At 46.9% G+C, this 115,343-nt stretch carries 110 protein-coding genes (1 of these 110 cut by a window edge); 102 read left to right on the plus strand and 8 right to left on the minus strand.

What is annotated here, in order from left to right; genetic code table 11:
* The 73 genes from flhA to NYE45_RS11310 all read left to right on the plus strand — a co-directional run.
* Positions 1-164 carry the 3' portion of a flagellar biosynthesis protein FlhA gene (flhA, locus tag NYE45_RS10950; RefSeq protein ID WP_340016656.1) on the plus strand. 1,870 nt of this gene lie to the left of the window's left edge, so 164 of the gene's 2,034 nt are visible here — the last part of the coding sequence; the start codon falls outside the window, past its left edge; the stop codon is at positions 162-164.
* Positions 161-1,513, plus strand: a complete 1,353-nt coding sequence (flhF, locus tag NYE45_RS10955) for a flagellar biosynthesis protein FlhF (RefSeq protein WP_340016657.1) — start codon at positions 161-163, stop codon at positions 1,511-1,513. The genes flhA and flhF overlap by 4 nt, the downstream gene beginning before the upstream one ends.
* A complete protein-coding gene (locus tag NYE45_RS10960; protein WP_340016658.1) occupies positions 1,510-2,397 on the plus strand; it encodes a MinD/ParA family protein in 888 nt (295 codons plus the stop codon). Before flhF ends, NYE45_RS10960 begins: the two co-directional genes overlap by 4 nt.
* A gap of 32 nt (positions 2,398-2,429) precedes the next feature.
* Positions 2,430-3,872 carry a chemotaxis protein CheB gene (locus NYE45_RS10965; protein ID WP_340016659.1) on the plus strand — a complete coding sequence of 481 codons (1,443 nt, stop codon included), beginning with the start codon at positions 2,430-2,432 and terminating at the stop codon, positions 3,870-3,872.
* A 32-nt stretch (positions 3,873-3,904) separates the two neighbouring features.
* Positions 3,905-5,977 (plus strand): chemotaxis protein CheA, encoded by a 2,073-nt coding sequence (locus NYE45_RS10970; RefSeq protein ID WP_076330682.1) that lies wholly within the window; start codon positions 3,905-3,907, stop codon positions 5,975-5,977.
* 41 nt (positions 5,978-6,018) lie between these two features.
* Positions 6,019-6,480: a chemotaxis protein CheW gene (locus NYE45_RS10975; protein WP_062833811.1), complete on the plus strand. Its 462-nt coding sequence runs from the start codon at positions 6,019-6,021 to the stop codon at positions 6,478-6,480.
* Between the two features lie 10 nt (positions 6,481-6,490).
* On the plus strand, positions 6,491-7,111 hold the full coding sequence (locus tag NYE45_RS10980) for a chemotaxis protein CheC (RefSeq protein ID WP_139331862.1): 621 nt from the start codon (positions 6,491-6,493) through the stop codon (positions 7,109-7,111).
* Entirely contained in the window at positions 7,104-7,601 is a 498-nt protein-coding gene (locus NYE45_RS10985) for a chemotaxis protein CheD (protein ID WP_017689162.1), read from the plus strand. The genes NYE45_RS10980 and NYE45_RS10985 overlap by 8 nt, the downstream gene beginning before the upstream one ends.
* Positions 7,602-7,605: 4 nt before the next feature.
* A complete protein-coding gene (locus tag NYE45_RS10990; RefSeq protein ID WP_062833814.1) occupies positions 7,606-8,049 on the plus strand; it encodes a hypothetical protein in 444 nt (147 codons plus the stop codon).
* Positions 8,050-8,064: 15 nt separating this feature from the next.
* Positions 8,065-8,853 (plus strand): FliA/WhiG family RNA polymerase sigma factor, encoded by a 789-nt coding sequence (locus tag NYE45_RS10995; protein WP_017689160.1) that lies wholly within the window; start codon positions 8,065-8,067, stop codon positions 8,851-8,853.
* A gap of 61 nt (positions 8,854-8,914) precedes the next feature.
* Positions 8,915-10,324, plus strand: coding sequence for a FapA family protein (locus NYE45_RS11000; protein WP_340016660.1), 1,410 nt, complete (start codon positions 8,915-8,917; stop codon positions 10,322-10,324).
* Positions 10,325-10,376: 52 nt separating this feature from the next.
* The gene (locus NYE45_RS11005) at positions 10,377-10,691 is read left to right on the plus strand and encodes a hypothetical protein (protein WP_062833816.1); all 315 of its coding nucleotides are present in this window, start codon (positions 10,377-10,379) and stop codon (positions 10,689-10,691) included.
* Positions 10,692-10,756: 65 nt separating this feature from the next.
* Entirely contained in the window at positions 10,757-11,341 is a 585-nt protein-coding gene (locus tag NYE45_RS11010; RefSeq protein ID WP_340016661.1) for a hypothetical protein, read from the plus strand.
* Positions 11,342-11,344: 3 nt separating this feature from the next.
* Positions 11,345-11,971, plus strand: a complete 627-nt coding sequence (locus NYE45_RS11015; RefSeq protein ID WP_340016662.1) for a hypothetical protein — start codon at positions 11,345-11,347, stop codon at positions 11,969-11,971.
* A gap of 295 nt (positions 11,972-12,266) precedes the next feature.
* Complete coding sequence (gene rpsB, locus NYE45_RS11020; RefSeq protein ID WP_017689155.1) at positions 12,267-12,965, plus strand: 30S ribosomal protein S2; 699 nt, start codon at positions 12,267-12,269, stop codon at positions 12,963-12,965.
* A gap of 115 nt (positions 12,966-13,080) precedes the next feature.
* A complete protein-coding gene (tsf, locus tag NYE45_RS11025) occupies positions 13,081-13,731 on the plus strand; it encodes a translation elongation factor Ts (RefSeq protein ID WP_062833819.1) in 651 nt (216 codons plus the stop codon).
* Between the two features lie 231 nt (positions 13,732-13,962).
* Entirely contained in the window at positions 13,963-14,691 is a 729-nt protein-coding gene (gene pyrH / locus NYE45_RS11030) for a UMP kinase (RefSeq protein WP_017689153.1), read from the plus strand.
* Positions 14,691-15,245 (plus strand): ribosome recycling factor, encoded by a 555-nt coding sequence (frr, locus tag NYE45_RS11035; protein WP_017689152.1) that lies wholly within the window; start codon positions 14,691-14,693, stop codon positions 15,243-15,245. Before pyrH ends, frr begins: the two co-directional genes overlap by 1 nt.
* 89 nt (positions 15,246-15,334) lie before the next feature.
* The gene (locus NYE45_RS11040; protein ID WP_017689151.1) at positions 15,335-16,102 is read left to right on the plus strand and encodes an isoprenyl transferase; all 768 of its coding nucleotides are present in this window, start codon (positions 15,335-15,337) and stop codon (positions 16,100-16,102) included.
* Positions 16,103-16,118: 16 nt separating this feature from the next.
* Positions 16,119-16,913: a phosphatidate cytidylyltransferase gene (locus NYE45_RS11045; RefSeq protein WP_062833821.1), complete on the plus strand. Its 795-nt coding sequence runs from the start codon at positions 16,119-16,121 to the stop codon at positions 16,911-16,913.
* A gap of 70 nt (positions 16,914-16,983) precedes the next feature.
* Entirely contained in the window at positions 16,984-18,123 is a 1,140-nt protein-coding gene (locus tag NYE45_RS11050) for a 1-deoxy-D-xylulose-5-phosphate reductoisomerase (protein WP_145146935.1), read from the plus strand.
* A 113-nt stretch (positions 18,124-18,236) separates the two neighbouring features.
* Complete coding sequence (rseP, locus tag NYE45_RS11055) at positions 18,237-19,508, plus strand: RIP metalloprotease RseP (protein ID WP_340016663.1); 1,272 nt, start codon at positions 18,237-18,239, stop codon at positions 19,506-19,508.
* Between the two features lie 62 nt (positions 19,509-19,570).
* The gene (proS, locus tag NYE45_RS11060) at positions 19,571-21,025 is read left to right on the plus strand and encodes a proline--tRNA ligase (RefSeq protein ID WP_062833824.1); all 1,455 of its coding nucleotides are present in this window, start codon (positions 19,571-19,573) and stop codon (positions 21,023-21,025) included.
* A gap of 153 nt (positions 21,026-21,178) precedes the next feature.
* The gene (locus NYE45_RS11065) at positions 21,179-25,498 is read left to right on the plus strand and encodes a PolC-type DNA polymerase III (RefSeq protein WP_340016664.1); all 4,320 of its coding nucleotides are present in this window, start codon (positions 21,179-21,181) and stop codon (positions 25,496-25,498) included.
* Positions 25,499-25,755: 257 nt separating this feature from the next.
* A complete protein-coding gene (gene rimP, locus NYE45_RS11070) occupies positions 25,756-26,217 on the plus strand; it encodes a ribosome maturation factor RimP (RefSeq protein WP_062833826.1) in 462 nt (153 codons plus the stop codon).
* A 123-nt stretch (positions 26,218-26,340) separates the two neighbouring features.
* Positions 26,341-27,438: a transcription termination factor NusA gene (gene nusA / locus NYE45_RS11075; RefSeq protein ID WP_062833827.1), complete on the plus strand. Its 1,098-nt coding sequence runs from the start codon at positions 26,341-26,343 to the stop codon at positions 27,436-27,438.
* Positions 27,439-27,463: 25 nt separating this feature from the next.
* On the plus strand, positions 27,464-27,769 hold the full coding sequence (locus tag NYE45_RS11080) for a YlxR family protein (protein ID WP_017689143.1): 306 nt from the start codon (positions 27,464-27,466) through the stop codon (positions 27,767-27,769).
* Positions 27,762-28,091: a ribosomal L7Ae/L30e/S12e/Gadd45 family protein gene (locus NYE45_RS11085; protein WP_017689142.1), complete on the plus strand. Its 330-nt coding sequence runs from the start codon at positions 27,762-27,764 to the stop codon at positions 28,089-28,091. The genes NYE45_RS11080 and NYE45_RS11085 overlap by 8 nt, the downstream gene beginning before the upstream one ends.
* Complete coding sequence (gene infB / locus NYE45_RS11090) at positions 28,084-30,672, plus strand: translation initiation factor IF-2 (RefSeq protein ID WP_062833828.1); 2,589 nt, start codon at positions 28,084-28,086, stop codon at positions 30,670-30,672. Before NYE45_RS11085 ends, infB begins: the two co-directional genes overlap by 8 nt.
* A gap of 25 nt (positions 30,673-30,697) precedes the next feature.
* A complete protein-coding gene (gene rbfA, locus NYE45_RS11095; protein ID WP_062833829.1) occupies positions 30,698-31,057 on the plus strand; it encodes a 30S ribosome-binding factor RbfA in 360 nt (119 codons plus the stop codon).
* A gap of 19 nt (positions 31,058-31,076) precedes the next feature.
* Complete coding sequence (locus NYE45_RS11100) at positions 31,077-32,054, plus strand: bifunctional oligoribonuclease/PAP phosphatase NrnA (RefSeq protein WP_062833830.1); 978 nt, start codon at positions 31,077-31,079, stop codon at positions 32,052-32,054.
* Positions 32,048-32,971 (plus strand): tRNA pseudouridine(55) synthase TruB, encoded by a 924-nt coding sequence (gene truB, locus NYE45_RS11105; RefSeq protein WP_062833831.1) that lies wholly within the window; start codon positions 32,048-32,050, stop codon positions 32,969-32,971. The genes NYE45_RS11100 and truB overlap by 7 nt, the downstream gene beginning before the upstream one ends.
* 82 nt (positions 32,972-33,053) lie before the next feature.
* The gene (locus tag NYE45_RS11110) at positions 33,054-33,980 is read left to right on the plus strand and encodes a bifunctional riboflavin kinase/FAD synthetase (RefSeq protein WP_340017353.1); all 927 of its coding nucleotides are present in this window, start codon (positions 33,054-33,056) and stop codon (positions 33,978-33,980) included.
* 158 nt (positions 33,981-34,138) lie between these two features.
* A complete protein-coding gene (gene rpsO / locus NYE45_RS11115; protein WP_056700672.1) occupies positions 34,139-34,408 on the plus strand; it encodes a 30S ribosomal protein S15 in 270 nt (89 codons plus the stop codon).
* Positions 34,409-34,667: 259 nt separating this feature from the next.
* Positions 34,668-36,770 (plus strand): polyribonucleotide nucleotidyltransferase, encoded by a 2,103-nt coding sequence (pnp, locus tag NYE45_RS11120; RefSeq protein ID WP_076330691.1) that lies wholly within the window; start codon positions 34,668-34,670, stop codon positions 36,768-36,770.
* Between the two features lie 176 nt (positions 36,771-36,946).
* Positions 36,947-37,942: a polysaccharide deacetylase family protein gene (locus tag NYE45_RS11125; protein ID WP_340016665.1), complete on the plus strand. Its 996-nt coding sequence runs from the start codon at positions 36,947-36,949 to the stop codon at positions 37,940-37,942.
* A 99-nt stretch (positions 37,943-38,041) separates the two neighbouring features.
* Positions 38,042-39,325 (plus strand): pitrilysin family protein, encoded by a 1,284-nt coding sequence (locus tag NYE45_RS11130; RefSeq protein ID WP_340016666.1) that lies wholly within the window; start codon positions 38,042-38,044, stop codon positions 39,323-39,325.
* The gene (gene dut / locus NYE45_RS11135) at positions 39,285-39,731 is read left to right on the plus strand and encodes a dUTP diphosphatase (protein WP_186333577.1); all 447 of its coding nucleotides are present in this window, start codon (positions 39,285-39,287) and stop codon (positions 39,729-39,731) included. Before NYE45_RS11130 ends, dut begins: the two co-directional genes overlap by 41 nt.
* A gap of 157 nt (positions 39,732-39,888) precedes the next feature.
* A complete protein-coding gene (gene dpsA / locus NYE45_RS11140) occupies positions 39,889-40,788 on the plus strand; it encodes a dipicolinate synthase subunit DpsA (RefSeq protein WP_062833835.1) in 900 nt (299 codons plus the stop codon).
* The gene (locus tag NYE45_RS11145) at positions 40,785-41,381 is read left to right on the plus strand and encodes a dipicolinate synthase subunit B (protein ID WP_062833836.1); all 597 of its coding nucleotides are present in this window, start codon (positions 40,785-40,787) and stop codon (positions 41,379-41,381) included. The genes dpsA and NYE45_RS11145 overlap by 4 nt, the downstream gene beginning before the upstream one ends.
* A gap of 378 nt (positions 41,382-41,759) precedes the next feature.
* Positions 41,760-42,977, plus strand: a complete 1,218-nt coding sequence (dapG, locus tag NYE45_RS11150) for an aspartate kinase (RefSeq protein ID WP_062833837.1) — start codon at positions 41,760-41,762, stop codon at positions 42,975-42,977.
* A gap of 47 nt (positions 42,978-43,024) precedes the next feature.
* On the plus strand, positions 43,025-43,903 hold the full coding sequence (dapA, locus tag NYE45_RS11155; RefSeq protein ID WP_062833838.1) for a 4-hydroxy-tetrahydrodipicolinate synthase: 879 nt from the start codon (positions 43,025-43,027) through the stop codon (positions 43,901-43,903).
* 479 nt (positions 43,904-44,382) lie between these two features.
* Positions 44,383-46,062, plus strand: coding sequence for a ribonuclease J (locus tag NYE45_RS11160; RefSeq protein ID WP_062833839.1), 1,680 nt, complete (start codon positions 44,383-44,385; stop codon positions 46,060-46,062).
* Between the two features lie 213 nt (positions 46,063-46,275).
* On the plus strand, positions 46,276-47,049 hold the full coding sequence (locus NYE45_RS11165; protein WP_340016667.1) for an ATP-dependent Clp protease proteolytic subunit: 774 nt from the start codon (positions 46,276-46,278) through the stop codon (positions 47,047-47,049).
* On the plus strand, positions 47,046-47,276 hold the full coding sequence (locus tag NYE45_RS11170; protein ID WP_340016668.1) for a YlzJ-like family protein: 231 nt from the start codon (positions 47,046-47,048) through the stop codon (positions 47,274-47,276). The genes NYE45_RS11165 and NYE45_RS11170 overlap by 4 nt, the downstream gene beginning before the upstream one ends.
* A 90-nt stretch (positions 47,277-47,366) precedes the next feature.
* Positions 47,367-50,105, plus strand: a complete 2,739-nt coding sequence (locus tag NYE45_RS11175) for a DNA translocase FtsK (protein ID WP_340016669.1) — start codon at positions 47,367-47,369, stop codon at positions 50,103-50,105.
* 198 nt (positions 50,106-50,303) lie between these two features.
* Entirely contained in the window at positions 50,304-51,134 is an 831-nt protein-coding gene (gene sleB, locus NYE45_RS11180) for a spore cortex-lytic enzyme (protein ID WP_062833842.1), read from the plus strand.
* 125 nt (positions 51,135-51,259) lie between these two features.
* Positions 51,260-52,540, plus strand: a complete 1,281-nt coding sequence (locus NYE45_RS11185) for a pitrilysin family protein (RefSeq protein WP_340016670.1) — start codon at positions 51,260-51,262, stop codon at positions 52,538-52,540.
* A 3-nt stretch (positions 52,541-52,543) separates the two neighbouring features.
* On the plus strand, positions 52,544-53,824 hold the full coding sequence (locus NYE45_RS11190) for a pitrilysin family protein (protein ID WP_076330697.1): 1,281 nt from the start codon (positions 52,544-52,546) through the stop codon (positions 53,822-53,824).
* A gap of 1 nt (position 53,825) precedes the next feature.
* Entirely contained in the window at positions 53,826-54,596 is a 771-nt protein-coding gene (fabG, locus tag NYE45_RS11195) for a 3-oxoacyl-ACP reductase FabG (RefSeq protein ID WP_340016671.1), read from the plus strand.
* A 162-nt stretch (positions 54,597-54,758) separates the two neighbouring features.
* Entirely contained in the window at positions 54,759-55,022 is a 264-nt protein-coding gene (locus tag NYE45_RS11200; RefSeq protein ID WP_062833846.1) for a DUF3243 domain-containing protein, read from the plus strand.
* Positions 55,023-55,219: 197 nt separating this feature from the next.
* Positions 55,220-55,987 carry a DUF3388 domain-containing protein gene (locus NYE45_RS11205; RefSeq protein WP_062833847.1) on the plus strand — a complete coding sequence of 256 codons (768 nt, stop codon included), beginning with the start codon at positions 55,220-55,222 and terminating at the stop codon, positions 55,985-55,987.
* Positions 55,988-56,053: 66 nt separating this feature from the next.
* The gene (locus NYE45_RS11210) at positions 56,054-57,106 is read left to right on the plus strand and encodes a RodZ family helix-turn-helix domain-containing protein (protein WP_340016672.1); all 1,053 of its coding nucleotides are present in this window, start codon (positions 56,054-56,056) and stop codon (positions 57,104-57,106) included.
* Positions 57,107-57,179: 73 nt separating this feature from the next.
* Complete coding sequence (locus tag NYE45_RS11215; protein WP_167350848.1) at positions 57,180-57,344, plus strand: hypothetical protein; 165 nt, start codon at positions 57,180-57,182, stop codon at positions 57,342-57,344.
* 154 nt (positions 57,345-57,498) lie between these two features.
* On the plus strand, positions 57,499-57,990 hold the full coding sequence (locus NYE45_RS11220) for a YajQ family cyclic di-GMP-binding protein (protein ID WP_017689115.1): 492 nt from the start codon (positions 57,499-57,501) through the stop codon (positions 57,988-57,990).
* Between the two features lie 320 nt (positions 57,991-58,310).
* Complete coding sequence (gene pgsA, locus NYE45_RS11225) at positions 58,311-58,898, plus strand: CDP-diacylglycerol--glycerol-3-phosphate 3-phosphatidyltransferase (protein WP_062833849.1); 588 nt, start codon at positions 58,311-58,313, stop codon at positions 58,896-58,898.
* 108 nt (positions 58,899-59,006) lie between these two features.
* The gene (locus NYE45_RS11230) at positions 59,007-60,263 is read left to right on the plus strand and encodes a competence/damage-inducible protein A (protein WP_062833850.1); all 1,257 of its coding nucleotides are present in this window, start codon (positions 59,007-59,009) and stop codon (positions 60,261-60,263) included.
* Positions 60,264-60,505: 242 nt separating this feature from the next.
* Positions 60,506-61,570 carry a recombinase RecA gene (recA, locus tag NYE45_RS11235; RefSeq protein WP_062833851.1) on the plus strand — a complete coding sequence of 355 codons (1,065 nt, stop codon included), beginning with the start codon at positions 60,506-60,508 and terminating at the stop codon, positions 61,568-61,570.
* A 296-nt stretch (positions 61,571-61,866) separates the two neighbouring features.
* Positions 61,867-62,604, plus strand: coding sequence for a regulatory protein RecX (locus NYE45_RS11240; protein ID WP_145146944.1), 738 nt, complete (start codon positions 61,867-61,869; stop codon positions 62,602-62,604).
* A 310-nt stretch (positions 62,605-62,914) separates the two neighbouring features.
* Entirely contained in the window at positions 62,915-64,456 is a 1,542-nt protein-coding gene (gene rny / locus NYE45_RS11245) for a ribonuclease Y (RefSeq protein ID WP_036670418.1), read from the plus strand.
* A 163-nt stretch (positions 64,457-64,619) separates the two neighbouring features.
* Positions 64,620-65,414 carry a TIGR00282 family metallophosphoesterase gene (locus NYE45_RS11250; RefSeq protein ID WP_062833853.1) on the plus strand — a complete coding sequence of 265 codons (795 nt, stop codon included), beginning with the start codon at positions 64,620-64,622 and terminating at the stop codon, positions 65,412-65,414.
* Between the two features lie 117 nt (positions 65,415-65,531).
* Positions 65,532-65,792 (plus strand): stage V sporulation protein S, encoded by a 261-nt coding sequence (locus tag NYE45_RS11255; RefSeq protein ID WP_007430104.1) that lies wholly within the window; start codon positions 65,532-65,534, stop codon positions 65,790-65,792.
* A gap of 87 nt (positions 65,793-65,879) precedes the next feature.
* Positions 65,880-66,869: a membrane dipeptidase gene (locus NYE45_RS11260; protein ID WP_340016673.1), complete on the plus strand. Its 990-nt coding sequence runs from the start codon at positions 65,880-65,882 to the stop codon at positions 66,867-66,869.
* Between the two features lie 203 nt (positions 66,870-67,072).
* Positions 67,073-67,645, plus strand: a complete 573-nt coding sequence (locus NYE45_RS11265) for a phosphate propanoyltransferase (RefSeq protein ID WP_340016674.1) — start codon at positions 67,073-67,075, stop codon at positions 67,643-67,645.
* Between the two features lie 312 nt (positions 67,646-67,957).
* The gene (gene miaB, locus NYE45_RS11270) at positions 67,958-69,514 is read left to right on the plus strand and encodes a tRNA (N6-isopentenyl adenosine(37)-C2)-methylthiotransferase MiaB (RefSeq protein ID WP_339169628.1); all 1,557 of its coding nucleotides are present in this window, start codon (positions 67,958-67,960) and stop codon (positions 69,512-69,514) included.
* A gap of 272 nt (positions 69,515-69,786) precedes the next feature.
* Positions 69,787-70,236 carry a YlbF family regulator gene (locus NYE45_RS11275; RefSeq protein WP_036609251.1) on the plus strand — a complete coding sequence of 150 codons (450 nt, stop codon included), beginning with the start codon at positions 69,787-69,789 and terminating at the stop codon, positions 70,234-70,236.
* Positions 70,237-70,448: 212 nt separating this feature from the next.
* Positions 70,449-70,853: a PaaI family thioesterase gene (locus NYE45_RS11280; protein ID WP_340016675.1), complete on the plus strand. Its 405-nt coding sequence runs from the start codon at positions 70,449-70,451 to the stop codon at positions 70,851-70,853.
* A gap of 78 nt (positions 70,854-70,931) precedes the next feature.
* Positions 70,932-71,735, plus strand: a complete 804-nt coding sequence (locus NYE45_RS11285) for an NUDIX domain-containing protein (protein ID WP_062833857.1) — start codon at positions 70,932-70,934, stop codon at positions 71,733-71,735.
* A 68-nt stretch (positions 71,736-71,803) separates the two neighbouring features.
* A complete protein-coding gene (locus tag NYE45_RS11290) occupies positions 71,804-72,361 on the plus strand; it encodes an isochorismatase family cysteine hydrolase (protein ID WP_340016676.1) in 558 nt (185 codons plus the stop codon).
* Positions 72,362-72,555: 194 nt separating this feature from the next.
* Complete coding sequence (locus NYE45_RS11295) at positions 72,556-74,010, plus strand: nicotinate phosphoribosyltransferase (protein WP_062833859.1); 1,455 nt, start codon at positions 72,556-72,558, stop codon at positions 74,008-74,010.
* Positions 74,011-74,377: 367 nt separating this feature from the next.
* Complete coding sequence (locus tag NYE45_RS11300) at positions 74,378-75,028, plus strand: hypothetical protein (RefSeq protein ID WP_340016677.1); 651 nt, start codon at positions 74,378-74,380, stop codon at positions 75,026-75,028.
* Positions 75,029-75,140: 112 nt separating this feature from the next.
* Positions 75,141-76,160, plus strand: a complete 1,020-nt coding sequence (locus NYE45_RS11305) for an oxidoreductase (protein ID WP_340016678.1) — start codon at positions 75,141-75,143, stop codon at positions 76,158-76,160.
* A 74-nt stretch (positions 76,161-76,234) separates the two neighbouring features.
* Positions 76,235-76,789, plus strand: coding sequence for a hypothetical protein (locus tag NYE45_RS11310; protein WP_340016679.1), 555 nt, complete (start codon positions 76,235-76,237; stop codon positions 76,787-76,789).
* A gap of 75 nt (positions 76,790-76,864) precedes the next feature.
* On the opposite strand, the gene NYE45_RS11315 is transcribed toward NYE45_RS11310, so the two are convergent.
* Positions 76,865-77,383 (minus strand): MogA/MoaB family molybdenum cofactor biosynthesis protein, encoded by a 519-nt coding sequence (locus NYE45_RS11315; protein ID WP_036609234.1) that lies wholly within the window; start codon positions 77,381-77,383, stop codon positions 76,865-76,867.
* Positions 77,384-77,552: 169 nt separating this feature from the next.
* Between NYE45_RS11315 and NYE45_RS11320 the strand changes: the two genes are divergently transcribed.
* The 8 genes from NYE45_RS11320 (at position 77,553) to NYE45_RS11355 (ending at position 84,381) form a co-directional block, all read left to right on the plus strand.
* Positions 77,553-78,671, plus strand: a complete 1,119-nt coding sequence (locus NYE45_RS11320; RefSeq protein WP_340016680.1) for a GTP-binding protein — start codon at positions 77,553-77,555, stop codon at positions 78,669-78,671.
* 73 nt (positions 78,672-78,744) lie between these two features.
* Positions 78,745-79,080, plus strand: a complete 336-nt coding sequence (locus tag NYE45_RS11325; RefSeq protein ID WP_169478435.1) for a four-helix bundle copper-binding protein — start codon at positions 78,745-78,747, stop codon at positions 79,078-79,080.
* 119 nt (positions 79,081-79,199) lie between these two features.
* Positions 79,200-79,334 carry a hypothetical protein gene (locus tag NYE45_RS11330; RefSeq protein WP_017689094.1) on the plus strand — a complete coding sequence of 45 codons (135 nt, stop codon included), beginning with the start codon at positions 79,200-79,202 and terminating at the stop codon, positions 79,332-79,334.
* A gap of 280 nt (positions 79,335-79,614) precedes the next feature.
* Positions 79,615-81,345: an arginine--tRNA ligase gene (gene argS / locus NYE45_RS11335; protein ID WP_340016681.1), complete on the plus strand. Its 1,731-nt coding sequence runs from the start codon at positions 79,615-79,617 to the stop codon at positions 81,343-81,345.
* A gap of 5 nt (positions 81,346-81,350) precedes the next feature.
* Positions 81,351-82,406, plus strand: coding sequence for an ATP-binding cassette domain-containing protein (locus tag NYE45_RS11340; RefSeq protein WP_340016682.1), 1,056 nt, complete (start codon positions 81,351-81,353; stop codon positions 82,404-82,406).
* On the plus strand, positions 82,403-83,113 hold the full coding sequence (locus tag NYE45_RS11345) for a hypothetical protein (RefSeq protein WP_340016683.1): 711 nt from the start codon (positions 82,403-82,405) through the stop codon (positions 83,111-83,113). The genes NYE45_RS11340 and NYE45_RS11345 overlap by 4 nt, the downstream gene beginning before the upstream one ends.
* A 99-nt stretch (positions 83,114-83,212) precedes the next feature.
* Positions 83,213-83,758, plus strand: a complete 546-nt coding sequence (locus NYE45_RS11350; protein ID WP_062833868.1) for a hypothetical protein — start codon at positions 83,213-83,215, stop codon at positions 83,756-83,758.
* Entirely contained in the window at positions 83,755-84,381 is a 627-nt protein-coding gene (locus NYE45_RS11355; protein WP_340016684.1) for a YdcF family protein, read from the plus strand. The genes NYE45_RS11350 and NYE45_RS11355 overlap by 4 nt, the downstream gene beginning before the upstream one ends.
* A 184-nt stretch (positions 84,382-84,565) precedes the next feature.
* Here NYE45_RS11355 and NYE45_RS11360 read toward each other — a convergent pair whose 3' ends face one another.
* Both NYE45_RS11360 and NYE45_RS11365 read right to left on the minus strand, forming a co-directional pair.
* Positions 84,566-86,656 carry an ABC transporter ATP-binding protein gene (locus tag NYE45_RS11360; protein WP_340016685.1) on the minus strand — a complete coding sequence of 697 codons (2,091 nt, stop codon included), beginning with the start codon at positions 86,654-86,656 and terminating at the stop codon, positions 84,566-84,568.
* Positions 86,657-86,668: 12 nt separating this feature from the next.
* Positions 86,669-88,414: an ABC transporter transmembrane domain-containing protein gene (locus tag NYE45_RS11365; RefSeq protein WP_340016686.1), complete on the minus strand. Its 1,746-nt coding sequence runs from the start codon at positions 88,412-88,414 to the stop codon at positions 86,669-86,671.
* Between the two features lie 486 nt (positions 88,415-88,900).
* Between NYE45_RS11365 and NYE45_RS11370 the strand changes: the two genes are divergently transcribed.
* Together NYE45_RS11370 and NYE45_RS11375 are read left to right on the plus strand one after the other, a co-directional pair.
* Positions 88,901-89,197 carry a HesB/YadR/YfhF family protein gene (locus tag NYE45_RS11370; RefSeq protein WP_017689086.1) on the plus strand — a complete coding sequence of 99 codons (297 nt, stop codon included), beginning with the start codon at positions 88,901-88,903 and terminating at the stop codon, positions 89,195-89,197.
* Positions 89,198-89,321: 124 nt separating this feature from the next.
* A complete protein-coding gene (locus tag NYE45_RS11375; protein WP_340016687.1) occupies positions 89,322-89,771 on the plus strand; it encodes an NUDIX domain-containing protein in 450 nt (149 codons plus the stop codon).
* A gap of 95 nt (positions 89,772-89,866) precedes the next feature.
* Here NYE45_RS11375 and NYE45_RS11380 read toward each other — a convergent pair whose 3' ends face one another.
* The 3 genes from NYE45_RS11380 to NYE45_RS11390 all read right to left on the minus strand — a co-directional run bounded on the left by NYE45_RS11380 (position 89,867) and on the right by NYE45_RS11390 (position 92,242).
* A complete protein-coding gene (locus NYE45_RS11380; RefSeq protein WP_340016688.1) occupies positions 89,867-90,379 on the minus strand; it encodes an ADP-heptose synthase in 513 nt (170 codons plus the stop codon).
* 415 nt (positions 90,380-90,794) lie between these two features.
* A complete protein-coding gene (locus NYE45_RS11385) occupies positions 90,795-91,238 on the minus strand; it encodes a DUF441 domain-containing protein (protein ID WP_062835986.1) in 444 nt (147 codons plus the stop codon).
* Between the two features lie 5 nt (positions 91,239-91,243).
* The gene (locus NYE45_RS11390) at positions 91,244-92,242 is read right to left on the minus strand and encodes a YpdA family putative bacillithiol disulfide reductase (RefSeq protein WP_076330716.1); all 999 of its coding nucleotides are present in this window, start codon (positions 92,240-92,242) and stop codon (positions 91,244-91,246) included.
* Positions 92,243-92,419: 177 nt separating this feature from the next.
* Here NYE45_RS11390 and NYE45_RS11395 point away from each other — a divergent pair, with 177 nt between their 5' ends.
* From NYE45_RS11395 to NYE45_RS11425, 7 genes are all read left to right on the plus strand, one after another.
* Positions 92,420-93,013, plus strand: coding sequence for a metalloregulator ArsR/SmtB family transcription factor (locus NYE45_RS11395; protein WP_091034982.1), 594 nt, complete (start codon positions 92,420-92,422; stop codon positions 93,011-93,013).
* Positions 93,014-93,464: 451 nt separating this feature from the next.
* Positions 93,465-94,574 (plus strand): ribosome small subunit-dependent GTPase A, encoded by a 1,110-nt coding sequence (rsgA, locus tag NYE45_RS11400; RefSeq protein ID WP_340016689.1) that lies wholly within the window; start codon positions 93,465-93,467, stop codon positions 94,572-94,574.
* A gap of 56 nt (positions 94,575-94,630) precedes the next feature.
* Positions 94,631-94,969 (plus strand): L,D-transpeptidase, encoded by a 339-nt coding sequence (locus NYE45_RS11405; RefSeq protein WP_062833875.1) that lies wholly within the window; start codon positions 94,631-94,633, stop codon positions 94,967-94,969.
* A gap of 113 nt (positions 94,970-95,082) precedes the next feature.
* Positions 95,083-95,334 (plus strand): hypothetical protein, encoded by a 252-nt coding sequence (locus NYE45_RS11410; RefSeq protein WP_340016690.1) that lies wholly within the window; start codon positions 95,083-95,085, stop codon positions 95,332-95,334.
* On the plus strand, positions 95,304-95,621 hold the full coding sequence (locus tag NYE45_RS11415; RefSeq protein WP_340016691.1) for a GNAT family N-acetyltransferase: 318 nt from the start codon (positions 95,304-95,306) through the stop codon (positions 95,619-95,621). Before NYE45_RS11410 ends, NYE45_RS11415 begins: the two co-directional genes overlap by 31 nt.
* Before the next feature lie 170 nt (positions 95,622-95,791).
* Complete coding sequence (locus NYE45_RS11420; protein WP_340016692.1) at positions 95,792-97,267, plus strand: aldehyde dehydrogenase family protein; 1,476 nt, start codon at positions 95,792-95,794, stop codon at positions 97,265-97,267.
* 244 nt (positions 97,268-97,511) lie between these two features.
* The gene (locus NYE45_RS11425; protein ID WP_340016693.1) at positions 97,512-97,664 is read left to right on the plus strand and encodes a hypothetical protein; all 153 of its coding nucleotides are present in this window, start codon (positions 97,512-97,514) and stop codon (positions 97,662-97,664) included.
* 123 nt (positions 97,665-97,787) lie between these two features.
* Here NYE45_RS11425 and NYE45_RS11430 read toward each other — a convergent pair whose 3' ends face one another.
* Positions 97,788-98,027, minus strand: a complete 240-nt coding sequence (locus NYE45_RS11430; RefSeq protein ID WP_076330720.1) for a hypothetical protein — start codon at positions 98,025-98,027, stop codon at positions 97,788-97,790.
* Between the two features lie 421 nt (positions 98,028-98,448).
* Here NYE45_RS11430 and NYE45_RS11435 point away from each other — a divergent pair, with 421 nt between their 5' ends.
* From NYE45_RS11435 to NYE45_RS11485, 11 genes are all read left to right on the plus strand, one after another.
* Positions 98,449-98,769 (plus strand): hypothetical protein, encoded by a 321-nt coding sequence (locus NYE45_RS11435; protein WP_062833878.1) that lies wholly within the window; start codon positions 98,449-98,451, stop codon positions 98,767-98,769.
* 52 nt (positions 98,770-98,821) lie between these two features.
* Positions 98,822-102,826, plus strand: coding sequence for a type VII secretion protein EssC (gene essC / locus NYE45_RS11440; protein WP_340016694.1), 4,005 nt, complete (start codon positions 98,822-98,824; stop codon positions 102,824-102,826).
* Positions 102,827-102,842: 16 nt separating this feature from the next.
* Positions 102,843-103,673 (plus strand): hypothetical protein, encoded by an 831-nt coding sequence (locus NYE45_RS11445; RefSeq protein WP_076330722.1) that lies wholly within the window; start codon positions 102,843-102,845, stop codon positions 103,671-103,673.
* A 6-nt stretch (positions 103,674-103,679) separates the two neighbouring features.
* Entirely contained in the window at positions 103,680-104,228 is a 549-nt protein-coding gene (locus NYE45_RS11450) for a WXG100 family type VII secretion target (protein WP_062833881.1), read from the plus strand.
* Between the two features lie 186 nt (positions 104,229-104,414).
* Positions 104,415-104,690 carry a WXG100 family type VII secretion target gene (locus NYE45_RS11455; RefSeq protein WP_017689071.1) on the plus strand — a complete coding sequence of 92 codons (276 nt, stop codon included), beginning with the start codon at positions 104,415-104,417 and terminating at the stop codon, positions 104,688-104,690.
* Positions 104,691-104,848: 158 nt separating this feature from the next.
* Positions 104,849-106,930, plus strand: a complete 2,082-nt coding sequence (locus NYE45_RS11460) for a hypothetical protein (RefSeq protein ID WP_340016695.1) — start codon at positions 104,849-104,851, stop codon at positions 106,928-106,930.
* Between the two features lie 35 nt (positions 106,931-106,965).
* Complete coding sequence (locus tag NYE45_RS11465; protein WP_076330724.1) at positions 106,966-107,718, plus strand: vWA domain-containing protein; 753 nt, start codon at positions 106,966-106,968, stop codon at positions 107,716-107,718.
* 10 nt (positions 107,719-107,728) lie between these two features.
* A complete protein-coding gene (locus NYE45_RS11470; RefSeq protein ID WP_145146965.1) occupies positions 107,729-108,571 on the plus strand; it encodes a hypothetical protein in 843 nt (280 codons plus the stop codon).
* A 204-nt stretch (positions 108,572-108,775) separates the two neighbouring features.
* A complete protein-coding gene (locus NYE45_RS11475) occupies positions 108,776-109,582 on the plus strand; it encodes an SDR family NAD(P)-dependent oxidoreductase (protein WP_340016696.1) in 807 nt (268 codons plus the stop codon).
* 153 nt (positions 109,583-109,735) lie between these two features.
* Complete coding sequence (gene hrpB / locus NYE45_RS11480) at positions 109,736-112,255, plus strand: ATP-dependent helicase HrpB (protein WP_340016697.1); 2,520 nt, start codon at positions 109,736-109,738, stop codon at positions 112,253-112,255.
* A gap of 453 nt (positions 112,256-112,708) precedes the next feature.
* A complete protein-coding gene (locus NYE45_RS11485; protein ID WP_062833886.1) occupies positions 112,709-113,311 on the plus strand; it encodes a general stress protein in 603 nt (200 codons plus the stop codon).
* Between the two features lie 173 nt (positions 113,312-113,484).
* On the opposite strand, the gene NYE45_RS11490 is transcribed toward NYE45_RS11485, so the two are convergent.
* A complete protein-coding gene (locus NYE45_RS11490; protein WP_340016698.1) occupies positions 113,485-113,886 on the minus strand; it encodes a DUF202 domain-containing protein in 402 nt (133 codons plus the stop codon).
* A gap of 64 nt (positions 113,887-113,950) precedes the next feature.
* Here NYE45_RS11490 and NYE45_RS11495 point away from each other — a divergent pair, with 64 nt between their 5' ends.
* Complete coding sequence (locus NYE45_RS11495) at positions 113,951-115,099, plus strand: acyltransferase (RefSeq protein WP_340016699.1); 1,149 nt, start codon at positions 113,951-113,953, stop codon at positions 115,097-115,099.
* The last annotated feature ends 244 nt before the right edge of the window (positions 115,100-115,343 follow it).

Raw genomic sequence — 115,343 nt, forward strand, 5'->3', positions numbered from 1 at the left:
GTTTGATTCAATCAGGTCAACAACCTGTTGTATTAACTTCTCCAACTATTCGGATGTATCTGCGTCAGGTTATTGAACGTACTATGCAGGACATTCCTGTACTTTCCTACAGCGAGTTAGAGCCGAATGTTGAAATTCAAAGTATCGGGGTGGTGAACTTATGAGAGTAAAACAATACGTTGTTGAGACCATGCCCGAAGCTATGCTTCAAATTCGCAAAGACCTGGGAAGTGATGCCGTCATTCTGTCCACCAAAGAGATCAAGGTGGGCGGTGTGATGGGAATGTTCCGCAAAAAAAGGATCGAAGTTGTAGCTGCAGTGGATAAGGAAGAAAACAAGCAAACGACGAAGCCAGTACAAAATCATTTCACACCTGTACCTCGTGCATTTGTACCTGAGGCCTATCGGCAAACAGCTCGTTCTTTTGTTGCGGCTTCGGATGAGTCGGCTACAACGAATATAGCTGATCAAAGTGCACAGGAAACATCTGCGGCTGCGCCGTCTATGATTGAATCGAGTAAGCTCGGTTCAGACATAGACAGCGGCTCAGGTTCTTCGAGCACGGATCATAAACCGCGACCGCAAGGGGCGGATTTTTCGGGTTCAACAACTGCGACGAAGCAAACTGTCTCAGACCTGCAGCAGGACAAGTTGATGACTGAATTGCAGGATCTTAAACAGATGGTGACCAAGCTTTCAAAGCAAGGTACTTCTGTGGATGCTGTGCCAGAGGAACTGCATACGATCCGAGAACGTTTGACAGAACAAGAGGTTTGGCCTGAAGTGTGGGAATCCTGGTTTGATTCAATACAAGCAAAATGGTCTGAGGATGGATTGAAGGAACAGGATGTAGAACAAGCTGTAAAACTTGAGGTCATGCATTTCTTGGAAGAACGTATTGACGAAGGCATTCTTCCTACTACTCGAATCGTCTATGTAGCTGGACCAACCGGTGTAGGGAAAACCACGACAATTGCGAAATTGGCGGCTGAACAAATGTTCAAAAAACAACGTAAAGTTGGATTCATTACATCTGATACGTATCGGATCTCGGCGGTAGAACAGCTTAGAACGTATGCATCTATACTCAATGTTCCACTTGAGGTGGTACAATCGCCCGGTGATACACAACGTGCAATTTCTCGATTAGAGCATTGTGACCTGATCTTTATGGACACCGCAGGTAGAAACTACAGAAATGAATTACTTGTCTCGGAACTGCAAAGTTTGCTTGCTCCTGTCGAGAATAGTGAAACCTTTTTGGTCATGAGCATGACTTCCAAAAGTGCTGATATGGTTCAGATCACAGAACATTTCAGTAAATATGGCCTGGATAAGGTGATTTTCACCAAAATGGATGAGACTGGGAGCTGCGGTCCGCTATTTAACCTGTTGCATCGTTTTCCACTCAAGCTTGCATATGTGGCAAACGGCCAAAATGTTCCAGACGATTTGTTGAAGCCGGATGCAGATTCGTTGTCTAAACAGTTGCTGGGAGAATGGACACAATGAAGGATCAGGCAGCTTCACTTCGAAGTATGGTCTCGGCGCCAATGGAAATGGAAGGCATTGAGCGAGATATCCGTTCCTCTAAAATCATTACTGTAGCTAGTGGTAAGGGAGGTGTTGGGAAATCCAATTTTACACTGAACTTTGCACTGGCATTACAGGCTTTAGGGAAAAAGGTACTGGTGTTTGATGCTGATATTGGAATGGCTAATATTGATGTTCTTATGGGTACGTCTTCATCCTATAATCTTTACCACCTGTTGTACCGACAAAAATCCATAAGGGAGATCATACAACTGGGTACCAGCGGCTTGCCTTACATTGCTGGAGGATCAGGCATGAAAGAATTATTTTCATTGTCTGACCGTGATCTGGAGTTCTTCGCCAGTCAAGTGGAGGATATTGCTCAGGAAATGGACTATGTCATTTTCGATACAGGGGCAGGTCTTTCCAGAGAGAATATGACGTTTATCGGTGCTGCCGATGAATGCCTGATTATAACCACACCTGAACCGACTTCAATAACCGATGCTTATGCTTTAGTCAAAGTTATGCACGGCCAGGAAAATGCTACACCCTTTCGGATGATCGTTAACCGGGTGGAAGACGAACGGGAAGCGGAACGGGTGGCAGATAAAATAGCTGGAGTGGCAAGGCGGTTTTTGCAGACGGATATTCCGCTACTTGGGTATATTTCTGAAGACGCACAGGTAGTCAAGGCGGTTAAAAGACAAATGCCCTACAGTCTGGCGTATCCCAATGCCAAAGCCTCCAAGGATATAGAGAAACTTGCTCTTCGTTATTTGGCTGTACCTGCAACTCCGGAGTCCGGAACCTTGACAGGAATCAGGGGATTTATGAATAAGTGGCTTAAACGAACAACATGATTTCTGAATAAAGGAAACAGGGGTGACACAACATGGCGGTGTATCAAGTATTGGTTGTCGATGATTCCGCTTTTATGCGTAAGATTGTTACGGATTTAATTGAAGCGGATTCGGAATTTAAGGTAACGGCAACGGCATCAAATGGTAGGGAAGCTATTCAAAAATCGCTAGAATTGAAACCGGATATTATCACAATGGACGTTGAGATGCCCGAAATGAATGGGTTGGACGCATTAAAATCAATTATGAAGGAATCCTTCGTTCCTGTAATTATGTTATCTGGTATCAATGAACAAGGCATGAAAGAAACCATTATGGCGCTTGAAGCAGGGGCATTTGACTTCATTCGCAAACCATCCATTGTACATGACCAGGATATCGCTCAAGTTGGTAAAGCCTTGGTTGAGCGCATGCGTGCTGCGATGAATGAGATCAAACGAAAAGCTGATCGTGATTTATCCATGAAAAATAGAGACATGATGCGCGGAACGGTTGCTCCCCCAACTCAGCCAGTGCAGAAAGAAATGCCAGCCAGGGATCGAGTGGAGCCTGTGAAAAAAACGATCGAACCTGCTCATACGGATCAACGCTCTATACGAGAGCGGACTGAAGTCTTTCAGGCTAAATCAAAGAAACCCATTGCGCCACTATCACCTTCGAAACCAGGCCGCGTAGAGAATAAAACAGAGCCTTTGCCGAAGCCAGAGCGTAGTTCGGGGACAAATGCAGAAAAAGCAGTGAGGTCAGCTAATCCAGTACAGACTCCTAAGGAAATTCGACTACCTAATGCAGCTCGGGTGGCAGCTGATCAAATAGCAGCAACTTCTGCCTCTGCAAAAACCAAGGATTTAGCCAAATCTAATCCTGTTCCAAAAGGTGCAGGGGGCCCGGAAGGGTCGTTTAACAAGCTTGTGGCGATAGGTTGTTCTACGGGTGGCCCTAGGGCTCTCAAGACATTGCTCGAGCAGTTGCCTGCTGATTTGCCAGCACCGGTCATTATTGTGCAGCATATGCCGCCCAATTTCACCCGTTCTCTGGCTCAACGATTGAATACGTTCAGTCCCCTGCATGTGGTTGAAGCTGAAGAGGGTATGGTCCTGAAAAAAGGGACTGCTTATATAGCACCTGGCGGATTCCATGTGAAAGTTAACAAAACAGCGGACGGGAAGTTTATCGTGAAGCTGACTGAAGATCAACCAGTGAATGGACATAGACCTTCAGTGGATACGATGTTTGAGTCGCTTCTGCCGTTTACATCTTTACAAAGGCATCTTGTTTTGCTGACGGGAATGGGAAGTGATGGAGCACGTATGATGAAGAGATTATACGAAGCTGGAGTTACATCAACCTTTGCCGAGAATGAAGAAACATGTGTTGTATATGGTATGCCGCGTTCTGCTGTAGAGCTGCAATGCGTTCGTCATCTTCTGCCACTGCAGGAGATCGCGTCTAAACTTGTTCAAGCAGTGAAATAACGGAGTGTAACTCACGGAGGAGGTGCCTCACAATGGACATGAACCAATATTTATCCATGTTTATTGATGAGTCTAATGATCATCTGCAATCCCTTAACGAAAACATGCTTCAACTTGAAGGCAATCCGGAAGATCTGGGAATAGTTCAGGTCATTTTCCGCTCTGCTCATACCCTGAAGGGTATGGCGGCAACGATGGGCTTCGAAGATTTGGCATCACTGACACATAAAATGGAAAATGTGCTGGACCTGGTGCGTAATGAGAAGTTGAAAATGCAGGATTACATTTTTGATACCATGTTCAAGAGTCTGGATGCTTTGGAAACTATGGTTCAGGATATTACCGAAGGTGGACAAGGTAAAGCGGATGTGTCCGCTATCGTAGCTTCACTTCAGGCAATTGAAAATGGTGAAATGACAAGCGGAGATGCTCCTGCAACTGAAAAAAATAAACCGGCTAACGCTTCAATTGCTTCGGCTGTGGAGCTGGATGAATTCCAATATTCAGTGCTGGATCAATCGATTGCTGAAGGCCACCGTGTATTTTATGTAGATGTGCTTGTTAGTGAGCATAGCCAGTTAAAAGGTGTTCGGGCTTATATGGTCTTTGATATGCTCGAGCGTTCAGGTGAAGTCGTTAAGGCTTACCCATCCGTTCAGGATATTGAGCAAGAGAAGTTTGAGCGCAGTTTCTCGTTGTATTACATAACGACTAAAGAGGCGCACGAACTGGAAGAAGGCATCATGAGTATCTCTGAAATTGAGAGTGCAAAGCTGATCCAATTGGATCAGGAGACTCTTCAGCAGATGGCCAATCAGGTCGCAGCCACAGTTGAAGCGCCAACCGCACCGACTACTGTAGCTGAGGTTGCTTCACCGGATAAGAATTCTGCATCCAAAGAAGAAGCGAAGACGGCACCAGCCAAAACAGCTGCGCCGAAACAAGCTGCTGCACCTTCACGTACCATTCGTGTCGATATTGAACGCCTCGATGTATTGATGAACTTGTTCAGTGAATTATTGATTGACCGTTCACGTCTGGAGCAACTGGCCAGTGAAACAGGCAACAATGATTTATCCGATACGGTAGCACACTTAAGCAGAGTTAGCACAGATTTGCAAAACATTGTATTGAAATTACGGATGGTTCCGGTAGATACCGTATTTAATCGATTCCCGCGCATGATCCGTGATTTGGCTAAGACACTTGATAAAAAAATCGATCTGGTCATTACAGGTGCTGAGACGGAACTGGATCGTACCGTAATTGATGAGATTGGTGATCCGCTGGTGCATTTGCTGCGTAACGCGGTTGACCATGGTGTGGAATCCATTGCAGAGCGTGTAGCTGCTGGTAAACCAGAGATGGGTACAGTAAACCTGCGCGCTTTCCACAGTGGAAATCACGTATTTATCGAGATTGAAGACGATGGTAAAGGAATCTATCGTGACAAGCTCCTGAAAACCGCGATCAAACGTGGAGTTGTAACTGAAGAACAAGGTGCCAAGATGAGCGATGATGAAGTAAATCAATTGTTGTTCGCACCTGGTTTTAGTACTGCGGATATCATCTCGGATATCTCTGGCCGGGGCGTTGGTTTGGATGTAGTAAAATCGAAAATTACTTCGCTTGGAGGTAATGTAACGATTCATTCGACTCCAGGCAAAGGCACGAACTTCTCTGTTCAACTTCCGTTGACTCTTTCCATTATCGCTGCAATGCTTGTACGACTTGGTTCAGAGAAATATGCTGTTCCATTGTCCTCCATTGTAGAGACAGCCATTGTACAGCGTGAACAGGTTCGCAATATTCACGGCAATAAAATGATCACGTTCCGTGAGTCACTGATTCCATACTTGTCCTTGAGCGAAGTGTTCTCCGTACCGGATTTCAATGATGCTGATGAGCAGGAAACAGAAATTGTCGTGATTCGCAAAGGTGACCGTCTTGCAGCTGTAGCTGTTGAGGAATTTATTGGACAGAGTGAGATTGTTCTCAAATCAATGGGAACGTATCTGCCTGCTATTGAAGGAATCTCTGGAGCAACCATACTCGGAGATGGACAAGTAGCCCTGATTCTTGATCCTAATGCATTTATTAAATAAGCATATAGCTAAGTCTTACATTTAATAGGGAGGTTTTTTACATGGAAGAAGAGTTGAAAGTCATCGTCTTTAAATTGGGTACCGAAGAGTATGGTATTGAGGTAGATAAAGTTCAGACGATTGAGCGCATGATGCCAATTACCCGTGTTCCCAAGACACTTTCTTTTGTAAAAGGAGTCATTAATCTACGCGGTGTTGTAATTCCGGTCATTGATCTACGCGGTCGTTTCTCCCTTCCTGAATCGGAGTATACGGATCAGACTCGTATTGTTATCGTAGGCGTAGACGACATGCAAGTTGGCTTTATCGTAGATTCTGCCAATGATGTTATTGATATCAAGAGCAGCGCAATCGATAGCCCACCAGAAGTGGTTGGCGGCGTCAAAGCGAGATATCTGCGTGGTGTGGCCAAATTGGAGGATTCACGCTTGCTGATTATGCTTAACCTGAACGAAGTATTAAATAAAAGCGAGATTGTACAGCTGGAAAGTGTTGAGGGCTAGTACCGTGGAGATGTTCAACCGATTTGAGGTATTCCAGATGGATGTGCTCAAAGAGGTCGGTAACATTGGAGCAGGCAACGCCGCAACGGCGTTGTCTCAACTCCTCAACAGACCGATTGACATGGGTGTACCTACAGTACAAATGCTCCCGTTTGAAGAAGTTGCCGAAAAAGTGGGCGGGGATGAACGCATCGTTGTTACCGTATTTCTTCGTGTAGAAGGGGAAGCACCGGGAAATCTTTTCTTTATGATGACACCAGAGGCTGCTAAAATGTTGTTGAATAGACTTGCCGGGTTTGATTTGAAAGAAGGACTTGCTTTCACAGATATGGAGCAATCAGCGCTTTCTGAAATTGGAAATATTTTGGCTGGATCCTATCTTTCTTCTTTGGCAGACTTCACGAAGTTGTCCATGTATCCAACCGTTCCTGGACTTGCTATTGACATGGCGGGTGCCATTCTGAGCTATGGCTTGCTGCAATTCGGCGAGATGGGTGACGATGCATTGTTGATTGACACATCTTTCTTTGAAGGTGAAGATCAGGTTGAGGGTCAATTTTTCCTGATTCCAGATCCGCCATCATTTGCAAAGATATTTGAATCGCTAGGGGTGCCACTGAGCCATGATTGAGGACAAAAGCGTCGTTAAAGTCGGTATGGCGGATTTAAACATCGCTCATCTTCCTGGCGTAATCCGTACGACTGGCTTGGGCTCGTGTGTGGGATTAACAATGTATGACCCGCATTTGAAGCTGGCTGGAATGGCGCATGTCATGCTTCCTACTTCCGAGATTGCCCGTGAAGGGAAACTGAACACTGCCAAATATGCGGATACGGCGTTGCCTGAGCTTTTGGAAAAAATGATAAAATTAGGTGCTTCTCACTCACGTATCGTATCTAAAATGGCCGGAGGCTCTCAGATGTTTGCCTTTGCTGGTGCTGGGGATACGATGCGCATTGGACCACGGAATGCAGATTCTTGTCGAGAGTGGCTGCAAAAACTCAATATCCCCCTTCTTGCAGAAGATACGGGTGGTAATTATGGACGAACGATTGAAATGGATTGTGAAACTGGCCTTTTGACTATTCGAAGTGTACAAATGGGTGTAAAGGAACTATAAGACTATGATAGGAAACTACCGCATTAATCTTGGAGCAGGCATCGTTGGATTTATTCTTACTTTTTTTGTAGCATACAGCAGCAATGTGCTGACGACCAGTTTAATTCGCGGATTGATCGGATTCGTAGCCTGGTTTGTCCTTGCATATGGTTTACGTTGGGGATTGGGATTGTTGCTGAACCCTCAGGCCCAGGGAAATGGATATGGTTATGATTCACCAAATGCTCAAGATCAAAGAGGTTCACAGGTGGACATTAAACTCGAAGACGATGGACAAGAGCTGAATGACTTGCTCAAGAGTGGACAGAACGCTTCATCTGGGGACGATCTTCCGCCATCTGAGACGAAAGCTCCAACGGGATTCGCCCCTTTGGATCCGCCTAAACTTGTCCGGACCAAGGATCCGGAGGAATTGGCGCAGGCCGTTCGTCACCTGACAGACAAATAAGGAGGGTGAAAGCAATTGAACGAGCGTAAAGCTTCACATTTGAACCATTCTGATCTGTGGGAAAAGTGGAAAGAACATGGAGATCTTGAAGCCAAGAAAACTTTGATTGAAAAGTATCTTCACATTGTAAATTATGTTTCCGGTCGCCTGGCAGTCGGTTTGCCTAAAAATGTTCCCAAAGATGATTTGGAGAGTAATGGTGTTATGGGATTGATTGATGCATTGGAGAAATTCGACTATGAACGTGGTCTACAATTTGAAACCTATGCATCATGGAGGGTCCGCGGAGCTATTCTTGATGGTCTGCGTCAAGGTGATTGGGTTCCGCGTTCTGTTCGGGAGAAGGCCAAGCGCATTGAAGACGCCTATCAACAGCTGGAACAAAGCTATCTCAGGTCCGTTAGTGATGAGGAAATGAGTGAGTATCTGGACGTGTCCACCAAAGATTTTCAACATATGCTTCAGGAAGTGGCGGTCATGTCACTTTGCTCGCTGGAGGACCCGATTCGTGAAGAAGAGTCTGAGACGCGTCTGTCTTTAATGGTGGATGAGAAAGCGAAAAATCCGGATTATAAAGTGAATGAGTTTTATTTAAAGGAAGCTTTGGTGCAAGGGCTGGACAAGTTGACGGTAAAAGAGCGGACAGTTGTTTCACTCTTGTATTACGAAGATCTTTCTCTTAGTGAAATCGCAGAGGTTATGTCACTTTCTCCGTCTCGTATATCCCAGTTACATTCCAAGGCAATATTACGATTACGCGGCACGTTGGACAAACAGAAAGATTTGTTGATGCGTAAAGATTAATAGAGAGAAGTAATATATTGGAGCTTGGGGAGTGGAAAGTCTAAAAGGGGGAAGAACTGGAGTGACACAGCGGACTGCTTTGGAACAATGTTTAAACATTGTTTTATCGGACGACAAATGCACAGCCTACCTTGAATTTTCCAAAGAGGAAGAAGGCTTTGCCTGCACGATCGATGAACTTGAACAATTTGTGGCGGAAAAGGGTATTAAGCAAGGTGTACTACGAGAGGCATTATTACTTTTTGTGAGTAACCCTGAAACCTATGTAAAAGATAAATACAAGATTGCCGAAGGTGTCGCTCCTATTCAGGGAACAGATGGATTCATCAAGATCCTGGTAGGGATGGATGATACGAACGAACGACGACCGCTTGAATCAGAAGACGGAACCGTCGATTACAAAGAAGTGACCCGGTTAAACAATGTTCGCAGTGGTCAGATCATTGCTGAGCGAATCGCTCCTGGTGATGGTATACCAGGCAGGGCAGTAACAGGCGAGGAAATTCCTTATCGTTCCGGAAAAGAAGCTCGCTTTAAAGTCGGGAAAAACGTTGTGGTTAACCCGGACGGTTCTGCAATGTATGCTGCATTGGATGGGCTCGTTACCAAAACGGATGGTAACAAACTGAATGTATTCCCGGTTTATGAAGTCAATGGTGACGTTGACTACAATAACGGTAATATCGACTTTGTAGGCACAGTTGTCATACGAGGCAACGTACTTACCGGATTTAAAGTAAAAGCAGCAGGTGATATTCGTGTCGTCGGAGGTGTCGAAGGAGCGGACCTGGAAGCAGGTGGTTCAATCGAAATTACCGGTGGCATTATTGGTTATAACAAAGGACTGGTACAAGCAGGCCATAATGTTAAATGTACCTTTATTCAAGAAGGCAACGTGGATGCCGGTGAAGATGTGCTGGTTTCCCAAAGTATTATGCACTCCAATATTCGTGCTGGCCATGGTGTCATCTGTGCAGGTACCAAAGGTCTTATCGTTGGCGGCTCCATTCAGGCTGGTCAGAACGTCTCAGCGCGTGTTGTAGGCAACAGTATGTCCACGGTCACTGCCATTGAAGTTGGTGTGCTGCCGAAGCTGCGTAACGAACTGAATGATTTGCGCAAAGAAGTCAGAGAGCAGATGGATTCCTTGGACAAAACGAAGAAGGCTTTGACATTGTTGGATCAGTTAGCTGCCGCTGGACAATTAAGCCCAGATAAGATGTCGATGCGAATCAAGTTGAGCGCTACGCAGAAATCGGCTCTTCGTGTGAGTGAAGAAACGAAAATGCGCATCTTTGAAATTGAAAAGGCACTTGAAGATACAAGCATGGCTCGTGTTGATATTTTGAAGATGATTTATGGAGGCTCTAAAATAGTTATCGGCAGATACACGAAATTTATTAAAGATCCAGTCAGTCGAATTTCATTTTATTATCACGATGGCGATATTACGATGGTTCCATACGTTTAAGTACAGCATTCAGGCACATGAAGAAATCCATTCGAAACCGTGAGGTGAGCGTATGAGTTTCAAAGCAGTGGAGTTGCAGATTGCGGTACCACGAACAAGCGAGGCGGGACGTTATCAAAGTGAAGCCCAGCAGAGGCCGATTACAGATCAGAATCTCTTGGCAGAGCAAACGGCGAAAGAAGCAAACGAAGCAAGGCAACGAAGTGAAGCAATGGACGAAACTTCACAGACTTCGGTGCGTGATGGTCATACCAATGATGGGGATCAGCAGAGTGGTTCCGATGGACAGGAAACTGCTCAGGTTCAGGAAACCGTCAAACCTGCAGAGCACCCGTACAAAGGAAAACATATTGATCTGTCTTTATAATAGATAATTGTGATGGACATGCAGTCTTGCGCACCGATGGTTGAATCAGAAGGAGAGAACCCAATTTGTCACCATGGATCATTATTGTCATCTTAGGAGCCTGCGCTATTGCCTACGCATATATCATGCCCCGGAAAAACAAGGCGCAGGAGCCAGGGCATCAACTGGTGCAGGAGATGGAATCTACGCTTGAGCATTACATGACCGAGATTGAAAATGATAATGATGCTCTCATTCAACGTGTGGCTGAGATGAAGGGAGAAGCGACAGCAGCGGATCAACGTTTGCAATCGCAACTCCAGGAATTACAGCAACGATTGGATCAGTTGGAACAGAACAACATGAACGAACCTCTTGCATCACATGTTCCACACTCAGGTAATGTACCCGTACAAGCTTCCGAAGGTTTGCAAGCACAAGCGCTCGTGAAAAGTGTGCAAGCAGAGGCGGCCCAACAGGCGCTAGAAGCAGATTTACCGACCAGCAAAGTCGAATCTTTACCTGGGCGTGAATCGATTAAAGATCGATATGTAGAACTCTTTAATTTACATGCAGAGGGTAAGTCGATGGATGCCATATCCAAGCAGACAGGCATTCAGCGTGGTGAGGTACAGTTAATACTGCAACTGGCAGAACGGGAGGAAAGCTAAGTCATGGACAAGCGATCCTTATGGATTGGTCTGGGGAGCGGCATGATTATTGGTGCAGTTTTGCTTCAACTGGCCACAGTAGGACAAAATGCATTATCTGATAGTAACCTTGACCCTGAGCAGACTGCCAATATGACAAAAGAACAGCTTGAGACAGTTGCGAAAAGCCTGGATATGAAATTGGTAGGTTCTGAAGAGGAATTATACACAGAAGCAGAGTGGGTGGCGAAGAAAAAACAGGAGAGCAGTGAGTTGCAGGGGAGTACAGCAACACCGCCCGAGACAGTAACCTCTACGGAGACACCTGACGAGCCTGAGAAGCCACAAGATCCTGCTACAAGTGAAGTTGAAGGGCAGAAAGAGATAACTGAACCGAAGACAACAGAACCTGCAACGCCGAGCAATCCGAAAGGCGCAACGGTATCATTCAAAGTACGTTCTGGCAATAGTCTGGCGATCGTAGCATCTAACTTAAAAACCGCTGGAATCGTTGATGATGCGCAAGCTTTTATAAAGGCTGGCAAAGCTGAACGAATCAACACCAAAATCCAAGTGGGTACTTATGCGCTCGAAAAAGGCGAAAGCTTCAAATCCATTATCGCAAAAATTACGAAAGAACCGTCAAGCTGAGCATGCTCGGACAGGACGGTTTTTTGCGTATTTAATCGTATGATTTGAAAATCCAATAATAAGCAATGTTGAGTTCCAGTTGAAGTATAGAATGCTAGGTTAGAAGCAATAAATATAGAAGTAGATTAAGTTTCAAAGAGTGTTGCATCAGGCTGTCAATTGTGCTATATTAGATAACGGTGTTAAAACACACGCATGTGCTAATTTTGTTGAGGGTGCTTTCCTGATGGAGAGTCTTGGCGAAAAATGATGCCGGCGGAGGACACAATAAAACCATATTAGGAGGTGTGTGAAGATGGCAGTAATCTCCATGAAGCAGCTTCTCGAAGCTGGGGTACACTTCGGTCACCAGACTCGTCGTTGGAACCCAAAAATGGATCGTTATATCTTCACTGAAAGAAACGGAATTTACATCATCGATTTGCAAAAAACGGTGAAAAAAGTCGAAGAGGCTTACAACTTCGTTAAAGGAATCGCAGGAGAGAATGGTAAAATTCTTTTCGTGGGTACTAAGAAACAAGCTCAAGATTCCGTTAAAGAAGAAGCTGAACGTGCTGGTCAATTCTACATTAACCAACGCTGGCTCGGCGGTACCCTGACTAACTTCCAAACTATTCAAAAACGTATTGATCGTTTGAAACAGTTGGAAGCTTGGGAAGAAGACGGTACATTCGCTGTATTGCCTAAAAAAGAAGTAATCTTGCTTCGCAAAGAAAAAGATCGTCTGGAGAAATTCTTGGGCGGTATTAAAAATATGAAAGGCCTGCCAAGCGCCCTGTTCATCATCGATCCACGCAAAGAGCGTATCGCTGTTGCGGAAGCTCGCAAATTGGGTATCCCAATTGTTGGTATCGTTGATACTAACTGCGATCCGGACGAGATCGATTATGTTATCCCAGGTAATGACGACGCGATCCGCGCTGTTAAATTGCTGACAGGTAAAATGGCTGACGCTGTAATCGAAGCTAACCAAGGCGAAGAAACTTCCGCTTAATAGATTCGAACATATGCAATAAACTAAATGAAAAGGGTGGTTGGCAGGTGGATAACCTCTCACTGCCCTTTTTTTAGAGTGTACGTACAATACTTAATTTTGGAGGGAATTTATAATGGCAGTTAATGCGAGTGCAGTAAAAGAACTTCGCGAAAGAACGGGCGCTGGTATGCTCGATTGTAAGAAAGCACTGGAAGAAGCAAACGGTGATGTAACGAAAGCAGCTGAACTGTTGCGTGAGAAAGGTCTTTCTGCAGCAGCAAGCAAAGCAGGCCGTGCAGCAACTGAAGGTGTTGTAGAATCTTACATCCACGCTGGTGGACGTATTGGTGTCCTCGTTGAAGTTAACTGTGAAACAGACTTCGTTGGTAAAACGGATCAATTTAAGGATTTCGTTAAAGATGTAGCTATGCAAATCGCTGCAGCTAATCCTAAATTCGTTACACGCGAAGAAGTTCCTACAGAAGAGCTGGAAAAAGAAAAAGAAATCTTGAAAGCTCAAGCTCTTAACGAAGGTAAACCAGAGAAAATCATTGAAAAAATGGTTGAAGGCCGTATCGGTAAATACTACGAAGAGTACTGCCTGATGGAACAAACTTTCGTTAAAGATCCAGACAAAACGATTTCCCAATTGCTGAACGAAAAAATCAGCCAAATCGGTGAAAACATCTCCATCCGTCGTTTCGTTCGTTACGAACTGGGTGAAGGTCTTGAGAAAAAAGTAGACAACTTCGTAGAAGAAGTAATGTCCCAAGTAAACAAATAAGACGGTTTTATAAACCGGCAAGCAGGATTGATTTTCGAAGATATAAGAATGATGAAACTTCGAAGCGTAAACTCCCTTATATCCCAGGAAAACAGTGCCTCACCGGTTAAACGTTTTTCCTAAAAGAGCGGAACACAACTGTGTTCCTTTCTTTTTAAGCAGGAGGCCATGCGCGAGAAGTTTTGTTGGTTGAACACCGAGCGTGTTCAATTCAAAGTGGAGGGTGAATAATTGGAACAGCCAGTATTTAAACGTGTTGTCTTAAAGGTCAGCGGAGAGTCCCTTTCCGGTCAAAACGGCTACGGTATTGATGCAGACACGATCTCGTCGATTGCCCAACAGGTAAAAGAGGTTGTTGCACTTGGTGTTCAAGTTGCTATTGTATGTGGCGGCGGAAACATCTGGCGTGGAATTGCCGGTAGCGAAAACGGCATCGATCGTGCAACTGCAGATTATATGGGTATGCTGGCGACAGTAATGAACTCGTTAGCACTCCAGGATGCATTGGAACAGATTGAAGTACCTACGCGTGTACAGACATCTATTGCAATGCAACAGATTGCAGAGCCTTATATTCGTCGTAGAGCTATTCGTCATCTGGAGAAAGGCCGGGTCGTTATTTTTGCAGCAGGCACAGGTAACCCGTTCTTTTCCACTGATACAACAGCAGCACTGCGCGCAGCGGAGATTGAAGCAGAAGTTATCTTGATGGCCAAAAACAAAGTCGATGGTGTATACTCAGCAGATCCGTTTAAGGACAGTACAGCTGTGAAATTTGATCAGTTGACTTACATGGATATTCTTAACAAAGACCTTGGTGTAATGGATTCGACGGCATCCTCGCTTTGTAAGGACAACAACATCCCGTTGATCGTATTTGCCATTACGGAACAAGGTAACATCAAGCGTGTTGTTCTGGGTGAACGTATCGGAACAATCGTTAAAGGGAGTGTAGATTAATGCCACAAGCGGTTAAACAACATGCCGAAGAGCGTATGGAAAAAGCAATTCAAGCATTGCGTCGTGACCTGGCTACTTTGCGTGCAGGCCGTGCAACTCCAGCTCTTCTGGACCGAATTCAGGTTGAGTATTATGGGGCTATGACGCCATTGAATCAACTCGCTAATATCAGTACTCCGGATTCCCGTACACTGATGATTCAACCTTGGGACAAATCTTCCATGGGTGATATCGAGCGTGCCATCATGAAATCGGATCTGGGACTTACCCCAGCGAATGATGGTAGCATGATTCGTTTGTCTATTCCGGCATTGACGGAAGAACGCAGAGCGGAACTTGTGAAGCTGACGAAGAAGTTCGGTGAAGAAGGTAAAGTAGCGATTCGTAACATTCGCCGTGATGCGAATGATGACATTAAGAAAATGGAGAAGTCAGACATTTCCGAGGATGAATCCCGGAGACATCAGGACGATATCCAAAAATCGACCGACAAGTTTATTGCTGAAGTCGATAAGGTACTCGCTGCCAAAGAAAAAGAAATCATGGAAGTGTAAGACAAGCGCAGCCCCTCCAATACGGTGGGGTTTTGTCTCTTTTTCTAAGCTTCAGATGAAGAAACTTCAGGGATTTTGGAGGAACAGGAATGATCAAACGGGTTCGGTCGTGGTGGAATGGGGCTGACAAGCAGGAAACGCTGACTATATCCGAGGACAATATCCCGCAGCACGTCGCCATCATCATGGACGGCAATGGACGATGGGCCAAACGTTTGGGACTCCCGCGTATAGCCGGGCACCAAAATGGCATGAAGGCGGTCAAACGTGCGACCATCGCGGCGGATGAACTGGGCATCAAATATCTGACGATGTACGCTTTTTCGACAGAAAACTGGACGCGTCCAAAAGAAGAAGTGGATTTTCTGATGCGACTTCCGCAAGAATTTCTGGCTATAGAGCTGGATGAACTTATAGAAAAAAATGTGCGCATTCGCATGATGGGCCAAGAGGAACATTTACCTTCCCATACCATCAATGCCTTGCGGGAAGCCATTCGTCTTACGGAACATAATACAGGTCTCGTTTTGAACTTTGCAATGAACTATGGAAGTCGTCGCGAAATGACGGACTGTGTTAAACAGATCGCTCTGCAGGTGAAGTCGGGGGAACTATCGGCAGAGGACATAACACCTGAACTCATTGATAGACATATGCTGACGGTTGACATGCCCGATCCGGATCTGCTGATCCGGACGAGTGGAGAGTTGAGATTAAGCAACTTTATGCTTTGGCAGCTTGCATATAGTGAATTATGGTTTACGGATATATACTGGCCCGAATTTGGCAAAAAGCATTTGCTTGAAGCAGTAGCCGAATATCAGCGCAGAACAAGGCGTTACGGCGGTTTGAAATAGATGGAGGATGAAGCCGTTGAAACAGCGATTAACGACAGGAATCATAGCAGGTGTGTTGTTTTTAGGTTTTTGCATGCTGGGCGGACCCTGGTACCATGGTTTGGTATTGCTTATGGCTCTCATCGGTTATTATGAATTTGTTAAAATGACCGGGGTGATGCCTTTTTCAGGTGTGGCCCTGATTGGATATGCTGGTGTGTTTGCCATTGTATTTCCTTGGGAAATGCTTTGGGAGGCAAGGCCGCTATCCTTATTTCAGGTCATCTGGATTGTAATGCTTGTACTGATGACAGCTTCGGTTGTCACCAAGAATAAGGTTCCCGTAAATACAGTAGCCATGCTTTTCCTCGGCGTGCTGTATATAGGGATCGGTTTCTATTACATTGCAGAATCCAGACATCTGCATCATGGATTGTTCTGGACGTTCCTGTTGCTGGGCTCCATATGGGCCAGTGATGCAGGGGCTTATTTTGTAGGGAAACTCATTGGTAAAAACAAACTCTGGCCTTCCATCAGTCCTAACAAGACTATAGAGGGTGCACTGGGTGGCATCGTGATTGCAATTGTCACTTCTGTTGTTTTTGCATTAGTGTCAGATGGTTTGCTTTCCTGGCAGAGAGCAATCGTGATCGGAATTGCCTGTGCAGTCGTAGGTCAGATGGGTGACTTGATCCAGTCTGCATACAAACGTGTATATAATATCAAGGATTCAGGTAGTCTTCTCCCAGGGCATGGAGGCATTCTTGATCGGTGCGACAGCTGGATTGTTGTGTTTCCATTCGTACATATACTAATGCTACTGCCCTACTAAAGAAGAACATGAGTCTGAGATAACAGCCTTGTTCGCCGTAGGCATTGGATAATTAAAGATGAGGTGCAGCATGAAAAAAATTGCGATTCTCGGGTCGACCGGTTCCATCGGAACCCAGACACTAGATGTAGTAGACATGCATCCGGAACTCTTTCAAGTGGAGGGACTGGCTGCCGGAGGCAATACAGACTTGCTGATCGAACAAACCAAACGTTATCGACCGAAGAAAGTATCGGTGGGTTCCAAGGAATTGGCTGAGAAGGTAGCTCCACATTTGCCTGCAGGAACGCAACTATTTTACGGTAACGAAGGACTCGTAGAAGTTGCGGCAGGAACCGATGCGCATACGGTTGTTACAGCGGTGGTGGGCAGTGTTGGATTGGAGTCAACGCTTGCTGCCATAGATGCAGGCAAACAGATCGGACTGGCCAACAAGGAGACATTGGTTACAGCGGGGCATATCGTCACGACAAGAGCGGCTGCCAAAGGAGTCTCTTTACTGCCCGTTGATAGTGAGCACTCTGCTATATTCCAATGCTTAAATGGTGAAAACAGAGAACGCCTGACAGGCATCACGCTCACCGCTTCAGGCGGATCATTCCGTGATCTTACCCGTGAACAGTTGAAGAACGTGACTATAGAGGATGCGCTTAAACATCCGAATTGGTCAATGGGCTCCAAAATCACGATAGACTCGGCAACGATGGTAAACAAGGGACTTGAGGTCATTGAAGCACATTGGTTATTTGGTCTTCGATATGATCAGATTAATGTATTGCTTCACCCGGAGAGCGTTATTCATTCCTATGTGGAATTTGATGACACCAGCATCATTGCTCAACTGGGGAATCCGGATATGCGAGTTCCCATTCAATATGCACTGACTTACCCTGACCGCTTGCCATCACCAGCACAGCGTCTGTCTCTTGCTCAAGCTGGGAAATTACATTTCCGTGAGATGGATATGGAACGTTTCCCGTGTTTAAGAATGGCTTATGAGTGTGGTAAAATGGGAGGAACCGCAACAACGGCGTTTAATGCAGCCAACGAGGTTGCTGTAGCCCGTTTCTTGCGTAAAGAGATTTCATTCCTTAAAATAGAAGATATTATTGCTTCTGTGCTGGAAGCACACCACAATGTGGACGAGCCTGATCTGCAGGAGATCGCCCGATGTGATCAGGAGAGTCGCAAGCTTGCATCCAGTCTGTAATCTCTTTTTTCATAACAAAATGGAAGAAGTGATTCTCTTGTGCGGCATCAGAGAATAATGATAATCTAGAGGGACAGACTGCGGTATGTGCCGTGAAGGAGGATGGATAGGGATTGGAAACCATACAAGTGGTATTTCTAACGGTGCTCATGTTCTTTGTCATCGTGACGGTTCATGAATGGGGGCATTATTACTTTGCCAAACGCGCCGGTATTCTTGTACGGGAATTTGCGATCGGTTTTGGTCCCAAATTGTTCTCATATAAAAGAAACGAGACCCAGTTTACATTGCGTTTGTTACCTTTTGGTGGGTATGCACGGATGGCAGGGGAAGATCCGGAACTGGTAGAAATCCAGGAAGGACAGACCATTGCGGTAAGATCTGCAGATGACCAGGTGAAGATGATCTATCTGGACCAGCTGGATAACCGAAAAAATGTAATACGTGGTGAAGTCATCTCCATTGATATGGAGAGAGCCCTGAAGCTTCAACTCGATGTAGATGGAGAGATTCAGGAGTATCGTATACATCCCCAAGCGATGTTGGTGAGTCGTGGTAAACAAACACAGATTGCACCGAAAGATCGTCAATTCGGTAGTAAAACCGTTGGACAGCGTGCATTGGCTATTTTTGCGGGACCGTTGATGAACTTTATCTTGGCTTTTGTGCTGTTTGCTGTATATGCGCAGATGGCAGGAGTTCCAGTGGAGAATCCGAAGAATCTTGAGATTGGTGAAGTGCTTGAAGGTGGGGCAGCCGATCAGGCGAACCTGCAAAAGGGCGATATTATTGAGACCATCAATGGTACTGCTATTGGTACGGATTCACAAAAAATGGTGACAATGATTGCCGATTCCAAGGATAAGCCGATGGAATGGACGCTGCGCCGGGGAAATGAAACGTTTAATATAACGATTACTCCACGTGCTGTAGAAGGACAAGAGGGCGGAAAAGTGGGAATCGTACCTACGTTACCGACTCGCTCTGTTGGATTTGTAGAGACCTTTAAAGTCTCAGGCGTGGCGATGGTTGATACAACCAAGGTTATATTTGAAGGGTTCAAACATTTGATCAACCAATTCAACATGGACGATATTGGTGGTCCGGTTCGTACGTTTGAAGTGACAGGACAAATTGCTAAACAAGGAATTGAGCAGTTAACGAGATGGGCAGCCATTTTGAGTCTGTACCTTGGGATTTTCAACCTGTTACCAATACCTGCACTGGACGGAAGCCGTCTGGTATTTTTGGGAATTGAAGCGCTACGTGGCAGACCTGTTGATCCAAACCGCGAAGGCATGGTGCATTTCATTGGATTTGCGATGCTGTTTGTATTGATGCTGGCAGTAACTTACAATGATATATTACGTTTAATTAACGGATAATTACGGTTGGACTACGCTCTGGACATTCAGAGATAGTCGTTATGGGAGGACGCTGGAGTCTTATGTCAAAGGAAAATGATAAACAGTTCGTGACTGAAATCACACCACAGGGTGAGGATTTCTCACGCTGGTATATTGATGTTATCAAAAAAGCTGATCTCATGGACTATGCACCCGTACGCGGTTGTATTGTGTTCAAACCAGACGGTTTTGAGATCTGGGAACACATCAAGGATGAGTTGGATCGTCGTTTCCGGGAAACCGGTCATCGCAATGCATATTTCCCGATGTTCATTCCTGAGAGCTTCTTTCAAAAGGAAAAAGAGCACGTGGAAGGCTTTAACCCTGAATTACCGTGGGTTACAGAAGCGGGGGGAGAGAAGCTGGAAGAACGTCTGGCAATTCGTCCTACATCCGAAACGATTATTGGTCACATGTATTCCAAGTGGATTCAGTCTTATCGGGATCTTCCGGTACTGATCAACCAGTGGGCCAACGTAGTTCGTTGGGAAAAAAGAACGTTGCCTTTCCTTCGCACAAGTGAGTTCCTGTGGCAGGAAGGTCACACTGCGCATGAGACAGAAGAAGAAGCACGTGAAGAAACGATGAAAATGCTTGAGATTTATCGTGAAGTGGTTGAAGAGTATTTGGCTATTCCTGTAATTGTAGGTCAGAAAACCAAATCCGAGAAATTTGCGGGTGCGGTGGATACGTACTCGATCGAAGCCATGATGAAGGATGGACGTGCAGTACAAGCAGGTACATCACACTACATGGGAACGAACTTTGCAAAAGCATTTGAAATCCAGTATCTTAGCCGGAACAATGTGCTGGAACTGGCTTACACCACCTCCTGGGGAGTAAGCACACGATTGATCGGTGCGTTGATTATGGTTCATGGAGATGACCGTGGTCTCGTACTTCCTCCGAAGGTAGCACCTACGCAAGTGGTCATGATTCCAATTGGACCTCCGAAAACACGTGATGCTGTTGTGGGACGTGCAGATGAGTTGTTCACTGAGTTGAAAAAAGCTGGAGTTCGTGTGAAAATGGATGATCGCAGCGATGTTCGCCCAGGTTGGAAATTCAATGAATACGAGATGCGTGGTGTTCCGATTCGTCTGGAGATCGGTCCACGTGATATGGAAAATGGCGTTTGTGTGCTCGTATCACGCATCACAGGTGAGAAAAAAGTGGTAGAACAAGCGAACCTGGTAGAAGAAATCCAGTCTATGCTGACACAGATCCAGGTAGATATGCTGGAACGTGCTCGCACATTTATGTCGGATAACTTCTACTCCGTGGATACACTGGATGAGATGAAAGAACTGATGGAAAATAAACGCGGGTTTACACTGGCTGGATGGTGCGGTTCAGAAGCTTGCGAAGATAAAGTAAGAGAAGTTACAGGCGCAACAAGCCGGAACATTCCGTTCCAGCCTGCGGAAGAAAAGCATACGTGCCTGGCTTGTGGTGAACAGGCAGAACACACGGTTGTGTTTGCAAGAGCATACTAAGTCAGGATCACTTGACGAAAAGCACTTATTCACCAGTTGAGTAATGAATGGAGAGCTTCTGTCGGATAAAATGAGTCGGTGCGAGTTCGGATCGGTGACATTTTTGAATGCAGGGGCTTTTCATGCTTTAAAGGGGGTACAAGGAGGAACACGATGAGCGGATTCGAGGAGAAGAGAAAACGGTTTGAGTTGTTGATGAAGCAGGCAGAGCTACCGGCTGGTCTGTTAGAGCCCTATTTTTTGGATGGATGGATTGAACAAGTAGAGACCAACCGGAGTAATCGGGAATGGAATATTCTGATTGCGAAGGATACGTTGGTACCCGCTCCAATCTATCGCACTTTTTGCCTGCATATTCAGGAGAAGATGAATCATATCGCCAAAATTTCATTTGGCTTCAAATATACGGATAAGGTACAGAATGGCGATATCGTCAGTGAATATTGGAATCTGTTTCTGGAGTGGGTTACCCGTGAGATTCCATCTGTAAATGGTTGGATGAACCGGACAACTTTTGAATGTGAAGAGGATCTCCTACAACTGACAATGAGTGATGCAACGTCGATGGAATTGGCTCGTAAGAAACAGATTGATCAGGCTATTACGAAATTCTATGACAAGTATTTTCATTTACCGCTCCGCATCAAGATGCAGGTGGGCGAAGTGGCCAACAATAAAGAGGCGATGGAGCAGTTCCAGGCCAAAAAACGTGTTGAGGAACTTGAGGTCATCGAGAAGATGATGAGTGAAGTGGACACAGAAATCCCGGTCGATGAGGAACAGGGCGATGTGCGTTTGCAAATGGGTTATGATATCAAGGAGCCGGCAGTGCCTATGCAGGAAATCCAGGATGAAGAGAAAAAGGTTACGCTTCAAGGTTCGGTGTTTGGTCTGGATCGTAAAGAACTGCGAAACGGAAATACACTGTTTACATTCTATCTAACCGACTTCACGGACTCCATGCAAATGAAGATGTTTGCCAAAACAAAAGAGGATGTTAAAATTCTCAGTTTGCTGGCTAACGGTAAATGGGTAAAAGTGCGTGGTCGTGTAGAATATGACCGGTTTATGCAAATTCCTGAACTCGCCATGATTCCTTCGGATCTGATTGAAGTCAAAGCACCGCCATCTCGCAAAGACAATGCACCAGAGAAACGGGTGGAGTTCCATTTGCACTCTACGATGAGTACGATGGATGCTGTAACTTCGATCGACAAATATGTGAAAATGGCAGCTGAGTGGGGACACAAGGCGATTGCTGTCAGTGATCATGGTGGTGTACAGGTATATCCCGAGGCTTCCAAGGCTGCTAAGAAAAACGGGATTAAAATGATCTACGGCCTTGAGGCCAATGTAGTGAATGACTCCGTTGCGGTCGTCATGGCTCCACAGCCGTTGGATCTCCAAACAGCGACATACATCGTATTTGATATCGAGACCACGGGTTTGTCGGTAACACAGAACAAAATCATTGAGATTGCAGCAGTGAAGATGCAAGATGGTAAAGAAATCGACCGTTTTGCGACGTTTGTGAATCCGCATGAACGCATTCCCTACAACATTCAGCAATTGACTAATATTAATGATGACATGGTAAAAGACGCACCTGAGCTGGAGCCTGTTATCCGTGATTTTGTGCAGTTTGCTGGTGATGGTGTACTTGTTGCGCATAATGCACGTTTTGATATGGGCTTTATCCAAGCTTCCCTGAAACAAATTGGATTGCCAGAGTTACCTAACCCTGTCCTGGACACGTTGGAACTGGCGCGATTGTTATTTCCAAAAAATAAGAACCACCGTCTGAATACGATGGCGGATAAATATAAGGTCGGACTCGAAAGCCATCACCGGGCCATTGATGATACGGTTGCACTCGCAGGTATACTGATCGGATTATTGAATGATGCTGCCCAGATGAAAGGGTTGACGAGACTCGATCGCTTGAATGATTATGTCGGTGTCGACTTGTCGAATACAAGACCTTTTCATTGCGGAATCTATGCACTGAATGATATCGGCAAGAAAAACCTATATAAACTGGTGTCTCTCTCTCATACGGAACATTTCAAGCGGGTACCGTGCATTCCCAAATCGAAATTGATCAATTTGCGTGAAGGCCTCGTTATTATATCGGGCTGTGAAAAAGGTGAATTCTTCGAAGCGGTGCTTAACAAGTCGCTTGAAGAAGCGGAAGAGATCGCCGAGTTCTATGACATATTGGAAATTCAACCACTTACAATGTATATGCATCTGGTGGATAAAGGTTTGGTGGCTACTCCTGAAGAAATCAAGACAGCAATCCGTAAAGTCATTGATATCGGGACGAAGCTATCTAAACCTGTTATTGCCACAGGTAATGTTCATTACTTGGAACCTCGGGACAAACTATATCGGGATATTACCATTCACGGAATTACAGGATTTAGTCCACTGAAAGATCAACGTAAACCGGATGCACATCTTAGAACGACAGAGGAAATGCTGGAAGAGTTCAAGTTCCTAGGTCAAGACAAAGCTTACGAAGTCGTCGTTACCAATACAATCGAATTGTCTGACCGATTTGAGGAAATTAAGTTGTTCCCGGACAAACTGTTTACTCCGATTTTGGAGGGTGCGGACGATGAAATCCGTAATACCTGCTATGACACAGCCAAGTCCATCTATGGCGAGGAATTACCGGAAGTGATCGTGGCACGACTGGAGAAAGAACTGATACCAATTATTAAATACGGTTTCTCTGCCAACTACCTGATCTCGGAACGATTGGTTAAAAAATCGAATCAGGATGGGTATCTCGTAGGTTCGCGGGGATCGGTTGGTTCCTCTGTTGTTGCTACATTCTTGGGTATATCCGAAGTTAATCCATTGCCTGCTCATTATATTTGTGTGAATTCGGAATGCAAACACAGCGAGTGGTTCTTGGATGGTAGTGTGCGGAGTGGATTTGACCTTCCCGAGAAAGAATGTCCGGATTGTGGTAACACACTTAAAGGAGAAGGCCAGGATATCCCGTTTGAGACTTTCCTTGGATTTAAAGGAGATAAAGTTCCCGATATCGACTTGAACTTCTCGGGTGATTACCAGCCTCATGCTCATAACTATACAAAAGTATTGTTTAGTGAAAAGAGCGTTTTCCGTGCGGGGACCATTGGTACGGTGGCTGAGAAAACAGCATTTGGTTTTGCCAAGAAGTATGAGGAAGAACATCACAAGAAATGGCGCGGAGCTGAGTTGAATCGTTTGGCTTCTGGGTGCACTGGGGTGAAACGGAGTACTGGACAGCATCCCGGCGGTATTGTCGTTGTGCCTGATTATATCGAGGTCGAAGATGTTACACCAGTTCAGTTCCCGGCTGACGATGTTAATGCGGAGTGGAAAACAACACACTTTGATTATCATGCTTTTGAAGAAAACTTGCTGAAACTTGATATTCTGGGGCACGATGATCCGACTATGATGCGGATGCTACAGGATTTGACAGGGATTGACCCGACGACCATTCCGATGAATGATCCGAAAGTCATGAGCATGTTTAACTCAACTGAAGCTTTGGGCGTTACACCGGAACAGATTCGGTCACCAGTAGCAACATTTGGCGTGCCGGAGATGGGAACGAAGTTTGTACGTCAGATGCTTGTCGAATCCCAGCCGACGTCTTTTGCGGATTTGCTGCAAATTTCCGGTTTGTCCCATGGTACAGGGGTATGGCTTGGAAACGCTCAGGATCTGATTAAGAACGGAACGTGCAACATTAAGACGGTAATCGGTTGTCGGGATGACATCATGTTGTTCCTGATCTATAAAACGGGAATGGACGCAAGTCTGGCCTTTAAGATTACCGAGAGTGTTCGTAAGGGACGTGGTTTGCCACAGGAATGGATTGACGAGATGAAGAATTGCAAAGTGCCTCAATGGTACATTGATTCTTGTCTCAAAATCCAGTACATGTTCCCGAAGGCTCACGCGGCCGCTTATGTTATTTCCGCAGTACGTACGGCATTCTTCAAGCTATATCATCCGATTGAATATTACGCAACCTACTTTACGGTTCGGGCGGATGAGATCGATATCGAACTGATGTGTCAGGGATATGATGCAATCTACCGGAAAATTACGGAGATCGAGCAATTAGGTTTCCAGGCACCGCCGAAAGAGAAAAACATGCTACCTGTTCTTGAAATGGGTCTGGAAATGGCAGCACGCGGATTCTCGCTGAAACCTATTGACTTATATCGTTCGGAAGCGACGAAGTTCATCGTTGACGGAAAAACACTAATTCCTCCATTTTCAGCTTTGGCAGGGATCGGGGATAATGCAGCTCGCAATATCGCTGCGGCAAGAGATCATGGTGAATTCCTGTCGGTGGAAGATTTCCAGCAGAAATCGAAAGCGAGTAAGACAATTGTTGAACTCCTGTCGAATATGGGATGTTTCCGTGGCTTGCCAGAGAGCAATCAGCTTTCCTTGTTCTAGGATCAGATTTGAATAAGGGAACAGGCATTAATCGGGGATACGTAATTTTTTCTTCATTAGTAAGTAATCTGCCTGAATGATCGCTTACTTGTCACTATTACCAGACTATGTTATAATTTTTGAAGTGAACGAGATAGTACGAATTTCTAAAGAGTGGGGAAACCCACTCTTTAGTCTTTGGTATACAAGAATCTTGGGTATTTAATAATCTGCCAGTGCTATTTTGCTGGTGTAACCTAAGTTGGAGGTTATTGGTTTTGAGCACAACGAACATTAAATCTACCGTGGAAGAAATGATCCAACCCTACTTGAACGAACAAGGCTTCGAGCTGGTTGACATCGAATACGTCAAAGAAGGCAGCAACTGGTTTTTACGGGTGTATGTCGACAAAGAGGGTGGCATCGACATCGACGATTGCGTCTTGATCAGCGAAAAGCTGAGCGCCAAGCTGGATGAGAACGATCCGATTCCAACCATCTATTTCCTTGAAGTGTCTTCTCCCGGTGCGGAGCGTCCACTGAAAAAACCTGAGGACGTTACCAAAGCCGTAGGCAAAAATGTTTTTGTAACAACCTACGAGCCGGTGAACGGATTGAAGGAATTTGAAGGCAAGCTGTTATCCTTTGATGACGGGGAACTCGTGATCGAAGCAGGTAAGAAACAGCATGCTATTTCTTATGATAAGGTTGCCAGTGCGCGCCTAGCTATTTTGTTTTAAGTGCCTTGTTCACTTTATTAATGAAAAAGACACATCTCACGATAACGGCAAGGTGCTCATGAGTTCAGAGCCTTTCGCCGTTTTACGTATGAGATGCCATGTTTGAAAGGGGGATCAACATTCATGAGTATGGATTTTATTGAAGCAATGAATGAATTGGAACGGGAAAAAGGGATCAGCAAGGATGTGCTGTTTGAAGCGATCGAGGCTGCACTAATTTCCAGCTACAAGCGGAATTTCAACACGGCCCAGAATGTGCGTGTTGACATGAACCGTAATACGGGAGTTATTCGGGTGTATGCCCGTAAATTGATCGTGGAAGAAGTCCTGGATTCACGTACCGAAATTTCATTGCCTGCTGCACGAGAAATCAACCCACACTTCCAGCTGGAAGATATTGCGGAGATTGAAGTTACGCCGCGTGATTTCGGACGTATCGCCGCACAGACTGCCAAACAGGTAGTGACCCAGCGGATTCGTGAAGCCGAACGCGGCCTGATCTACAACGCTTTCGTAGATAAGGAAGAAGATATCGTTACGGGAGTGGTGCAGCGTCAGGATTTGCGCAATATCTACATCGATCTGGGCAAAATCGAAGCGGCTTTACCGCTGACCGAATTGATGCCGAACGAGAAGTTTGTTCATGGTGACCGTATTAAAGCGTATATCACCAAGGTCGAGAATACGACCAAAGGGCCGCAAATCATTTTGTCCCGTACCCATCCGGGCCTCTTGAAACGTCTCTTTGAACTGGAAGTGCCTGAGATCTTTGACGGTGTAGTTGAGATTCGCTCCGTCGCTCGCGAAGCAGGGTTCCGCTCCAAGATTGCCGTACATTCCCGCAACGAGGAAGTTGATCCAGTTGGATCTTGTGTAGGTCCTAAGGGAATGCGCGTGCAGACCATTGTGGGTGAGCTGCGCGGTGAAAAAATCGACATCGTTCGTTTCTCCGATCAGGTAGACGAATATGTAGCTAATGCACTGAGTCCTTCCAAAGTATTGGAAGTTCATGTATTTGAGGAAGAAAAGATGGCTCGGGTTATCGTTCCGGACTATCAACTTTCGCTCGCTATTGGTATTAAAGGCCAAAATGCCAGATTGGCAGCCAAATTGACCGGCTGGAAAATCGACATTAAGAGCGAGAGCCAGGCGGAACAGGAATTCGGCAGAGAAAAAGATTCTTCTTCTGAAATGCATCAGGATTCCGTCTCCGTCGACTAAAGTAAAGTACGGGGGGCGCTGACGTATGAAACCAAAAAAAGTGCCGCTGCGCAAATGTGTGGCATGCCAAGAAATGATGCCCAAAAAGCAGCTGATCCGCATCGTTAAAACGCCAGAGGATGAAGTGCTGATCGATTTGACTGGCAAAAAATCCGGACGTGGTGCCTATTTATGCGGCAAAGAGTCCTGTTTTAAACTCGCACTCAAAAACCGGGCTTTGGATCGGGCGTTAAAAGGCAAAGTTTCACCTGAAATTTACGAGCAATTAGCAGCTGACTTCATCGCGGTTGAGGATGAATTCAAAGCAGCACAGGAGCGTGAACATGACTAATATTAAAACGCTGTCTTATCTGGGACTCTCTATGCGTGCAGGTAAACTTGTAACAGGTGAAGAAATTGTACTTAAAGCGATCCGTTCTTCCGAAGCTAAAATGGTTATTGTTGCGGGTGACGCCTCAGCCAATACACAAAAGAAATTTCGCGATAAATGTGGAACTTATAAGGTTCCTCTGTTAATCGGATTTGACCGGGATAGTCTGGGTTCAAGTATCGGTAAAGACACGCGTGTTGTTCTTGCAGTAACGGATCGAGGGTTTGCAAAAATGATCTCCAAGCAAGTCGGTATAATGTCGGAGGTGGAGTATATTGAGTAAACAGGAAAACAAGGATAAATTGCGAGTTTATGAATATGCGAAGTCCCTTAATATGAGTAGTAAAGAAATTATAACCATTCTTAAAAAGCTGGAAATTCCCGTAAACAATCATATGAGCGTCATGGAGAATGGTTCAGTCGGTAAGGTGGAACAATTTTTTAAAGATATAAAATCCACTGCGGCTTCGAAACAAGGCAACGATGCAAAACCAGTTGCTACTTCGGCAGTACGCAGTGACAAACCAGTGGACAGCAATAAGCCGGCCGGCGGAGTGAACACGCCGATTAGCAGTAACCCATCCGGTAGTCCCGTACAAACAAAAATACAACAGGAAAAGCAGGTAGGTATGAACAATAGACCAAATTCCAACAATAACAATGGCACCCAAAGACCCAGCGGCCAAGACAGCCGCAACAGAACAAACTCTTCCCAAGGCTCAAGCCAAGGAGGACAATCAACTAACCGTCCAAGACCAGCTCAAGGTGGACAAAGCAGTACTGCGTCCCGTCCGCAAGGATCGGGTCAACGTCCGAATAACAGCGGTGGCGGTCAAGTAAGAACTTCAGGACCTAACAGCGGTGGTAATACAGGTACTGGCGGCAACCGCAGCGGTGGCCAAGGTCAGAGCCAAGGACAAGGTCAAGGCCAACGTAGAAGCGGTCCAGGTGGTACTACTGGCAACAACAATAGTGGTAACCGTTCGAACAGCGGTGGCGGTGGACGTCGTTATGATGACAACCGTGGCGGCAACTTCCGTGGTAACCGTGGTGGCAAAAACAACCGCAACAGAAATCAACAACAGTACCAACAACGTGAGAAAATTGATAACACACCGAAGAAAATCATCGTTCGTGGTGATATGACTGTTGGTGAAACAGCGAAGTTGCTCCATAAGGATGCTTCTGAAGTTATCAAAAAGCTCATCGCTATGGGCGTTATGGCAACAATCAACCAAGAGCTTGATATCGAAACGATCCTTCTGCTTTCAGGTGAATTCGGTGTTGAGGTTGAAGTGAAGATTGTGCTTGAAGATGACCGTTTCGAAACACTGGAAGAGAATGATGATGCTGCTGACTTGCAGGCTCGTCCACCAGTAGTTACGATCATGGGTCACGTTGACCATGGTAAAACGACTTTGCTTGATGCCATTCGTTCCACGAATGTAACAGGCGGCGAAGCAGGCGGAATTACGCAACATATCGGTGCATACCAAGTTGAAATCAACAACAAAAAAATTACGTTCCTGGATACTCCGGGTCATGAAGCGTTTACAGCGATGCGTGCACGTGGAGCACAGGTTACGGATATTACAATTATTGTCGTAGCTGCTGATGACGGTGTTATGCCACAAACAGTTGAGGCCATTAACCATGCCAAAGCTGCTGGGCTTCCGATTATCGTGGCTGTCAATAAAATCGACAAACCGGGTGCTGATCCGGATAAAGTAAAACAAGAATTAACTAATTATGAACTCGTTCCGGAAGAGTGGGGCGGAGATACCATCTTTGTTAACGTGTCAGCGAAGCAAAGAATGGGTCTGGAAGGTCTGCTTGAAATGATTCTGCTCGTAGCAGAAGTGAACGAATACAAAGCGAACCCGGACAAACGTGCCCGTGGTACAGTGATTGAAGCCGAGCTGGATAAAGGACGTGGCCCAGTTGCCCGTATCCTCGTACAGCACGGTACATTGAAAGTCGGAGATGCTTTCGTAGCAGGTAATTGCTTCGGTCGTGTCCGTGCGATGGTCAATGACAAAGGTCGCCGTCTGAAAGAAGCTGGACCTTCAACACCTGTAGAAATCACAGGTTTGACTGAAGTTCCAGGTGCGGGAGATCCATTCATGGTGTTTGAAGATGAGCGCAAAGCGCGTTCCATCGCTGACAAACGTGCGATTACGCAACGTGAATCCGATCTGGGTACACATACTCGTGTAACGTTGGATGATCTGTTCCAGCACATCAAAGATGGCGAGATCAAAGATCTGAACGTAATTATCAAAGGTGACGTACAAGGTTCGGTTGAAGCATTGAAAGGTTCCCTTGCGAAGATCGAAGTTGAAGGTGTGCGCGTGAAGATCATTCATAGCGGCGCTGGTGCAATCACTGAGTCCGACATCATTTTGGCTGCAGCATCCAATGCCATCGTGATTGGTTTCAACGTTCGTCCTGATAATCAGGCGAAAGCAACTGCAGATCAAGAGCAAGTAGACATTCGTCTGCATCGCGTAATCTACAGTGTTATCGAAGAAATTGAACAAGCGATGAAAGGAATGCTTGATCCGATCTACAAAGAAAAAGTTATCGGTCATGCTGAAGTTCGTAGCACGTTCTCCATCAGTAAAGTGGGTACCATCGCTGGTTGTATGGTTACCTCGGGTAAAATTACGCGTTCTGCGGAAGCACGCCTGATTCGTGATGGCATCGTGCTTTACGAAGGTAAGCTGGATTCCCTGAAACGTTACAAAGATGATGCCAAAGAAGTAGCCCAAGGCTATGAGTGCGGTATCACACTGGATAAATACAATGATCTCAAAGAGGGCGACGTTATCGAAGCCTTCATTATGGAGACAGTACAACGATAAGCAAGGAAGCATGAGGTGAACAACAATGGCTAAGATTCGTACAGGTAGAGTGGGCGAGCAGATCAAGAAAGAATTGAGTCTGCTTATCCAGTCTGAACTGAAAGATCCACGTATCGGCTTTATTACCGTAACGGGAGTCGAAGTGACAGGAGACTTGTCGCAAGCCAAAGTTTATCTGAGTGTCTTCGGTGAACAGGAACAAAAAGATAACTCGCTCAAAGCACTGGCAAAAGCAAATGGATTTTTGCGTTCCGAGCTGGGCAAACGTATCCGATTCCGTCATGTTCCCGAGTTGATATTCAAGATCGACGAATCAATCGCCTATGGCAGCCGAATTGAGAAGCTGCTTGGCGATATTGGTTCCGACAAGAACGAATCCCAGTAACAGAATAGAGGAGACGGCAATGCACACTTATGAACAGGCGCTCCAGGCCGGAAAGCAATTTCTACTGGAGCATGATGATTACCTGGTCGTGTCGCATGTACAGCCGGACGGTGACGCAGTCAGCTCGACGGTAACGGTGGGCTGGCTGCTGTCATGTCTGGGCAAGACATTCACGATGATTAATGAAGGCGAAATTCCACAACGCATGCAATTTTTGTGGGAAGCCGGCAACATTGTGAACATGACCGAACAACCACCGCAGCGAAAATATAAAGCGGTTATCTGTGTGGATTGTGCAGACTTTGCCAGAGTAGGCTTGACGCGTCATTATTTCGAAGAAGATGCTGTTATTTTGAATATTGATCATCACCCTACGAATGACGCTTATGGTACAGTCAACATTATTAAGTCAGATGCTGCTGCAACGGCTGAAATTTTGTTCGATTTTCTTAACCTGTTCCAAGTAGCATGGGATAAAGATGTTGCAACTGCAGTCTATACAGGATTGCTTACGGATACAGGCGGGTTTCGCTATGCCAATACCAGTCCAAATGTAATGACAACGGCCTCCAGATTGCTTGAACATGGCGTGGATGGACCCTATCTCGCCCAGACCTTGTTGGAGCAGGTGACTCTTCCACAAGTTCGGATTTTGAATCAAGCACTATCAAGCCTCAAGATGACAGATGATGGCAAGATAGCCTGGGTTGTAATTACACCAGATGATATGGTCGCTTGCGGAGCAGCTAATGAAGATCTTGAAGGGGTAGTGAACTATCCGCGCAACATTCAGGGCGTGGAGGTTGGTATCTTTTTCAAAGTGATCAACGAGAGTGCCGTCAAGGTTTCTCTGCGTTCGGCTGGCAAGATTGATGTTGCTGCATTAGCACAGACCTTTGGTGGAGGCGGGCATGTTCTCGCAGCCGGATGTCGTCTAGAAGGTAGACTTGAAGATATTGTCGCAAAAGTACTGAAGCAGGTGAATGCACAATGGTAAAGCCATTTGAAGGTATACTTCCGGTATATAAACCAGCGGGATTTACTTCTCATGATGTTGTAGCCAAAATGCGTCGCATTCTCAAGATGAAGCGCATTGGGCATACGGGCACACTAGACCCACAAGTTACAGGCGTTCTGCCGCTCTGTCTTGGACGGGCGACACGCGTGGTGGAATACATGCAGGAGCTTCCGAAGGAATATCTGGCTACGCTCAGATTGGGATTGTCTACTGACACAGAGGATATGACAGGGGAAGTCATTGAGCGGTCTGAGACAACTGTGGAAGTAACACAGGAACAGGTTCAGCAGGTGCTTGAGCAGTTTCTGGGCACGATCTCTCAGGTGCCACCCATGTATTCTGCGGTAAAGGTAGACGGCAAACGTCTCTATGAGCTTGCTCGTGAAGGGAAAACGGTAGAGCGTAAGAGCCGTGAGGTCACAATCTATGAGCTTGAGCTTACAGGGATTGAGACTCATGGTGAGACGACCGATATATCCTTCCGGGCCTTGTGTTCAAAAGGTACCTACATTCGGACGTTGTGTGTAGACATTGGCCGACAACTTGGATATCCATCGACCATGGTTAGACTTGAGCGTACAATATCAGCAGGTATTTCTGCAGATCATTGTCTTCGTATTGAAGAAGTGGAACAACTTATGGCCGATGGGACTTTGGCGGAGGCGCTGATTCCTGTTGACGAGGCTATTGCTTCGATTCCAGCCCACAAGGTTGGAGAAGAACAGGCCAAAGGAGCACTTCAAGGTCAGAAACTGTCTGCACGTCTTCTGGAACCGCCCGTGGAGCAACCTGGTTTGCTGAGGTTGTATGCTCAAGACGGTACGTTTCTGGGGATATTTGAACGGGATGAGCTAAAACCAACGGTGAGGGCAGTTAAAGTCTTTTTGCCGGAATAAAGAGGTCTCGGGCTTGGAGCTGTGGTGATGCTCAAGTCTGGCCTATCAAGTGAAATGCAGGTGAATGATTGTGAAAACCGTAATGCTAACCTATCCGCAGACGTTACATTCGACTGAGCTGAGCACACTGCCCCAAGTGCTCGCGATTGGTCAATTTGACGGACTGCATCTCGGACATGCAAGTGTCATTTTATCAGCTGTCCGCATTGCACGGGAAACGGGCATGCAGGCAGCGGTCATGACCTTTCATCCACATCCGAAGGAAGTTATGCGCAAAGGGGATTACGAGGGTTATTTAACTCCCTTGAGAGATAAAGAAGACATCTTGGCAGGAATGGGCGTTGATGTGCTCTATGTGGTGGAGTTCAATGAAGACTTCTCCCGGTTGACGCCGCAACAATTCGTACATGACCTGTTGATTCCTCTTCAGACAAGAACAGCGGTGGTTGGTTTTGACTTCCGTTTCGGTCACAAGGGTGCAGGAGATGAGCAGCTTCTTCGTACATTGGGAGAAGGAGACATGACGGTGGAGACCGTTCCTCCTTTCCTGTTAAATGGTGAAAAAGTGAGCAGTTCTCTCATTCGTGGTCTGTTGAAGCGCGGGGAGATGGATGAGGCCAGTCAGTGGCTTGGCCGACCTTATAGCATCAGAGGAACCGTCATTCACGGGGAGAAGCGTGGACGAACCATTGGATTTCCGACAGCCAACCTTGAACTCACGGATCATTACGTTACACCATCGAAGGGTGTCTACGCTGTTCGTGTGCAGCATGGTGAACAGGAACTGCATGGCGTAATGAATCTTGGCGTGAAACCTACGTTTCACGAAAACGGGATGAAACCTACGTTTGAAGTGCACCTGCTACATTTTGATGGACACTTGTATGACCAGGAACTAAAGGTTGAGCTCGTTCACTATATTCGTGCAGAACGCAAGTTTGACTCGATTGATGCATTAATTAGCCAGATTCGTGAAGATGCATTGACTGCCGGCCGCCTGTTATCTTAAGGTTCTGGATTAAATGCATGTTTACATTTACTTTAACTAGGCAATTATGATATACTGTACTACGTTGTCGATTGAGACAACATTAACCTTGGCTTGGTTACTTGCTCTCACCGGCGGTGACGAGGCTAATGGCGATTATATTGAAGGAGGTGAACAGGATGGCATTGACTCAAGAACGTAAACAACAACTGATCGACGAGCACAAAACTCATGAGTCCGATACAGGATCTCCAGAGGTGCAAGTTGCTATCCTTACGGAAAACATCAGAAGTTTGACAGACCACTTGCGTACGCATAAGAAAGACCACCACTCACGTCGTGGACTTTTGAAAATGGTAGGTCAACGTCGTAAGCTTTTGGCTTACGTGAAAAACAAAGATGTTAAACGTTACAGCGCACTGATCGAAAAACTCGGATTGCGTCGTTAATTATCGTACATGTTTTCAAAACCAACCTGGCTGTTATCCGTCATTCTTTTGTCTAAAAGGACAAGCGGAACCTACAGCCGGGTTGTTTTGTAGATGAACATGTTGCCATATATTTGTAGATGGGGCTCCGTGAGGAGCTTTTGTTGTGCAGGTTAGCATGTTGCAAGATCTATACATAGCTAATGAATGCAGGACAAGCAGGAAATACTGTGAATATGCAGAATCCATTGAATTAGGAACGAATAAAAGGAGGGGTTTCATGGAACAGCGTGTTGATATGCAGCTTGGTGGAAGAAAGCTTACGCTTGAGACCGGGCGTTTGGCCAAGCAGGCTAATGCTGCCGTTAAGGTAACATACGGGGATACCGTTGTATTGTGTACCGTGACAGCATCAAGTGAGCCGAAAGATCTGGACTTTTTCCCACTAACGGTAAACTATGAAGAAAGATTGTACGCCGTAGGTAAAATCCCGGGTGGATTTATTAAACGTGAAGGCAGACCTAGTGAGAAAGCTATTCTTTCAAGCCGTCTGACAGACCGTCCAATTCGTCCATTGTTCCCGGAAGGCTTCCGGAATGATGTACAAGTTCTGAATATCGTTATGAGTGTGGACCAGGATTGCGAACCACAAATCGCTGCAATGATTGGTACATCTGCTGCACTGAGCATCTCGGATGTTCCATTTAGCGGACCTATTGGTGGCGTGAAAGTTGGACGTATCGATGGCGAGTTCATCATTAATCCAACGATTGCACAGCTCGAAGTAAGTGAGCTTGAGCTGGTAGTTGCAGGAACCAAGGATGCCATCATGATGGTAGAGGCTGAAGCAAACGAATTACCGGAAGAAGTAATGCTTGAAGCAATCATGTTTGGACATGATGAGATCAAAAACATTGTTGCGGTAATCGAACAACTCGTGCAAGTGGCTGGTAAAGAAAAAATGGCTGTTAAATTGCATGCCGTTAATGCTGAAGTCAACAGCAGTGTGCGTGATTTCGCAAGTGCTCGTCTGGTTGAAGCTGTTAAAATTGCCGAGAAGCATGCTCGTCAAGATGCGATTGATGTAGTGAATGACGAAACGGTTGCTCACTTCGAAGAGAAATATATTGAAAGTCCTGAATTGCTCAAAGACGTGAAGGAAGTTCTGCACGATATCGTTAAAGAAGAAGTGCGCCGTCTGATCACGCATGATAAAGTTCGTCCGGATGGACGTGGACTTGCTGAGATTCGTCCAATTGAATGTGATACTTCCCTGCTGCCACGTACGCACGGTTCAGGTTTGTTCACACGTGGTCAAACGCAAGCACTTAGTATCTGTACTTTGGGTGCGCTGGGTGATGTTCAGATTTTGGACGGAATCAGCCTTGAAGAAACGAAACGTTTCATGCATCATTATAACTTCCCACCATTCAGCGTAGGTGAAGCTCGTCCATTGCGTGCTCCAGGCCGTCGTGAAATCGGACATGGTGCTCTGGGTGAGCGTGCTCTTTCCAAAGTCATCCCTTCCGAAACAGATTTCCCATACACGATTCGTTTGGTATCTGAAGTTCTGGAATCCAACGGTTCAACTTCCCAGGCAAGTATCTGTGCCAGCACTTTGGCGATGATGGATGCAGGTGTACCTATCAAAGCTCCAGTTGCGGGTGTAGCTATGGGTCTGATCAAAGACGGAGATCATGTATCCATTCTGAGTGATATTCAAGGTATGGAAGATCACCTGGGTGACATGGACTTCAAAGTAGCCGGAACACCTGAAGGTGTAACTGCAATTCAAATGGACATCAAAATTGATGGTATCGATCGTCAAATTTTGTCTGAAGCATTGGCTCAAGCCAAAGAAGGTCGTTTGCACATCTTGAGCAAAATGACTGAAGTGATGAATACTCCACGTGAGCAGTTATCACAATATGCGCCTAAAATTACAACTATGCATATCAATCCGGACAAGATCCGTGATGTGATCGGTGCAGGTGGTAAAATTATCAATAAAATCATCGAAGAAACCGGTGTTAAAATTGATATTGAACAGGATGGACGTGTCTTTATCGCTTCTTCCAACCAGGATATGAATGATAAAGCCAAATCGATCATCGAAGGTATTGTGCGTGAAGTACTGGTCGGCGAGATTTATGTCGGTAAAGTAAAACGCGTTGAGAAATTCGGTGCATTCGTTGAAGTTCTTCCGAACAAAGAAGGCCTGGTACACATCTCACAACTGTCAACAGAACGTGTTGCCAAAGTGGAAGATGTTGTAGCCATCGGTGATTCCATTACGGTAAAAGTAACGGAAATTGACCCACAAGGTCGAATCAACTTGTCCCGCAAAGCAGTTTTGACTGCTGAAGCTCCGGCTCAATCCTAGGATACCGAAGCGACAGGTTATAAATTGGATATATTGAATGAAGAGACAGAATGTGAATTTCTGGCTCTTTTTTTAACGTTTAAATACGTAAAGCAAGGATGGAATCATGGCTTTCTATTCATATTTTCGCCCTTGTCCTCATATGATGGGGACAAAGACGGCGGGAGGATGGAGCTGTGGGAAACCAATCCAAAAAACTGGCGGCTGTTCTGGCGGGTGTGACTGCGGTCATATTGATCGGACAAGTTGGCAGTGTACGCACATACATTACGGAGATCCGTGATGGACCAGGTACGCAGAATGCTTTTGACATGTTCAAGGAAGCAACCGGAGAAGATGCGCTGTTGTCGGCGATTCGGGATAAGGCGGCTGAAACGAAAATTGCTCCGGTGAATGCCAGGGTGGATCGGGTATGGAAAGCCATCCCTGGTTATAATGGCATGGAGATTGATGTGGAAGCGACATACCGAAAGGCACTGAGTGGAACATTAAATACCAAGATAGCGTACGTCTATCGTCAGATTCAGCCGGAGATTCAGCTAAAGGATCTGGGTGCACATCCGATCTATCGGGGGAATGCGAGCAAGCCTATGGTTTCTTTTATGATTAATGTGGCTTGGGGGAACGAATATATTATAACGATGCTGGATACGCTCGATGCCGCGAAAGTGAAGGCCACTTTTTTTCTGGATGGAAGCTGGTTAAGTAAAAACGTTGAGCTTGCCAAGGAAATTCAGAAACGTGGACATGAGTTGTCCAATCATGCGTATTCTCACCCTAACATGAGTCGATTGAGCGCAGAGCGGGCCAAGCTGGAAATTAGCAAAACCCAAGATCTGCTCCATAAAACACTTGGTGTGGAGAATCGTTGGTTTGCTCCGCCTTCCGGTGACTTTAATCAAAAGACCGTAGATATTGCTTCTTCCATGGGACTGCAAACCGTATTATGGACAGTAGATACGGTGGATTGGCGTAAACCAAGCTCAGATGCCGTTGTTGCCAAAATTGCGAAAAATACCGAGGCTGGCACGTTAATTCTAATGCACCCCACAGCTGCTGCTTCCGGAGCTCTACAGGGTATGATTCAGTCCATACGGGCTAAAGGTCTGGTGCTCGGAACTGTAAGTGAGACGTTGTCTTCGGAACGTGTAATTGCGCCTGCGGTTGAGTGAACGTTGTTTTTTTGTTAATATCAAAAAGTTGGAACCAAATGTCGATTTCAATTTGAAGATTGAGATCAAGGCAATTATAGAGATGTAGGAGGGCCAACCATGAAAAAAATTCAGCTGGGCAATGGCCTCAGAGTTGTCATGGAACAGATACCGACCTGCCGTTCTGTGTCTTTCGGAATATGGGTCAAGACAGGTTCGCGCAATGAGCAACCTGCAAGTAACGGAGTATCACATTTTATTGAACACATGCTGTTCAAAGGAACGGATCGTTATGATGCGAAGGCAATTGCGGAGCAGTTCGATGCGATCGGTGGTAACGTGAATGCGTTCACTTCCAAAGAATACACATGTTATTATGCTAAAGTGTTGGATGAACATTTGCCGATTGCGGTTGATGTGTTGTCCGATATGTTTTTCCGCTCCAAAATGGATGATGGTGAATTGATGAAGGAGAAAAACGTCATTCTGGAAGAAATCTCGATGTATGAAGATACGCCGGATGATATGGTTCATGATCTGATGGCCTTGGCGGCCTATGGTGAGCATCCGCTCGCATACCCTATCCTGGGTACAGAAGAACGTCTTAAAGCGATGGATTCCAGCCATCTGCGTGCATATATGAAGGAGCACTACACGATTGAGAACACGGTCATTAGTATCGCGGGTAATATTGATGACAGTGTAATCGATCTGATGGAGAAGCATTTTGGTGCTTTTGATGTAAATGGAGTAACGGAAGCAGTTACGATGCCGGCATTCCAAAGCGGACAGCTCTTTCACAAAAAGAAAACGGAACAGAATCATATCTGTATCTCGTTCCCGGGCTGTAAAATCGGAGATCCACTTCAATTCGCTATGGTTGTTCTGAATAACGCCATTGGTGGAGGCATGAGTTCCAGACTGTTCCAGGAAATTCGTGAGAAACGGGGTCTTGCGTACTCCGTGTATTCCTATCATAGCTCTCATGCGGACAGTGGACTTTTCACGATATACGCGGGTACAGCACCGAAACAGACAAAAGAAGTGCTTGACCTGACCAAAGAGGTTCTGCGCGACTTGGCTGTAAACGGCTTGTCCGAAGATGAACTGCGTAAAGGAAAAGAACAGCTGAAGGGCAGCCTGATTCTTAGCTTGGAAAGCACAGGCAGTCGCATGAATCGTCTCGGTAAAAACGAGCTGATGCTGGGAAGACATCATACGCTGGATGAGATGATCACCAAGATTGAGCAAGTGACGATGGACGATATTAACGCGGTACTTGATCTGATGTTTGCTGAGCCGTTTGCACTTGCCATGGTTGGCGCTTCAGATAAGACGATCGCTGGATTGAGAAGGGATGATTTTGTTGCATTACGTTCAAATACAGAAACTGCCGGGCAATGAAGATATTAAGTTGCCACAAAAAATGTCGGAGCTGGCATCCGGCTTTGATGTAGTAGCTGCACTTCAGGAGGAAGTTGTCCTGCAACCGGGTCAGCGTACGCTGATTCCAACTGGACTTGCGATGGCAATGCCAGCTGGATTGGAAGCACAGATCCGTCCTCGGAGCGGACTGGCTTTTAAACATGGAATTACCTGCCTCAACACACCGGGTACTATCGATGCGGATTATCGCGGAGAAGTTAAAGTGCTGTTGATTAATCTGGGTCAGGAACCGTTCACGATTGTACGGGGAGAGCGCATCGCACAGATCGTCTTCCAGACCGTGCCTACGGTTGAATTGACGGAAGTGAATGAACTTTCGGAAACGGTACGTGGCGAAGGTGGATTCGGTCATACCGGGAAATAATAAGCGTAAATATACCCATTTTTTAGAGTCGTCCCTAACAGGGGCGGCTCTTTTTTGCATTCGAGAAAGAGACGGTAGAATGCAATTATTGTTTTCACCCCGCTGTGGGCCCCTGCATACGATAAGGCATACATGTGGTGAAAGGAGTGACGTCCCGATGCTGACCGGAGTCCGGATTGTAGTCCTGGGCGGAGATGCGCGGCAGCTTGAAGTCATTCAAAAGTGCGCTGAGCTGGATGCAACGGTAAGTGTAGTGGGTTTCGATAAAATGGAGCGTTCCATTCCGGGTATCGAACACCAGGAACTGGAGGACGAAGTGTTTGCTTCCGCAGATGTACTGGTACTGCCTGTTGTCGGTTGCGATGACCAGGGAAAAGTAAGTACTTCGTTCAGTGACACGCCGATCTATTTGAAAAAGGAACATGTTGCAGCATTGCCGGAGCATTGCATTGTGTTCACAGGTATGGCGAAGCCGTTCCTGCGTGAACTTTGTCTAGATAACGGGCTGAGACTTGTTGAAGTACTTGATCGTGATGATATTGCACTTTACAACTCTATTCCAACAGCTGAGGGAGCCATCGCCATAGCTATTCGGGAGACGGACTTCACAATCCATGGTTCGGAATGCATCGTGCTTGGCATCGGTCGAACAGGGTTCACAATGGCCAAAACACTGCAGGGACTTGGAGCAAATGTACGGGTGGGGATCAGGCGGGAAGAGGATGTTGCCCGCGCGACTATAATGGGCTGGAAGCCTTTTATGACAACGGATTTGGCCGCTCAAACCGGGGAAGTTGACTTGCTTTTTAATACGATACCGACTATGATAATCACAGCACAAATCCTGTCCAGAATGCCGCAAAAGGCTGTCATTATCGACCTCGCATCCGCTCCTGGCGGCTGTGATTTCAGGTATGCTGACAAACGCGGTATCAAAGCGCTACTTGCGCCTGGCCTCCCCGGCATTGTTGCTCCAAAAACGGCTGGCGGCATTATTGCCGACGCGTTGATCCGTTTGCTTTTGGAAGAACAGAACGCACGGGAGGTTAAATCATGAACTGGCAGGGAAAAACGGTAGGTTATGCAATTACGGGTTCTCATTGTACGTTTGAAGAGGTTATGCCGGTAATTAGCCGCTTCGTGGCTGAAGGTGCCAACGTCATTCCGATTATTTCCAATTCGGTACTGACGACGGATACACGCTTCGGTACGGCGCAAAATTGGCAAAAACAGTTGAAAGATATAACAGGGAATGATATCATTTCTACAATTGTTGAAGCGGAGCCATTAGGGCCTTCCAAGCTGCTTGATGTGCTGGTTATTGCTCCATGCACAGGGAATACCACAAGCAAGCTGGCTAATGCGATGACCGACAGTCCAGTGCTGATGGCAGCCAAAGCACAGATGCGCAATCAGCGTCCGCTCGTGCTCGCCATTTCCACGAATGACGGTCTGGGCTTGAATGCTGCGAATATCGCCAAATTGCTCGTGGCCAAATACTTGTATTTTGTGCCATTTGGGCAGGACGATCCAGTGAAAAAACCAAACTCGTTGGTCGCCAAAATGGAATTGATTCCAGAGGCTTGCTGGAGTGCTCTTGAGGGCAAACAGCTTCAGCCGATGATTGTGGAGCGTTCTTCACAGGCTTGATGGAACAATGATTCGGTGACAACGTTTATGCGCTTGGAGAAATGAAGAAGGGTTCGAGAGACAAAGAAAATCATGGGGGACGGTATGCTGGCTTGAACAGCTGCTTGTGTCCACGTTCCTGTCTATAAGGGCATTCCTGCTTGCCGACAGTAAAGGTTAAGCAAGCGGGAGAGGTCTATTGTGAATGTATGCGTCATGATCTCGATAACTACCGCGACCTTTGATTTGCGATTGTCCCAGACAATCACAAAACCAAGGAGCGGCATGGAATGCCGTATAAATTGCTGAAATTATCGCATCAGAACGCTCCCTAGGGTGATCCATTTGTTGATTTGACCCGTGTCCAGTCTTCTTGCGTACACAAATGGAGGAATAAAGATGCGTATCATGGTACAGAAATTTGGAGGCACGTCTCTCTCCACTGTTCAGGCGAGAGAGCATGTGCTCCGTCACGTTAAACGTGAACTTGAGGCAGGATTGAGTCTGGTCATCGTGGTGTCTGCGATGGGTCGTCGCGGCGAGCCATATGCGACCGATACGTTGCTGGACTGGGCTGCACAGAACGGAAACGCACTATCCGCACGCGAAAAGGATTTACTGCTGTGCTGTGGTGAAATCATATCTGCGACGACTTTGAGCAGTTTACTCGAACATGAAGGCATTCCAACTACAGTGCTGACCGGTGCACAAGCAGGTTTTGTGACGGACGACAATTTCGGGAATGCCCGGATATTGGATGTCCGTCCTGTTCGTGTGTTGGAGCAGCTTCAGCTTGGCCGGGTGGTTATTGTAACCGGATTCCAAGGTCAGACGGAGAACGGGGACTTCACGACACTGGGTCGTGGGGGAAGTGATACGTCTGCAACAGCTCTCGGTGCAGCATTACGTGCTGAAATGGTGGATATCTACACAGATGTGAACGGGATTCTTACTGCCGATCCACGGATTGTTGAGGATGCGCGTCCACTGACTGTTGTGAGTTATGCAGAGATCTGTAACATGGCCCACCACGGGGCCAAGGTTATCCATCCACGTGCGGTTGAGATTGCGATGCAATCCCAGATACCTGTACGGGTAAGATCTACTTTTGCAGACACGGAAGGAACGCTGGTTACGCATCCGGAAGGATTCCAGGATGTGCAGACAGGCATTGTTGACCGCTATGTAACAGGTATCGCCTATGTGAGCAATGTAACGCAAATTACGGTGGATGTACCTGGCGGTGCAGATCGATTGCAACTAAAAGTATTCAAAACCATGGCTGAGAATTCGATCAGCGTTGATTTTATTAATGTTACCCCCTCGGGAGTTGTCTATACAGTTTTTGACAGTGATTCCGAGAAAGCCATACATGTATTACAGGAGATAGGCCTCAAGCCACAAAGCCTGTCCGGTTGTGCCAAAGTTTCCGTCATTGGCGGAGGCATTAATGGTGTACCTGGAATTATGGCTCGTATCGTTGAGTCCTTGACACTGGCAGACATTCAGATCCTGCAATCGGCAGATTCGAATACAACGATCTGGGTGCTCGTAAAAAAAGAAGATATGGTTCAGGCCCTGAGGGCACTTCACGCCTCATTCGAACTTCATTTGTAAACAACTGAAGTTAGAGGAGCCAAACCTGTTTTGAAGGAGGAATCGAATTGGACTTTGGAAGATTGATTACAGCAATGGTCACTCCGTTCAATGAACAAGGAGAGATTCATTGGGAGGAAACGGCACGTCTAATCGACTATCTGATTGTAGATCAAAAGTCGGAGACGCTCGTGGTTTCCGGAACAACAGGGGAGTCTCCAACACTTAGTGATACTGAGAAAGTTCAATTATTCGAATTTGCAGTGAAACATGCGGCTGGTCGGTGCAAAATTATAGCCGGGACAGGAAGCAACAACACCGCGCATTCCATCCATTTGACACAGGAAGCTGAACGTGCCGGAGTGGATGGCATATTGCTGGTTGTTCCGTATTACAACAAACCGAGTCAAGAAGGTTTGTTCAAACATTTTGAAGCAATTGCGAACTCAACCAAGCTGCCTGTTATGCTCTACAACGTGCCTGGACGTACAGTAACCAGTCTGTCAGCCGCTACAACACTTCGTCTGGCTCAGATTCCTAACATCGTAGCTACGAAGGAATGTGCGTCTATGGAGCAGGTTACGCTGATTGCAGCAAGTGCTCCGGAGAATTTTAGAGTCTATTCCGGTGATGATGCTTCAGGCTTGCCAGCGATTGCAGTTGGTGCTCATGGGATCGTCAGCGTGGCGAGTCATGTCGTAGGGGCAGAAATGAAGAAAATGATCGATGCCTTTTATGGCGGTGCGCCTGTTCAAGCTGCTCAGATTCATCAGCAGCTCTTCCCGGTGTTTAAAGGTCTGTTTGAGTGTCCACAGCCTCTACCAAACCCGGTAGCGGTGAAATATGCGCTGACATTGCGTGGTTTGAACGTTGGCTCTGTACGCTTGCCCCTTATTCCGCCAACGGAAGAGGAGCAGGTCTACATCAAAGGTCTGCTTAATTTGTAATCATTTAGGTTGCATATGGAACTATTTTATTAATCATGAGAATTTCCATCAGATCAGCAAAAGAACCGCTCCTCTCCTTTGAGGTTGCGGTTCTTTTTTTGACGAGTAATGTGAGGTTTCTTTTTCATTGCTAAGGGGAAACCTACAGGTTAACGAGAGAGTGACTTGTTTTTTTTGTTTTTAATCATGTATAATGATGTCAAGTGACTGGGTGCGGTATTTTTTTGAAATTGAAAGCGACATCGTTTCGTGGTGTAGCTTTGCGGTGAAAAAGGAAGGAACGGCTAAGAGGAAATATCTCAAATCCAACTTGTTGGTGTAAGGGAATAACTTCGAAGAACTTCTTCCAGATATCGTGAATAAAGGTGTTCTTTTGCATTCATCCCGATAGGTGGGTATGTAATGTATGGACTACTTTTCTTAACTTACAATAAATAATAAGGTACGACGTCCAACTACCATAGGAGGTTTAGATTCATTTGTCTAAGAAAAATAATAACGATAAACTGATGATTTTTGCATTGGGCGGCGTAGGCGAGATTGGTAAAAATATGTACGTCATCCAATACGCTAACGACATTGTAGTCGTAGATGCTGGTCTTAAATTCCCTGAAGAAGATATGCTTGGTATTGATATTGTCATTCCTGACATTTCTTACCTGACTGAGAACCGTGACAAAGTAAGAGGAATTATCCTTACTCACGGACATGAGGATCACATTGGTGGTCTGCCATATGTTCTCAAACATCTGAATGTTCCTGTATATGGAACAAGACTTACACTTGGACTTGTAGAGAACAAGTTGAAAGAAGCGAACTTGCTGGGTGAAACCAAACGTATTCTGATTGATGCGGATTCCGAGATTCAACTTGGAACTGCATTGAAAGCATCGTTCTTCGCTACTAACCATAGTATTCCGGATTCCGTTGGTGTATGTGTCGAAACACCGGAAGGTGCAGTTGTTCACACAGGTGACTTCAAATTTGACCACACTCCAGTCAATGGTCAATATGCAGATCTTCAGCGTATGGCACAGATCGGAACGAATGGCGTACTTGCTTTGTTGTCCGACAGTACGAATGCTGAGAAGCCTGGATTCACACCATCGGAGAAAAATGTGGGTATCGTTCTGGAAGATATCTTCCGTAAAGCAAGCCAACGCGTTGTTGTAGCTACATTTGCTTCCAACGTACACCGTATCCAACAGGTAATCAACGCAGCAGAAGTAACTGGACGTAAAGTTGCAGTTATCGGACGCAGCATGGTCAACGTGGTCGGTATTGCTTCGGAACTGGGTTACCTTGAGATTCCGGATGGCATGATCATTGAACCCGAAGAAGTAGGCAAGATGGCTGCTGATCGTGTCGTGATTCTCTGCACAGGAAGCCAAGGCGAGCCAATGTCAGCACTGACACGTATGGCTCGTTCCACGCATCGTAAAGTGGACATCCTGCCAGGAGACACCGTTATTATCGCAGCAACACCGGTTCCAGGTAATGAAAAATATGTAGGCCGTACGATTGATGAACTGTTCCGTCTGGGCGCTAACGTGCATTACAGCGGTGCTAACAGTGGTGTTCACGTATCTGGTCACGGTAGCCAGGAAGAGCTCAAACTGATGCTCAACCTGATGAAACCGAAATTCTTCTTGCCGATTCACGGTGAATTCCGTATGCAGCGTCGCCACGCGGTTCTTGCTGAGTCTGTAGGGGTAGAACCTGAAAACATTTTCATCACGGATATCGGTGAAGTGATTGAAATTCAAGGTGGAGCAGCACGTAGAGCTGGTAAAGTTACTGCAGGTAACGTGTTGATCGACGGCTTGGGTGTAGGCGATGTGGGTAACATTGTACTTCGTGACCGCAAATTGCTGTCACAAGATGGTATCCTTGTTGTTGTGGTAACACTGAGCAAACAGGATGGAAAAATTGTTTCCGGTCCTGACATCATCTCTCGCGGATTTGTGTATGTACGCGAATCGGAAGGGCTACTGGATGAGGCCAACCGGATCGTTAGCAGCACATTGCAGAAGTTGATGAGTGAGAACGTTAACGAGTGGGCTTCACTCAAAACGAATGTTAAAGATGCACTGGGACGCTTCCTGTATGAGCAAACTCGTCGTAGACCGATGATTTTGCCAATCATTATGGAAGTTTAAAATAGCTAAAACAAAAACATATATTCAGGCACACAGTCGCCCCTTCTCTACGAGTAATATTGGACGGTTCCTCGTAGAGAAGGGGCTTTTTTTGCGTTTTTCTACGAGAACGTCAATATGTGAAGCAATTTGATGTGTCGGGTATAAGGCGGTTGGAAAAATCCCCATACTAAGGAAATACATTAAATGTTTTTGGGGAAGGGGATTAATGAAATGAATGAACATATGAATGGCAAGCAGGCGTCAAGATCCAATCAGCCGGAGGTTGAAGCACCGGAGATCCCGTTACAAGAGGACAAGGATATCTCTCCCGTAACGGAGACTATTCAGCAATTTGGGCAGACACAGTCGCCGGCAGGTGAATCCAACATTTTCTGTATGACGATTATCGGGCAGGTAGAAGGGCATCTAATTTTGCCACCACAAAATAAAACAACAAAGTATGAGCATATCATTCCACAGCTAGTGGCTGCAGAACAGAATCAGCGTATTGAAGGTATTCTGATCATTCTGAACACGGTAGGTGGAGACGTAGAGGCGGGTCTGGCCATTGCAGAGATGATTGCTTCCCTGAGCAAACCTACGGTGACTGTAGTCATTGGTGGAGGGCATAGCATTGGAGTGCCGATTGCGGTAGCTTCTACATATTCTCTGATTGCCGGAAGTGCAACGATGACGATCCATCCGATTCGGATGAACGGCCTTGTCATTGGTGTACCTCAAACGTTTGAGTATATGGAGAAAATGCAGGAAAGGGTTGTTCGATTTGTGACTTCGCATTCAAATATCTCTGAAGAGATGTTCAAAGAACTGATGTTTAAGACCGGTGAGTTGAATCGGGATATTGGTACAGCTGTAGGAAGCGCAGATGCAGTGAAATATGGATTGATGGATGCGGTAGGCGGAATTGGGCAAGCCATTGCTCAGTTAAATCAGCTCATAGGAGACAAAAGACAGACTCTGCAAGCGGGAGGTTATACCCAATGACGTTATATACGGTGATGCCCCCGGAACAACTCTGGTCGGGAATGTGGAAAGAGGGTGAAGATACAAGGGAGATCAAGATGAATGGTTTGTTAATGCAGGTGAGACCTGTGAATGACAATGAAGCCGTTATTGTGCGTTTACTGGATTGTCCGCTTGAAGCGTATCTCAATCCTGCCAATATGCCGGGTTCGACCATTCCGCTTTCAGGTAACTTGGGATCAACATAACGCGACGAATTCAGACAAATTGAGCAGAAAAAGAACATATGTACGGATTATATTTGTATGGTATAATATTCTTCTGGGGGTGACCTGATTTTGGCCAGAAGAAAAAAGAGGAAAAAAAAGGGCGCTGGTTTTAGCGGCGTTTTAAAATATGAAATTTACGGGATTGTGCTTATTACCCTTGCTGTCATTGCATTATCGGGTGAAGCCACCGTTGGACGTTCGCTTTCCAAGATGTTCGGACTGATGCTTGGTAAGTTTTATTTTGCGATTCCACTTGTTGGTATTTATTATGGTCTCATGGTGATGATTCACCGGAAATGGCCGAGTGGCTGGACCACGCGCAAGACAGGACTGGTATTGCTGGTCTTTGCCTTAACTCTGATGAGTACCGTCTCTGCAATGCACCAGAAGCTCATTCCGGTGGGTGCGCTTGAGCCTGGTGCTGTGATTACACAGGTACATAATGATATGCAAACCGAGTTGCTAACTCCTGCTGCGCCAGGTGAGAGGGACTCCATGCTTAACAAGGATATCAGTGGTGGTTATCTCGGAGCTGGGCAATTTGCCCTGTTCCTGTGGCTGTTCGGTAGCCTTGGGGCAAGACTCATCATGATCGTCATGTTTGTCATCAGTTTTATGCTGATTACGAGTCTTTCTTATGTGGATTTGATCCGAATATTCCGAACCAAGATCTGGGATGCCGGAAGTTCAATGTACAAGAAGCTGGAGGCAAGGCCCTCTGCACGTTCTGCTTCAACTTCTGATGCCAGGAAGAAAGGGAACGCTCGTAAAGTGGTACCTGTCCCTGTTGAAGATGATGAAGACGAGTATGAGGATGAATTAGAGGAACAGCATCTGCCTAAACGAAAAGCGCCAATTTTCTTCCAACTGTTTGGAAAATGGGGAGCTGATCGGGAACAGGCGAAATCAGGACGTGAAATCGATCAGGCGGATTCGGCAGAAACAGAACAGATTGTCTACCGTGCCGAACAAGATCACCGTCCAGATGCTTGGCAGGATGCAACCGAAGACGTAGCGGATAAATCCGCTTCATCACATGTTCCCGTTCAGGCTAAACCTAACTCTGCGCCGATCATTCGAGACTTTTTCGAGCATGTGAGAGCAGAAGATTCAAGTATTGAAGATGATCTGGATGATGCTTATCCTTTCCCGGATGATCTCACCGATACTAACGCTGTTCAAGAGGGCGAGCGTGCCATTAAAATAACGGATGAACTGGTAGAGACAGAGTGGTCTGCATCCGATGCGGGAACGGGCGTGCCGAATGCTGTGGATGACATTCAGAGTGGAGAAGAAGTGCTGAATGATGCAACGTCGGTAACAGATAGTCCAACTTCTGATGGGCAGGACGTACAACCAATCAAACCACCACCTCCGCCACCGAAGCCGTACAAGCTGCCTTCATTCCGTCTCCTTGCCAAGCCGAACAATGGGGGCAAAGCGGGTGACCAGAAGGATTACATGCAGACAGCGCGCAAACTGGAAGCCACACTGGAAAGCTTCGGTGTTCGCGCCAAAGTACTTGAAGTGGTTCGAGGACCTGCTGTTACAAGGTATGAAATTCAGCCCGATATTGGTGTTAAAGTCAGCAGGATTGTCAGTCTTACTGATGATATCGCATTGGCTCTGGCCGCAAAAGATATCCGGATGGAAGCGCCGATTCCCGGGAAGTCCGCAATAGGTATCGAGGTACCTAATGGCGAGGTGTCGGTTGTAACGATGCGTGAAGTAATGGAGACAGCAACGTTCCAGGATGCAGAATCCAAAGTGACCATTGCATTTGGCCGAGATATCTCTGGACAGACGATCATTGGTAACTTGGCTCGTATGCCCCATTTGCTGGTCGCAGGTGCTACAGGTTCCGGTAAGTCGGTATGTATTAACGGCATCATTACCAGCATATTGTACAAAGCGAAGCCGGATGAAGTGAAGTTCTTGATGGTCGATCCCAAGATGGTTGAGTTGAACGTATATAACGGAATTCCCCATCTGATGGCGCCGGTAGTAACGGATCCTAAACGAGCGTCACTTGCGCTCAAAAAGATCGTGGTTGAGATGGAGAAAAGATATGAACTGTTCTCCAAATCCGGTACGCGGAACGTTGAAGGATACAACAATCTGATGAAAGATAATCCTGCCGCTGTTCTACCGTATATCGTTGTTATTGTGGACGAGCTTGCAGATCTCATGATGGTTGCAGCCGGAGATGTGGAAGATGCGATTGCGCGACTTGCCCAGATGGCTCGTGCAGCCGGAATCCATCTGATTATTGCCACACAACGTCCTTCCGTTGACGTTATTACCGGGGTAATCAAGGCTAACATTCCTTCCCGGATTGCCTTCGGGGTATCCTCACAAGTGGATTCCCGAACGATTCTGGATATGGGTGGGGCTGAGAAGTTGTTGGGCCGTGGAGACATGCTGTTCATGCCTATGGGCGCATCGAAACCGGTTCGTGTACAAGGCGCCTTTATGAGCGATGAAGAAGTCGAAAATATTGTTAATTATGTACGAGGTCAAGGTGAAGCGCAGTATGATGAGTCCATTGTACCTGAGGTAGATGACTCCATTCAGGCAGCTGATGAAGTACAGGATGAGTTATATGAGCAAGCTGTACAGATTATTTTGGAGGCAAAACAAGCTTCAGTCTCCCTGCTACAACGTCGTATGCGGGTTGGTTACACGCGTGCAGCACGTTTAATTGACTCCATGGAAGCCCGAGGTGTAATTGGTCCTTACGAGGGCAGCAAACCACGGGAAGTGCTGGTTTCACTCGAACAGTATCAACAGAATAAAATAAGCTCGTAGTGTAACATGTAACATGGTTACAATGAATCGTTTAAGCCCTCAACCTTATTGGTTGAGGGCTTTTTGCTTGCCCATCGGACTGAACTTTTGCCATCTACTCCAAAGATCGGATGTTTTGGTGCATAGGAAGCAAGCAGGCTTGTCATAATAACCTTAGCGATTCTGTTAATCCCACAAGAGAAAGGTAGAGCACAGTCTATGCGAAAAATGAACCTATGGCTTTTCACTGCTATTTTGCTGATATCCGCATTGGGAATTCGTTATTTGCTTCCTGGGAATGCAGCAACTGAAAGTTCAGCCGAGCGTACACCGCAGGTAGAAGAAAAGGCCTTACCTACGTTTAGCAGCAATACAGTGAAATATGGAAGTTACGGTCAGGATGTATACGAGCTTCAGGGTCGTCTGAAGTACTTGGGATTTTACAATGGTAAAATCGACAGTAATTTTGGCAGCAGCACGCTGAAATCGGTCAAATGGTTTCAATCCGAGTTTGGCATGAAGGCAGATGGTGTGGTTGGAGCTGCAACCAAGCTCAAGCTGTACAATGCTTCAACCAAATGGTCGCCAACAGAACCGCCACTTCACAAGGAATCCTCAGGTGGGGGTGAGGGCAGCGGCAGCAACACAGCAGACAAAGAGCAGGATAATATGGGGTCTGCCAATGCACTCGGTCTCTCGGAGAATGAACTCAAAATTATGGCTAACGCTGTCTATGGCGAGGCCCGGGGGGAACCGTTCGAAGGTCAAGTCGCAGTAGCAGCAGTAATTCTGAATCGCGTAAATTCACCAAGTTTTCCAAGTACGCCTTCTGGCGTAATCTTTCAGCCTGGTGCATTTACGGCTGTAGCGGACGGACAGATATACCTGGAACCGAACGCACAAGCCAAAAAGGCAGTTGAACAAGCATTGAATGGCTGGGACCCGTCAGGCGGATGCCTCTATTATTTTAATCCGAAGACAGCAACATCCAAATGGATCTGGACCCGTCCACAGGTGAAAACAATCGGGCAGCATATTTTTTGTATGTGATGATGTTGGAAGCAACCAGAAGGCTTGACTTCGGTTGCTTCTTGCCTTTTGATTGGGTTAAAATGGTTGTTACGTTTAAGCTTCACGATTGCACGATAAATGACGCCGTAAAGGGGTTTTGACATTTGAATACATCAGGATTCGAACGAGGTAGCAAGAGAGAGTTTCGTATACATGTGCTTCCGACCAAACGTTTCAAAACGTTCGCGATATCGCTATATGCAGGAGTTCCTTTGCGGGAAGATACGGTAACCAAAGTAGCCTTGACACCTTTTGTTCTACGGCGCGGCACCGAATCTTATCCGGAAACAACGCAATTTCGTGAACAACTGGAACATCTGTATGGAGCAGGTTTTGGTTTTGACGTGTATAAACGCGGGGATTACCAGATCGTACAGTTCCGGATGGATACCATTAATGATTCCTTCGTTGGAGGGGATGAGCAGTTACTGGATCGTTCATTTGCCTTCCTTGGAGAGGTTCTTACCCGACCTGCACAGGAGAATGGACATTTCAGGACGTCTTATGTACAAGCAGAGCGAGAGACTGTACGTAAAAAGCTGGAGTCCATCGTGAATGATAAAATGCGCTATGCTGCTGAACGCAGTATTGAGGAAATGTGCAAGAACGAGCCGTACCGGCTTCACCCATTGGGTGAGCGCAAGGATCTTCCCGGGATTGAGCCTGACACACTGACTACCTCTTATCAAGAGTGGCTACAGCAGGCGAGCATGGATCTGTATGTGGTGGGGGATACGACACTGGAGGAGGTTGAGAACCTCGTTCAGCGTCATTTTAATGTGGATCGAACATCCTCCTCCGATTATCAGACACAGGCAGCGGTTCGAGGGGATAAGGAAGTAGAGACTGTAGTTGAGCGACTGAAGGTGGGTCAGGGAAAACTTAATATGGGACTACGCACATCGATTACCTATGGAGATCCTCAGTATGCAGCAGCGCTAATGTACAACGGGATTCTCGGCGGATATCCTCATTCCAAGCTGTTTGTGAATGTTCGTGAAAAAGAAAGTCTGGCGTATTACGCGTCTTCCCGATATGACGGACACAAAGGCATTGCAACGATTCAATCCGGGATTGAAATCCCCAACTATGAGAAGGCTGTCACGATCATCAAGCAGCAGCTGGAAGAAATGAAAAGCGGTACAATCAGTGATCTGGAAATGTCCCAGACCAAAGCGATGATCCGTAATCTGCTTAAGGAAATGCAGGATTCTGCCTTTGAAATGATCGCTTATGACTTCAATCGGCAGTTGTCTGGCAAAGAGAGAACGGCTGAAGAACTGTTGACTCAGGTAGAACACATTAGCAAGGAAGATGTTCGTGAGGCGGCAGAACAATTCCGTCTGGATACGATTTATTTCTTGCGGGACGAGAAGGAGGAATAATCGGTGGAGAGCATTCGGTATGAGCATTTGCAGGAGACACTATATTACGAAGTGATGGATAACGGACTGCATGTCTATATTTTGCCTAAACCGGGATTCCAGAAAACGTATGCGACGTTTGCAACCAAGTATGGATCGGTGGATAATCATTTTCAGGTTGAAGGACAGGAAGAAGTGAAGGTTCCGGATGGGATTGCGCATTTTCTGGAGCATAAAATGTTCGAAGAACCAACGGGCGATATTTTTGCGACGTTTGCGTCTCACGGTGCCTCAGCTAACGCGTTTACGAGCTTTGATCAGACGGTTTATTTGTTTTCAGCGACCGAATATGTGAATGAAAATATACAAACATTAGTCGACTTTGTGCAAAATCCTTACTTCACGGATCAAAATGTGGAAAAGGAAAAAGGCATTATTGGACAGGAAATTAACATGTATGCTGATAATCCGGATTGGCGTGTTTATTTTGGACTGATCGAAGCTATGTATCAGAAACATCCGGTGCATATCGATATTGCAGGAACGGTGGAATCCATCAGTACGATCACGAAGGAAACGCTGTATTCCTGCTATAACTCCTTCTATCACCCGAGCAATATGCTCTTGTTTGTGGTGGGAGGTGTCGATCCCCAGGAAGTCATTGATATGGTTCGTTCGAACCAGGAACAGAAGGACTATAAGCCACAGGGCAGTATTCAACGCTTCTTCGAACAGGAGCCTGAGCAGGTAGGAGAAGCCAGACGGGAAGCGAAACTGGCGGTTTCCTTGCCCAAATGTTTATTTGGATTCAAGGAGACAGACGTTGGACTCACTGGAGAAGAACTGTTACGGCGAGATACGACAACGCAGTTGATGATGGATCTTCTGTTCGGCTCAAGCACGAGGTTATTTCAGAAGCTCTACGATGAAGACCTGATCTCGGACAGCTTTGGACATGAGTATAACAGTTCGCCGCAATACGCGTTTTCAGCCATTGGTGGGGATACGAAAGACCCGGACCAACTGCTGGCGCGTATACGTGAAGAAGTGGATGCTATTGTGCAAAAAGGGTTTGATTCTACGGATTTTGAACGTTCACGAAAAAAGAAAATAGGCGGATATTTGCGTATGCTCAATTCTCCGGAGAACATTGCACATGAATTTACACGTCAGCAATTCCGTGGGGGTGATTTCTTCAATATGCTGCCGCTCTATGAATCGATTACACTGGAAGATGTAAATCGCAGACTGAGAGAGCATATTCGTTGGGATCAACTGGCCGTATCGCTAGTCGTGAGTCCTTGATATGGAGAGGGGAACAGGACATTTGAAGGCAATTGGGGAAATGACTGTACTGGTTACTGGCGCAAGCGGTGGTATTGGAGCGGCTATCGCAGAACGCTTCGCCAGAGTGGGAATGAATGTTGTTATACACTATATGAAATCGCATGAAGCAGCGAATGAAGCCGCCAGGCGGTGCATGGAACAAGGCAGTGGAAAAATCATGACCGTGTCTGCGGATCTTCGCAGCCGGGAACAGATTGAGCGCATGCGTGAGAAGCTGGAGTCGCACAATCTCATGCCAGATATCCTTGTGAACAACGCAGGCATCTCGCACTATGGGATGTTGGCTGATGTTACAGAGGAGATCTGGGATGAAGTGATGGCGATTAACCTCAAAGGCACGTTTATGTGTACACAGGAAATGATGCCGCACATGATCTCCCAAAGGTATGGCCGAATCATTAATGTATCGTCAATCTGGGGACTGTCTGGTGCTTCTTGTGAGGTGCTGTATTCCACAACCAAGGGTGGGGTGAATGCATTCACCAAAGCGCTTGCGAAAGAACTCGCACCTTCCGGAGTAACCGTAAATGCCGTTGCTCCTGGCGCCGTTCAGACATCCATGCTGAACCATCTGGATCAAAGTGAACTGAAGATGCTGGAAGAGGAAATTCCGGCAGGAAGACTTGCTCAACCTGATGAAATCTCATCACTGGTTTATTTTCTGGCCCTCCCTGAATCGGGTTATATCAATGGGCAGATTATCAGTCCAAATGGCGGTTGGTTAACGTAAAAAAGCAAAAAACTTGACTAGCTATGAACGAAACAGGTGAAAGTCGCCGAGATGCAGCCGTCTTCTCGATTATTTTCAAAATGCTCGTATATAAAATGTCTCGAAAGCACATATTACAACTGTTGATTTTAAATCTCATGCGACAGCTAAGGAGGATTTATCATGTCAACAGAAAAAACAGTGCTCTCCAGTTTTGACACATGGAAGAAGTTCCTGGGTGACCGCGTACTGCAAGCAGAGAAGATGGGGATGAGTGAAGATACCATCAACAAACTTGCGTATGAAATCGGTGACTTCCTCGATGAGAAAGTCGATCCGGCGAATCATTCCAACCGGGCATTGAAAGAACTATGGGATGTCGGCGATGCAGATGAGCGTCGTACGATTGCGTGCCTGATGGTCAAATTGGCCAAACAAAACGCATAAGATTTCAGATGAAGAGCTCCCGCAAGGGGGCTTTTCTCTAATGATTACAAACGGATTACAGAGCTGTTCTTGTAATTCATTTTCATTTTATATATCATTAACGTGACCCATTTTTAGAAGATGTCTCAGATTGTTGTCCAGTGGACACGTTCTGTTGCTGTCGAATAATGTGGAATAATGCATTACGGGGTGTTGAAATGGAATCTAAACAATGGTACATGGAATATAAAATACATAAGAACAGACCTGGTTTGTTAGGCGATATTGCCTCTATGCTGGGGATGCTTGAAGTAAATATATTGACCATTAACGGTGTAGAAGGCAAAACCCGAGGTATGCTACTTGAATCGGATGATGATGAGAAGATTCGTTTGCTTGGTGAAATGCTTGCCAAAGTAAACAGCATCACCGTATCGGCTTTGCGTCAACCTAAATTGGTGGATATTCTGGCCGTACGTCATGGCAGATACATTGACCGTGACTCGGATGATCGCAAGACATTTCGTTTTACACGAGATGAACTTGGGTTACTTGTGGACTTTTTGGGTGAAGTATTTAAGAGGGAAGGTAATCAGGTCATCGGCTTGCGCGGCATGCCTCGTGTTGGCAAGACGGAGTCCATCATTGCGGGTAGCGTATGTGCAATGAAGCGTTGGACGTTTGTTTCCTCGACACTTCTTCGTCAGACCATAAGGAGCCAGCTCTCCGAGGACGAATTGAACCCAAACAATGTGTTCATTATCGACGGTATTGTTAGCACCATCCGCTCCAGTGAGCGGCATTACAACCTGTTGCAGGATATTATGACCATGCCTAGCACCAAAGTTATTGAACATCCGGATATTTTTGTACAGGAATCCGAATATGATTTTAATGATTTTGATATTATTATTGAACTTCGCAACAATCCGAATGAAGAAATTATTTATGATACGTTTACGGCTAGCTACACCGATGAATTGTAAGGAACCGTACGGAATCATGGAATAGATTAGCAACAACTCAAGAGATAAACATAAGGAGGAGATGGCATGTCTGAACTGGGTCAGCAGTTAAGAGAGGCCCGGCTGCAAAAAGGGATGAGTCTTGACGATGTACAGGAAATGACAAAAATTCGCAAGAGGTATCTGGAGGCCATAGAAGCAGGAGACTACAAAGTGCTGCCGGGCAGCTTCTATGTGCGTGCTTTCATTAAAACCTATGCGGAGACCGTGGGACTGAACCCTGATGAGCTGCTGGAGGGACACAAAAAAGACGTACCGGCAGAAGAGGCGGAAGCAACAATGGAACCGGTTATTCAGAAGCGTTCCAGCCGTCCGGTTGAGCGTAGTAATCGATGGATGTCAGTTGCACTGATGTGGACATTCCCGATTCTGATTGTTGTTTTATTGTATGCTTACGTTGTGTTGAATAAGGATGATCCTGAGGATAACCAAGGGCTGGACTCGGTCAAAATTACAGACAGTCAACAGCAGCCTGAGGATAAACCGGATCAACCTGCAGACAACGGACAGGCGTCTAACCCTCCTGCGACGGATTCAGGCACTGATGAGGGTACTGGTGAAGGTGACGCTGGTGGTAACGGTGGTGGTGCGGACACTGAAGGACAGACGGATGGTCAAACTGATGGCCAAACAGACGGACAGACGGGTGAAGATCAGGAAGAACCGACAGACAATTCACCTTCTACTGTAACGGTTGCAGAAGATGGGAAATCCGGGAATATTACGAACTTCAAAGTCAACGGAAGTGCAGGTAAGCCTGTTACGGTTACGATCAAAGCAACAGGTCATAGCTGGCTGGAAGTGTACAAGGGCGAGAACTCCAGTGGAGAGAAGTTGGAATATGGTAATACAGCCGAAGGCGACAGCTTTACCTTTGAGCTGGATAGTGCAGGTATGTATATTAAGTCCGGTTACGCTGCAGCGACCACGATTGAGGTTGGTGGGCAAGTTGTAACGGATGGCAAGGCGACCAATCGGATCCGTCTGCAGCTTGGTGAAGATAGTGGCAGTACTGCTTCTTCTACAGGTGTTGAAAATGGATCTACGGACGGTACAGAGGGTACCACTGGCAGCGAATAACCGAGTCAACTGCAGGAGACAATAACGTTGTCTTAACTTGCAGTTAACTTTTGGTGAAGTGAGGTGGATGGCTATGACAGTCAGCTGGATCGTAACGGGTTTAGGGATCATTGTCAGCCTCCTGGGTTATTACCTGACTCCAAGTGCTTGGGGTTACGGAATATTGGGTTTTGGACTTGCACATGTGCTTCTGGGTGTGCTCGATATGTTCAGACAGCCCAACCGTAGCCGCTATTAGTTGGAAGCTGGACCAGCAAGCATTTTTGGCAACCACCTCAAGTGGAAACCAAAAATGCTTTTTTCTTTGTACAAAATGGCTTGAAATTAGACTTTTGCTTAAGGTATCCTCTATAATGTTACAGAACATACGATTAACTGAAAGGGTGACTGGTTTGAGTTCAGAAAATTCATTTGATATCGTGTCCAAAATGGACTTGCAAGAACTGACAAATGCCGTTACACAAACCGAGAAGGAAATTGGCACTCGTTATGACTTCAAGGGCAGCAAAAGCAGTCTGAAACTGGATAAGGATGCGTTAACGATCGTATCTGATGATGAGACCAAACTCAAGGCTGTCATTGATGTGCTGCAATCCAAAATGGCGAAGCGTGGTCTACCATTGAAAAACATTGATTATGCCAAAGTGGAGCCAGCGTCTTCTGGTACAGTCCGCCAGCGTTTGAATTTCAAACAGGGGATTGATCAGGACATCGCCAAGAAAATCAATATTCTTATTCGGGACTCCAAGATGAAAGTGAAGAGTCAGATTCAGGGAGACCAGCTGCGGGTAACTGGTAAGAGTAAAAATGATTTGCAAGCAGTAATGCAGCTGTTAAACGGTGCTAACCTGCCTCTGGATTTGCAATATACAAATTTCAAGTAATATGGCCTTTTTGTAGCAAAAGTGTTTTTTGACACGCTATTGGGCGTATATTATACTAAGTGTGCATTGCTGGCAGTCATGCATCAAGTCCAGTCCTCATCGTTTGCTGACTTTGTGAAAAGCAGTACATCTTCTGGAAGTCACCGGGACGTTTAAAGCGGTTTTGCTTTTGAGCGGTTGACTTTATTTTTTGCGTTTCTACATAGTGGGATCATGTTAATTTGGATTGACATTGAAACTGTACATTTCATGTTCCGGATGATGATAACGGGATTATGATGAATGTTTGGAGTAATGGAGGATATGAGGGAGGGCGTCTTGTGAATTTACCCAACCGGATTACGCTTGCACGAATTTGCTTAATCCCTTTTTTGATGGTGTTCCTGCTCGTGGATTTTCCATTTTATCCAGAGCCGCTTCAGCTTGGAAGCTTTTCGCTTCCGTATAATCAACTGATTGCTGCTGTTATTTTTATCATCGCTGCAAGCACAGATGGAATTGACGGATACCTTGCGCGGAAAAATAACATGGTTACCAATCTGGGAAAACTGCTTGATCCACTAGCAGACAAGCTGTTGGTTACTGCAGTATTGATCTCGCTTGTGGAGATGGGCAAGCTGGATTCCTGGATTGCAGTTGTTATTATTAGTCGTGAGTTTGCAGTTACCGGCTTGCGTCAAATTGCATTGCTGGATGGTTCGGTTGTCGCCGCCAGTGCATGGGGCAAGCTGAAAACGGTAGTGCAGATTGTGGCGATTGTGCTGTTGCTGTTGAACAATTTCCCGTTTTCATACACGGGTATTCACGTCGATATTATCGCGGTATGGGCAGCAGCGCTTATTACCATCTGGTCGGGTATCGATTACTTTATCAAAAACAAAAACCTGCTTCATTTAACAAAAGCATAATGGTTTGCTTTTAAAATGGGTAATCAAGAAGGAAGCATTGGGTCAGGGGCAATAGGAATTTATCCTATTGCCCTTTGATCACTCACCACGTGTACAGGAGGATGCTCAATGAAGGCAGAAATCATTGCAGTTGGCACAGAGCTGCTGCTTGGACAAATCGTCAATACCAATGCCAGATACCTATCCCGTGAATTGGCTGCGATGGGGATCGATGTATATTTCCAAACGGTGGTTGGGGACAACCTGAATCGGCTCAGTGAAGCCATTCGCATTGCGCAGGGCCGTGCAGACGTTATTTTATTTTCCGGCGGCATTGGGCCTACCCAAGATGATCTGACCAAGGATGCGCTTGCAGCTGTTCTTAACCGGAAATTGCATATCGATCGAATGGCTATGGACAAAATCGAGAGCTTTTTCAGAGATCGAAATGTCGATATGACAGAGAATAACCGACGTCAGGCGATCGTTATTGATGGCGGGACACCTCTGGCCAATGAAACAGGCCTTGCGGCAGGGAATGCAATCTCTGACAATGATAAATATTATGTGGTGATGCCTGGACCACCTAAAGAGCTAATCCCAATGTTTGAACAGGAAGTCAAGCCTTGGCTGTTCCAGCATGTACTCACAGAAGAGATGCCGATCTACTCCCGAATGCTCAAATTCGCAGGTATTGGTGAATCTGCTCTGGAGGATCGACTTCTGGACCTGATTGACGCGCAGACAGACCCTACGATTGCTCCTTACGCGAGCGAAGGCGAAGTTACAGTACGTGTCTCCACCAAGGCCGCGAGTGAGGGAGAGGCGAAGCTGAAGCTGGATGCGATGGAAGTCCAGATTCGGGAACGTTTGACAGAACATCTCTACGCGAACGAGGATGTGCCTATAGAGTACACCATTGTAACTATGATGTCTGACATGGGTCTGACGCTTAGCGCAGCGGAGAGCTGTACAGGAGGGCTTGTCATGCAAAGTCTGACTTCTGTACCCGGAAGTGCGTCGATGCTTAAAGGCGGAATTGTGTGTTACTCCAATGAAATTAAAGAAAAGCTGCTGAATGTGCCTCATGATTACCTGGAAGGTGAAGATGCACCTGGCGCGGTAAGTCCAGAGGTTGCTAAAGTGCTTGCTGAGCAGATCCGCATGATTGGCGATGCTGATTTTGGCCTGGCCGTTACCGGTGTAGCTGGACCGGGATATTCGGAACGCAAGCCACCTGGACTTGTCTTCATCGCTCTTGCTGAACGTGGAAAAGAGACGGAAATTCATGAGCTGCGCATCAATGGTAATCGTGAGACGGTTCGCATTCGTTCAGCTAAAGCGATTCTCTATCGCTTATGGCAAAAACTTGTGGCAATGGATTGATTAGTTAACCACATGGATTGCATTTGCAGTTCCAAGCAAGTATAATTAAGGAAGACGGAAGAACCGTAGAATTAGGCTTTGCAGCCTTGTTTACGGTTCTTTTTTCTGTTTAATGGAAAGTTTCTTTGAGGAAGAGGCGCCTCGGCCTTCACAAAAAAACGAATGTATGTTCGAAAAAAAGCTTGGCAAACGTGTTAAAACAAGGTATCATTATCTTATAAACAGTAAAGGGTGTGAGCTTATTGTCAGACCGTCGTGCCGCGCTTGATATGGCGCTCCGTCAAATAGAGAAGCAATTTGGTAAAGGATCCATCATGAAACTGGGTGAGTCCACTCATATGAACGTGGAAATTATTCCCAGTGGTTCCTTGGCTTTGGATATTGCATTAGGAACAGGCGGCTTGCCTAAAGGCCGTATTGTTGAAATATATGGACCTGAATCTTCAGGTAAAACAACTGTCGCATTGCATGCGATTGCTGAAGTACAACGTGTTGGTGGACAAGCAGCATTTATCGATGCCGAGCATGCTCTTGATCCTCAATATGCAAGCAAATTGGGTGTTAACATTGACGAATTGCTTCTATCTCAGCCAGATACGGGTGAGCAAGGGCTGGAAATTGCAGAAGCTCTTGTACGCAGTGGTGCAGTAGATATCGTCGTTATTGACTCCGTAGCTGCATTGGTTCCAAAAGCAGAGATTGAAGGCGAAATGGGTGATTCACACGTCGGTTTGCAAGCGCGTTTGATGTCTCAGGCGCTACGTAAATTGTCTGGTGCAATCAGCAAATCCAAAACAATTGCAATCTTCATCAACCAGCTTCGTGAGAAAGTCGGCGTTATGTTTGGTAACCCGGAAACAACACCTGGTGGTCGTGCTCTGAAGTTTTATTCCACAGTACGTCTGGATGTACGTCGTATTGAGAGTATCAAATCAGGCAATGACATGATTGGTAACCGTACTCGTATTAAAGTTGTGAAAAACAAAGTAGCACCTCCGTTTAAACAAGCGGAAGTGGATATCATGTATGGTGAGGGTATCTCGAGAGAAGGCAGTATCATTGACATTGGTACAGAGCTGGACATCGTTAATAAAAGTGGTGCATGGTACTCATACGAAGGCGAGCGTTTAGGACAAGGACGTGAGAACGCGAAGCAGTTCATGAAAGAGCATAAAGACATTGCTGAAATCATTGAACAAAAGATTCGTGTAGCTAGTAACTTGACTACTGCAGTTCCTGCGCCAACTAGTGAAGAGCAACAAAAAGAAGCAGAAGAAGAACAAGAACTGTTTGAAATCAACGAGTAATCCTCCCAAACCCTCCCTTGTGGGGAGGGCCCGGAGGGCGTTGCCCTCTGGACTCCGTAAACTTGCCTGATTGAGTTTGGCTCGATCTGGATAAGGAATTATGGTGGGAGTGCTCTCGCTGTCCAACAGCCCCTGTCCCAGTGGACAGGGGCTGTTGGCACGCTGACTGTCAGAGGTGACTGTGGAGATAAAGGCCGGGCTGAGTTCCCGGCCTTTTGTGTTAGCGTCCGCTGTCTTCTGTTAAGATGCGCTTAGTGTAGTTAGCATGAAAATGTGTTATGAAAGGGGAGACCTGAATGGATCAACATGACGAGGATTTATATGAAGAAGCAGAACGGGACGGCCTCTCCCAATTTCCGGATAATGAAGAACTTACGATTACACGGGTAGAACGCACGAAGAGTAGGCAAGCTCGTTATCGAATTACTTTTGGCATCCACTCCATTACGGTTCTTGAAGATGTGATGATTAAATACAGGATGACGCAAGGTAATACGTTTATGAAGAAGGATCTGGAGGAAATCATCGTAGCGGACGAGCGGCAGCGGACGTATGCACAGTCTCTGCGCTTTCTGGAGCATAAGCCGCGTACACGTCATGAATTAAGTCAGAAACTTCGTCAGAAGGAGTTTGCCGCACCTTTGATTGAAGAGGCGCTGGATCGGCTTGAGCGGGAGAACCTGGTGGATGACGATCTATTTGCGAAGGAATGGACAAGACAGCGTATGGAGGGCAAGCGGAAGGGAAAACTGTGGATAAGGCAAGAGCTGCGTCAAAAGGGCATTGCCAATGATCTCATTGTTGAAGCACTGGAAGGTGTAAGTGCGGATGCGGAATTTGAGACTGCTTTGAGCGCCGGACGCAAAAAATGGAATCAGGTCAAAGGGGACGTCAAAGAGAAGAAACATAAAACGCTTCCCTTCCTGATGAGACGTGGTTTTTCAATGGATATGGTGCGCCGGGTCGTGAATTGTTTAATTGAAGAAGATGAGGCTGTGGACCCTGAAGATGACGAAGCGTTGTTATGGGATTAGCAGACTGGAGTCTCTATACTGCATTCTCTTGACAATTTCTTTCGTCAAATACTAAAATGGACATGAGTCTGTAAGAAATGGACAACCCTTTTTCCTTCCAAAAAAGCGGTTTCGGTTTCTTAAGATTTATACCATTCTTAATTATGGGTTCGCTGGAAACAGTGAATAGTACGTGGAAACATGTACATGTGAAATGAAAATCGGCGGGGGATCGCCGTGAGTATTCGTTATTCCCAAAAATATGTAAGGTTTGAAAACTGCAAATTGACCCAAGGAATGCCTTGGAGGAACCAACGAGGAGGTGAACAGTATGGAAATTGCAATCACGATCGCTCTCGTTGCAGCCGCGCTATTCATTGGGTTCGGAGTAGGATATTTTATTCGCAAATCTCTTGCAGAGGCTAAAATCTCTAGTGCGGAACAAGCTGCCGTACAAATCGTGGAGAACGCGAAGAAAGAGGCAGAAGCACTGAAGAAAGAAACGGTGCTGGAAGCGAAGGATGAAATTCATCGCATTCGCGCCGAGGCTGAAAAAGACACTCGTGAACGTCGGAATGAAATTCAACGACAAGAAAGACGATTGTTGCAAAAAGAAGAGTCGCTGGATAAAAAATTGGAATCACTCGAACGTAAAGAAGAGCAAGTGGCTAACAAAGAGAAACGAATTGATGAGACACAACAGCAGATCGAAATGATCTACAAAAACCAGGTGACGGAGCTGGAACGTATATCCAACCTCACTATGGAAGACGCACGCAGTATCATACTGTCCAACGTAGAACAGGAAGTTCGTCATGAGACGGCTCAAATGATCAAGGACATTGAACAACAAGCGAAGGAAGAAGCGGACAAAAAGTCCCGCGAGATTATTACACTCGCCATCCAACGTTGTGCGGCTGACCACGTAGCGGAAACAACGGTATCTGTTGTTACCCTGCCAAATGAAGAAATGAAAGGACGGATTATCGGTCGTGAAGGACGTAACATCCGTGCGCTTGAAACCCTTACAGGGATTGACCTCATTATCGATGATACGCCAGAAGCTGTTATTCTGTCGGGCTTTGACCCGATTCGCCGTGAGATCGCCCGTACTGCACTGGAGAAACTGGTGGCTGATGGACGTATTCACCCGGCACGGATTGAAGAGATGGTTGAGAAATCCCGCAAAGAAGTGGATGAGCGCATCCGTGAATACGGTGAGCAAGCTACCTTTGAAGTGGGCGTGCATGGTCTGCATCCGGATCTGATCAAAATTTTGGGCCGGTTGAAGTTCCGTACAAGCTACGGTCAGAACGTCTTGAAACATTCCATGGAAGTCGCTTATCTGGCTGGACTGATGGCTGGCGAACTCGGAGAAGACGTAACTCTGGCAAGACGTGCAGGTCTATTGCATGACATCGGTAAAGCGCTGGATCACGAAGTGGAAGGATCACACGTCGAAATTGGCGTGGAACTGGCGAAGAAATACAAAGAACATCCGGTTGTAATCAACAGTATCGCGTCCCATCACGGAGATTGCGAAGCGACTTCGGTCATTGCCATGTTGGTTGGCGCAGCAGATGCGCTCTCCGCAGCAAGACCAGGCGCACGCCGCGAAACGCTGGAAACGTATATCAAACGACTGGAGAAGCTGGAAGAGATTTCGGAATCCTTCGAAGGTGTCGAGAAATCGTATGCCATTCAGGCCGGACGCGAAGTTCGCGTTATGGTACAGCCTGAGAAGATCGATGATGCTGAAGCCTTCCGCTTGGCCCGTGACATCACGAAGATGATTGAGAATGAACTCGACTATCCGGGTCACATCAAAGTCACCGTCATCCGGGAAACCCGTGCGGTTGAATACGCAAAATAGAGCATTACGGAAAAGTGGCCGCAGTAGTGGGCCACTTTTCCTGTTGATAGCCTGTTAAAGGCTTTTTGTACGAAATACACATCATGGAGCATGAGATAGAGTCCTGCAAAGGTTCAACATTCGAAGTAAGAGGACTTTGCAGGAATTGAGGAGGCAGTAATCAATGAAAGTTTTGTTTATTGGTGACATTGTAGGCAACGTGGGACGTAAGGCATTAAAGGAAAATTTACCGTACCTGAAATCGAAGTATAAACCACATGTGGTCATTGTAAATGGTGAAAATGCGGCAGCAGGTCGCGGAATTACCGGTGCGATCGCAAATGAGTTTTTCAACTGGGGTGTACATGGTATTACACTTGGTAATCATACCTGGGACAATAAGGATATTTTTGATTTTATAGATGATGAGCCGCGCATGATTCGTCCAGCGAACTTTCCACCAGGAACACCAGGACGAGGATACACAGTAGTCAAAGGTGAGGGCAAAGAGTTGGCCATTGTCAATCTGCAAGGAAGAACGTTCCTGCCTGCCCTGGATTGTCCATTCCGTGTGGCTGATGAGATTGTAGACGAGCTACGCCAGGATTATAAATGTATTCTGGTCGATATGCATGCCGAAGCGACGTCAGAGAAGATTGCCATGGGATGGCATTTGGATGGACGCGCGTCGCTCGTTGTAGGTACACATACGCATGTACAGAGTAACGATGATCGGATTTTGCCTGGAGGAACGGCTTACTTGACGGATGCGGGCATGGTAGGGCCGCGTGATGGCATATTGGGCATGGAGCGTGAGGCCGTGCTGCGCAAGTTCTACACCCAGCTCCCTGTACGTTTCGTTGTGGATGATGGCAAATGGCATTTCCATGGTGTCTTAGTAGAAATTGATGAAGCTACAGGTGCGGCAACACGCATCGAAAAAATTCGTCTGATGGAGGACGAGTGGCGCATGGAATAGGGGTATTGTCCCATTTTGCAGGGAAACCCGTCTAAAAAGAAGGAATTTTTTTGCCTCCCGCGAATAACATCTAGTAAGTGGAAACAAACTTTCAACATTCCCAGGGAGGTACTTACCATGGATGTATTAAAAGTTTCAGCAAAGTCCAATCCTAATTCTGTAGCCGGCGCTCTTGCAGGGGTTCTTCGTGAACGTGGAAATGCTGAACTGCAGGCAATTGGAGCGGGAGCACTGAACCAAGCCATTAAAGCGGTAGCGATAGCCCGGGGATTTGTAGCACCAAGCGGAGTTGACCTGATTTGTATTCCAGCTTTTACAGACATTGTGATCGACGGCGAGGACCGAACGGCCATTAAGCTGATTGTGGAGCCCAGATAATACATGCAGTATGCATTGAACCTGTTTACGATGATGTAGACAGGTTTTTTTGCGTTTTTTGTAACAAAATATGGAGGAGGGTTTAAGATGTCCGTGTCTGATTGGCGCGTAGCTGATTTTCACTGTGATGCACTGAGCAAAATATTGATGCAGCCAGCTCTTTCGTTCGAAGATTCTACACAACTGGATGTGAATTTGAAACGCTTGAAAGAGGGTAAAGTCGGATTACAGGCATTCGCCATCTATTTACCTGAAGTACTTGGCAGAGGTAAGTTTGAACATGTGATGGGGCAGTTGGAGATCTATCGTAAGCGCGTAGAGAGGAGTCAGGAGCGACTTGGCGGCACGCAGACGTTGTTATGGCGCGAACAGGTGGCTCAGGTGGGGCAAACAGAGGATCCGTGGGGATTAATCACACTGGAGGGCGTGGACGGTCTGGAGGGCAACCTGTTCTATCTGGAGTTATGTTATCAGATGGGTGTTCGAATCATTGGACTTACGTGGAATTATGCCAATTGGGCGGCTGACGGAGTAATGGAGAAGCGTGGAGCAGGTCTGACCGAGAAGGGGAAGGAACTGGTGCACCGGTGTAATGAAATCGGGATGCTGTTAGATGTGTCACATCTAACGGAGAAAGGGTTCTGGGAACTGACTGACTTGAGCAAGCGTCCTTTTATCGCCTCCCACTCCAACAGCTATAGCGTATGTCCCCATGTGCGTAATCTGAAAGATGATCAGATTCAGGCCATCATTGCCCGCGAAGGGCGGATCGGACTGACGTTTGTCCCTTGGTTTGTTAAGCAGGAGGGTGACGTACGTATAAAAGACCTGTTACCTCATATCGAGCAGATTTGTTCTCTGGGTGGGCAGCATCATCTGATGATGGGCTCCGATTTTGATGGGATTTCAACATATATTCAGAGACTTGAACACTTAGGACACTATCCAAGAGTGACGGAGATCCTGCTCAAGCATTATGATGAACATTTGGTGCGTGGCTGGTTGTGGGGGAATGCGACGAGTTATCTGGGGGAACACTTGCCAGAGAATAATCTGAAAATGAAGGGGCTCCCGTGAAATAGTGAAGTGGGCTCTGGGACAGACCCCATGGGTGGAATGAAGCTCGTTTTCCAAATAAAGGCGGGAAATGATGGTGAAATATGTGTATTTCATGAATTTTCACCAGTTCGTTTTCATTTCACTCCAAAAAGGGGTATAATACCATTGGATTGTTAAGAGCCTGAGTACAGGCCATAGATAAACAAGGAGTGAAATTTACGATGAGTAAAACAGTACCTGTGGGCGTATCTGCCCGTCACATTCATGTATCCCAAGAGCACGTTGAAATTTTGTTTGGTAAAGGGTATGAACTGACTGAATTTAAAGCTCTGTCCCAGCCTGGCCAATACGCTGCTAACGAAACTGTAGCGGTAATTGGTTCGAAAGGACAGTTTGATAAAGTGCGTATCCTTGGACCTGTTCGTCCTGAAACGCAACTCGAGATCTCCATGACAGATTCATTTGCCATTGGTGTTAAAGCACCTGTACGTGAATCCGGAAGCATTGAAGGCACTCCGGGAATCACGATTAAAGGTCCTGCTGGCGAAGTAACAATTGATAAAGGTGTTATCGTTGCTGCTCGTCACATCCACTTCCATACTTCGGATGCTGCTAAATGGGGTATCGAAGACAAACAAATGCTGAAAGTACGTCTGGGCGGAGATCGTGGTCTGGTACTGGAAAATGTACTGGCTCGTGTATCCGATTCTTTCGCACTGGACATGCATATTGATACAGATGAAGCTAACGCTGCTGGCGCTCGTAATGGCGACACTGCTGAAATCATCGACTAATAACATGAACAGCCTTCAGCCGCGAATTACGCGGTCTGAATAACGTATAAACCTGAGCACAGCCAAGAGGGGCGGTTAATTCCAACCCTGATGGCAAGGCTCAGGTTTTTTTATTTGTTTTTGGAGTTCTTCTGAGCCTTGCATGTTTCGGATTAGACGAAGGGACATGCGGTTTGGATGTGGAACTACAGCCCAATTCATGCTATAATTTGCTGTAATGCTCTTTTGCTGTTCCAAGCAAGAACTTCATGTGGAACAGGGATGAATGAACGAATTTTTATTAATAGAGGCTGTAAGGAGTGACCGAAGGAAATGGCTAAAGACTCAAAAAAGGATTACTCCCAATATTTTGATTTCTCCGATGCCAAAGTAATTTCGCAAGATGAATTCAGCAAAAAGATAAGAATCCGGGGCCGTGAGATTAACATCAAATCGGAACCCAATCATCGTCAGGAGAAACAGCGGGGCAAGGAAGATGTCCAGGTGCTTTACGAAAATGCCGTTCCCGATGAACTGAAAAACATAGGGAAAGGCAAACATTATATTGTATATACGTATGGATGTCAGATGAACGAGCATGACTCGGAGACCATCAAAGGTCTGCTTGAGTCTATGGGGTATCAGGCCACAGAAGATCGCAAAGAGGCTGATATTATTCTGCTCAATACGTGTGCCATACGGGAAAATGCGGAAGATAAGGTTTTTGGTGAGCTTGGTCACCTGAAAACGCTAAAACTCGAACGTCCGGGATTGTTACTTGGCGTGTGCGGGTGTATGTCCCAGGAGGAAGGCGTAGTCAACCGGATCATGCAGAAGCATGGATTTGTGGATATGATCTTCGGTACACATAATGTGCACCGGTTGCCACATCTGATCCAGGAAGCGCTGTTCAGCAAAGAAATGGTTGTTGAGGTATGGTCCAAGGAAGGCGACATCATTGAGAACCTGCCGAAGAAACGTGAGGGTATGCGCGGCTGGGTGAACATCATGTATGGCTGCGACAAGTTCTGTACATATTGCATCGTTCCGTTCACACGGGGCAAAGAACGCAGCCGTCGTCCGGAAGATGTCATTGCCGAAGTACGGGATTTGGCACGCCAGGGCTTTAAAGAAATCACCCTGCTTGGTCAAAATGTGAACGCGTACGGCAAAGACTTCACCGACCTGAACTACAGCTTTGGCGACTTGATGGATGCCATCCGACAAATTGATATTCCGCGTGTACGCTTTACAACCAGTCACCCACGTGACTTTGATGATCGCTTGATTGAAGTGCTGGCCAAGGGCGGAAACCTGGTGGAGCATATCCACCTTCCGGTGCAGTCTGGCAGTTCGGAAGTACTTAAGCGTATGAGCCGCAAGTATAGCCGGGAACACTATTTGAACCTGGCTGGCAAAATTAAAACGGCCATTCCGGAAGTTGTGTTGACAACGGACATTATTGTTGGTTTTCCTGGGGAAACAGAAGAACAATTTGAAGATACACTTTCCCTTGTCCGTGAAGTAGGGTATGATTTTGCCTATACCTTCATCTATTCCCCGCGTGAAGGTACGCCTGCTGCGGTGATGGAGGATAACGTACCGATGGAAGTGAAGAAGGAACGTTTGAAACGCTTGAATGAAACCATCAACGAATACAGCCACCGAAGCAATGAAGAGCAACGCGGTAAAATCGTTGAGGTGCTCGTTGAAGGTGAGAGCAAACGGAATTCCGAAGTTCTGGCAGGACGTACGCGCAGCAACAAGCTGGTGCATTTTGAAGGACCCAAAGAATTGATCGGTACTTTCGTACAAGTGGAAATCACCGATCCGATGACTTTTTATATTCGGGGCAACCTGCTCTCCGAGCCGGTAGCTGCCAATCAGTAATACACACACAAATAAGATGAATCTTGGAGGCTTAATATAAAGGTTTGGACATACCGCGCAAGTAGCGAAGGGAACGGAATCGATTCTGCAGAAGCAAAGCGTTCGCCTTTGTCACCGAATTTTAAACCTTTGAACAATATAATCAAGAAAATTCGGCGACAACAGCGATCAAAAGAACGATCCGTAACCGTAGCGGTCATGGAGCAATCGTCTGAATTTATATTGAGCCCAGGTTCTCATCTTATATCATCTCATAGAATGGAGCGATTTCAGTGGCGCAGGAAGAAGTGCAGTACAACCATTATGGAATGCCTACCTACGATACGCGCAATCTGGTCATACGCGACGACATTATGGGAAAAGCCAAAGAGTTGGCTGATATGCTCGGAACGAGTGAGGAAGTTAGACAGTTTCAACAGGCTGAAACCAAAATTCGTGATCATGAGCGCATCCAGCAGTTGATTGCAACCATCAAGAAGAAACAAAAAGAGATCGTTGCTTTTGAAAGCTTCAAAAATGTGGAGATGGTCAGCAAAATCGAACAGGAAATTGAAGATCTGCAAAGCGAACTGGACAGCATTCCATTGGTTACGGAATTCCAGCAGAGTCAGAGCGATATCAACTACTTGCTTCAGCTTGTGATCTCTGTAATCCGGGATACGGTTTCCGAAAAAGTGAACGTGGAGGCTGGAACGGATTCACCTCCGACCAGTTGCGGTTAAATGACGGAAGGGTGCGGACGCAGTCCGCGCCTTTTTTGACATTCATTACATCATCGTTAACATGGGGTGGCTATCGCCAAGTACTCGGAATATACTTCCAAGCAAAGCTCCACACTGTGGGGTTATTTTGTGTGGCGCGCTGATTTTTTAATGATAAAGGCACATGACATCAAGAGCTTGATACGTACAGTGCAATAAAGGAGAAATGAATAATGAGTATTTTGGACAAAATGGTGGAAGACGGAGACGGACGATTTTGGGGATTTCTTGGCTGTCGTTATATTATAGGAGACGGCAAAGAAGTACAGATCGCGCTGACAGCAGGCGAACATCATACCAACTCCATGGGGATTATTCATGGGGGCGTATTGACTTCACTGATGGATCAGGCGATGGGTATGGTTGCAACAGCAGCAATGGAAGTGGACGGCTGTGTGACAACGAATCTGAACGTACATTTTCTCGCACCCATGAAACAAGGGGAATTAACGGTGACAGCTACGGTACTTCATCAGGCTGGACGCAGTGTTACGACTCAATCGGAGGTTCGTGATGCATCGGGTACGTTGGGATGCATGGCTACGGCGACTTTCCGTATAGCACGTCCAAGAACATAACGCAGGAATCCCGCAGTTGACAAAAAATATTATTATGTCATAATGAAATTATCAAAATGAAAATAGTCGGTGGTGCCCATGAGCGAAAACTACGAACACTTCAATGCAGAGAGCGACGAACAGGCAGCACGTGCCTATAGTTCCAAGAAATATCGTACCCCCGATGGTGTTCCTGCGGATATCGTTATGTTTACCTTGACCAAGCGGGAGCGCAAGACGGTGACGAAGACACTTCCCATTCGTGAACTGAAAGTGATGCTGATCAAGCGCAAAGGCTGGCCTTTTGCTGGTAGATGGGCGTTACCGGGTGGATTCTGTCAGGAGAACGAGTCCATCTACGGTGCAGCTAAGCGTGAATTGATGGAAGAGACAGGTGTGGACGGTGGACATCTGGAGTACTTGAATGTATACAGTCAGCCAGGTCGTGACCCGAGGGGCTGGATCATCTCTCATGCATTTTTCGCACTGGTGGAAGAATGGATGCTTGATCAACGCCAAGCGGCAGATGATGCTGAGGATGTTGGGTTGTTCACGATTCAGGAGGCGCTGCAAGAACTGGAGCTGGCCTTTGATCACAGAACAATCATCGAAGATGCTTATCGACGTATTCAACAGCAGATGCTGGAAACGACGATTGCTCGTCAGTTCCTGCCACGTGATTTTACATTAAGTGAATTATATCAGGTTATTCAAAGTGTAGTACCGGATTTTGAAGAACCAAACTTCATTCGCAAGATTACGTCTACCCGCAGTCGCAAAGGCATTGTGGAAGAAGTACGGGATGAAGAAGGTAACCTGGTGAGTTCCAACCAGTACTCACAGCGTCCGGCGCAGCTATATCGTTTTACAGAACTCGTACCACGCCTATCCATCTATACGTAATAATGTGTAGGTGTGTCAATCTGAATTGAATCAGGATCAACCATTTCTCGGCTAAGGGAGTGTTGACGATGAAAGCACTGATTGTCATTGATTTCACGAAGGATTTTGTGACAGGTTCTTTGCCAGTAGGTCAGCCGGCAGTTGAGATCGAAGAGACTATCGCGGCTGTAACGGAAGCTTACTGTAAGAACAAACATGAGGTAATCATGGCTGTGGACCTACACGAAGAGAATGATCCGTATCATCCGGAGACTGCGCTTTTCCCACCTCATAACATCCGAAATACAGAGGGAAGACAGCTCTACGGTCGTCTTGCCCAAGTGATGGAGGAACGAAAAACCGATATTCGGTGGATGGATAAGACGAGATACAGCGCATTCTGTGGGACAGATTTGGAACTCAGACTGCGTGCACGTGGCATTACAGATATTGCACTCATTGGGGTATGTACGGATATTTGTGTATTGCATACGGCAGTGGATGCTTACAATAAAGGTTTTCATATTACGGTATATGAAGATGCTGTTGCCAGCTTCAATCCGACAGGGCATGAGTGGGCACTTGAACATTTTCGTTCCAGCCTAGGTGCTTCGGTGGTTAAGGCAAGCGAGACGGTCCTGGCGTGATTTAATCCATAATCATGTCTGATTGACCTAATGTTAGGAACCGGATGAATGTGGTGAATGATGTATAGAATTGTACGGGAGACTTGTTTTTGAATACGGATGAACAGAATCATGAAGAATAAGTCTCCATATGTTAACCCGTGTCCACAGGTCAAATCTGCGGGCACGAGCGGAAGTCAGAGAGGATGAGACAAATGCAGACGACTAGCCTGGCTTTACATACGGATAAATATCAAATCAATATGATGTACGCCCATTGGGTGAATGGTACACACAAGCGGAAGGCGGTATTTGAAGCCTATTTCCGTAAGCTTCCTTTTGGCAACGGATATGCGGTGTTTGCCGGATTGGAACGAATTGTGAACTATATCAGCCAGCTTCGGTTTACGATGGACGACATCAAATTTTTATCCAAACAAGAGGAAAATTACGATCCGGTCTTTCTGGAAGAGTTGCTCCAGTTTTCATTTCAGGGGACAATTCATTCGATGAAGGAAGGTGCAATTGTTTTTCCTGACGAACCGCTCATTCGGGTAGAAGGCTCCATTATGGAGACACAATTGGTGGAGACGGCGATACTTAACTTCATGAATTATCAGACGTTGATAGCAACCAAGGCTTCGCGGATCAAACAGGTAGCACAGCAGGATACCTTACTCGAATTCGGTACACGACGTGCACAGGAAGCGGATGCTGCCATCTGGGGCGCACGTGCTTCATATGTGGCAGGATTCCATGCAACGTCCAATATGCTGGCCGGAGAGCGCTTCGGGATACCAACAGCAGGTACACATGCCCATTCCTGGGTACAGAGCTTTATGAGCGAGCAGGAAGCGTTTGATGTGTATGCGAAAGTGTTGCCTGATCAGGTTACTCTGCTGGTCGATACCTTTGACACGTTGAACAGTGGTGTACCTCACGCCATCAAGACAGCCAAGAAGCTGGAGAGCCAAGGTAAAAAGATGAATGCGATTCGTCTGGATAGTGGTGACCTTGCGTACTTGTCGATTCAGGCACGTCAGATGCTGGATGAGGCTGGCTTGGATTATGTGAAAATTGTAGCATCCAATGATTTGGATGAGAATACGATTTTTAACCTGAAGGCTCAAGGAGCGCGGATTGATACATGGGGAGTCGGCACACAACTGATTACGGCCTCTGACCAGCCATCTTTGGGTGGGGTATACAAATTGGTGGAGCGTGAAGTGGACGGTGCCATGCTGCCTACGATCAAAATATCTGCCAATCCTGAAAAAGTGTCCACGCCAGGTAAAAAGGAAGTGTTCCGGATCATTGATCCGAAGCATGGCAAGGCGATTGCAGATTATATCTGCTATCCAGAGGAAGAACAGCCGCTACAGGGCGGACCGCTCAAGCTGTTCAACCCGCTACACCCTTATCTGAAAAAGACCGTTACCCGCTACGAAGCGGTAAATATGCTGGAGCCGATCTTTGTGAACGGACGCAAGGTGTATGAGCTGCCTAATTTGGATGAGATTCGGGCGTACCATAAGGAACAGATGAACCTCTTCTGGCCTGAATACCAACGGAAGCTCAACCCCGAGATCTATCGTGTGAACATTAGCCCTGCGGCATGGAATATGAAGCAGAAGCTCATTGCGGAACATGTGAAGTCCACAGAGGAATGATCTACACATAAGAATTACAGAGAGGCATAACCAGTGAAGAATACTGGCTTATGCCTTTTTAGTATGATCCAGATGATGCGGATCAGAAATGTAAGAAATCTCATGGACAGAATGCCTATGTAGCAGGCTATACTGGAATTTGGCTTGTTCGTTCAAGAGGTTGTTGTTCAAGAAAGGACTTATTGAACACGCATTAGGAGGGGAAATGCAGTAATTATTTCTCGGGAAAGCGCAGGAGACGCCAAATCTTGCATCTTTTCGGAGTGTTGCTTCGACATAATAGGGCAGCTCCTTCAATACCGATTGATTATCTGGCATTGTTTCAATCCCGTAGTTGCCGGGGATGAGAGTAAGAGGAGGTGCAGACATGAGATGGATATTAGGACTGGTCTGGATCGCTTTTATTGCCTATGCAGTGTTGTTGGCACCGGGGCAGTCACCTGGAAGTGATCCGATATTCAAAGAACTGATCACAATGCAAAGCAAAGAACCTTGGTTACTTACGGTATTTTCGTGGTTAGGTATTTTCCCGGCAGTGTATGCCTGTATGCTGTTAAGAACATCTGTGAAAGAACGAAGCCGTGTTCCGGCTTGGCCTTTTGTCTTGCTTTCTTTTGGATTGGGTGCGTTTGCCCTGCTTCCTTATTATGCGTGGTCATCATCTGCGAATAGAACTTCGGGATACGCAAGCTTACATTTTGGTCGTCAGCGGGAGTCGGGAATTGGACGGGTTGCAGCCCACAAGCTGACGCATGTAGTCCTTCTGCTGTTGACGCTGGGGACGGCATTCTATGCCGTGATGCAAGGTCATCCGGATGTATTTATGGACGCGTTCAATCAATCTTCCTTTGTACATATCATGACGATTGATTTTGTTCTGCTGAGCTTACTTTCCATGATTGCGATATACAGGGATGCTAAAGCGAGTCGACGTTCACTAGCTTGGGCAGCGGCAGGAATCATTCCCATTGTGGGTCCACTAATCTATCTGTTGACGCTAAGGAGAGACAGAGCTTGATTATTAACATCAGGAAGAATCCAAAGGTAAAAGGTAGTCGTTAAGCCTGAATGCGAACAATTCATGTGCTTAATGGAAAAATATATCAAAGTCGAAGAAGGAGTGGCTATCGATGAAAAATCATTTCAACGCATATGTTGTCCGTAAAGAAGAACAGGGCGGAGTGAAAGCTGCTATAGAACAACTGAAGAAGGAAGACCTGCCAAATGGAGATGTAACGGTACAGGTGCAGTATTCCAGTGTCAATTATAAAGACGGACTCGCTACCCTTGAAAAGGGCGGTGTCGTTCGTGAATACCCGATGGTACCGGGCATCGATCTGGCAGGAACGGTGGAGGAATCCGTAAGCGGACGTTTTGCACCGGGAGATCGGGTGATCAGTACAGGATTTGAACCTGGCGTATCCCATTATGGAGGGTACAGCGAGTATGCTCGACTGCGCAGTGAATGGCTGGTGCCTCTGCCACCGGGTCTTAGTGAGAAAGAAGCCATGGCGATTGGAACTGCAGGATTTACGGCTGCACTTTCGGTAGATGCGCTGTTACAGGCTGGAGTGACACCGGAGACGGGCAAGGTTCTGGTTACGGGTGCAACAGGTGGTGTTGGCAGTATGGCAGTTGCGATTCTGGCGAAGCTTGGTTTTGAAGTAACAGCCAGCACAGGCAAGAAGGAGCAGGAGGAGCCATTGCTTCGAAACTTGGGGGCTTCAGAGGTAATTACTCGTGAAGAAGCCGATGCTCCAGCTAAAGGCGCCATGGGGAAACAGCTATGGGCGGGAGTAGTTGATCCAACAGGAGGACCGGCTCTCGCGGAGCGATTGAAACAGATCCAATACGGAGGTGCGGTTGCGGTATCTGGTTTAACTGGAGGCACAGCTTTTGAATCGACGGTACTTCCATTTATTTTGCGTGGTATCCAGCTTATTGGTATAGATTCTGTATATTGTCCAATGGAACGTCGGGAACGATTGTGGAAACTGCTTGGCGGAGAATGGAAACCGGAGCGCGCGCTGGAACTGGGAATCCGTGAAATTTCCTTAGACCAATTGCCTCATACGCTGGAGACGATACTCCAAGGTGGTGCAGTAGGTCGTACCGTGGTCCATACGATATCAGATCTCCCATCCGCATAAGATTCTAAGTCCTTAGACATGCTAATTCTACCTGAATAGGTCACAGTACACGTGGCTGGAAAGGAAGGATTGGCATGTGGTTTGGTAGAGAAGACCGAATTCTGGTTGGAAGAATAATCAAGTTAGTACTTCTAAGTGGAGTGTTGATTGCGAGTGTCTGGTCCCTGGTGGCTTGTTCAGCATCATCCATTGAGCAGGAGCGAAAGGTCTATACGCGCGAAGCGACGAATGAAGGAAATGTGCGGGCACAGAGTCAAGGACATGGATTAAACGGTGCATTGGTGAATGAGATCAGTAAGAGTTTTGAAGCAAAGGGCATCCAGCTGATGAATAACATGTCTGCCGATGATGATCATGGTGGGATCTCTTATATGTATTTGTTAAATGGAAGTGGCAGACACATCGTGAAAGTCCATATTTTCAGGGATAAGGTAGCACGGGTTGCTGGCATGAAACAAATGTACAGTGAGAATGGTGACGAGGCTGTCTTGGAGAATGTGCTTGGCCGAACAACGATTCGCAGCAAAGATTACGTTTCACTGGTGTATACGGCTTCTGGTGGGGAAAAGGACGAGTATGAGCCGGATGTTCTGCAGGTGTTCCAACATGTGCTGGAGCAATTAAGGTAAGAGGTGAGGCGAGCACCAAATTTTTCAATTCATACCGTACAGCTGAAAACAAACCCGAAAAACCCGTCTGATCCTTCAGACGGGTTTATATATTTCACGCATGACATGCCGTAGCTCAGGCAAAATGAGTTTTTCCATAGCCAATTTGACAGCTCCTTTGGAGCCCGGCATGGAGAAGACGGCTGTGCGTCCAATCGTTCCGGCGACGGCTCTACTCAGGATGGCAGCCGAACCGATATCCTCGGTATAACTCAGAAAACGGAAGATTTCCCCGAAGCCCGGCAGTTCCTTGTCGAGCAGTGAGGACACCGCTTCGTAGGTCGTATCTCGGGGGGCAATCCCTGTTCCGCCACTGAGCAGCACGGCTTCGATATCATCACGAACGGCTGCATCTTGCAGGATGCTTCGAATGTTCTCCGTTTCATCTGGCGTAATGATGTATTCAACAATCTGATAACCTGCTTCATTCAGAAGCTGATGCATGAGCTGGCCGCTGGTATCGGTGTCTTTGGTGCGTGTGTCCGACACCGTAACAATCATGCACGATACCGTGTCAGGAGCTTCCTGGCGATGTTGTTCCACTGAATTGGTCATGAAACTTCCTCCTTCAATCAACATGTCCTCATAGCATAGACTATCCGTTAGAATCAGGCAATGTACTGGGGAAGAGTTGAACGTTATTGCACAACGAATGCAGGTGGTGTACACTCGCTAGATATAGATAGACTAGGTTACAAGAGGATAATCAGAGAGGTGTTTAAGCATGAACGAAACGATTTTAAAAGAAAAATCCATACCTGTATATATACTGTCAGGCTTTTTGGGAAGTGGCAAAACAACACTGCTTGTTCAGTTGATCGAACATTGGCAACAGCAGGGATTGCGTCCCGCAGTAGTGATGAATGAGTTGGGCGAAGTTAATCTGGATGGTCAGATTGTGGATTCCACCGTTCCGATGACAGAGATGTTAGGTGGATGTATCTGTTGTACCGTACGTGGCGACTTGGGATTGCAGCTTGCTGAACTTGTTCAGGAGGAATCCCCGGATGTGATCATCATAGAAGCGACGGGTGCGGCAAATCCAATGGAAATTTTGGATGCGGTCACCGAGACTTCACTCTACATGCGATTGGAACTGAAAAGCCTCATTACCGTTGTGGATGCAGCGCATCTATCTGGATTGTACCAGGAGCAGAAGGGGCAGACCTTCAAACTGATGCAGGAGCAGATTCGTTGTGCGTCTGTGCTTCTCTTGAACAAAACAGATCGGGTGAGTGCACAGGAACTGCAAGATTTGGAGCAGCTTTTGGCAAAATGGAATGGCTTCGCACCTGTAATACCTACGGTCAAATGTGCGGTGGAGATGGATCTGTTGCTTCGCAGCGGGGCAGACGTGCACGTCCATGATTCAGCTTCTGAAGCAGGTAACCATGCTCACCAAGAGCATCATGTGCATACGGAAACCTGTGGTACACATGGCTGCAATCATGTTCATGAACATACAGATCATACACTCCAAGGCGATGCTACGAATACTGACGTATCCCATAGCCATGTCCATGCCCGCAGTCACGAGCATTCCGCTCCTCATGCATCACACGAACATGTCATGGTGTATACGCATTATTTCAATCATCCGGTGAATAGCGAAGCATTTGAACAGTTTGTATCAGCTTTGCCACGAGACGTGTATCGAGCGAAAGGTATTTTATCGTTTAGTGACACGGCGAGCCGCTTCTGGTTCCAGTATGCTTACCGTGAATCGGATTATATGAAGATCACACCTCAGGGAGATGTCCCTAATGTTGCTGTGTTTATAGGTGAACATTTTGACCAAACTGTCATTCGTGACCAATTACTGGAATTGGAAGCGATAAAGTAGGCTAGATGATTCAATGTTCCTCCGTACTGGGTATTAAGAAGCATAGCAAACTTTGCCTGGGAGGTAACTTTAAATGACACAACAACAATATCAACAATGTATCGATGCTTGCCTGGAATGTATGAATGCTTGCAACGTATGTTACATATCGAGTCTGAAAGAATATGATCTGGCGATGTTGCGTGATTGCATTCGATTGAATCGCGAATGTGCGGAGATTTGCAGTTTTGCTGCACAAGCGATGACGCGTGGAAGTGATTTCATTGCCGAAATATGCGAATTGTGTGTGAAAGCTTGTGAAGCTTGCGCCGCAGAGTGTGGTAAACACCAGCATAGTCATTGCCAAGCATGTGCAGAGGCGTGCCGCAGATGTGCAGAAGCTTGCCGGTTGATGGCAGTCGTAGCGTAAATATCATTTCTCTGGAATATATAATTAAAACGGATAATATGTTGGTCCCCTAAGGAAAGCAGCGAACACAGGCATCTGAGACGATGTGCCTATGTGTTGCCTTCAGTAGGGGATTTTTAATGCAGGTTGCCAAGTCTGATCATGGTATGTATAATGATGGCAATGAATTGAAACGAAGAATATCAATGATCGGGAGAGTAGCCAGATCCATACATGACAGCGAGCCGGGAGAGGTGGAAGCCGGTATGACATGACCTGAGCGAACCGCACCCGTGAGATGGTTATCCGAAAAGATGTACGCGTATCCCGATTGGGGATAGGCCCTATCTGTTTGAGGGTAATCCGGTTTGCGACCGTTATACGCATCGAGCGGAACGGGTTCTACTGGTATGTGCGTTGATGCATATTAAGAGTAGCTGTTCACCTAGAGTGGTACCGCGGGAACTGTTAAGTCAGCTCTCGTCTCTTATGTAGAGACGAGAGCTTTTTTGTGTTTATTTTCAGCTAATAATGAATGGATAAGGAGTGTTCGACATGTTGATGAAACAGGCTGCGGCCGATATTGCCCCTTTAACGGGATTGAATGAAAAAGAGGTTATGAGATTGCTGGAGGTCCCACCGCAGGCGGAGATGGGGGATGCAGCATTCCCTTGTTTTGTATTGGCGAAGTCATTAAAAAAAGCACCCGCAGTCATTGCGACCGAGCTCGCAACTGGATTGCAGGCCTCTGGCATTGAAGCGACTCCCGCCGGGCCGTATGTAAATATCCGTTTCAATCGGGAAAAGCTCGCGCCGAATCTGCTAAAAGAACTGGGGAATGCCGCATTTGGTAAGCTTCAGCTTGGTCAAGGTTCACGTGTTGTGATTGATATGTCTTCCCCTAACATCGCGAAACCCTTCGGAATTGGACATTTGCGTTCTACTGTAATCGGTGCAGCATTGTATCGGTTGTACAACGAAGCCGGTTATACCTCCGTAAGTGTGAATCATCTGGGAGACTGGGGAACCCAGTTTGGCAAGCAGATCGCAGCATACAAAAGGTGGGGCAATGATGAAGCCTTGCAGGCAGATCCGATCCGTACGTCCCTGGAGCTGTATGTGCGCTTCCATGATGAGGCGGAGAACGATCCTTCTCTGGAGATTGAGGCACGGGAGTGGTTCCGCAAGCTGGAGCAAGGGGATGAAGAAGCACAGCGGTTATGGGCGTTCTTTGTGGAAGTGAGCATGAAGGAATTTAACCGGATGTATGAACGTCTGAACGTACAATTTGACCATACGCTGGGGGAAAGCTTTTACAATGACAAGATGGGCGCGGTGGTCGAAGAACTCAAGGCGAAAGGTTTACTTGAAGAGAGTGATGGAGCACTCGTGGTACGTCTGGAGGACGAGAACATGCCTCCGTGCCTGATTATCAAAAAAGACGGAACAACAATCTATCCTACACGGGATTTGGCTACGGCGGTTTATCGTCATGAGGTGATGAAGGCAGATCGGTTGTTATACGTGGTCGGAGGCGAGCAGAAGCTTCATTTCCGTCAGGTATTTGCGGTCCTATCACGTATGGGACATGAGTGGTCTGCGAAGTGTGAGCATATCCCGTTTGGATTAATGCGTTTTGAGGGACGGAAAATGTCTACGCGTCGCGGTAAAGTCGTCTTTTTGCAAGAAGTATTGGATGAGGCAGTCGCTCGTGCACTACAGATTATTCAGGAGAAAAACCCGAATCTGGAGAACCCTCAGAAGGTGGCCGAGGCTGTCGGTGTCGGTGCCATTATCTTCGGAGATTTGCGTAATAATCGGCTTAATGACGTGGACTTCTCACTGGAGGATGCGGTGAGTTTTGAAGGGGAGACCGGACCTTATGTGCAATATACGCATGCCCGGATTCAAAGTGTACTTGCCAAGGCAGAAGAGGCGAGCCGTATGGAAAATGAAAACCATCTGACTAACGGCACGATTGCAGATGATGTAAATGAAACAGGGACGACTTCCTCCAGTATCGGAGATACCTCATGGGCATTGCTGAAACTGCTCAGTGATTATCCCGAGTATCTGGAAAAAGCAATTCATCGGAATGAGCCTTCGGTCATTGCCAAATATACGATAGATGTCGCTCAAGCGTTCAACCGCTTCTATCACGCTGAACGGATTGCGGATGCGCCAACTGAGGTAAGATCTTTCCGGGTAGCCTTGGCCGAACGGACTGCCGAACGCCTTGCATACAGTCTGTATTTGCTTGGTGTGCAGGCTCCGGAACGGATGTGATCCCAATGACATGGAGTACACGTGGTCTTTTCAAGAAGTCCGATCAAGCTACACCAGACTCATCAGGTCGAGGTATATTGCTTAAACAAGTGAGCAAGCGATTAGGTACTGCTCAGGTGCTGAATCAAATTAATCTGGAAGTGAAGCAGGGCGAATGTGCTGTGCTTGTGGGCAGAAACGGTTCTGGCAAAAGCACGTTGCTACGTATATTGGCGGGCAGTTTGTTACCTGATACAGGATCGATCCAGCGCACAATGAAGGGTTCTGATGGGTATGCAGTAGATGGCCTGCCACGGTTACCTTTCACCTCTGGAGAGTACTTGTGGGACATGGGACGGATTCGGGGCATCCGCCCCGAAATACTACGTGAGCGGATTATAGAACTTAGTGAACTTTTATATCTGGATACCGCAATCGATCAGAAGTTACCGCTACTGTCCAAGGGCACACTGCAAAAAGTAAATCTGATTCAAGCCCTGTTACCTGGACCGGGTGGTCTTTTACTGCTGGATGAACCGTTGTCAGGCTTGGATATTCCAGCTCAAGAGGCAGTTGTATCCCTATTGGGACAATGGAAGGTTGAAGGAACGTCCATCGTTACAGCTTGTCATGAACCATTGCTTATTGAACGTTTGGCAGACCAAGTGGTTGTATTAAAAAAAGGTCGCGTGCTCCGCTACTGGAGTCGTGAGGATGTATTACAAGCTGGCGAACCAGTTGTACATATTCAAAGTCTGACGGAAGCTGAAGAGGATTTGGCTAACGATCCATCCATTTTAAAACAATCGGGAGTGCTGTCTTTAGTTCGTAATACAAGCTCGGAAAAATCAAATTCATGGATGTGGGATTGGAAAGTGGTTCAGAAATCAACAGATGATGTTCTTAGAATGATCCTGGCATCCGGAGGTTCGGTTGTGTCTGTACAACAGGAAGAAAGTCAATTACATATGGAAAGTCTGCTGGAAGGACAACATCCAGCTGTATATTCGAGTCGTGGGGTCGTCCCAGAATCTATGGGGTTAAGCCCTTCCATGGACGCTGAGGGGAGAAAGGTCCAATGATCTATCTAACCCGATATTTGTTAAGGCATCACATCCGTTCACAGAAATATTTTGCACCAGTTATCTTTTATATCATCACCATGCTGCTGATCTATTCCTACAAACCTAATCCTATTGCAGACAGTTACAGTGTCACGGCTATGCTCTTATTTCTGGCAGCTGCTTGGCTCGGAGTAATGGTGATGAATACGGAACCTGCGAGGCAGTATCAACTGCTTGTCCTTCATGCAGGAAGCAGGCGTAAGGTTGTAACAAGTCAACTCATCTGTGCCTGGATAATGCAATTCATGCTCACCGCAATCACTGTGCTGTATCCCGTGTTCGGGGGAATGTTCGATAGACAGCCCACAGGTGAGGAGTGGATGATGACTTGGTTAGGACATCTGGTGCTATCCCTGTTGGGATTGGGCATCGGTGTATTTTTTCAAAAATCGTACATTCCCTTGCTTAGTCGTAGTATGCCGGCCCTCATTATTGTACTATTACTATCATTTATCCAGGGTTCCTTAAGTGAACGTCTACCTGAATCGTTACAATGGCTTGGGCGCATTCTGCCACCAGCCTTTTATCAGGTTCGTGAAATGATGTTATTCGATGAATTAAAAATGAACTCCTTTGTTTTGGTTACGCTATGGACTGTGCTCTATGCATCGGGGTTATTAATCATCCATGTGTGGCTGTCCGGTAGAAGAGATCTACGGAGTTAGAAGCCGCGCTTCCCGATAACTTGAATGTTGCTCTTGGTTTGGTTAGGATAGAGGGACATGGAATGGATAACATTGTACGGTTGAAGGGGGCGCTCGCATATGCAAAATACAGACATCCAGAATGGTGACATGCTGGACAGCGAACACTCCAGGGAATTGTTTGCCTATTACGGATTGGCCGTGTACTACGGTCAGGCGCTTGAACAGCAGCTGGTCAATCTGATTTTATTAATGAAAATGTCTCAAGGCAAGGCCGTATCTGAAGAGGATCTGGAAGATCTGTACGAACGAAAAATGAGCAGTTCACTAGGGCAGCTCATTCATGAGGTACGCCATCATTTCACCTTTTCTGAGGAAGAGACTCACCAATTGAATGAATTGTGGCAGCAACGTAACCGAATCGTACATCATTACTTCAAGGAACGAATCCATGAGACATTCAGTCCGGAAGGGCGATCACGCATGATTAAGGAATTGGAGGATTTCAAAGACCGTGCACAGGAGCTGGAGATCAGTCTTCAGCAATATACGGGTGCCTGGATTGCAGAGCTTGGTCTGGATGCTGAATCCGCAGCAGCTTTGCAAACGCTGGAACGTATGCATGCCGAGAGCATGCACGCAAGGGCTTTGGAAGAGAATGAATGAAAAGCAAACGCAAAACGAAACGACGGATTGTTATTACGGCTCTGGCTGTAGTATTGGTTGGAATTCTATGGACTGTGGTTACGGCAGCACGTATATTGGCATATACGGATGAGGATTCGTCCAGGATATCGGATGCAGCGATCGTTCTGGGTGCAGCCGTGGAGGGGGATAACCCTTCACCTGTATTTCGTGAACGTATTGAACATGGGATTGAATTATACCGTCAGGGCACCGTTCATAATCTGATTTTTACAGGCGGGTCAAGTGGTGATGGAGAACATACGGAAGCTGAAGTAGGTCAGAAGTATGCCATTGCACAAGGAGTAGATCCAGCGGACATTCGCGTAGAGACCGAATCTCGAATCACCGAGGAGAATCTGATCAATTCAATTCCGATTGGTGAACAGGCCGGTTATCAAACGTATACGATTGTGAGTGATCCTTTACATATGAAACGGGCCATGAAGCTGGCTACCGGACTGGGTATGGATGCCGTACCTTCTCCAACACGAACTACGGCTTATCGAACCTGGCGCAGCAAGTTTCCTTTTCTCGCAAGAGAGACCGTGATGTATATGGGGTATACGATCAAAGGATGGATAGACAATCCGCAGCTGCCGTGAGGTTGTGCGCGGATTGTTTTTTGTCTGAACGAAATACACAGTATCGGAGCATAGCTCCAGATAAAAATAAAAAACCGATCTGTACCGCAAACCCCTAAGGTAGCCGTGTAGATCGGTTTTGTGTTGCCTGTTGAGCGCATATCATTTCTGATTAGTTAGAACAAGAATTTCTGTATTAACTATGTTATGCATTGCCTCCGGCAAAGGAGGTTGAGGTTGGAATGATCTCACCCGACGGATTCTCGCTGGTTGCACTCGCTGCTGCTTGCGCACCTTGCTGGAGCTGATACATTTTATAATAACGGCCTTTAAGCTCCATCAGTTCATCATGTGCACCTTGCTCAACGATACGCCCGCGATGCAGAACCAGAATCTGATCTGCCGAACGAATGGTGGAGAGACGGTGAGCGATGATGAAGGTGGTACGTCCTTTTTTGAGGACTTCGAGTGCGTTCTGAATTAGTGCTTCCGTTTCCGTATCAATATTGGCAGTCGCTTCATCGAGAATGAGGATGGCCGGATCAAACGCCAGTGCCCGAGCGAAGGAGATCAATTGACGCTGTCCAGCGGACAATGTACTTCCTTTTTCGATGACAGGTTCGTCAAAGCCTTGAGGCAAATGAGCCAGTATGCGTTCGGCCCCTACATCACGCAGCGCCTGTTCAATTCGTTCACGGGAGATCTTCTCATCGCCGAGACTGACGTTGGAAGCGATGGTGCCTGTGAACAGATACGGGTCCTGCAGTACAATCCCCATGTGCTCCCGAATCCACTGTTTGGGTAGATCCTTGACATTCTGACCGTCAATCGTGATTTTGCCTTTTTGCGGATCATAGAACCGGAACAGCAGGTTGATGATTGAGCTTTTACCCGAACCGGTATGACCGACCAGAGCGACCGTCTGACCTTGGGATGCTTTAAACGAGATATTGTTAAGCACGTAATCCTTTTTATAGGCAAAGGATACATCGTCAAATACGACATTTCCCTTATATCTTGGCATGGAGCCATCGGTTACGGCTTCTCCCTTTTCATCCATCAACTCAAAGACGCGACCAGCAGATACGAGGGAGGAGTCGAGGTTGGCGAGCTGATTCACCATGCCGGTAATCGGCTGGAACAAGCGGCCCAGGACATCGACGAAAGCATACAGAACACCCAGTGAGATAATACTTGTGCCATCCAACACGCTGGAACCGAAGTACCACAGGACAACCGCAAAGGCGATATTCCGCAATACGTTAACCAGGTTGTGTGAGGTGAAGGCATTCAGGTTAAGCATTTTGTTCTGGTGTTTCATATAGTCATCATTCAGATCTTCGAATTCCTGTTTGGTTTGTTTCTGATGGCGGAATACGCGGATAATGGACATCCCTTGAATGGACTCGTTAATAATTGCATTGATCTCACTCAGTCGTGATCGAATGATCGTATTGTAGCGAGTGGCGAATTTGCGATAGAGCACAATCCACGCAATGAGCATCGGCACGACGAATAATGAGATCAAGCCGAGGCGAACATCGAGCAGGAAGAGTGCGACATACACACCCGTAATTGTGATGATACCCGAGAAAAAGTTCGAAAGAACGGCAACGAACAGATCCTTGACGGCTTCTGTATCGTTCGTGACCCTAGATACAACTTTACCTGCGGGCAGATTATCAAAAAAGTGCACCGGCAGTCGCTGAATATGGGCATACACATCGTTACGCAGTCTTTGAATGACTTTATTGGCTGAAGACTGCAGCCAGAATGTTTTACCGAACTCCATAATGACCGAGATCACGAGGAAGATCATGTAGTACATAATTAATTGATAGATGCTGGGCATCTCCGGTTTGTAAAAAGCAAACAGTTCACCAGCGGACAGGGGGGCTGCCGCATATTGGCCGGTCACTTCGCCTGCGCGTGTAACCGTAAGGGTCCCATCCGCATAGACGCGGTCCCCGTCAGGTGCACTGACCGGTTCATTTACAAAATAAAAACTTCTACCGGCTTGTAATACTCGCACTTCAGAACCTTTGTTTTCATCCGGTTCGAACAATCCTTCGCGTTTGTAGTTCTTACCGTTATAGACTGCGGCTTCATCCGAAGCTGTCGTCTCATAGAAAGGCTGCTCAATCGCGAGCAAATGATTGTCGATCATGGATTTGGCGATGAACGGCCCGGCAAGCTCGGCCGCAACACCAATGGTAAGCATAATTAAAGCAGCGATAAATGTTCCTTTGGCTTTTAAGGCGTAATCAAGCAGCCTTTTGCCTGTATTAGACTTCAATGAATTGACCTCCTACGTGGACAGATTGGACTCGACCTGTTGCCGTTCATACTGTTCACGGTACCATCCGTTCATGGCTAACAGTTCCTGGTGAGTGCCTTCTTCCGTAATTTTCCCGTGCTCCAGTACGATGATTCGGTCAGCATGTTCGATAGCGGACAGGCGATGAGTCGAGATCAGCGTAGTTTTACCCGAGCGTTTGTTGCGAACATTTTCAATGATTTTAGCTTCAGTACGTGCATCGACAGCAGACAAGGCATCATCCAGGATCAGAATATCAGGGTTAGCGATAAAGGCACGCGCCAGCGATACCCGCTGTTTCTGTCCACCGGACAGAGAGATTCCTTTTTCACCAACGAGTGTATCCAGTCCATCAGACAAGGTTCCCAGATCTCCGTCAAAAGCGGCGGTACGAATGGCTTCCATGATCACTTCATCACTGGCACCAGGTTTACCAAATTGAATGTTCTGACGAACCGATTTGGAGAACAGGACTTGTTCCTGTGGTACGTACCCAATCCAGCTGTGCAAGTCATCTTTGGCGATATCCTGAATGGGATGACCCGAGATGCTTAATGTGCCCGAACCGGCAGGGTATTCGTGAAGCAGTTGTTTGAGCAAAGTAGACTTGCCGCTGCCCGTACGACCCACAACACCCAATGTTTGACCACGTCGCAGTGAAAAGCTGATATGACTGAGATTGTCGACAGTGGAGCTAGGGTAACGGAAGGTAACATCCTGCATCGCAATTTCTTCCGGATTCGTAACATGAGCAGGTTGCTCTACATCTTGTACAGCAGGTTCTACAGATAAAGTCTCGTTGACCCGATCAAGTGAAGCGCTACCGCGCTGCATCAGGTTAATCAATTCGCCGATGGCGAACATGGGCCAGATCATCATCCCCAGGTACATATTGAACGATACGAGATCTCCCAGGGTAATTTCATTATGGAATACAAGATATATGCCGTAGGCAAGTGCAATCACATAACTGAGTCCAACGAAGAGTCGGATGGTTGGTTCGAACAGGGCATCCATTCTGGCAACGGCCAGGTTTTTGCGATATACATCTTCGGTCACATCGGCGAACCGTTTCTCGTCCAGACGTTCCTGCACATAGGCGCGCACGACACGAATACCAGCGATGGACTCCAACACCTGGTCATTCATATCTCCGAATGCATCCTGTGCCAAAGTGTAACGTTGATGTACAGCTTTACCATAGATCATCATGGCAATGGCGATAAAAGGTAAAGGCAGGATTGCCGCCAGGGTCAGTTTCCAGCTGACCAGGAAGCCCATTGCGAACAATACGGTGGCCAGAAAGGCCGTAGAGTCTGTTAAGGTCAGCATGCCGAAGCCTGCTGTGGTGGCAATGGAACGAAGATCATTGGTGGCCCGAGCCATCAGATCTCCCGTTCTGTTTTTCTCAAAAAAGGGAGGAGTCATCCGTAACAAGTGGTCCATGAAGCGTGAACGAAGCAGCCGCTCCACGAGATTGGCACCACCGAACAGTTTGTGCATCCAAACGTATGTAACCAGATAGATAATGATGACCGTTCCCAGAATAAGCAAGATATAACGGGTAAGTGAGGTGCCGGTAATGGAACCGCGCACAATCTCGTCGATGGCATTGCCAAGAAGACGGGGAGGCAGCAGTTCCGCAACGCCCACCAGAATGAGCAAAATGACACCGGTCAGGTATCGTTTGCGTTCCAGCCGGAAGAACCAGGCCAGGTTTTTAAGTACAGAGAACAAGTGTTATCCCTTCCTTTCAATGTCCGTGAAATGCAGATTCCGTTCATGTATGCCGAATTGTACCCACAAAAAAAGACATACCGCACGCAGGCGGTATGTCTTCATATAATCATACGGCAGCATGGCTCGGAGAACAGAGCCGCTACCATACATAAGTTCGATTGTGAGTAAACATCACAGAGGTTCTAATGAAAGAACGCCTTGTCATGCCGACTTATGAACAGAATAATGATTTCGGGTGTGCTCCGGTATTTAATTGTGTGCTGAATAGACCTATCATATGTTTGTTAAACACCGTAATCACCCTTTCTTTTTTTGGAAATAAATGCAATGTAGACCTCGTATGTTTGCATCTTAACACCGGCTTTTACAATCTGTCAAACATTTTTCACAACTTATTTTGTCTTTATGTGGTCACTCGGGTTTGTATTCAGGTCCTTGTAGCGATATGATGGAACATATATATACAGAAGGAGCTGACACCAAATGAGTACCATACATGTATCCGATCAAGCTGCTCGCTGGTACAAGGAAGAACTGAATTTGAACGAGGGAGACAGCATCCGATTTTTTGCCCGTTATAGCTCTGGCGGAGGTCTTCACCCTGGATTTTCGCTCGGCATTGCTGTGGAGAAACCAAGACATCCTGCGGATCAAACCGAAGTGTCGGGGATTCAATTCTTTATGGAAGATCACGATTATTGGTATCTGAAAGGGCACCAATTGCATGTGGATATCGTTGATGAAGGTCAGGATATCGAATATCGCTATACTGAAATATAAGGTGTGTCTGAAAACTCTGCAGGAAGCAGATTTTGAGACACGCCCTAATCCTTGAAGTATTCTGCAAAGCAATAGATGAATCACAGGTCGCCACCGGCTTCCGAGTAGGAGGAGGGGATAAGCAGTGAATCTGCCAGCCCGAGATTTGGCCCAGTATATCGCAAAACGCTCTCATATTGTTGTAAAAGCGGCGGTGCGGGCTGAGAACGAACAAGGTGAATTGCTGCTGATTCAGCACGCTGAGCATGGTTGTTGGCGTATGCCAGCCGGTGAGATGCGTCCAGGTGAAGCCATTGAGGATGCTGCACATCGGGAGTTATGGGAAGAGACAGGTTGGACGACCGATAACATGACACTGGAAGGTCTGCATTCGGGGCCTGATCTTCGGTATCTGCATGCGAGCGGAGATGAAGAGTATTATGTCATTGCCTTGTTCCGGACACAGATCATTCAGGATGACCTTGTGGAATCGCGTGTAAATAGTGATGCGGGTCTGAAGTTTTTTGCGCTGGAGTCGTTACCACCTCTGAATGAGATTAGCCGAATCCTGTTAGCGCAGGATATTGCGGAATAAAATAAGTGTTGACGCAAAAATGACCTCGGTATCCACGATAAAGTGGGTACTAAGGTCATTTTTTGTTTTCGGATTTCCGTGCACTCCGTGATGAATTACACCTGATCCAGTGGTTCATCATCCATCGCAAAATCAAAATCATCAATATCAAATACCTGTACAGGTGATTCCGATTCAATGATGCGTGCAATCAGTTCAACCTGATCGGTGAGAATCGGGATACTCAGGCGCTGAGATGTCAGCAGCAGTTCGGTCTCGATGGGATCGAAATACTCTCCGTACTGTGCCGTATCTACAGCATTGATAATGGCAATGGATACATGGTCACCAAATAGAATGGAGGGGCTTTTGGCCCATGGAACAAGTAATGCACGCTCTATTTTTTTCTTATTCAGTGGTTCCTCGAAATAAGAAATCATTTCATTGATTTTGGATTTCACATGCTGGTCATCTGCCGGGTTATCCATCATGGGATCAGGACTGGTCTGGAATTCATATAGCTCAAGGATGGTGGTATAAGGAACAATATATTCAACAGGCGCGGGCGGCGCTAGCAATTGACCGTAAATGGCCACCATCACGGCTTCTGTAATAAACTGACGTGACATGGTTCCTTAATCCTCCTGCGCCATTAATAGTTGCAAAGTGAATCTATAATTTCCTGCAACAGCATAACCATAATAGTACGTGTTCAAATAGGACGGTTTTCAGTACCGAGAAGATGGGATGAAGCTAGAAATGGAGTAGCGGAGCGTAGGGAAAACTACGTGAGCAACCAAAATGTTTCCTTCGGAAACATACTTCGTAAGCCTCCCGCTTATTTCGGCTGAATTCCATATTCGATGCTGATGATGCCTCTGGGCATCCTTCGTAATCAAAAGCGGACTTTTTGAACAACCTCTAATGTGGATTATTCTGCTGTAGACTCGTGTACATGATTTGCATGAATAGAAGTATATCACACAACGATGGGAAATACAGCCAATCTGCAGAGCATGTCAGGTTACACCCTCACAACCCGGATCAGGATTTGCCCAGTAGCAATGATAAAATTCCCGCCGCAATCAATGGCCCCACAGGCACACCCTTGAACAGGGCAACGCCGAGTACCGTTCCGATTAACAGCCCGGCAACGACAGTTGGTTGTGTACCCATCAGCGTAGCACCGCGTCCACCGAGATAAGCCACTAGTAATCCTACGCCAATGGCGAGCAGTGATTTCCAGTGCAGGAAAGACTCGCCGATCGTCTGCAAACTCATTTTGCCACTGGCAAGAGGTGCCATTACGCCAATGGTCAGAATGATAATGCCCAGTGTAAGTCCGTATTTTTCAAGCCATGGAAATGCCTGATTCAGGTTCAGGACTCGTAGCAACAACAGAAATACCATCGCTACGGTCACCGGTGTGTTGCTGCTGATAATCCCGAGGGCTGCAAATCCGAGCAACAGCAGGGAAGTCATGTCCATGGTCTTCATTTCCCTTCAGTCTGTCCACGTTGTCTGCTAACGATATGTTCCGCAATGTACCTACCATGCCAGCGTCCGGATTCAATAAAGACTTCATTGGCATTACGCCCCGAAGCGATGACTCCGCCCACGTATATACCAGGTACGCTGCTTTCCATCGTCTGTGCATCATATACGGGTTTATCCATATCATCGGACATCTCTACACCTACGGAAGCGAGCAGATGGCGATCCGGGCGGAAACCGGTCATGGCCAGAACAAAGTCGTTATCCAGTTCACTAGTGGAACCATCCGTGTGTATCAGACGAATCGAATCATCCAATATTTCATTCACGCGTGATTCCAGATGCAGTGTGATACGGCCTTTTGTCACCATGCTTTCGAATAGTGGACGTACCCATGGTTTGATGTGTTCAGACAGGCCACTGCCGCGATAAACCATATCAATATGTGCTCCGACACGTACCAGTTCCATGGCCGCGTCCACCGCGGAGTTGCTTCCGCCAATAATGGCAACACGCGTACGGGTATAAGGGTGGGCTTCCCGGAAGTAGTGGGTTACTTTATCTTTGTCTTCTCCAGGGATGCCTAGATAATTAGGATGGTCAAAATAACCGGTAGCTACAACTACATTGCGTCCAACATGTACGATGGCCTCCCCGCGTCGATTGAGCGTATGTACCTCAAACGTGCCATCATCCTTGCGTTTGATCTCACGGGCTTCCTCATAGTTATGAACACGCAGGCCAAAATGTTCGGCTACCCTGCGATAATAGGCGAGTGCTTCATAACGAAACGGTTTATCATTAGGTGTGCTGAACGGGACGTTTCCGATCTCAAGCAGCTCGGCTGTGCTGAAAAACTGCATATGGGTTGGATACAGATAAATAGATTGGACGATATTGTATTTCTCAACAATCACAGCGGACAGTCCCAGCCGCTCGCATTCAATGGCAGCAGACAGACCGCATGGGCCTCCGCCGATAATAATGACATCTTCCATGTTCTTAATCCTCCTTATTTCAAGCAATATAATCCTACCGTAAATAACGGGCTAATGCCAGTTCAAGCGTGAGTTAACCCAGACAGGCTTCCTTGAATCCAAAGGAGTTGACGTGGAGAAAAGAAAAGACTAATATCAAATTAGACATTTATCTAAATGAAAGTGAGATGAACGATGATGCAGCTGGAGAAAATTGTGGCTTATCATAAAGCGTTGGCTGACCCGACCCGGCTTCGCATGCTGCTGCTGTTGGCACAGGGTGAACTGCACGGACAGGCCCTTGCCGAGCGGCTCAATCTGTCACAGCCAACCGTGACACATCATGCTTCCAAGCTGAGAGAGGCGGCGCTGATCAAGGAACGACGGGAGAAAAATACCGTGTATTTCACACTCAATCCTTCGTTTATCCGCGAAAATGCACAGGCTTCTGTTGATTTTATCTTTAAACGAGAGGAGGTTACGGATATGAGTGATGTGAACGAAACATTGAAAGCGTCGGTCATGAGAAATTTTTTCTCCAAAGATGGACGATTGCGTCAGATTCCAGCTCAATACAAGAAAAAGCTGATTGTACTTGGTCACTTGGTCGAGCAGCTTGAATTTGGTCGGAAGTATACGGAGAAAGAAATCAATACGTTTATAAAGCAATACCATGAGGATTTCGCCACCATTCGGCGGGAGTTTATCATGCATCAGTTCATGTACCGGGAAGAGGAGATCTATGAATTGAATCCGAAGGAGATGTGGACGCGTTGGGATCAGGTCAAATAGATTAAGACTGGTAAAATAGTTTTGGGCTTGACAACAGCAAAGTGTAGTGTGTAACATAATGGATAATTCTACAAGGGAGGCGATTGTTTATGACAAACTTAAATGCTGTATACGTTAATTTGAATATGAACAGCGTCTCCGGAACGGATCAATGCATGTAATTTTGCGTTAAGTGGGTAGCACTATCCATTGTAACGTGAAGTATCGTAACATGCTCAGATGAAGCCACGGGTGACGCACCCGTGGCTTTTTTGTTTGCCGATAAAAGGGTGTTCCTGAATTATTTATAGCGGATAGTTAAGTATTATGTCCGGTATAACGATGAAGGGGTAGCTCTGTGGTTCGGCTAACTACTTATTGCCGCGGGTGTATTCTTACCCGTGGTTTTTTGTTTTGATCTGAACACCGGAGATGATGGTTCACTCGGCTTGCACGAAGTAAGTAACTTATTTTGGGAGGAATTTTTATTTTAGATAACCATATTAAGAAGTACGGCTGGTCTGCAAAGTGGCAGGAACGGTGGCAAGAGACAGGAATGGAAGAGCAGGAGAGAAAGCCAGCCAGAATTATCGCAGACCATGGACATCTGCAACGTTTGATTACAGAAGAGGGCGAATGCTGGGGCAGAATTTCCGGCCGAATGCGTCATGATAGTCTGGAGACCAGCTTGGTACCAGCGGTTGGGGATTGGGTGGCAATTACGGGTCAACCAGGCGAAGAAGCAATTATTCACCATCTGGTGCCACGTCAGAGCCGGGTATCGAGACAGGCCGCAGGTCCGGTGACCAAGGAACAATTAATCGCCGCGAACGTAGATACACTGCTGATCGTGGCAGCACTTAATCATGATTTCAACCTTAGACGGCTCGAAAGATACGTGCTGATGGCTTGGAATGGTGGGGTAAGACCAGTCATTGTCCTGAGCAAAAGTGATCTGTGCAACAATGTGGAGGAACAGATCCGAAGTGTAGAAGGAGTAGCTCCAGGCGTTGAAGTGCTCGCGATATCCGCTGTGGAGGACCAAGGCAAATCGTTACTGGAAAGATATTTGCAACCAGGGTTGACTGTTGCGCTCACAGGATCTTCAGGCAGTGGCAAGTCTACGCTGGTGAACTGGATGATGGGTGAGGATGTGCAGCTTACACAATCCGTCCGTGAGGGAGACAGTCGTGGGAGACATACGACAACACACCGGGAGATGTTTGTACTTCCACAGGGAGCTGTATTAATCGATACTCCGGGAATGCGCGAGCTTAATCTCTGGGATGAGGGCAGTGATGGATTGTCGCATGCTTTTGGAGAAATTGAAGAACTTGCCGCCACGTGCAGATTTCTGGATTGCAGTCATACACGGGAAGCTGGATGTGCAGTGAAAGAGGCCATCCAGGATGGTTCATTGGATGAAAAAAGACTGAGCAATTATCTGAAGATGCAGAAGGAATTGCAATATCAGCAACGTAAAGAAGAAGTGGCAACGAGAAGGCGTACAGCCTCCAGCAAACCGGCCAGTAGTCGCAAACCCAAGCACTCCCGTAGTGTGAAAGAGTGGGAGGAAGCCTGAAATCAGGCGGGCATCATCTGCTATCTTGCATAAGATAGGTCAGGAGGGATGTCATTATGCCAGATTACAGGATCATTGTCGATCTGTCTGACCATATGTTATATCTTCTGGATGGCAATCAGGTGATCAAGGGTTATCCTGTGGCAACCGGAAAGATGCTCACACAGACTCCGAGCGGGGAATTCACTATTATTAACAAACAATCCAATCCAGGAGGACCATTTGGCGTGTTGTGGATGGGACTGTCTGCACCCCATTATGGCATACACGGAACAAATGAGCCATGGTCCATTGGCAAATCCGTCTCCCATGGTTGTATACGCATGTACAACTCGGATGTACTGGATCTGTCTTCCAAGGTATCGGTAGGCACGAGGGTAACGATCCGGCCGTAGGGCCGGATTTTACTTTATAAGAGGTGCTTAAATGGATGAGTTTGGAATTATAGAAATAAGAACATATAATATGGTAAAACTACGGCAGTTACGAGAGAAAGCGAGTGATAGCCATGCAGATCAGGCAGGCGCGTGAAGGGGATGCGCAGGGAATAGCCCATGTACATACGGAGAGTTGGAAAACAACGTATCGCGGAATTGTGCCCGATGATTTTTTGGATCATTTGACTACAGAATCAAGATTGTCTCAGTGGGAAAAGCATATTCGCTCTGGCGAAAAGGATCAGATCTTGGTAGTAGCTGAACAGCCTGATGGGAACATTGTCGGATTTGCTTGTGGGGTAAGGAGCGTGAAGGCAAATTAGCTTATGATGGAGAGCTGTACGCCATATATTTGCTGAAGGAAGTTCAACAAACGGGCATAGGTCAGCGACTGTCTACACATGTGGTTAATCATCTGCGAACCCTTAATATGAAACGTTTGATCATATGGGCCTTGGAACGTAATTCAGCTTGCCGCTTCTATGAGAAGATGGGAGGTACTCCAGTCCATACACAGTCCATCCGCATCGCTGGTCAAGATCTGATCGAAGTTGGCTACGGATGGGAAGACTTGAACCTCTTTGGAGAGAAGAGCCTGCCTGACAGATGAAAGATGCGCAGGGGGCGGAAAAATACTGTGGATTGTGTTGTTTTCCTTAAGCTTCAGGGAATGGAAGGTTGTTTCAGGTCTACACGTTTGCGTAATTCTGAACAAGGTTAATGATGTATTACACCGTTATGAAGGTGTGACATTTAATCTTGATCAGGAGGCGTATTCCAATGACTTTAATGGACACCGAACATACAACATGGACGAAACAATATATTAATGGCCAATGGGTAGAGGGCTCCGGCGAGAAAACAATGGAGAATATCAACCCTTATACGGGTGAAGTTATTGCCACGTGGCGTTCTTCCAACAAAGAAGACATAGATAAAGCTTATGAATCAGCTCAGAAAAATTCGATAGAATGGGCGAAGTCTTTACCCGCTGAGAAGGAAGAGGTACTGCGTAAAGTTTCTTCCCTGATGGCAGAGCGGAAAGAGGAGATCATTCAACTGCTGATCACGGAATCCGGGAGTACTCGTATCAAATCGGAGGCGGAGTTCGCAGCTGCCAAACGCATTGTGGATGAAGCAGCCTCTTTTCCTTATCGAATGAAGGGTGAAATTATCCCATCCAATACTCCTGGCAAAGAGAACCGTGTGGTTCGGGAGCCCAAGGGAGTGATTGGTGTCATCGGACCATGGAATTTCCCTTTGCATTTATGCCTGCGATCCGTAGCTCCGGCGATTGCTCTTGGCAATGGCGTGGTTATTAAACCAGCATCGGACACTCCGATTACAGCAGGCTGGCTCATTGCCGATTTGTTTGAACAAGCCGGTCTACCTGAGGGCGTACTTAATGTCGTTGCTGGAAGTGGCAGCGAGATCGGGGATTACTTTGTCGCTCATCCGGTTCCAAAAGTAATTTCATTTACGGGTTCTACGGAAGTTGGACAGGGAATCGGCAAATTGGCGGGTGAACATTTGAAAGAAACGGCACTGGAGCTAGGCGGTAACAACGCCATGGTTGTGCTGGAAGATGCGGACATTGAACGAGCTGCCGAAGCGGCGGTCTTTGGCAAGTTTCTGCATCAGGGACAGATCTGCATGGCTCTGAATCGGTTCATTGTGCATGCCGATATTTACGACCAATTCGTCGAATCATTTGTTGCCAAAACGAAGAATGTTCAGGCTGGTGATCCGGCGGATGCCAAAACACTGGTTGGTCCTCTCATTCGGGAAAAAGAGGTAGAACGATTGTTGGAGCTTGTGAACAAAACCAAAGCTGAAGGAGCACGGTTATTGCTAGGAGGGACCAGTAAAGGCAGTGTGCTTTCTCCTACTGTACTTGCCGATGTTAAACCGGAACAGGATATTGTGCAGCAGGAATTGTTTGGTCCAGTGGCAGTAATCATGAAGGCGCAGGATGAGCAGGAAGCTGTGCGTTTGGCGAATGATACCCCGTATGGACTTAGTGGTTCCGTATTCACCAAAGATCTGAATCGAGGATATCAGGTTGCCCAGCGTATTGAGTCTGGTATGGTGCATGTGAATGATCAGTCTGTGAACGATGAAGCACATGTGATGTTTGGCGGTGAGAAAGCATCGGGAATTGGACGCTTCGGCGGTGATTGGGCAATTGAGAAGTTTACACGTACGCGTTGGATCAGTATTCAGCACCAGTATCGGGATTATCCGGGAGTATTATAAGTCGAAAAAGGGTGAATTAACAGGGTCACTTTTGGATGATCACAATGGGTTACCGATAGATCGACAAATCATGCAAAAGTCCGTATCCAGCTTGGTGGGACGGGCTTTTGCACAATTGTACACCTCATAAAAATCCTGTTTCACATCAGAGTAAAAAAGCTGTTTGGGGCTGTCTCTATCTGGTTATTTATGGATACACGGAAGAACCGATCCGTAAATCCAATGGCAAAGGGGCCTGAAATTCATGTCCATTGACCGCTTTATTCTGAGGAAGCTGAATACCTGTCAGGAAGAACATACACGTGCCAATTTGGTTCGGCTGTTTGTCATTCGTATTCGTAAAGCCGAGATTGCGGAAGAACATGATGCCGCCTATGTCATAAGCAAACTGAATTGAGTGATAACTGATATGGATCCGCGATCTGCTGTTGATGTGTATACAACTCAAAAAAGGAAGCTTGTCTATAACGACAGCTTCCTTTTTCATGTCTTGTAATGAACGCAACTTAATGGATTTCTTTTAATATAAGGATAGAGCAAGGGAGTCATTTTCACTGCGACTGTGGAGAATAGCTTCTCCATTGACAATCTCAATACTAATTAAAGAATGCAGACATTTTTGGAGAGCGCGTTTACCGTTGCTAATTTTATGCTCCAGAGCACTGCTAAGCAATCTTAATGTCTTCTGCATAGGTTGTTTGTTTTCTTGATTAAAATATACAGGGATTGATTTGTTTTGAAAAGTTATTAGGGTTCTCACTTGAAATCACCTCACGGTTGTTATTTCATACAGGTAATATTAAATTCCAATGCTTAAAATTACCTTAAAATCAGCTTATGAAAACATAAAGGTGGGTAATGTTTGAAAAGTGTTCACAATTCAATTGTGGGCGAAGGAATAAAAGTCCTGAAAAACGGAACTTAATTACCATTTAAATGGAACAAAAATAAAAAGTTTCGCATCCTCGCAATATTTAAAGGTATAACTGCCACGAAAGTTCTGAGTCGAATGTACGATATTTTAATATATACGTGGGTCATATGTAACGAAATTACAGGTGGCACATTGCAAACAGGGTGTTTATGTAAGAAAATAGGGTTGATATAACGATTCATTCTCTTTTTTTTGATTTAATCTGACATTAGGACAATTTACATATGAGACCATGGGAGGGATTCAGATGATTCTAACCGTGTATTCCGGCCGCGAGGAAGGCGAATGGTTCGACATCGAGGTTCCGGACGAATGTACCATTGAACATTTGAAGACATTACTCGGCGTTCGGATTTTTGGACAGGCACCGGGAGACGGCATTCAGTACATCCTTGAGGCCAAGTTTCCGGAAGGTCTGTGGTTCTCTCCGCAGAACGCACAGCAGTTAATGGAAACAGGGCTGCGACAGGGCAGTTGCGTACGTGTCCAGCGGGCTTTTTCAACGACTTCGGAAGAAGCGCCTGTATATGGAAGACGTTCATTGTTTCAGCAGGACAGCAACGAATAGGGCTTTTGAACGTATACATTCTATTGAACGAACTAAAGGAGGTCTTCTCTTCGTGAATGTGTTATATCAGCGTTCTCCAAGAATGACACCGGTTCTTAAGGAAGAGGGACTCGAAATACTCAGGCCTCCAACAGAACCGAGCAAACCCACGTTTTCCATGATATCCATTATTGTGCCGATCATGATGACCATGGTCAGCATTGGTTTCTACGTATATATCAACATGACCGGTAAAATGGGCAACAGCAATTATATGATGTTTCAAATGATGACGGTCATGATGATGCTTACTTCTTACACCATTCCATTCTTCGTGTATCTGAGCAACAAGAAATCATATCGCAAAAAATTGGAAGAACGCAAAACCATGTACCTTGCTCAACTCGACAAACACCGGGAAGAACTGAAGGAAGCGCAGGCGGAGCAAGTAAAGAGTCTGTACGAAATTCATGGTGATCCGGGTGTATGTCTTCAAGTGGTGAAGAATCGGAACAGTTCCTTATGGGAACGTTCACCAGAGGATGATGATTTTCTACAGGTGCGCATTGGCACGGGAGAGATTCCATTCCGAATCAAACTTCAGGTTCCGCGGATTGACGGCTACGAAAAGGATGAGCTAATTGAAGCGGCCCATGAACTTGCGGCTGAATTCCAGACGGTACCGGATGCTTCCATTACATTGCCTTTGTTCCAATCGAAGGTTATGGGTCTGGTCGGTGATCGGGAGGAAGTGCTCGCTTCCCTGCGAGTCATCATCTCACAGCTGACAGTGAGGCATTCACCGGATGAACTCAAGCTTGCTGCATTTTATGAAGAGAAGGACAGTAAGGAATGGGATTGGCTTCGCTGGATGCCCCATATCTGGGATGAAGACCAGGGACAACGCTATATGGCCGACAGGCACAGCGGTGCGCATCAATTGGCGGACAGCTTGTTTTCCGTGTTGAACCGGCGCCGTAACAATAAGGAAGACCGTTACAAGAAAAGCGTGCAAACGCCTTGTTACGTTGTGATTCTCTCCGATACGCAATTAATTGAAGAAGAACCGTTGCTTCCGCTGCTGCTGGAGTCAGCTCACGAGATTGATGTATGTACCATCATACTGGCTAACCGCAAAGAGTCTTTACCGATGCATTGTCAGTTGATTATGGACGCCTCCAAAGGCAAAGGTGTGTATATCAAAAAAACGGAAGATGCAGATGTTATTCAACAAACGTACAAGCCTGATGTGATCTCGAAAGAGATGGCAGAGGCGCTTTCCCGTTATATGTCACCGATCCGGTTGAAGCGTTCATCTGCTTCGGATATCCCGCAAGTGCTTCCGTTATTCGATATGCTGAGCACATCACGCGTGGAAGATCTGGATGTGGTGTCAAGATGGGGACAGACGAGATATCCTGACACGCTGCCTGTGCCAATGGGTGTAAGAGCTGGGGGCAAGAAAATTGCGATTAACCTGCATGATAAAATTGAACGTCAGGGTCATGGTCCTCACGGTCTGATTGCAGGTACAACCGGTTCAGGTAAAAGTGAGGTCATCCAGTCCATCGTAGCCTCGCTGGCTGCTGAATTCCATCCACATGATCTGGCCTTCATGCTGATTGACTATAAGGGTGGCGGAATGTCCAACACATTTGTCGATCTGCCTCATGTGGTCGGTACAATCACCAATCTGGATGGAAATCTGATTGAGCGGGCGAATATCTCACTTCGTGCCGAACTGGTCAGAAGGCAAAAGATATTAAATGATGCGGGAAACCTCCAGCACATTGATGAATATTACAAGATTCTGCGTTCCAGACATGAACAGCCACTGCCACATCTGGTCATTATCATTGACGAGTTTGCTCAATTGAAGCGGGACCAGCCAGAGTTCATGGATGAATTGATCAGTATCGCGGCTATTGGCCGGACACTTGGGGTTCATCTAATTCTGGCAACCCAGAAGCCAGCCGGCGTTGTGGACGATAAAATATGGAGTAACTCCCGTTTCCGAATCTGCCTTCGCGTACAGAGTGAGGGAGACAGCAGGGACATGATCAAGATTCCGAATGCTGCCTGGATTACGAAGCCTGGGCGCGGATACTTCCAAGTCGGCAGTGATGAAGTATTTGAAGAAATGCAATTCGCCTGGAGTGGTGCGCCTTATAACCAGCAGGAGGATGCAACGACCGTATTACCTGTTATGGAAGTGCGCTTGAACGGTAAGCGGGAGCCTCTGTTAACCGGGGAGCGCCGAGCTGTTCTCAAAGGTGAAGATGTTCCGAAACAACTTCAGGTATTTATTGACTATGTTGCGCAGTCTGCAGCGGATGCGGGTATCCGTCGTTTGCCAGGACCATGGTTACCACCTTTACCAGAGACACTGGAATGGGAAAGTCTTCCGGACTGGCAGGAAGAAGAGCATTACGATTTGCTGCTTGATGGCGGGGCCAGTGGTCTGAAACCACTGGTTGGTTTGTTGGATGATCTCCCTAATCAGCGTCAGCAGCCACTTGCATTGCCTATGGATCAAGGCCATCTGGTCGTGTACGGTATGCCAGGACTCGGAAAAACAACATTTGTCCAGACCTTGCTTATGTCCCTGGCCCGTTCACACAGAACTGAGCCTTGGCATGGTTACATTATCGATATGGGTCGTATGATGAAGGACTTTGCAGCACTTCCTCAGATCGGTGGCGTGATGATGGCTGAAGAGGAAGACCGGATCAAGCGGTTATTCCGCTATATTCTCAAGCTGTCGGCACAACGCAAAGATATCATCTCGGAGGCGGGGGTTAAAACGATTTCCGCCTATCGCCGGACAGCTCATGCGGCAGTCCCGCAGGTTGTTGTGGTTATCGATGGTTATCTTTCGTTCCGCAATGCCTATCCGGAAGAAAATGAGCTTCTAGAGACGATTCTGCGTGAAGGCGGCAGTCTAGGCATCACCTTCGTGCTTACTGCGAATCGGGTAACAGATGTATTTGAGAAATTCAGAAGTAATATTCCCAACGCGGTTTCATTTGAATTATCTGATCCAAGTGATTATTATTATGCCGTGGGAAGACCTTCCAAGGCACCAAGTCAACTTCCACCAGGAAGAGGTCTGGTCAAAGGGCAGGTACCTCCGTTGATGTTCCAGGCGGCATTACCTTCCTCCGGGGCAGATGAGGGCAAGCGTTCATCGGCACTGCGCCGTACAATCGCTGAGATTCGCCAAGGCTGGACCGGGGAAGAAGCGCCGCAGATTGCTCCGCTTCCGGAAGAGATCAAACTCAAGGATCTGCTCATTCGGACAGGATCATATGGCCAGGCTTGGGATACATCGTCTGTAACGGTCCCTGTGGGATTGCTTACGGATGATCTGGAACCATTCCAGCTTAATCTGCGTGAAGGTCCACATTTCATGGTAACGAGTCCGATGGAAGGCGGCAAAACGACATTTTTGCTGACCTGGATGTTGTCACTGGCTTATCATGCTTCTCCGGAAGATGTGCAAATATACACGGTAGATATGCGTTATGGCTCAGGTGGACTGGGGGAAATCAGCAGTTTGCCCCATGTCCGTGGACACGTATCGCGAGAAGAACAGCTTGCACCTGTGATTCAACAGTTGTACGATGAAGTTCTGAAAAGAGGCGAGATTTCCGGTGGACCGGAACTTGTGCTCGTCATCGATGATGCGGACACCTTGTCCAAGCAGCTAAACGATTTTAATGTAAAAGATCAATTGGGAGCGATTGTTCGTCAAGGAAGGGATCGAGGTGTACACGTGATTCTGTCCGGAGTTCCGGCAGACTTCCCGACCTTCGGTTCTGACTGGGTAACGGATGTGAAGGCTTCCCAAAGCGGAATGCTGTTCGGGACTTTAGACCCTAACGATCTCTCGTTCTTCCGTATACCTTATTCGGAATCCGGAGGTAGTTCAGGTGGGCTGAAGGTACTGCCTCCGGGTCAAGGTTATTATGTGAAACGTAAATATTCCAGGGTTAAAGGTGCAGTTCCATGTGATGACAGCTGGAAAATGACCGATTGGATTTCTGAAATTCGTGACCGATGGCATGTTGTAGTTTGAGGGGAGGTGGCTCATAATGTTGACGGTTCATGATTCTAAGCAAAAGGTAGTCACGTTACAAACAAAAGAACTTTTTTTCCTGGCCGGCATTCTCGGTTCAGACCGACTGCTTGGTGTGGAAGATCCGTTTCGCGGCTATATGGCGGAGGATATCGCGATGGAGTGGGAGCGCGTCAAGGCCTCCCTGCTTGACAAAGGATATCTGATTCAGGATCAGGAGACGGATGAGCTGATCATGACACCGACCGTTTTCTCCAGGGTAGCCATTGCCGGACTGTCCGACAGAGCTTGTTGGATTCGCTACACGATCAACGGCAAGTCGTATGAGAGTTATGTACACTGCACGGATGAGCGGGTCGTTGAAGTCTCCCGTGTTGCGGACGTGCCGGATTCGTTCCGGCTCAGCGATCTGGGAAGTGTTCGTGAAGCCATTGATGTTCTGATCGAGCGGATGAAATGGAGCGGCCATTCTCCTGCGGAGAAACCGGCATTAATGTGCTCCAAGAAAAAGTTCTATGATGTTATGAATGAGCTGGAAAACAGCGAGGTACAGACGGTAGCTGATGAACTCGCTCAGGAGACAAGTGATCCTGAGGGTTCACTTGCGCTGGCACGCTGTCTGGTGGGTAAGGAGTCAGATGGGGAGCTTCGGTTGCTTGTGTGGAATGAAGAGGGATGGAAGTCGCAGTCGGCAGCATTTGCTGCAAGCGCGGTATCCAACTGGTTGTTCCGGATGAGCACTGCCGCTTCAGATGATTGGCTTGTTGCAGCACTGACGACTAGAGAACAGTTTCACGAGATGCTGCTGGACTGGCTTAAACAGCCTGCAGGGGAAGAGGAAAGGTGATGGTAAATGCGCATTCGTGTGGAACCGGATGTGCTTCGGGCACTGAGCAGGCAGATTCAGTATGCAGCGGAGCAAATACAGCAAAAGATGACAGTGTTGGATCAGGCGATTCATTCGCTGGAGTGGGAGGTTGAATCCCGCGCAGCGGTGATGAATGAATGGAATCACAGTAAACGACTGGGCGAGGATGCGCTTCGTCGATTGATGGACTTAAGCGTACAGCTGGGACGCAAAGCGTTGTTATTCCAGCAGGCAGACATGGAGTATCGTTCCGTGCTGAGTCATGTGAACACGGCCTATGGTAATGCGGTCAATATGCTGAATGTTCTTCAGAACAACCGTACAGGAGAAATCATGCCTGCACATTCTGCAACTGTAGCTGTAGTATCCGATCCCCTTTCCGCAATGGCGGCCGTATATCGTGTACAGGATGCCGCTCCGCCTGATGGCTCCCCGGCTACACTGGTACAGGCCATGCAGCCTGAGCCTGTAGCATGGAGATTCACAGACCCTTCCTTTCGGGGAAGAAGAGGAACCGAGCCTGTGGTTTCCTGAACAGGGTGAATAAAAAGGACAGCAGAAAGTGAATATATTTTTGTAAATAGGCTGTTAGGAGAAGTTTCAAGTGCTGAAAATGGGGTAAATAGGATTAGGTCCTTCGGCTTTTGTCCGATCGATCCTGGTATAGTACAATTTGAACAAGTAAAAATTTAATTGCACAAACCAAGGAGGAATTTACCAATGGCAGGACGTATTTTAGTTACCCCAGAGCAGCTTGATCAGGTTTCCAACCAATTTAAACAAAGCGGTGAGCAAAGTCAGCAAATCGTATCTACATTGACTCAATCCATCACAAGCATGGAAGGACAATGGGAAGGTATGACAAAGCAACGCTTCTTCCAAGAGTTCCAAGAAGCTAGCAAACAAATGCAATCGTTCGTTCAAACGCTGAACAGTATCAGCGCGGAACTTACAGCTATTGCTAACAAATTCCGTACAGCTGACCAAGCTCGTTAATCTGCTTTACATAGATCAGGCCGATGTGAAGTCTGAATTCGTCCTGAATTATAGGTGGGTAGCAAGCTGAAGATGTACAACTACAGCAAAAACCGGGCGTTTTCACAACACCCGGTTTTTGCTGCAACTATGACACTAGGACAGAGAGAGGGATAAGCATGTCTTTTCAACCAAATCCCGGGGATGAAGTGGTGATTAACGACATTGCCTATACGATTGGGCAACATCCGGCTGCGCCGGGTCTGGCTTATGCCCAAGCCGGAAGGCAGGGGATTGTTTATCAGTTGATACCCCGAAATGGTTCCATTCATGGGGCCAAAGCACTAAAAGTATTTTTTCCTAAATTCCGTATTCCGGCTATGGTATATCAGTCTGAGCATATGGAGTCCTATAGTGAACTGCCAGGTTTGCAGGTATGCAAGCGTGATGTGCTCACTCCGGAAAGAAACGGAGCGCTCATTGGAAAACATCCCGATCTGTTATATGCGGTGTTGATGCCTTGGGTGCAGGGTCAGACCTGGTTCGATGTGATTAGCGATCAGAGACAGCTGACGGCAGAGGAGAGCCTGAAGCTGGCCAGAGCGCTTGCCGGAACAGGTTCGGCTATGGAGCAACGTGGACTGGCTCATTGCGATATGTCCGCTCCCAATGTAATGATTCCGTTTTTTTCCGAAGTGGAGAACCTGGGGAAGACGTCTGCGGTTGAACTGGTGGATGTCGAGCAAATGTACGGTTCCAAGATGGATCGTCCGGATGCCCTGCTTGCCGGGTCACCCGGTTATGCGGCCCATCGAACAGTGCACAGTGGTTTGTGGAGTTCATATGCCGACCGATTTGCCGGAGCCGTTATTATTGCTGAAATGTTAAGCTGGTCGGACCCTGTGATTGTAGAGAAAGCCTGGGGCGAAAGCTATTTTGATCAACATGAAATGCAAACGGTGAGTGAACGGTATTTTGCGATGCGGGAGTCGCTTGAGAAGCGGTGGGGCTCCAAATTGTCTGAGCTGTTTATTCGCGCCTGGGAGAGTCACGATCTGAGCAGTTGTCCGACGTTTGGGGAGTGGTATGTTGCACTGGCTGCGGTAGACGTGCATCAGGCTAATGCGGTTGCTACGGCTGCGAAATCGGAAGAAGAAGGTGCGAATCAGCCGGAAGCTATTAATGCGAATCTGAACAAGAGCTCAGAACCTGCAAGTGAAACGTTGAATGCTCAAAACGAGAATAATTCCCAAACGCAGCACTCTCCTGATCAGGAAGCGGTTGTGAACCGTCTGTTCCTGCAAGCAAGAGCCCTGGAGGACGAAGATAAACCAGCGGCTGCATTGGAAGTGTACCGCTCGTTGTATCATTTCATTCCTCATAACAGTGCGATGCAGATGGAAGTTGAAGCTGCAATCAAGGAACTGGATGCGAAGCTCAATCCCAAAGAAGACACGGACAAGCCCGTACCTGTGCCATTCTACAGATCCAAAAAGTTCATGATTTCCTCTGCTGTTCTTATTGTATTACTGGCAGGTGGTGTGCCAACGGTCAAAATACTCGCCGATCAGGCAGAGGTGAAGCAGCAAGAACAGCAGGAAGCCATCAGATTGGCAGAGGTTAAGGCTGCGGAAGAGGCTGAAGCTGCGAAGGCTGCTGCACTCAAGCAGCAGGAAGAGCAAGAGAAGCAAAAGGCTGCAGATGCTGCAAAACTGGAAGCAGAGGAAAAGAAAAAACTCGCTGAAGCCAAGCAAAAGGAAGCTGAAGCGAAGAAAAAAGAAGAAGAACGCAAGGCATTACAGGCCAAGTACGACAAACAGGCAAAATATGAGGCCTATCTGGTGAAGCGGGAGCAGCAGAAGAAAGAAGCTGCCAAGAAAGCGGAGCAGGAAAAATACGATAAACAGGCAAAATATGAAGCTTATCTGGTCTGGAAAAAAGAGAATGATGCCAAGCTTGCAAAACAGGAAGCGGAGCGTAAGGCGGCAGCTGAAGTTAAACGTCAGCAGGAGATTGCTCAAAAAGCTGCGCTCAAGAAAAAACGTGCCCAGAATGTGGTCACGTTGATTGCTAATTACAATAAAACGTATAACGCGCAAAAAGGCAGAAAAATTGAAAATGCGGAATCGTATGCCCGTGATTTCAAAAATCTATATAATACCGATGCTGCCTATTTCAAAGGTGTCGGCAAAGTGGCCGCTCGAATGAGCGCCATTAACAAATTCCTGAGCAACAACAGCTATACGTTGCCTAACTTATAAAAAAAAAAGTGAACGATGGAGGTGACTCATCCTAGATGAACTATACGATTCAAGCATCGCAGCGTACACCTGCACTGATTATATATTTAATTGATATTAGCGCCTCCATGAATATGGTTCTGGAAAATCGTCGGCGGATTGACGTCGTCTATGATGCTTTATCTCTCGCGATCCGCCAAATGGTATTTCGGTCGACCAAGGGAAATCGTCTGACACCTCGCTATCGCATAGCTATATTGGCTTACAGCGATGATGTATATGATTTGTTGAACGGAATCAAAGGAATTGACGAAATCGCTGCAGTTGGTTCGTTGCCAGACCTGACACCAAAACGGTTTTCGGATTCTGCGAAGGCTTTTCTACAGGCAGAGAAGATATTACAGGCCGAAATTCCGAATATGCAGGATTGTCCTGCGCCACTCGTATGCCACATGACGGATGGGGTAGCCACAGGTGAAGATCCTGAGCCTATTGCGAAAAGAATCATGGGCATGAGTGTACCGGACGGTAATGTGCTGGTGGAGAATATCTTTATATCCGATCATCTGTTGGAAGGACCGATTGCTGAACCTAGAAGATGGAAGGGAATCTCTTCGGAAACGAATCTGCAGGATGAGCATGGAGAGAAGCTGCGTAATATGTCATCCGTCCTGCCCGAAAGTTATCGGGAGATGCTTGTTGAGGCTGATTATTTGCTTGCACCCGGTGCACTCATGATGCTGCCAGGTACCTGTGCAGAATTGGTATCGATCGGGTTCCAGATGTCCGCTGCTACGCCTGTGAGATAGGAGGGGAATCATGAGAGCAATGCGTTTGGCAACATTGTCTGCTGGAGATAAGGGGGGCCATGCCGAGCAACGGCATGGCAACTTTCGCTATGTGAGTGTACAGACCGATGAACAGCCACTAACCCGCTATCAGGGCACATTCAAGTGCAGGTATGGTTATGGCAGAGCGGCTGAGACGGTACATCAAGGAGATACCGGACAGGACTTTGCTGCAGTCCGCATGAATGGCAATGTCTGCAATTTTGTATTATGTGATGGGGTAGGCATGAGTTATCTGGGAGACTTTGCAGCACGTTTTCTGGGGAATGCTTTGTTAGACTGGCTGGAAACGACCCAACACCCTACGCGAGATGGCGTTGAGCGTCTTCTGCATGATCTTACCCTTCCTGCATCGGAGCAACTGGAGAAATTACAGCCACTCGAAAGTTCTCCGCTGTTGCTGCGTGAAGTGTTAATGGAGAAGCGAAGCCGGGGCAGTCAGGCCATGTATGTGTGTGGACGGATTGAGCTCACGGGAGGAGGTCGCAAAAGTCGTGTGTGGCTTGCGTGGCAAGGAGATTCGCGTATTCGCCTGTGGCGTAATGGGCAGGAGCAGTCTGAATTATTTCAGGTTCATTGCAAGACGAATGAGCGTTGGTCTACACTTGAAGGACCTGTCGGTGGTAAGCCGCACATCTGCGAAATGAAAGGGTCCGCAGGCGATTCACTGCGTCTTCAGTTATACACGGATGGATTAAATGATCTGGATGCCATCCAGGCCTATGTGCCCGATGAACACATTCAGGTACTACTCGATGCTACACATACCGGCGGTCTTGAAGATGATGCCGCTTTCATTGAGCTGGAATGGTGAGTGCCCCTTATAAAGTTGTGGGCCGATCCCGATGTTGCTGTGACACTGGTGTAGATCGACGGTGAAAAAACTTGCTGGTGTTGATTTAAAAGACACTCTTTTTGGGTAATCTTGTGAAGAATTGACTTTAAGTACAACCTCTTTAACGATGAGCTTGAACGTACATTCTTACATAATTGCTAAAATGAAGGAGTGGAATGGATAATGACACAACATAACGGCAAGTCACGTTTCCAAGGCAAGGTTGCGATTATTACCGGAGCAGGCTCCGGAATTGGGAAGGCTACTGCGGTCAAGCTGGCTAAAGAGGGTGCAAAAGTTGCACTGTTTGATCTGGTGAATGATCGAATCTCGGAAACGGAAGCAGAGATTAATGCGCCGCACCCCGGTGTGGCGAGAGCATTCGATGTAGACATTTCCGACCCGGCACGTGTGGAAAAGGCAGTGCTCGAAACCGTGGAATTATTCGGTGGTTTGGATATTGTTTTTGCCAATGCAGGAATTAACGGAGTATCGGCACCCATTGAGGAAATTCAGGTTGAAGAGTGGCAACAGATTATTACTACGAACCTGAATGGTACGTTTTTCACTGTTAAATATGCATTACCTCATTTGAAAAGACGGGGTGGCGGCAGCATTATCATCACGAGTTCCATCAACGGCAATCAACGCTTCTCAAGCTTTGGTATGTCGGCGTACAGCACGTCCAAGGCAGGGCAGGTTGCATTTGCGAAGATGGCTGCGCTTGAGCTGGCGAAGTTCAAGATACGTGTAAACGTGATCTGCCCAGGGGCAATTGCGACGAATATCGATCAAAGTACGGTCAAAACGGATGATTTGCAGCAGATCATTATTCCGATGGAGTTTCCGGAAGGTCAGCAGCCACTTGCGGACGGTCCGGGTCAGCCGGAACATGTTGCCGATCTGGTAAGCTTCCTCGCATCGTCCGAATCCAGACATATCACCGGAGCAGAGATCGTGATTGATGGTGCCGAATCATTGCTCAGCTAAGTGAGCATTTTGGATAAATTTCATTTTTACTAAGTCGTGTCTTAGGGTGTGTCTGCGATAGTCGTTCCTCTGGAACGGCTTTTTTTGTTATAATGCTAACATTCGAATAGTGATGCTGAAGAGCAGTAGGGTACATTCATTAGGAGCGATCATATGCATATAGAGTTACCGATACAAGAGATTATTCCGGAGTTAAGACAGTTATTTCGGGATCAAGATACAGGTGTGTTAATTGCAGAACCGGGTGCGGGAAAAACGACCGTGGTACCGCTGGCTTTGCTGGAGGAGCCGTGGGTTGCGGGACGGAAGATCATAATGCTGGAACCCCGAAGGCTGGCTGCGCGTTCAGCTGCGTCGAGATTGGCGGCTACGTTAGGGGAAAAGGCGGGTCAGACTGTAGGATATCGTGTACGCATGGATACACGGGTGAGTCAGGCGACGCGCATTGAAGTTGTGACGGAAGGGGTGTTGACCCGGATGTTGCAGCAGGACCAGGGTCTTGAGGATACGGCGATGATTATATTTGATGAATTCCATGAACGTCATCTACATGGGGACTTGGGCCTGGCCCTGGCATTGGAATCGCGAGCGATGTTACGTCCAGATTTGAAACTGCTGGTCATGTCGGCGACCCTTGATCCTGTTCCCGTCTGTGCATTGCTTGGTGAGGGTACAAGATCAATTCACTGTCCGGGACGCACGTTTCCGGTGGAGACACGATATGTATCGAGACCGTCAGCCATGCCACTGGAACAATTCACGGCTCAGACGGTGAACAAGGCATTGGCTGAACAGGAGGGGGATGTACTTGTTTTTCTTCCTGGGGCAAGAGAGATACACCGTACAGAACGGGAGTTATTAAACGGTTCTCTTCCTACGCATGTGAAAGTTCATTCTTTGTATGGCAGTATGCCAGTGGAACTGCAAGATGAGGCCATACGCCCGGCGGCTGAGGGCTGGAGGAAAGTGGTATTGTCTACGTCCATTGCGGAATCCAGTCTTACGCTGGCTGGCGTTAAAGTTGTGGTTGATGCGGGGCTGAGTCGAGCGTCGGCATTCTCGCCGCGTACGGGCATGAGCCGACTTGTTACCCTGCCGGTATCCAAGTCGTCAGCCGATCAGCGGCGGGGGCGTGCGGGGCGAATCGCCCCAGGTGTGTGTTACCGGCTATGGAGCGAAGAGGTTCATGGGGGACTGCCTGAGGCAGCTCGCCCGGAGATTACCTCCGCGGATCTTGCGCCGCTGGCGCTGGAGCTTGCCGTCTGGGGTGTCCAGTCCCTAGCAGAGCTGCAATGGCTGGACACCCCGCCTGACGCCGCCTACGGCCAGGCACAGGCGCTGCTGCGCCAGCTGGGCGGCCTGGACGACGCAGGCCGCATCACGCCCTTCGGGCGGCGGATGAACACGCTTGGCGTGCATCCGCGACTGGCCAGCATGCTGCTCCGTGCGGCGGAGCTTGGGCTGGCCAGCTACGCCAGCATGCTGGCGGCACTGCTGCAGGAGCCTGCCGGCCTCCGCAGCAGTGGCAGTGCAGGCGCGGGCACGGACCTCCGCCCGCGCGTAGAAGCGCTGCTGACCGCGGACAGCAGCGGCATGCCGCAAGCGGCAGCGGCTGCCCTAGACGGCGCGGCCGTGCGGCGCATGCTCCAGGAGAGCCGCCAGCTGCGCTCGGCGCTCGGCCCGGCGGCCGATCCGGTGCGACCGGATGAGGACAGCTGCGGATTGCTGCTGTCCTTCGCCTATCCGGACCGGATCGGGCAACGCCGGGAGGACGGCCGCTATCTGCTGAGCAGCGGCCGCGGCGTACGGCTCGCAGCGACAGAATCGCTGAGCCGTTCAGCGTATCTGGTCGCAGCCGAGGCAGACGACCAGGGCGCAGATGCGCGCATCCTGCTGGCTGCGCCGTTGCAGGAGCAGACATTGTTGCAGGCAGGTCAGCACTTGCTGCACAATGAAGTGCAAGTGGCCTGGGATTCCAATACCCGCAGCGTGCGCGCACACAAGAGACTTCGTATTGGCGCCCTTGTCATCAAGGAGAGCAGTATTGCACAGCCACCTGAAGATCAGGTGCTGGAAGCACTGATAACGGGAATACGAATGGAAGGGCTCGATTGTCTGCCTTGGACAAAAACATCCAGACAACTTGTGGACAGGCTGCGGTTCCTGCATCTTCATCTACCCGAGTGGCCCGACTTGATTGAAGATGATCTGACTGAAGAGTTGGCAGAACATCTTACGCCTTATCTGACAGGCATGCGGTCGGCAGCCGACCTGAAGAGATTGTCGATGCATGATGTATTGCTCGGTGGACTGAGTTGGGGTCAGCGACAGCAACTAGACGATGAAGCACCGACGCATATACAGGTGCCAAGTGGTTCCCGAATTCCCGTAGACTACAGCCGGCCGGAGGACCCTGTGCTGGCGGTGAGACTACAGGAGATGTTTGGACAACAGGAGACACCGCGTATTGGTGGTGGGCGAGTTCCGTTGACCATCCACCTATTATCACCGGCGCAGCGACCTGTGCAGGTCACCCGAGACTTGGCCAACTTCTGGAGAGAGACGTACTTTGACGTCAAAAAAGATCTGAAAGGTCGTTATCCGAAGCATTACTGGCCGGACAATCCACTTGAAGCGGTTGCCACAAATCGGGCCAAACCACGGGGGAAATAGATGAATTACGCGGGAGCGCTAACGAACCTGTGACGTCTTATTCAGCGATTTGAAGCGCCTGCAGCAATCTAAGGAATCTGAAACACGCTATATTCGAAAAATCAGCCGTTTATAGCGGGTTCATCAGTTGATTTTGGTAAATAACGTGTCTCAGGTTCCTTCCAAAATAAAATGAGGACCAGAAGGTTAAATAAGACGCCCTTGGTTCCTTAGAAATCATCTAGACAATTCGCCAGGATCAGCCAGTCTGGACTTCATGATGTTTTGGATTCTGACATCCCTCAATGTATTACATGCCTGAGTTGAAGGTACATCCTGATGAGGCATGAAAAGGAATGAACCTCAGCAATTAATTGCTATCCACACATATTATATTGACTTGCAAGCGTTTGAAAGAAAACAAGACGGGTAATAACATAGCGAACCACTCAATAAGATGAGGAGGGATTCACTATGCAGAAGAAAATCGTAGGTGTGTTTAATACAGAACGTGAAGCATCGCAGGCTATCGAGGGTCTGAAAGCACAAGGATTCACTTCAGACGAAATCTCCGTTGTTACACAGGATCGGGATGAATTGAAGGCGATTCGGGAAGAGACGGGTACGAAAGCCCCTGAAGGCGTGGCTGCGGGTGCAGCAACAGGTGGTGTACTCGGTGGCGTAGCCGGCTTGCTCGCAGGTATCGGTGCACTGGCCATACCCGGCATAGGACCAATTCTGGCCGCAGGCCCTATCGCAGCAGCATTTACCGGTGCAGCTGTGGGTGCAGGAGCTGGCGGATTGGTGGGTGGACTGGTTGGTCTCGGTATTCCGGAAGAGGATGCCAAACAGTATGAGGAGTATGTACAGAATGGCAAAATCCTGTTGCTCGTAGACTCTACGGATCGGGACACGGATGTGTATGATGTGTTCAGCAGCAACAGCCAGTATAATCGGGACAGAGCCCAAGTACATGGTGGAGATGTGGCTGCCGAACGTCCGGACCTGGATATGGAAGAACGCAGATTGGAAGCCCAAACCAAGGCAGCGCGATTCGGTAACAATACATTTCTCTAATCGTTCTATCGATTCGGTTGATATGTAATAGAACTCAATGACATAATACCTGCAATCGGAATGACATATATGATCCACCAGATGGTCATTAGCCGGTTTCCTTAAGGGAAGCCGGCTTTTGTCCCTGTGTGTGACATTGTGCATCAATAATGGCGGATGGTGTTTTTACCCAGTCAGGCAGGGAATAACAATACATAGAGCAATACAGCCAAAGCGAGTCCAATCACCAGTAGCATCATGGTCAGAAAACGAATTAATCCGGTTGACGCCTGATACGTTTGCTCATTGATTTGTGTACGCTTCCGATGATAGGCTGTTGCCGAATACACAATGATGGATATACCGCCAACCAGAGAAGTGATACCGGTAATAATGGCGGCAATATGTGCAAGACGATCATACGTCGAGGAGTTAAAACCAAATCCGGCAGCAAGAAAGCCGATGCCCGCCATGGCAATGCCGGTGCGAACCCAGGCTAGAAAGGTTCGTTCGTTAGCCAGATGCTGCTGAACATATTTGGAGTCGATCGTGGCGATGTCCTTGTCAGCTAAAGAAATATGAATCCCCCCGTTCATCAGATATACCGCTTCATTGTCATTATATCTCTTATCGTAAAACCTAGAAAGGACGGCTGAATGTATGTCTCGCAGAGAACGAATTACAGAAATCGAGAGCTTAAGGGGACTGGCCTTTGCAGCGGTGGTTCTTCAGCATTCCATCGCACACTACTCTCTGGTACCGGAAACGAAACTGGAGGATGGCGTGTTATTGGCTATGCTGCTGATGCTCTCCAAATTTGCAGTTCCTTTGTTCATCTTCATAACAGGGATGGTACTTTTTTATAATACGGGAGACAAGCTGCATTACGGCAAGTTTATGAGAAAAAGAGTAACCGACGTCATCGTACCCTATCTCATCTGGTCACTCATTTACTTTACACTTGCACCGCGAGGCTGGACGGGATTTGGATGGAATGACATTCCAGACTTAGGCTTGAAGCTGATTACTGGCAAAACAACTTCACACTTTTGGTACATTATTATGCTGATTCAGTTTTATCTGTTATTTCCGCTCTTCTTGCGAGCCATTCATTATGTATATAACCGCTACGAGGCCAAGGGGCGTATGATCGCTCTGCTTATTTCGGTCGTAGTCTATCTAGTGCTCGCAGATCAATTAGGCAACATTGCCGAATTCATGGGCTGGCTGAATATTCCGGTACTGACAGATGCGTTTACAACGTATGCAGACCGCAATTTCCTCTATTTCTTTATTTATTTTGTGCTTGGTGCAGCCGCGGGCTTATCCGTCCAGCACTGGAATGAATGGATTCATCGGTTACGCTGGGTATATTGGACGGTGTTTATCGTGCTGGGTCTTCGGTTTACATATTTATTAATGCTGGAGTTTCAGAAGCCGGAGGGAATCAAAATTACATTCTACACGGTCAGCCTGATCCGGCCTGATATGGCGCTCTTTCTGATTGCTTCGATTATGGTCATGTACCAGCTGGCCGGCAAACTGCATAACCTTAGGGTTACACGATTGCTGGGATGGATTGGTGGTGTATCGTATGGCGGATATCTGATGCATATGTTGATGCTGCGGTATAGCTACATTCCGGATGAACTTTTTTATGTTGCCATGGGCTGGAACCCTGTCGTCCGAATGATCATTACCTGGTTGTTGGCTCTCACATTATCCTGTCTACTGACATGGCTTATCTCTCGGGTAAGCTGGGGCAAATGGATTGTGGGAACCGTACCTAAATCTTCGCGCAATAAATGAATCCATCAATACATGAAAAATTCATAATAGATGACCACAGCCGCACAGGAGTGTACGGGCGTTCGGAAGTATAGACAAATTGAACCGTTTCGATCTATATCCAGCCTTGATTGAAGCAACTAAAGGTATTATGAATTTGTTTCTTTTGAATAACGATTAAAATTTCATTACATGAAAAATTCACAATAGAAAACCTTTTTCCATGCTTCCCTCAGGTTAACGCGAATTCACACGATTTCTTGCT

The sequence above is a fragment of the Paenibacillus sp. FSL K6-1318 genome (assembly GCF_037976905.1).
GTDB lineage: Bacteria > Bacillota > Bacilli > Paenibacillales > Paenibacillaceae > Paenibacillus > Paenibacillus amylolyticus_A.

Excerpts from the sequence above, each read along its gene's own strand:
- flhF (WP_340016657.1), top strand. The coding sequence starts at position 161 with ATGAGAGTAAAACAATACGTTGTTGAGACCATGCCCGAAGCTATGCTT.
- NYE45_RS10960 (WP_340016658.1), top strand. The coding sequence starts at position 1,510 with ATGAAGGATCAGGCAGCTTCACTTCGAAGTATGGTCTCGGCGCCAATG.
- NYE45_RS10965 (WP_340016659.1), top strand. The coding sequence starts at position 2,430 with ATGGCGGTGTATCAAGTATTGGTTGTCGATGATTCCGCTTTTATGCGT.
- NYE45_RS10970 (WP_076330682.1), top strand. The coding sequence starts at position 3,905 with ATGGACATGAACCAATATTTATCCATGTTTATTGATGAGTCTAATGAT.
- NYE45_RS10975 (WP_062833811.1), top strand. The coding sequence starts at position 6,019 with ATGGAAGAAGAGTTGAAAGTCATCGTCTTTAAATTGGGTACCGAAGAG.
- NYE45_RS10980 (WP_139331862.1), top strand. The coding sequence starts at position 6,491 with ATGTTCAACCGATTTGAGGTATTCCAGATGGATGTGCTCAAAGAGGTC.
- NYE45_RS10985 (WP_017689162.1), top strand. The coding sequence starts at position 7,104 with ATGATTGAGGACAAAAGCGTCGTTAAAGTCGGTATGGCGGATTTAAAC.
- NYE45_RS10990 (WP_062833814.1), top strand. The coding sequence starts at position 7,606 with ATGATAGGAAACTACCGCATTAATCTTGGAGCAGGCATCGTTGGATTT.
- NYE45_RS11005 (WP_062833816.1), top strand. The coding sequence starts at position 10,377 with ATGAGTTTCAAAGCAGTGGAGTTGCAGATTGCGGTACCACGAACAAGC.
- NYE45_RS11015 (WP_340016662.1), top strand. The coding sequence starts at position 11,345 with ATGGACAAGCGATCCTTATGGATTGGTCTGGGGAGCGGCATGATTATT.
- rpsB (WP_017689155.1), top strand. The coding sequence starts at position 12,267 with ATGGCAGTAATCTCCATGAAGCAGCTTCTCGAAGCTGGGGTACACTTC.
- tsf (WP_062833819.1), top strand. The coding sequence starts at position 13,081 with ATGGCAGTTAATGCGAGTGCAGTAAAAGAACTTCGCGAAAGAACGGGC.
- frr (WP_017689152.1), top strand. The coding sequence starts at position 14,691 with ATGCCACAAGCGGTTAAACAACATGCCGAAGAGCGTATGGAAAAAGCA.
- NYE45_RS11040 (WP_017689151.1), top strand. The coding sequence starts at position 15,335 with ATGATCAAACGGGTTCGGTCGTGGTGGAATGGGGCTGACAAGCAGGAA.
- NYE45_RS11050 (WP_145146935.1), top strand. The coding sequence starts at position 16,984 with ATGAAAAAAATTGCGATTCTCGGGTCGACCGGTTCCATCGGAACCCAG.
- proS (WP_062833824.1), top strand. The coding sequence starts at position 19,571 with ATGTCAAAGGAAAATGATAAACAGTTCGTGACTGAAATCACACCACAG.
- NYE45_RS11065 (WP_340016664.1), top strand. The coding sequence starts at position 21,179 with ATGAGCGGATTCGAGGAGAAGAGAAAACGGTTTGAGTTGTTGATGAAG.
- nusA (WP_062833827.1), top strand. The coding sequence starts at position 26,341 with ATGAGTATGGATTTTATTGAAGCAATGAATGAATTGGAACGGGAAAAA.
- NYE45_RS11080 (WP_017689143.1), top strand. The coding sequence starts at position 27,464 with ATGAAACCAAAAAAAGTGCCGCTGCGCAAATGTGTGGCATGCCAAGAA.
- NYE45_RS11085 (WP_017689142.1), top strand. The coding sequence starts at position 27,762 with ATGACTAATATTAAAACGCTGTCTTATCTGGGACTCTCTATGCGTGCA.
- rbfA (WP_062833829.1), top strand. The coding sequence starts at position 30,698 with ATGGCTAAGATTCGTACAGGTAGAGTGGGCGAGCAGATCAAGAAAGAA.
- NYE45_RS11100 (WP_062833830.1), top strand. The coding sequence starts at position 31,077 with ATGCACACTTATGAACAGGCGCTCCAGGCCGGAAAGCAATTTCTACTG.
- truB (WP_062833831.1), top strand. The coding sequence starts at position 32,048 with ATGGTAAAGCCATTTGAAGGTATACTTCCGGTATATAAACCAGCGGGA.
- NYE45_RS11110 (WP_340017353.1), top strand. The coding sequence starts at position 33,054 with ATGCTAACCTATCCGCAGACGTTACATTCGACTGAGCTGAGCACACTG.
- rpsO (WP_056700672.1), top strand. The coding sequence starts at position 34,139 with ATGGCATTGACTCAAGAACGTAAACAACAACTGATCGACGAGCACAAA.
- pnp (WP_076330691.1), top strand. The coding sequence starts at position 34,668 with ATGGAACAGCGTGTTGATATGCAGCTTGGTGGAAGAAAGCTTACGCTT.
- NYE45_RS11130 (WP_340016666.1), top strand. The coding sequence starts at position 38,042 with ATGAAAAAAATTCAGCTGGGCAATGGCCTCAGAGTTGTCATGGAACAG.
- dpsA (WP_062833835.1), top strand. The coding sequence starts at position 39,889 with ATGCTGACCGGAGTCCGGATTGTAGTCCTGGGCGGAGATGCGCGGCAG.
- NYE45_RS11145 (WP_062833836.1), top strand. The coding sequence starts at position 40,785 with ATGAACTGGCAGGGAAAAACGGTAGGTTATGCAATTACGGGTTCTCAT.
- dapG (WP_062833837.1), top strand. The coding sequence starts at position 41,760 with ATGCGTATCATGGTACAGAAATTTGGAGGCACGTCTCTCTCCACTGTT.
- NYE45_RS11165 (WP_340016667.1), top strand. The coding sequence starts at position 46,276 with ATGAATGAACATATGAATGGCAAGCAGGCGTCAAGATCCAATCAGCCG.
- NYE45_RS11170 (WP_340016668.1), top strand. The coding sequence starts at position 47,046 with ATGACGTTATATACGGTGATGCCCCCGGAACAACTCTGGTCGGGAATG.
- sleB (WP_062833842.1), top strand. The coding sequence starts at position 50,304 with ATGCGAAAAATGAACCTATGGCTTTTCACTGCTATTTTGCTGATATCC.
- fabG (WP_340016671.1), top strand. The coding sequence starts at position 53,826 with ATGGAGAGGGGAACAGGACATTTGAAGGCAATTGGGGAAATGACTGTA.
- NYE45_RS11200 (WP_062833846.1), top strand. The coding sequence starts at position 54,759 with ATGTCAACAGAAAAAACAGTGCTCTCCAGTTTTGACACATGGAAGAAG.
- NYE45_RS11205 (WP_062833847.1), top strand. The coding sequence starts at position 55,220 with ATGGAATCTAAACAATGGTACATGGAATATAAAATACATAAGAACAGA.
- NYE45_RS11210 (WP_340016672.1), top strand. The coding sequence starts at position 56,054 with ATGTCTGAACTGGGTCAGCAGTTAAGAGAGGCCCGGCTGCAAAAAGGG.
- NYE45_RS11215 (WP_167350848.1), top strand. The coding sequence starts at position 57,180 with ATGACAGTCAGCTGGATCGTAACGGGTTTAGGGATCATTGTCAGCCTC.
- NYE45_RS11230 (WP_062833850.1), top strand. The coding sequence starts at position 59,007 with ATGAAGGCAGAAATCATTGCAGTTGGCACAGAGCTGCTGCTTGGACAA.
- NYE45_RS11240 (WP_145146944.1), top strand. The coding sequence starts at position 61,867 with ATGGATCAACATGACGAGGATTTATATGAAGAAGCAGAACGGGACGGC.
- rny (WP_036670418.1), top strand. The coding sequence starts at position 62,915 with ATGGAAATTGCAATCACGATCGCTCTCGTTGCAGCCGCGCTATTCATT.
- NYE45_RS11250 (WP_062833853.1), top strand. The coding sequence starts at position 64,620 with ATGAAAGTTTTGTTTATTGGTGACATTGTAGGCAACGTGGGACGTAAG.
- NYE45_RS11255 (WP_007430104.1), top strand. The coding sequence starts at position 65,532 with ATGGATGTATTAAAAGTTTCAGCAAAGTCCAATCCTAATTCTGTAGCC.
- NYE45_RS11260 (WP_340016673.1), top strand. The coding sequence starts at position 65,880 with ATGTCCGTGTCTGATTGGCGCGTAGCTGATTTTCACTGTGATGCACTG.
- NYE45_RS11265 (WP_340016674.1), top strand. The coding sequence starts at position 67,073 with ATGAGTAAAACAGTACCTGTGGGCGTATCTGCCCGTCACATTCATGTA.
- miaB (WP_339169628.1), top strand. The coding sequence starts at position 67,958 with ATGGCTAAAGACTCAAAAAAGGATTACTCCCAATATTTTGATTTCTCC.
- NYE45_RS11280 (WP_340016675.1), top strand. The coding sequence starts at position 70,449 with ATGAGTATTTTGGACAAAATGGTGGAAGACGGAGACGGACGATTTTGG.
- NYE45_RS11285 (WP_062833857.1), top strand. The coding sequence starts at position 70,932 with ATGAGCGAAAACTACGAACACTTCAATGCAGAGAGCGACGAACAGGCA.
- NYE45_RS11290 (WP_340016676.1), top strand. The coding sequence starts at position 71,804 with ATGAAAGCACTGATTGTCATTGATTTCACGAAGGATTTTGTGACAGGT.
- NYE45_RS11295 (WP_062833859.1), top strand. The coding sequence starts at position 72,556 with ATGCAGACGACTAGCCTGGCTTTACATACGGATAAATATCAAATCAAT.
- NYE45_RS11300 (WP_340016677.1), top strand. The coding sequence starts at position 74,378 with ATGAGATGGATATTAGGACTGGTCTGGATCGCTTTTATTGCCTATGCA.
- NYE45_RS11305 (WP_340016678.1), top strand. The coding sequence starts at position 75,141 with ATGAAAAATCATTTCAACGCATATGTTGTCCGTAAAGAAGAACAGGGC.
- NYE45_RS11310 (WP_340016679.1), top strand. The coding sequence starts at position 76,235 with ATGTGGTTTGGTAGAGAAGACCGAATTCTGGTTGGAAGAATAATCAAG.
- NYE45_RS11315 (WP_036609234.1), bottom strand. The coding sequence starts at position 77,383 with ATGACCAATTCAGTGGAACAACATCGCCAGGAAGCTCCTGACACGGTA.
- NYE45_RS11320 (WP_340016680.1), top strand. The coding sequence starts at position 77,553 with ATGAACGAAACGATTTTAAAAGAAAAATCCATACCTGTATATATACTG.
- NYE45_RS11325 (WP_169478435.1), top strand. The coding sequence starts at position 78,745 with ATGACACAACAACAATATCAACAATGTATCGATGCTTGCCTGGAATGT.
- NYE45_RS11330 (WP_017689094.1), top strand. The coding sequence starts at position 79,200 with ATGCAGGTTGCCAAGTCTGATCATGGTATGTATAATGATGGCAATGAA.
- argS (WP_340016681.1), top strand. The coding sequence starts at position 79,615 with ATGTTGATGAAACAGGCTGCGGCCGATATTGCCCCTTTAACGGGATTG.
- NYE45_RS11340 (WP_340016682.1), top strand. The coding sequence starts at position 81,351 with ATGACATGGAGTACACGTGGTCTTTTCAAGAAGTCCGATCAAGCTACA.
- NYE45_RS11345 (WP_340016683.1), top strand. The coding sequence starts at position 82,403 with ATGATCTATCTAACCCGATATTTGTTAAGGCATCACATCCGTTCACAG.
- NYE45_RS11350 (WP_062833868.1), top strand. The coding sequence starts at position 83,213 with ATGCAAAATACAGACATCCAGAATGGTGACATGCTGGACAGCGAACAC.
- NYE45_RS11355 (WP_340016684.1), top strand. The coding sequence starts at position 83,755 with ATGAAAAGCAAACGCAAAACGAAACGACGGATTGTTATTACGGCTCTG.
- NYE45_RS11370 (WP_017689086.1), top strand. The coding sequence starts at position 88,901 with ATGAGTACCATACATGTATCCGATCAAGCTGCTCGCTGGTACAAGGAA.
- NYE45_RS11380 (WP_340016688.1), bottom strand. The coding sequence starts at position 90,379 with ATGTCACGTCAGTTTATTACAGAAGCCGTGATGGTGGCCATTTACGGT.
- NYE45_RS11385 (WP_062835986.1), bottom strand. The coding sequence starts at position 91,238 with ATGGACATGACTTCCCTGCTGTTGCTCGGATTTGCAGCCCTCGGGATT.
- NYE45_RS11390 (WP_076330716.1), bottom strand. The coding sequence starts at position 92,242 with ATGGAAGATGTCATTATTATCGGCGGAGGCCCATGCGGTCTGTCTGCT.
- NYE45_RS11395 (WP_091034982.1), top strand. The coding sequence starts at position 92,420 with ATGCAGCTGGAGAAAATTGTGGCTTATCATAAAGCGTTGGCTGACCCG.
- NYE45_RS11405 (WP_062833875.1), top strand. The coding sequence starts at position 94,631 with ATGCCAGATTACAGGATCATTGTCGATCTGTCTGACCATATGTTATAT.
- NYE45_RS11410 (WP_340016690.1), top strand. The coding sequence starts at position 95,083 with ATGCAGATCAGGCAGGCGCGTGAAGGGGATGCGCAGGGAATAGCCCAT.
- NYE45_RS11420 (WP_340016692.1), top strand. The coding sequence starts at position 95,792 with ATGACTTTAATGGACACCGAACATACAACATGGACGAAACAATATATT.
- NYE45_RS11425 (WP_340016693.1), top strand. The coding sequence starts at position 97,512 with ATGTCCATTGACCGCTTTATTCTGAGGAAGCTGAATACCTGTCAGGAA.
- NYE45_RS11435 (WP_062833878.1), top strand. The coding sequence starts at position 98,449 with ATGATTCTAACCGTGTATTCCGGCCGCGAGGAAGGCGAATGGTTCGAC.
- NYE45_RS11445 (WP_076330722.1), top strand. The coding sequence starts at position 102,843 with ATGTTGACGGTTCATGATTCTAAGCAAAAGGTAGTCACGTTACAAACA.
- NYE45_RS11450 (WP_062833881.1), top strand. The coding sequence starts at position 103,680 with ATGCGCATTCGTGTGGAACCGGATGTGCTTCGGGCACTGAGCAGGCAG.
- NYE45_RS11455 (WP_017689071.1), top strand. The coding sequence starts at position 104,415 with ATGGCAGGACGTATTTTAGTTACCCCAGAGCAGCTTGATCAGGTTTCC.
- NYE45_RS11460 (WP_340016695.1), top strand. The coding sequence starts at position 104,849 with ATGTCTTTTCAACCAAATCCCGGGGATGAAGTGGTGATTAACGACATT.
- NYE45_RS11465 (WP_076330724.1), top strand. The coding sequence starts at position 106,966 with ATGAACTATACGATTCAAGCATCGCAGCGTACACCTGCACTGATTATA.
- NYE45_RS11470 (WP_145146965.1), top strand. The coding sequence starts at position 107,729 with ATGAGAGCAATGCGTTTGGCAACATTGTCTGCTGGAGATAAGGGGGGC.
- NYE45_RS11475 (WP_340016696.1), top strand. The coding sequence starts at position 108,776 with ATGACACAACATAACGGCAAGTCACGTTTCCAAGGCAAGGTTGCGATT.
- hrpB (WP_340016697.1), top strand. The coding sequence starts at position 109,736 with ATGCATATAGAGTTACCGATACAAGAGATTATTCCGGAGTTAAGACAG.
- NYE45_RS11485 (WP_062833886.1), top strand. The coding sequence starts at position 112,709 with ATGCAGAAGAAAATCGTAGGTGTGTTTAATACAGAACGTGAAGCATCG.
- NYE45_RS11490 (WP_340016698.1), bottom strand. The coding sequence starts at position 113,886 with ATGAACGGGGGGATTCATATTTCTTTAGCTGACAAGGACATCGCCACG.
- NYE45_RS11495 (WP_340016699.1), top strand. The coding sequence starts at position 113,951 with ATGTCTCGCAGAGAACGAATTACAGAAATCGAGAGCTTAAGGGGACTG.